Below are 95603 nucleotides of genomic sequence, written 5' to 3'. Positions count from 1 at the left end.
ATTCTCATCGCTTTAAACATGCAAAAAGAGAGAACCAATCTGATTCTCTCTCGCTGCTGATTATAAGTCAACCCACTACAGTTGACAAAGAGCCAAAATAAGAACAGCCTGAGCTATTCTTATCTTGGAGATTATGAAAAGGTTTGTAGCTGAATTAGGAGGTTCAACTACAGAAAAGTTTTAGGATTGAATACAGTATAGCAAAGCTAAACTGCTAAAGCAACTAATATGCTCTCTTTTTTAGAATGATTTTTATATTAGATAAGGGTCATTCTAAAAAGCTTGTGAGAAAAATCTATTTTCTCAATAAATCAAGAAAATGGATATCAACCCAGTTAAATCGGTAGAGCACTTCTCCTAGGCTTTTAGTAAACGCCCTCACTCGCTATCACAAGATTACCTTCCTAGCTTAACCGACAGTCCAAAGCCCATGCAAGTAGGATGATAAGAAGGGAAAACTCTTGATCAAACTATCTATCAATATATTTTGAGATAGTGCATTCTGTATTGAAGCATAGGGTACTGCTGCTAGAATCATAAATACCATAACAAAACTAAAACAAGTGACTAGGAGGGATAAGCCTCCTGCAATACTGTTATTTAATAGAGATTCGTAAGGCTCTCCATTAAAGAAATGCAGTAAAACCCCTAATAATCTAAATATCAGATAGCTAGCCGTGTAAATAGCAAAAAAGGCAGCTGCATAGTAGTAAACCTTGTCTAGGTCAAAAATATCTACGGATTGGTAATAGTTTACTGTCGTACCTTCTGTTGCATTCGCATAAGGCAGCCACATGAACAAGACTTTACTTAAGGCCTTGTAATTAAGGGAGGCGATACCAAGCGACAGCAAACTAGCCAGGGTATAGTAGCTCTGTAACAAAATTCCCCGGCTATAACCGAGATAAAAACTCCACGCTAAACAGATGATAATAAGAAGGGTAATCATGCTTCATCCTCTTCTACTGCTTGCTCCACTTTTTCTTTTAGCCCTTCTAACTTAGAAGCCCTTAACTGATGAAGTTCTGCCTCCATCTTTTCGACATCAATTTCACGACTTAACTGCATCGATAAGGAATTGATGGCTAAGAGGATTGCCACCGTTTCATTGTCTGCATCTGGAACCCTCTTTTTGATATCTTCATATTTTTCACGCGCTACTTGTTCGACTTCTTCCATAAATAAGTTTGACTTCTCTGTTGTAAGTGTCAAATCCTTACTTCCAAACGTAAATTTATAGCGATTCATATTCTTTTTCTTTGTTTGACTTGTCATAAAAATACCTCACCGTTTATTATAACGCAAAAGAAGATTTTCGTAAATTAAGACCCTTGAGCAGGATTTCTTTTATGGTCTGATTAGACTTTTCACTCTAAATTTCGTCTTTTTTATGATAAAATAAATCCTATGAATACTTATGTTCTTAAACTTTCTGATGAAGAGATTGAGCTCCTTATCTCAAAACTATCTCCTCATCAAATCTCCAATAATAATCCTTATGTTCGCTTTGCAGCAAAACACCAAGGAGTTACTATTTTACTCTATACATCTGGTAAGGTTGTCTTTCAAGGACAACTTGCTCAAAACTTGGCAGCGTCTCTAGGTCTAGCTGAGGCACCTCAAACCGCTAAAGAAACCTCTAATCAAGATATGCCTCTTATCGGGTCTGACGAAGTTGGTAATGGATCTTACTTTGGTGGATTAGCTGTCGTTGCTAGTCTCGTGACGCCAGATGACCATGCCTTTTTAAGACATCTGGGTGTTGATGATTCCAAGAATCTTAACGATCGAAAAATTCGCCAACTAGCTCCTCTACTGAAAGAAAAAATCAAGCACCAAGCACTGCTATTATCTCCCAAAAAGTACAATGAAGTCGTAGGGGATGACAAGCCTTATAATGCGGTTTCTGTCAAGGTTGCACTGCACAATCAAGCGATTTTTTTACTCTTAAAATCTGGCATTAAAGCTGACAAAATTATCATCGATGCCTTTACTAGCCCTACGAATTACCAGAAGTATTTGCAACAAGAGACCAATCACTTTGAACAAGCTGTTACTCTAGAAGAAAAAGCAGAAGGCAAGTACTTAGCCGTGGCAGTCTCTTCCATTATTGCTAGAGATTTGTTTTTAGAGAACCTAGAGACACTTTCTCGTGAGTGCGGTTATCAGCTGCCTAGTGGCGCAGGAAAACAGTCAGACACTATCGCAAGTCAAATACTTGCTGCCTACGGTATGACTGGACTCAATAGCTTAGCTAAACTCCATTTCGCAAATACGCGTAAGGCACAACAATTACTCCTAAAATAAGAAAGATACAATATGAAACAGTTTTTGAAAGAATGGGGAATTTTCTCTATTATCATTATTGTCGCTATTTTAACTCGCCTTTTTGTTTGGTTTCCAGTGACTGTTGATGGACACTCTATGGATCCAACATTAGCAGATGGCCAGCGTCTTATCGTTGTCAAAACAACGTCTCTACAACGCTTTGACGTTGTGGTCGCAAAAGAGACCGAAGATGGTACTACCAAGCAGATCGTAAAACGTATCATTGGTATGCCTGGTGATACGATCAAATATGATAATGACACACTCTACGTTAACGGAAAAAAAATAACAGAAACCTATTTAAAAGACTACCTTGCAGCCTTTAAAAAGGACCAACTCCAATCGACGTATTCTTACAACAACTATTTCCAAGAGCGAGCAGCATCTTCGAGTGCCTTTACTACTGATAACAACGGAAATACTAGCTTTGAAGTAACTGTTCCAGCAGGTCAGTACTACCTTCTAGGAGATGACCGTATCGTCTCAAAAGATAGTCGCATGGTTGGTACCTTCTCGCGTAAAAATATCCTTGGTGAGGTGACATTCCGCTACTGGACGCTTGATAAATTCGGAACCATCAACTAATCACTCAAATACCATCATGCCTTCGGGGCTGGGCTCAGGTCCAGCCCCTCTTTTTAACACTAAAGGAGTATTATGTCCTACTTTTTTTCAGGTACGATAGACCGTATTATTTTTGAAAATGCTAGCAATTTCTTTAAAATTATTCTCCTCGAAATTGAAGAAAGCGACAGCGATTATGCTGAACCAGAAATCATTATCACTGGTACTATGGGAGACCTTTTGGAGGGTGAAGACTATACCTTTTGGGGTGAGCTTGTTCAACACCCTAAATATGGGCAACAATTAAAGCTAGAGCGCTATGAACGCTCAAAACCAAGCCAATCTGGACTAATCAAATATTTTTCTGGCGAACATTTTAAAGGAATTGGTAAAAAAACAGCTGAAAAGATTGTCGACCTTTACGGCGATGATCCTATCGATAGTATTTTAGAGGACCCTTCCAAACTGGATCATATCAGTGGTCTCTCTAAAGTCAACAAGGAAAAATTCATCGCTAAACTCAAACTAAATTACGGTACAGAACAAATTCTAACTAAGCTAGCAACCTATGGCATTACTTCCAAAATAGCTCTGCAAATTTTTAATCACTATCAAGAAGAGAGCCTCGACATCCTCCAACAAACTCCCTATCAACTGGTCGAGGATATCAAAGGTATCGGCTTTAAAATGGCTGATCAACTCGCCGAACAAGTCGGTATCGCCTCCGATGACCCTCAACGTTTCAGAGCAGCGCTACTTCACGTTCTTCTTGAGACCTCTCTTGAAGAAGGCGATACCTATCTTGAAGCTAGGCAACTTCTTGAACGCTCGCTCTATTTGTTAGAGGATAGCCGTCAAATCGAGCTAGATCCTTCACTAATTGCCAAGGAACTCAGCAACTTGATAGCAGAAGACAAGATACAGCATATTGACACTAAAATTTTTGACAATACCCTCTTTTACGCTGAAGAAGGTATCCACAAGCACTTGACACGTCTCTTAGAGACCAAAACAAGCCTATCTTTTTCAGAGCAAAAAATCGAGGAGACTATCGATAGTATCGAAGAAGATTTAAACCTCTCTTACGACAGTATTCAACGAGAAGCCATCCACAAGGCTTTATCCAACAAAGTATTTATCTTAACTGGAGGTCCAGGAACTGGGAAGACAACCGTTATCAACGGCATCATCGAAGCCTATGCACGTCTACGTCGGATCAATCTAAAAAAAGAGGAATCTCCTATTCTCCTCGCTGCACCGACCGGGCGAGCCGCTCGCCGTATGAATGAGCTAACTGGCCTCCCTAGTGCTACTATCCATAGACACCTGGGATTAACAGGGGACAGTGATGATTTTCAAACCTTGGATGATTACTTGGATGCTGATCTTATTATTGTTGATGAATTTTCGATGGTTGATACTTGGTTAGCCAATCAACTCCTCTCAGCCATCTCTTCAAATACCCAACTCATCATTGTCGGAGATAGTGACCAACTCCCTTCTGTAGGACCTGGACAAGTCCTAGCCGACCTCTTAAAAATAGCTGAGCTGCCTCAAATTGCTCTTACCAAGATTTTTAGACAATCGGATGATTCAACTATCGTAACGCTAGCCAGTCATATCCGACAAGGGCAATTACCTCATGATTTTAGGGACAAAAAAGCTGACCGCTCCTACTTTGAAGCAAATGCTAACGTTATCCCAAACATGGTCGAAAAAATTGTTCAATCAGCCATCAAAAGCGGGATTTCTCCATCTGAAATTCAAATCTTGGCACCTATGTACCGTGGACAAGCAGGTATCAACAATCTCAACCAACTACTGCAAGATCTTATCAATCCACTTGACGACTCCGTCGAATTTCTCTTTAACGAAACACGTTTCAGAAAAAACGATAAAGTTCTTCACCTCATAAACGATGCCGAGTCTAACGTCTTTAACGGCGATATTGGATACATCACAGACCTCATTCCTGCCAAATACACCGAGTCTAAACAAGATGAAATCTACCTTGATTTCGATGGCACAGAAGTCATCTATCCTCGTAACGAATGGTCTAAAATCACTTTGGCCTACGCCATGTCCATCCACAAATCCCAAGGATCAGAATTTCAAGTTGTCATCTTACCGATTACACGACAAAGTGGGCGTATGCTCCAACGTAACTTGATTTACACTGCAATCACACGTTCAAAAAGCAAACTCATCCTTCTTGGAGAATACCAAGCATTTGACTATGCTGTTCAAAATGAAGGAGCAAAACGTCGTACCTACCTTATTCAACGTTTTCAACCAGATGATACACCATCTCAGGAAAGCTCAGACCAACTTATCCACAGCGATGTGGATAAACCTTCTGATAAAGAGCCCCAAAATAACCCTCAAATAGAAACAAAAACGGTAAAAGAACCTTATTATGACAAGGATTCTAACAATGATAGATCTAACGAAGAAATTTATTCACAGCTTGTTGATAACTCAGTGGATAAGTCTGTGAATTCTGTTAATAAACCAACTGAATATCGACTCTCTGAGGAAAACTGGTCCTCTATCGATCCTTTGATTGGACTAACTCAGACTGATTTTGATCTCTTTTTTAGAAAGGATAACATATGATTCCTAAAACAAAAGCAAAGCTAAAAAAACACCTAACCACAACATCTATTCTGACACTAATCCTTAACCTATTGATTTCCTTGATTGCCCTTCTCAATATCATCGGACTTGTCTACATCGCTACACAGAGTGATGCTCAGCTTGCGCAGATCTATGATCACTCTACCCTATCCACTATCCGAGAAGCTCAGACCTTCTGGACCTACTTCCAAGCTATCTGCGTTCTAGTACTCTATATCCTAACCAGTCTCTTTCTAGCCATAAACCTACGACGCTTAAAAACAGATAAATCCATCTCCTTTCTCCCTTATTATCTCGGATTTCTGCTGACTGTAGTAACCACTGCTCTAGTGATATACAGTATCCTTTCAGGTCAATCGACTCCCCACATTAGTAACTTTGTTGCTCCAGTCCTATTCACAGCTCTCTACAGCTACGGTTATCAGTGTAGTAAAGCCTATCTAAAGAGCTAATCCTTCTATTTTCAAAGACTCACTAAAAACGATTACGTTAGCGAGTTAGTATCTTAATCATTTTCTTTAAAATGACAAAACCGAGTTTGAATCACCAATCCAAACTCGGTTTTTTAAGGTTTATCACTGATATGATCAAGTAGATTCAAGTCTTGAGTTTGTTCTTCAAGAGAGGTAGCAGTCACTCCTAACAATCGAATGCCTGATTGATTGTCATCTAATTCATCGTAAATGGCATGCGCTTGACGCTCAATCACCTCAAAAGACTGTGTTGCTTGTTCGATGCTATGACGCTTGGTCAGTGTTGAAAAATCAGAGTAACGGACCTTAATCACAATGCTCTTGGCAAGTTTTTGATGAGATACTAGCAAATCAACCACACGCTTAGCATTTTTACTCAACTCAGCCTTAATATCCTCATCTGAAAAGAGTAATTTAGCGTAAGTCCTCTCACTACCAATAGATTTTCGAATACGATTGACCTTTACTGGAGAATTAGAGATGCCTCTGGCCTTACGATAAAGCTCATACCCAAAACGTCCAAAGCTATCAATCAGTCGACTTTCTTCAACCTGCTGCAAGTCCTCACCTGTAAAGATTCCCAGCTTATGTAATTTATGAACGGATTTACTGCCCACACCATGAAATTTCTCTATCGGTAGGCCTGCTAAAAACTCTTCAGCTTCACCAGGCAGAACAACCGTTAATCCTGCTGGTTTTTGAAAATCACTCGCTAGTTTTGCTAAAAATTTATTATAAGAAACCCCTGCTGAACAAGTCAGGTGCAGCTCCTTCCAGATATCATGCTGAATTAACTTGGCAATTTTAACTGCCGAGCGGCTGCCCAGCTTATTTTCAGTCACATCCAAATAAGCCTCATCAATCGACATAGGTTCTACCAAATCAGTATAGCGTTTAAAAATCTCTCTGACTTGATACCCAACTTCTTGATACTTGGCGTAATTTCCTGAAATAAAAACTGCCTGAGGACATCTCTCAAAGGCTTCCTTAGAACTCATCGCCGAATGAATACCGTATTTTCTCGCTTCATAATTACAAGTCGAAACGACACCCCTACCACCTGTTTTTCTAGGATCCGTAGCTATGACCACTGCCTTCCCTGCCAATTCAGGATTGTCTCTAACTTCCACCGCAGCAAAAAAAGCATCCATATCAATATGAATAATTTTTCGAGATGTATCATTAACTAAGGGAAATTCTAGCATGATCGCTCCTACAATCTGTTTCTACGACTGAATTTTCTCACCTTATCAGTGGAAAAGATAACATAGTTAGTATTATATAACATTTTGATAGGTTATACTATTTTCTAATATTTATAATACAGTTAATTTATTTTACAGAACTGTATTATAAAAGAAAGTCAAATAATATGCTCAAATCTATTTGTGTAAACGCTTACTGTATGATATACTGTATTTGTAAATATAACAGTTTGTTTGTTACTAAAAGGTAAGGAGAAATGTCATGGCAACTGTCAAAACTAACACTGATGTTTTTGAAAAAGCTTGGGAAGGCTTCAAAGGTACTGACTGGAAAGAAAGAGCTAGCGTATCTCGCTTTGTTCAAGCTAACTACACACCTTATGATGGCGATGAAAGCTTCTTGGCTGGTCCAACTGAGCGTTCACTCAAAATCAAAAAAATCGTCGAAGAAACGAAAGCTCACTACGAAGAAACTCGTTTCCCATACGATACCCGCCCAACATCAATCGCTGATATCCCAGCTGGATACATCTCAAAAGAAGATGAGTTGATCTATGGTATTCAAAATGATGAGCTATTCAAACTCAACTTCATGCCAAAAGGTGGTATCCGTATGGCAGAAACTGCTTTGAAAGAAAACGGCTATGAGCCTGATCCAGCAGTTCACGAAATTTTCACAAAATATGTGACAACTGTTAATGACGGTATCTTCCGTGCTTACACTTCAAATATCCGTCGTGCTCGTCACGCACACACTGTAACTGGACTTCCTGATGCCTACTCACGTGGTCGTATCATCGGGGTTTATGCACGTCTTGCCCTTTATGGTGCTGATTATTTGATGCAAGAAAAAGTTAACGACTGGAACGCTCTTTCAGAAATCGATGAAGAATCAATCCGTCTTCGTGAAGAAGTTAACCTTCAATACCAAGCACTTGGTGAAGTTGTTAAACTTGGTGACCTTTACGGTGTTGATGTTCGTCGCCCAGCTGAAAACGTTAAAGAAGCTATTCAATGGGTAAACATCGCGTTCATGGCTGTATGTCGTGTTATCAATGGTGCCGCAACTTCTCTTGGACGTGTGCCAATCGTTCTTGATATCTTTGCAGAACGTGACCTTGCTCGTGGAACATTTACAGAAAGCGAAATCCAAGAATTTGTTGATGATTTCGTTATGAAACTTCGTACTGTTAAATTTGCTCGTACAAAAGCTTATGACCAATTGTACTCAGGTGATCCAACATTCATCACAACTTCTATGGCTGGTATGGGTAACGACGGTCGTCACCGTGTTACTAAAATGGACTACCGTTTCTTGAACACACTTGACAATATCGGTAACTCACCAGAACCAAACTTGACAGTTCTTTGGACAGATAAATTGCCATATTCATTCCGTCGCTACTGTATGTCAATGTCACACAAACACTCTTCAATCCAATATGAAGGTGTAACAACAATGGCTAAAGATGGTTACGGTGAAATGTCATGTATTTCATGTTGTGTATCACCACTTGATCCAGAAAACGAAGAACAACGCCACAACATCCAGTACTTCGGTGCTCGTGTTAACGTTCTTAAAGCTCTTCTTACAGGTCTTAACGGTGGTTACGATGATGTTCACAAAGACTATAAAGTCTTCGACATTGAGCCAGTTCGTGATGATGTTCTTGACTTTGATACTGTTAAAGACAACTTCGAAAAATCACTTGACTGGTTGACTGATACTTACGTAGATGCCCTTAACATCATCCACTACATGACTGATAAATACAACTACGAAGCCGTTCAAATGGCATTCTTGCCTACACACCAACGTGCTAATATGGGATTCGGTATCTGTGGTTTTGCGAATACTGTCGATACTTTGTCAGCTATCAAGTACGCTACTGTTAAACCAATCCGTGACGAAGATGGTTACATCTACGACTACGAAACAATCGGTGAATACCCACGCTGGGGTGAGGATGATCCTCGTTCAAACGAGTTGGCTGAATGGTTGATTGAAGCTTACACTACCCGTCTTCGTAACCACAAACTTTACAAAGACGCTGAAGCAACTGTATCACTTCTTACAATCACATCTAACGTTGCTTACTCTAAACAAACTGGTAACTCACCAGTTCACAAAGGGGTTTACCTCAACGAAGACGGTTCAGTAAACTTGTCTAAACTTGAATTCTTCTCACCAGGTGCTAACCCATCTAACAAAGCTAAAGGTGGTTGGTTGCAAAACTTGAACTCATTGGCAAGCCTTGACTTCTCATATGCAGCTGATGGTATCTCACTTACAACTCAAGTATCACCACGTGCCCTTGGTAAAACTCGTGATGAACAAGTTGATAACCTTGTGACAATCCTTGATGGTTACTTCGAAAATGGTGGTCAACACGTTAACTTGAACGTTATGGACCTTAACGACGTTTACGAAAAAATCATGTCAGGTGAAGATGTTATCGTTCGTATCTCTGGATACTGCGTAAACACTAAGTACCTCACACCAGAACAAAAAAATGAATTGACTCAACGTGTCTTCCACGAAGTGCTTTCAATGGACGATGCTCTAGCATAATCATTTGCTATTAAGTCATCAGTTGATACTACAATAAAAAACGAGTAGCTAGAGTTAATCTAGCTACTCGTTTTTTATTTTAAATATATTATAACAACTCAGTTTTGATCAATTCAATCAACTGGTCTCTTTTGCTGATCCAATACTTACGATCATCATAAAAATAAGTACGATTCGTTAAAAAGATAGCAGCCTTTTGTTCTAGCCTATTAATCAAGACAAACGTCCCTGTATAGCCTGTATGGAGCAACCAATCTCCTTGTAAATCCCAAGCCAAGCTACGCTCCTTATCTGATAAAGAATAGTTTTGGATTAAGCCTTCTGCAAACGAATCTTGTAGATAATGATCTACAAATTTCTCCAAATCTGCGATAGTTGAAAAAAGACCTGCTGATCCTGTATGCCTTCCTAATACCCTCGCCTTAGGATCGTGAACAAGACCTGCACTCTGACCCTTAACAGTAGGAACAGCATTCTTTATAGGTCCAAACGACGTCTCTGTCATCTGCCAAGGAGTAAAGATACGCTCTTGAAACAAGACATCTAGCGACTTACCATACAAAGTCTCCAACATCAATCCCAATAGGATAAAATTGATATCTGTATAGAGAAAGCTTTTAGGAGAGTTGACCTTAATCTGATTGATTGCTGCAATTAATTGCTCTCGATTCAGCTGATCTCTATTAGGAATAAAAGGATCGATTCCAGATGCATGGGTTAGTAATTGCCTAATAGTCAGATGAGAATCATGAAAGGCAGGGTAATAGGTCTGTAAGGGTTCATCAAGAACAATAGTCCCTTCTTGAACCATAAAAATCAATAAGGTCCCTACTCCCACCACCTTAGAAACACTAGCCAAATCATAAATTAGACCTGATGTAACAGGTTGATATTCATCTTGAGTTCCAAAATAGAGCTCAGACCACTTACCATCTTGGTAGCAGGCCAGACTAGCTCCTGGATAAAGATTTTCTTGGATATGACTGTTAATGAGTTGCTGCGTTTTATCCATCATTTACTAAACCATAGCTCGATACGAGACGGGTCGGACAATACAAGAATTGTCTCTTTTTTATCCATATAAACTGCTATCCCTTTAGCATCAAAGTAATCTTTGATAGCCGTTAGGTCTGCTCCAGATTTTAGTTTAAATTCAAAGATTTCCAAATCCCACGTCACATTAGGCTCAACTGCCAAATCTTCCCCTTCACGTTCAGTAAATGACACATTGAGTGGTAAACCATCAGCAATCAAATCATTGTAAAAAACAGCGGTTTCCTGAGATGGGATATTTAATTCAAATCCATCAAAAGAAAAGTCTGCTAATCCTTGGAAGCCTTCAATTGCCTTGAAATCACGATCAGACGTTACCTCTAAGTTAGAATAATCATCTTCAGCATGCAACAGTACGTGGTCACCTTCTGGAGATACTACTTCAAAAGCATAGCCCTTAACTCCCTTAAAAATAGCAGTTGCCTCAACACCATTAGCCAACAAGGCTTCTATAGCAGCCGCATTCGTCTTCAAACGCATACGAGATAATTTTTTAACGCCATCCTTCACTGCTCGTGTTCGCATTGAAGGAGATTCCTCAATAATGAATTGACGCTCTTTATTTTCCCAACCTGTTAAAATGGCAATAGCATTTTCTTCATAAGTCAAGTGTAATCCAAGGTTTTCTTGATAAAACTCAATATTCAAGTCACGGTTATTCACACGAATAAGCGGTGTGTTCAAAAAGACATTTTCAAAAATAGACATCATTTCCTCCAATCCCTACTATTGTAATGCAAATTACTTGATTTGACAAATGATTATGGGTTTATCATTTGTAATTATTGTTTACGAACATCCTATTTTTTTTTATAATGGTAGAATGACTAATAATTTTATTTTACATTTTATCCAAATTCTTTTGATTTTTTTGATTATCTTTATCTTTGCAACTATTCTCTTGCATGCGCGTAAGGAAAAAATCAATCTCAAGGAAAAGTTTTGGACAGGTTTTTGGATTGGTCTTGTGACTGATTTGCTCGATACACTAGGTATAGGAACCTTTGCTACTTCAACAGCCCTATTTAAGGCAACTAAATTAGTTGATGATGACCGCAAGATTCCTGCAACCTTAACAACAGCACACATTATTCCAGTCCTTACAGAAGCCTTGCTATTTATCACTATTGTTAAAGTTGACATCACTACCTTGGCTTGTATGGCTGTTGCCTCTTTTTCAGGAGCTTTTGTTGGAGCTAGAATCACTAAAAATTGGAATACAAAACAAGTACAACGTATTTTAGGAATCTTGTTGATTATCGCCTCCATCATCATGGTCTATCGCATGATTACCAATCCAGGAGCTGGTAACTCAGATGCTATACGTGGCCTATATGGTATCTGGCTTATCGTCGGGATTATCTTTGACTTTATCATCGGTATGCTCATGACTATGGGACTCGGTAACTATGCTCCAGAATTGATTTTCTTCTCACTCATGGGAATCAATCCTTCCATTGCCCTCCCTGTTATGATGCTTGATGCTGCTATGATTTTAACAGCAAGCTCACGTGAATTTATCAAATCAGACCGTGTTAACTGGCCTGGTGTTCTGGGAATTATCATCGGTGGAGTTATCGGCGTTCTAATTGCAGCGCTCTTCCTCAGCAGCCTAGATATCAATAACCTCAAAATTTTAGTTGTTTTTATTGCTATCTTTACAGGTGTAACACTGCTACGTTCTTCTTTCAAGAGACAGTTACACTAAAATATACAATAAAAGAGGTTCAGTACAAATTGTACTGAACCTCTTTTATTGATATGGATATCAATAGAAATTGACGTTATAAATACCGTTTGGCGCAAGCAAGTTATTATAAATATCATTTGTTAAAGGAGTAAAGAGAATATTTGATGTTGCATTTTCAATATTTGTTGCGACACCGACAATCTCACCATCAACAACAATCGGTGAACCTGATTGACCATTCACCCCTTTGATATTTGTAGTCACTAGGCCATCAGATCTAACTCCTGTGATAGTACCTACTTCATACTCCCAACGTCCCCAAAGATTCAAACTGTTGCTAACAATCGTAAATTGCTTACCAACTAAAGAACGTAGATTAGTATACACTGCCATTCTTACTTGATTTGTGTCAATTTGCTGTGTTTTATTACTAGCTTGAGCAATCTTAACCAAAGCAATATCACGTTTAACATCACGATTTCCCGTGTAACCAGGCATCACGATAAAAGGATTACTGTATGATGTTTTTGTAATCTGAGAAGCCTCATAATAAGGAGAAGCATCTCCCCAAACAGCCACACCCGATGTTGTCTGAGCTGTCACTTGACCGGTGGCATTATCTGCAATACCATGTGCAGCTGTCAATAACAGATTCGGTGCTACTAAAGCAGCCGAACTTTTCTTATTAGAACCACCAACATTTACTTGTAAGTAGTGGGAAATATTGTAAGGATAGCTATTTCTCATCGAATCATCCGAAACATGGGTTGTTTCAGCACTAACAAGAGACGACAAAAAGAGCAAGACTACAGTAGTAGCCAAACCTAATGTTTTTGCAATATATTTCATAAATCATACCTCCTAAATCTAATTATAGCATAACCATATGTCAATGTAAACGCTTTTTATTTATATTTTTTGTTTTTTCACACTTTTATATCATTTTTTTGTTATTTATTTCATGTATAAAAGTACATAACTATTAGTAGATATGACTAACTATTGATCAAAAAACTCATTCTACATCCATCATATCCCTACACTGGTTACACCTTTTTCAGCCAGAAAATTATAGACTAGCAACTAATCTTAAAATAGAATACAAAAAAGCTGAGTAAACTCAGCTTTTTTGACTATCTTAAAGATAAAGGTATTTGAATAAAGCGATTGAAAGGATTGATGCAAGAATTGGTGCCACAACAGGTACCCATGCATACCACCATTTTGAATCAGGTTTTGCTTCACCCAAAATAGATTTTGGTAATAAGTGGTGAACCAAACGAGGACCTAAGTCACGCGCTGGGTTCAATCCTGGTCCAGTAGGACCTCCAAGTGAAGTAACTAGTACCATTACCAAGAAACCAATTCCCACGTGAGCTACGGCAAGTGATCCAGTTACGAAAGGTGCAATTTGTGTCGCAGCTGCTGTCTGGTCATAACCAGTTTCAACCAATTGACCAACCAACTCAACACCAAAATAGTTTTTCGTCAATGCCAATGCACCAAAGAAAAGTACGAATGAACCTGCAAACTCATTCAAGAAACCATTGATATAAGATGCTTTTCTTGATGACACAGTACCATCATCAAGTGAAGAAATTGTTGAGAATGATCCCAAAATATGGTTTGGATTTTCTGTTTTCAAGAAATAAGGGCGGTAAACAGTCACAACGACTAATTGTCCAAACATAGCACCCAAGAATTGAGCAACGATGTAAGGTAAGACGTGTGCCCAAGGGAAAAGGCCTGAAACGGCAAGGCCTAGGGTAAAGGCAGGGTTAATGTGGTTACCAGAAACGTTACCAAACATAAGGGCTGGCATCATTACTCCCAAACCATAACCAAAAGCGATAACAATCCAACCAGCATTGTTCCCTTTTGTACCTTTTAAGTCAACATTGGCAACAGCACCATTACCTAAAATAATAAGTAAAGCTGTCGCAATAAACTCAGTGATGTACTTTACAGTCCATGTGAAATCCATAAGTTTTTTTTGTCCTCCAAAATTTTTATAGGGCAAGCTCTATTCTAACAAGGAAATTTAAGATTGTAAAGAATTATTACAAAAAATTTTGCCTAACTAAAAAGGAGTTTTGCAACCCTTTTTGTTAAGATATCATATTAAAGTGTTTTTTCTGAGTTACGAACAACCAATAAATCAATTTTGGTATGACGCATAATATACTCTGAAGTTGATCCCATCATAAAGCGCTCAAAGGCGTTCAAACCTGTTGCTCCAACCATTAGCAAGTCTGCTTCCACCTCTTCAGGGATAACTTTTGCTAGAAGTGTACGTGGACTACCTGCACGAACGACCTTCTTCACATTTGTCAAACCTTCTTTATTAGCCAACTCAGTGTAATAATCCAACACTTTATCAGCGTGTTTGTAGCTCTCACTAACTGTATAGTCATTGACAGTTCCATCTCCCGCTAGACCGTAGATATTTCCATCAAGGACATGAGCAAGAATCAACTCACCACCATTACGAAGTGCAACTTGAATCCCTTTCTCAACAGCCAACTCTGATTCGTAAGAACCATCTACTGCAACAAGAATATGTTTATATGATTGTGACATAATAAAACCCTCCTATACCTAATGATTAAGCTACTTTACGTCCACTTTTTTTGAAAAAGTAAAGAACGGCACAAACAACTGGAATAATAGCAGCAATCATGAACAATTCTCGGTAAGATTGAACCCCATCTCCAAGGAAACCATCTTTGACCATACCGAGAATGTAAGGACCAGCACCAAGACCAAGGTCAAGACCAATCATGTAAGTTGACATAGCAGTGTTGAAGCGGTGTTCTGGAACGCCATCAAGTGATGCTACTTGACCACATGAGAAGAAAGTACCATAACCAAAACCGATCAAACCACCTGAAAGAAGATAAGTCCAAGCATTATTAGTTGTTGCCAAAACAAGAAGACCAAGTGTTAGGAAAATGTAACTTGGATAAAGAACCCATTTCTCACCTTTAGCATCCATCAAGCGACCCATAGCAGGACGTGTAAAAGTGATAACTAAGGCGTAAACAACAAAGAAGTAAGCACCTACTTGAGCTAAATCAATAACACCTGTATAAAGTTTTTGGAAACCAAGTACAGAAGCGTAAGCAACACCTACTAAGAAAGCAATAATTGAAATGAAGAAAGCTCTTTTTTCAAGGAAGCTATCGACGGTCCATGATTTGCTTGCGGCAACTTGGTCCTCAGTAAGTTCGATGTTTTTGACTGGGAAAGTAAATGAACCAATCAACACAACAACAAGCAATACGCTACAAAGAACAATGATATTACGGAAATCAATGTGTAAGTTATCCAACATGAAGGTTCCTACGAATGGTCCAATGGCTGCAGCCAAACTTGTTGAAAGACCATAGAAGTTAATCCCTTCACCACGTTTTGATTCTGGTATATAGGCTGTAACAATGGTATTAGTCGCTGTTGACACAACCCCGTAACCAAAACCGTTAAGGAAACGAACCAAATACATCATTCCGATATTTGGCATAAAGAAGTAAGCAACAGTTGTCAAAAGATAGAAAATAGCTCCACCACGAAAAACTAATTTACGACCAATAACTTCTAACTGTTTACCAAAAACCAAACGCGCAAACAATGTACCAAGTACATAAATCCCTGTTGCAAGTCCAGCTTGACTAGTTGAGGCACCGAGTTGTTTAGTCGCGATAAAGGCAATAATAACGGTGAACAAATAGTAAACCATATAAACGATAAAGTTCAGCACTGTAATACCTATAAAGTGCTTGTTGAATAATTTTTCTTCCACTTGAAGTAGTCCCCCTTGAATTTTATAAAAATTTTACTACAAATCACGGATTTCAGATATTTCAATGGTATAATATAAACGTCAGCGTCATTATACATTAGCAAATGCTAAGCTTAAAATGTGAAATTGGAGCACACCATGGATCACCACATATTAGAAAATTATATTACTAGCAATAATCTTCCTATCATCAAAAAAGGCTATCATAAGTATCTTACTTTTGAAAGTCTTGAAGAGGAGTACACCTATATTTTGAAGGAAGGTGTCGTCAAACAAAGCGTCCTATCAAAGAATGGTATAGAGTTTAACCTACGCTACGTCACTGGCCTAGAGATTACTTCCGTTCTTAATGATGGCTTTTCAAAGAGTATGGGAGAGCCTTATAATGTACGTATCGAATCACCAGAAGCTTATTTTTATAAGGTTGATCGAAAAGTCTTTCTAGAAGATATTCAAAATGACATCGAACTTCAAGGTTATGTCAAGGATTTCTACCACAATCGTCTGCAAAAATCAATGAAAAAAATGCAATGCATGTTAACGAATGGCAGAATTGGAGCTATTTCAACTCAAATTTATGAACTAGCAACTCTTTTTGGAAAAACATTAGAAAACGGTGATATTTTTATTGATTTTATCATTACAAATGAAGAGTTAGGGAAGTTTTGTGGGATTTCGACAGCCAGCAGTGTCAGTCGAATTCTAAAACAACTAAAAGATGATAATATTATCCGCATCGAAAAACAACATATTATCATTACAAATCTCGACCAACTAAAAGATAATATTGTCTTTTAACCTGCAGGAGGATGCACTATGCGTTACAATCAATTTTCGTATATCAAGACAAGTCTCGAAGATGCTGTTAAAGAGCTAAATAGCTTGGGATTTGAGGTTTCTCTTGATTTTTCTGACAAAAAAAACTTAGAACTTTTTGTTCGAAAGACCTTCTTTAATTACAAGAACACAGACTACGCCCTAGCTCAATGGATTGCTGATTGGGACACTGATCTCCTCACCTTCTTCCAGTCAGAACGTGAGCTTGACAGTACAGTCTTCCAAATGGTTGCCTTACAACTCCTCGGCTTTATTCCAAATGTTGATTTTACCAATTTAGAGAGCTACCTGCAGGACATCAATTTCCCTATCTCTGAGACTCATATCATCTTGCAACTGCATCACCTTCTAGCCTGCAAAAGCTTAGCTGGTGCTACTCTAATCGATCAGTTGGTATCAAAAGGACTCCTACCTGTCAGCAATGATTATTTCTTCTTCAATGGCAAAAGCTTAGCTACCTTCGACACCAATAATTTAATCCGTGAAGTTGTCTATGTTGATAGTCAAATTGATAGCGATGGTGATGGACAGACAGATTTGGTAAAGGTCAACATTCTGCGTCCTAAAACCCACTATAAGTTAGCTAGCACAATGACAGCAAGCCCTTACCACCAAGGAGTTAATGAGCCTGCCAGTGATAAACGAACTCATCAGATGGAGGGGGAGCTAGAAGTCAAAACCGCTACCAAAATATCCCTACACGAAGCAACTCAGCCCAAACTAATAAAAGAAGTAAATAAGGCTGATCTTGTAACAGAGAGTGAAGAGAGCTTTAGCCACTGTTCTAGCTATACCTTAAATGATTATTTTCTAGCTCGTGGATTAGCTAATATCTACGTCTCAGGCATAGGCACGCTCAACTCGCAAGGTCTAATGACTAGTGGTGATTACCAACAAGTCCAAGCCTACAAAGCCGTTATTGACTGGCTAAATGGTCGAGCAATTGCTTATACCGATCATAGTCGCCAAAGAAGTATCGAAGCTAACTGGGCATCTGGTAAAGTTGTTACCACAGGTCTATCTTACCTTGGTACCATGTCTAATGCTCTGGCAACAACTGGGGTTGACGGCTTAGAGCTAGTCATTGCAGAAGCAGGGATTTCCTCTTGGTACGACTACTATCGTGAAAATGGGCTCGTTTGCAGCCCTGGTGGATACCCTGGTGAAGACCTTGATACCTTGACAGAATTCACCTATTCACGCGCCTTGCTTGCAGGTGAATACCTCCGTCAGCAAAAACACTATCAAAAATACTTGGATCATCTTAGCCTTGCTATTGACCGTCAAACTGGGGATTATAACCAGTTTTGGCATGATCGCAACTACTTGCCACAAGCCGATAAAGTTAAAGCTGAGGTTGTCTTTACTCACGGTAGCCAAGACTGGAATGTCAAGCCGATTCATGTTTTTAATATGTTTAATGCTCTACCTAGTAATCTTAAAAAGCACCTTTTCTTCCACAATGGTTCCCATGTCTATATGAATGCCTGGCAATCCATTGACTTTAGAGAAAGTATGAATGCCCTTATTAGCCAAAAACTGCTAGGTTACACCAGTAACTTTCAATTACCAGCTATCATTTGGCAAAACAATCGTACCGAGCAAACATGGCAAATTTTAGACCATTTTGGAGGAGATTCTACTTATCATACGATCCCGCTAAGCAGTCCAGATACATTGATTTCAAATCACTATAACGAGGAAAAATTCGCGCGTTACAGTAAACATTATCAAGGTTTCAAAGCTGATTTAGTGGCACAAAAAGCCAATGCTATCAGCATCGACATCACTCTTGATAAGGATTTGTTGATTAATGGCCGCATTAAGCTTAATCTCACACTCAAATCATCAGAATCAAAAGGTCTTCTCTCAGCGCAACTACTAGAAATCGGAACCCAAAAATACCTACAGCCTATCCCAGCTATCACTGGTAGGGGCTCTGTAGACAATGGACGACACTTCAAAGAAGAGCCGCTTCGTGAATTACCATTTTCACAAGCGGAAAACCGTTTGATTACTAAAGGGCACCTCAACCTCCAAAATAGACATGACCTTCTAACCATCGAAGATATCTCTAAGGATGAATGGATGACGATTGAATTTGAACTGCAACCAACCATTTATCAACTAACAAAAGAAAACACACTACGCCTTGTATTGTACACCACTGACTTTGAACACACTGTCAGAGACAATAGCGACTACACACTCCGTCTTGACTGGACAGAGGCTCAACTTCTATTACCATTGAACTGATAAGACACTTTTTCTATCAAAGCATAAATATGGTATAATAACATAGTTGTCAAAGGCAATAAACTCCTAAACGAAAGGAATCTAGAAAATCTTATGATGAATATGCAAAATATGATGAAACAAGCTCAGAAGCTCCAAAAGCAAATGGAGTCTAAGCAAGCTGAACTAGCAGCTACAACTTTTTATGGAAAATCTGCTCAAGATTTAGTACAAGTTGAAGTGACTGGTGATAAAAAAGTTACTAATATCAGCTTCAATCCTGCAGTTGTTGACCCAGATGATATTGAAACCTTATCAGATATGACGATTCAAGCACTCAATGATGCGATGACTCAAGTTGATGAAGCAACGAAAAAAACTCTTGGTGCCTTTACTGGAAAATTACCATTTTAATCATTTGTCCATCAAAAGAGAAGTAAAGATAGCTTATACTAGGCCATCTTTACTTCTCTTTTTTACTTCTCATTTATGACAGTCTCATAGTCCTTCTTTTAATAAATAAAGGCTCGTAACTCCTCTGCTTACTCTATATTATTCAAAAATAAGGAATAATGGTATTTTATGTAAGATAAATAACAATGCAATATTGAAATTTTCTGAATTTTAGGTATAATAAAGATGTCGTTAATTCTAATTATTTTCTCAGAGATATTATCAAAGGAGAGTTTTATGAAGAAAAATCAATTTCGTTTGAAAACTTCTAAGAAGTCCATTATCAGCTTAGCAACAGTCAGTGCCCTAAGTTTGGCTATCCTTAGCCAAGGGGCTACATTGACACTAGCTGAGGATCAGACAAGCGAGTCAACTACTGTTACAACTGAAACAAGTTCAGCTACATCAGCACAGTCAGAAACAACTAGCATCCAATCGACGACCGAAGGAGAAGCAACGTCATCTGAACTATCAACTGAAACTGAAACAGAGACAACTACCACTTCTGAGACTGAGACTGAGACTGAGGCCGAAGCAACAACTACCACAGATTCTAAACAAGCTGAAACTAAAACACAGGGATGGGTTGGAAATGATGGAAAATGGTATTACTACAATGAAGATGGGAAACCTCTAACAGGACAACAAACCATTGATGGGACAAGTTACTACTTCAATGAGGACGGTAGCCAACAAAAAGGGGGATCTGTTATTATTGATGGAACAACCTACTTTGCAGATAGCGATACGGGAAAACTTGATAAAGGTCAGTGGATTTCTGCCGGTAGCTGGACATATCCTTCAGGCGATACCGACTACTACTGGGCTTACAAGGCTAATGGCAAAAATGTAAAAGGTTTCCAAACGATTGACGGTGACGAGTATTACTTCTACGATAGTGGCCGTCAAGCTAAAGGAAGCCTCATCGAAAATGAAGATGGTAGCTTAAGCTATTTTGATAGTAAATCTGGAAAAAAAGTCTACGGTCCTAAATGGGTTAGCGTTGCCTTCAAGTTCCCACGCGGTACTGCCATGATCAGACAAGCCTTCATCGGTACAGATGGTAAGGCTGTTAATGGACTTCAAGTTATTGATGGGAAAACTTACTATTTCCAAAACAACTACCCTACTACCAGTCAAAAAGTGACACTTGATGGTGTTGACTACTACTTTGATAAAGATGGCGTCGGCACACGCTTGTCAAACCCTACTTACAAAAATCAATACTACACTGAAGACGGCAAATGGTATTACGCTGGTTCAGATGGTAAAGCCTTAACAGGAAGCCAGACAATTGACGGTGTTTCTGTTTATTTCAATAAAGATGGTAGTCAAGTTAAGGGAGATTTTGAAAATCAAAACCCTTACACTGGTCACTACTATGATCCAGATACAGGTGCCATGTGGAAAAATCGTTTTGTTGAGTATGAAGGCAAATGGTATTACCTAGATGAAGATGGTGAAACAGTCCGAGGTGCTCAACTCTACAATAATCAGACACTATTCTTTGATACCTATGGTAGACAAATCAAAGGCGAATTGACTTATCAACCAACTTGGACGAAGGCTTCTAATGGTAACTATTTCTACAGGGCTGACAACAACTTTGCCTACTACTACTACGATAAAGATACTGGAGCACGCGCTCAAAGTCAGTATGTCCTTATTGATAATCATTGGTACTATTTCGATGAAAATGGAAGACGTGTCAGTGGTGCAAAAACCATTGACAACCAAGATGTTTATTTTGACGAACGCACAAACATCCAAGTTAAAGGTGATTTTGTCACACTTGATGGAAAGAAATACTACTACGATGATAATAGCGGTGCCCGCGTAAAAAATGAAACACGTCGTATCAACGGTAAAACTTACCAGTTTGATGCAAATGGTGTCGCAACAGAGATCTAAAAAGAGCTTGATAGATAACCTCAATGACTGAGTCATAGGTATCTGTCAAACTCTTTTTCTCTTTTCTGTCAGTTACTTAAAAAATCGGCTCTATAATATCTGTAGTGGGTAAATCTCATTCAGATATTGTAGGGCTTTTTAGCGGTATGAAAAAAGTCCCACATGACTTATAATGAAAAGCGACTAAACCATCATTAGAAAGTGTCACATGGAACTACAAAATTATATCAAAGAATCACTCAGTATCAAAGACCCTAACATCGTTTTTGATGAAAAAATGGAAACATTCACCACTCACAGAGAATACCATGCCAAATTGGATTACAACCCTCCTAAATGTCCTGCCTGTCAAGGACAGATGGCTAAGTACGATTTCCAGAAACCTTGTAAGATCCCCTACCTTGAAACGGTGGGCTTCAAAGTTCTCATCCGCCTTAAAAAGCGTCGTTTCAAATGCAAAGCCTGTGGCAAAATGACCATCGCTAAGACGTCTCTGGTTAGGGAAAATCATCAGATTCCAAACATCATTAACCACAAAATCACTGAAAAACTCATGAGTCGTGAGGCTATGACCAAAATCGCAAACGACCTCTCTGTCTCCGTCTCAACTGTTTATCGACAACTAGACCGCCATGAGTGTCAGACTGACTTGAGCCGCTTGCCTCAAGTCATGTCTTGGGATGAGTATGCTTTTAAAAAGGGAAAGATGAGTTTCATCGCTCAAGATTTCGAGTCCAACAAGATTATCGCTATCCTTGACGGACGAACTCAAGCTGTCATCAAAGACCACTTCTTGCGCTACTCTCTCAAGATTCGTAAACGCGTCAAAGTCATTACCATGGACATGTTTAGCCCCTACTACGATATCGCCAAATCCCTCTTTCCCAACGCGGAAATTGTTCTTGATCGTTTCCACATCATCCAACATTTGTCCCGTGCCATGAACCGTTTTCGCATTCAAATCATGAACCAATTTGACCGTAGATCCCAAGAGTATCGAGCCTTGAAACGTTATTGGAAGCTCATTCAGCAGGATAGTCGAAAGCTCAGTGATAAACGGTTTTACCGCCCAACCTTCCGCATGCACTTGACCAATCACGAGATTGTCAAACGCCTTTTGAGCTACTCTGACCAGCTAAGGCAGCACTATGAACTCTACCAATGTCTTCTCTTTCATTTTCAGGAAAAGCAAGTCGAACACTTCCTTGGGCTTATTTCAGGTACCATCAAGGAGGTTAATCCTATCTTCAAAACTGTTTTTTCAACCTTTCTCAAAGACAAGGACAAGATTATCAATGCAATGAAACTCCCTTATTCCAACGCTAAACTGGAGGCTACTAACAATCTCATCAAAGTCATTAAGCGCAACGCTTTTGGTTTCAGAAATTTTGAAAACTTTAAAAAACGTATTCTCATCGCTTTGAATTTGCGAAAAGAGAGAACCAATCTGATTCTCTCTCGCTGCTGATTATAAGTCAACCCACTACAGTTGACAAAGAGCCAAAAAATCAGGTACTCTCCTAACACAATCCTATCTATCTGCCTAAACAAGAAGACTATGAGCTAATCAAATAGAGATGATAGATTTGCAAAGGGATTATCACCATGAGTTTCCTTTTGAGTATTTAAATAATCTTTGTTATCATCAAGCTCCAAGAAGGTCTCATACACTTGAGCGGTCATTCGAGCATCCTCTAAACTATCATGCCCTTTACCTTTAATTTCCAAAAAGTCTGCCACGGTTGTCAACTTAAGATTGACAATACCATTTAAATCGCTACTACGACGTTCAAAAGCTTCATCATACAGATCAACCGCATATTGTTCTGTCAAGTCTAACCCATTTTCTAGCAATAAGGGTAAATCTGACTTGACAGCATTGTAACCAACCAGTTTACTATTCCCTATAAAATCTTTAAATGCTGTCAATACCTCCTCTAGTAAAGGAGCATTAGCTAGTTTCTCTGATGTAATACCAGTTAAACCATTAATAAAACTTTTCAAAGGCACTTCACTGTAAACGTAACTGTCAAACTGCTCAAGTTCTCTATGCTGACTCATTTTTACAGCGGAGACCTGGATAATATGACTTTTATCCTCTACCGTATTAAACTCCAAATCAAAGGCAACATAGTCCTGTAAACGTTCCATATAATCTCCTAACAAAAGAGAGGCTGGGTATCGCTCCCCAAACCTCAATATGACTTATTATCTAAACAAATAGTAATACTAGTCTGGAAAAGTTAACACTTCGCTAACTTTCCCCACTGTAATATAAAGCGCTTATTTGCCAAAAAGACGAGCAAAGAAGCCTTTTTTAGCTTCCTCTTCTTGCTTGATTTGAATTTCTTCAAACTCAGCTTTGGCCTCATCAAGCTCAATTTTCAAGGTCTTGCTATCTTCCATTGCAGCCAATGTCAATTGTTGCTGTTGGTCTAGTTGCTTATCTTTTTCAGAAATTTGAACATCTTTAACACGAAGTTGCTCATCCATATTAGACAACTGCTGATCTTTGGCTTTTAGTTGCTCATAAAGACGTGTAATTTCACTATTTTTCTCATCAACTAACATTTCCAAAACTTCACGTTGCTTTGTTTCTTCATCAATTGGCTCATCTTCAAAAATCGTTTTTTTGTAAATCTCTTCCAATTTAATAAGACCACTGCGCTTAACAACGGTTACACCTTTGTCATTTTTTTCAAGATCTTCGTCTGGAAGATTTTTAACACGATTATTGACTGCTTGTCGGCTAACCCCTAAAATCTCAGCTAGCTCGCTCACTGTTTTTTCAATCGTCATAATACCCTCTTTTATACTGAATTTACTCATAAAAATAGTAACATAATCACTGCCCTCTGTCAATTTAATGTCAAACACAATTCCTTTTTTACAAATTGAAAAAAATCCTACTTTGTGGCATAATAGGAAAAACACTTTGGAATAATGAGGATTCTATTTATGCGTGACGATATTATCATTAATGACCGTGCAGCTGCTCTTTCAGACCGACTGATTGAGACCTTTGAGACTATTTTTGACCCTGAAATCGAGCTGGATATGTATAATCTAGGCTTGATTTACGAGATTGATCTGGACGAGACAGGGCATCTCCACCTGCTCATGACCTTTACAGATACCAACTGTGGCTGTGCTGACACCATGCCAGCAGAGATTGTCGACAAGTTGACACAGTTTGACGAGATCAAGAGCGTCGATGTTGAGATCACCTATAATCCTGTCTGGAAAATGACTCGTATCTCACGCTACGGTCGTATCGCCCTAGGGATCAGTCCACGTGGTGGAAAATAAGAAAAATCGGGTTGGAACAAAAGTTCTAACCCTCTTAATTTTTTTAGTTAAATTTCACAAAACGCAGTGGTTGGGAGAAACTATGTCAGCTTTAGCTGACTTAGAGATTCCCCTGCATAGTTCATTAGGCACTTTAGTGCCAATGAACCACTGCTGAGTGGGCTTTAATTCGTTGATAAATCAACTCATATAGCCCTATCTTGACATCAAGCTGTGCTTGATTTTATCTGCAACCTCAAAAGGTTTCCCAAACCTTTTGAGCTATGCGGATGTGGGAGTGAAACAGTCTGGGGAGAGACTGTTTCAGGTCAGCTACTAAAATCTAAAATTTGCTGACAAAATCGAATTCCTTCATTTGTTTACTAAAAACATCCCCCAGATGTTTTTACTGTCCCACTCTCATTTTTATCTACTTTTTACGTTCTAGAATAATAGCGGTGCAGATAAGTCATGACAAGTAAGGTTAAGCCTATAATGACAAGCTCTAAAAAACGATTGTCCCCCTGCCAGATTGCCAAAGAAAGACTGACACCATATAGTAAGCCAGCCCGCCAAGCTAACTGTCTTCCCTCTTTCCCTCTAGGTCTGTGAAAGAGATTTTGCCATAAAATCCCCAACAAGAACAAACCTAATCCTAAGTAGAAAAAGCTGACAAGAAAGATAGAATCAACCCCTTCATTGGGCACAAAAGCCAGAGATACTGTAATGATTGCCATACCTAAAAAAATAGGGTAATGCACATAAACCAAACGCAAGCCCAGAGAGCTAGCCGGCAAACAATGAATATGCTGGTCAAACTCAAAGCGATAGATGTGAAAGAGCAGCAAAATCATCAAAAAGACGAGTGGAGATAGCAAAGAAAAACTCTCCAAGGTAAAGTAAGAGGCAATGCCGCTCATTAGCATCTCACCAAAAGCAATGATAACCAAAAGGGTGAAACGCTCTGAAATATGAGCATAATTTAAGGGCAGACGACTGAGTTTTCTTCTATAAAAATACAAGAGAAAAAGTCCTATGCCAAATCCTATCAGAAAAGGATAGATGTCCAAAGACTCAAATGTCAGTAAAGCTATGAATAAAAAGGTAAATCGCCAAGCTAAGATGGCCATGTAAGACCTAGCTACTTCTCTTTCCCTAAAATCTGTTCGCTGCCGATACTCCAAAAAATACTGCAAGAATAAACTAGCTGTCAAGGACATGATGATGAGTAAAAAGGGCAGAAAATTACCCTTCCATTACAGACTGAAACTATTGGATAAGAGTAAAATCAAGGCCATATCCAGATAGAGAAACCATTGTTGCCGCTGACTATCCTTACCAAAAAGATTGATGAAAAAGGTCTGAAAAACCCAAATGGTTATCAAGACTAAAAAAGTGACCCCAAAAATCAATAAGCTTGTCAGTCCAACTCTCCCATGATACAAGTGATGCAAGAGTTCTGTTGATTTTCCGATGGCATAGACATAAACCAAATCAAAGAAAAGCTCTGATAGAGCTACTTTCTTATGCATAAAATCCTCCTAATAAAAAATGAGCAAAATTATTTACAAATGATTTTACCCATGCTAAGATAATTGTACCGAACGGTTGGTTTTTGTGCAAATGATCTACATCATAATTAAAACAACTTTATTTTTTTATTAAACAATTGTACCGAACGGTTGGTTTTCTACTTCGATAACCAAACATCATAAATTATATTACTAAAGGAGAGCTTTTATGCTTAACAATAAAAATGTCGCTATCGTTATCACTGACCCCCAAGTTGAATTCTTGAAACCTGCCGGTAAAGGCTTTGGAGCTACTCAAGAAACACTTGAGAAAGTCAATACGATTGAAAACCTTATCAATCTTTTCGCTGTTGCTAAACAAGGTGGTTTCAAACGTTTCATCTCAGCTCACTACTTCTACCCACACGATAAAAAATGGCAATTCAAAGCTGCTGGTGAGACAATGATGATTGACAACCAAATGTTCTGGCGTGATAGCCAATATGAAGCTATTCCAGAAGGTTCTGGTGCTGACATCATTCCAGAAATGAAAGAACTCATGGACGATGACACAATCATTGTTAACCCACACAAAATCTTTGGTCCAGAAAGCAATGACTTGGCTCTTCAACTTCGTAAAAATGGTATCGACACTGTTATCCTTGCTGGTATGAATGCCAACCTCTGCGTGGACTCACACATGCGTGAATTGATTGAACTTGGTTTCAACGTTATCGTTGCTAATGATGCTGTCGGTGCTCCAGGTGAAGCTGCTTACCAAGCTGCCCTCACAAACTACGGCTACATCGCTAACCAATCACTTCCAACAGAAGAAGTTATCAAACTTCTTGACAAATAAGCCAAAAAATCCTCTGAGATGATTTTCTCAGAGGATTTTTCGACATAGAACAAACTGTCAACAGCCTGTCCTAAGTCTCTCTATTTGACTTTATTATTGTTTACCGCTTTTATCCATATTCCAGAAGTCTGTTACAGCACCACGTGATGCTGATGATACGATGTGAGCGTATTTACCGAGGACACCACGGCTGTAAAGCGGTGGCAAGACTGTTTCAGCCTTACGACGCTCGATTTCTTCATCTGAAACGTGCATGGTGATTTCTTTGGTATCTTGGTCAACAGTGACAAGGTCTCCTGTGTGAAGGTAAGCAATTGGACCACCAACCTGAGCCTCAGGCGCAATGTGTCCTACAACAAGACCGTAAGTACCACCAGAGAAACGTCCGTCTGTCAGAAGGGCAACCTTGTCCCCTTGACCTTTACCAACGATCATTGATGACAATGACAACATTTCTGGCATACCAGGACCACCTTTAGGACCTACAAAACGAACGACAACAACGTCGCCATCAACGATGTCATCAGAAAGAACCGCTTCAATAGCTTCTTCTTCTGAATCAAAGACCTTAGCTGGACCAGTATGGTTACGAACTTTAACCCCTGAAACCTTAGCTACTGCACCTTCAGGTGCCAAGTTACCTTTAAGGATAATCAATGGACCATCAGCACGTTTTGGCTTGTCAAGTGGCATGATAACTTTTTGACCTTCTTTCAAGTCATCAAAGGCTTCCAAGTTCTCAGCAACTGTCTTACCTGTACATGTGATACGGTCTCCATGAAGGAAGCCGTTCTTAAGGAGGTATTTCATAACTGCTGGAACACCACCGACTTCATACAAGTCTTGGAAAACATATTGACCAGAAGGTTTCAAGTCAGCCAAGTGAGGTACGCGCTCTTGAAAATCATTGAAATCTTCAAGAGTCAAGTCAACATTAGCTGCGTGAGCAATTGCCAAAAGGTGAAGAGTGGCATTAGTTGATCCACCCAGAGCCATGGTAACTGTGATAGCATCTTCAAAGGCTTCACGAGTCAAGATATCTGATGGTTTGATACCCAATTCGAGCATCTTAACAACTGCACGACCTGCTTCTTCGATATCTGCTGCTTTTTCTGGTGACTCGGCTGGGTGAGAAGATGATCCTGGAAGACTCATCCCCATAACCTCGATAGCTGTTGCCATGGTGTTAGCAGTGTACATACCACCACAGCCACCAGGGCCAGGGCAGGCATTACACTCAAGCTCTTTAACTTCTTCAGCTGTCATGTCACCGTGGTTCCATTTTCCGATACCTTCGAAAACAGAAACCAAGTCGATGTCTTTACCGTTAAGATTACCTGGTGCAATGGTACCACCATAAGCAAAGATAGCTGGAATGTCCATATTGGCAATGGCAATCATTGACCCTGGCATATTCTTATCACAACCACCGATAGCAACAAAAGCATCCACGTTATGACCACCCATAGCTGCTTCGATAGAGTCAGCGATAATATCACGAGACGTCAAGGAGAAACGCATACCTGGTGTTCCCATAGCAATCCCGTCTGCTACCGTAATAGTACCATACTGAACAGGCCAAGCTCCAGCTGATTTAACACCTTCTTTAGTCAATTTACCAAAGTCATGCAAATGGATGTTACATGGTGTGTTTTCCGCCCAAGTTGAGATAACCCCAACGATTGGTTGTTCAAAGTTTTCATCTGTCATACCAGTTGCACGAAGCATGGCACGGTTAGGTGATTTAACCATACTATCGTAAATGGCTGAGCGATGTTTTAATGTGTTGTCACTCATTGATATGTCCTTCTTCCAAGTTTTTTCTTCCTATATTCTACCATAAAAAAGAAATAAAGGCACTATAAATAGTTAGAATATTTCTAACTATCTCAGAATAATGATTTGTGTTAGAATAGCATCATGACACATTATGACACTATTATTATCGGAGGTGGGCCTGCTGGTATGATGGCTGCTATCGCCAGCACCTACTACGGCCAAAGTACTCTTCTCATTGAAAAGAACAAAAGACTCGGCAAGAAACTAGCCGGTACAGGTGGCGGACGCTGTAACGTGACCAACAACGGTACACTAGATGACCTCATTGCTGGTATTCCAGGCAATGGGCGCTTTCTATACAGCGTCTTTTCTCAATTTGACAACCACGATATCATTGCCTTTTTCGAGGACAATGGGGTCGCCTTAAAAGTTGAAGATCATGGACGTATGTTTCCAACAACAGACAAATCACGCACCATCATTGACGCTCTAGAGAAAAAAATCAAAGAGCAATCCGGTCATATCCTGACCAATACAGAAGTCGTCTCTGTCAAAAAAATAGACGACCTCTTCCAAGTCAAGACCAAAGAAAATCTCTTTACGAGCTCAAAGCTTGTCGTCACAACAGGTGGTAAATCCTATCCTTCAACTGGTTCGACTGGCTTTGGTCACGAAATTGCTCGCCATTTCAAGATTGAGGTGACTGATTTAGAGGCTGCCGAAAGCCCTCTTCTGACTGATTTTCCTCACAAGGCACTACAGGGGATCTCATTGGACGATGTGACACTTAGTTATGACAAACATGTCATCACCCATGACCTACTCTTCACCCACTTTGGTCTTTCTGGCCCAGCAGCACTGCGTCTATCAAGCTTTGTCAAAGGTGGAGAGATCGCCCATCTAGACTTGCTACCTCAGATGACAGCTGATGACCTGCTCAGCTATTTAACTGAAAAAAGAGAAAAATCACTCAAAAATGCCCTCAAGGAAGTCCTTCCTGAACGCTTAGCAGACTTTATCGCTCAGCCTATTACAGCCGACAAGGTCAAGCAATTATCCAGCAAGGACTTGGAGCAAGTCATCCAGACTATCAAGGACATGCCTATTCCTATCACTGGCAAGATGTCGCTAGCCAAGTCCTTCGTGACCAAGGGTGGGGTCGAGCTGACTGAAATCAATCCTAAAACCTTGGAAAGTAAGAAAGTTCCTGGGCTACACTTTGCAGGTGAAGTCTTAGATATCAATGCTCATACAGGTGGCTTCAATATCACTGCTGCCCTCTGCTCAGGCTGGGTAGCCGGAAGTCTGCATTGGTAAGACTCCATTGCTACTATCTTCAAACAGGTGTTATTGTCAATACGATTGAAATCAGTACAACAAACTAAACGAAAATGAAAAAGAAATTATTATCTATCAGTATAGCAGTTGTCTGCTTAGCATTTGGATCCTTATGGTATTCCCGTTACCTATTTTCCTTACCAAAGATGACGATGGTTAATGGCACTAATACCAATCCTGTTTCCTAATCTCAGCTGGATTTTGATTGGGAACTACGTCACCGTTTTACAAACTATTAGACACAGGTGGAAATCGGCCAACTTATGTTATCCCTGGTTTAGCACGCGCTAGAGCCTTGCTGCTTAACCCAAAAGGAAATCAAGTACTTGGTGAGGCCACTGATATGGATCCACAGGGACTTGCTAGCATTGAAGACAAGTACATAGATATCTCAGCCTACAGTAAAACTAAGACCTATAATTCTATCATTTAGCTTATTGATAAAAAAACTGGTCGTTATCTTAAGACGATCTCCCTTAATAATACTGATCATGTGGGAGGAATTGCCTACAATGGCCATAACCAACTACTCTGGGTAGCAACTGACAATGCAAAGCGAAGGGCACAGACCGTCTCTATCTCCTTAAAAGAACTAGAAGATTATGATTTAGAACACCGTCAGAAACCGGTAACATTAACTTCAGTAACCAACTTAGCTGAGATAAAATGAACTTCTTACCTTTATTACCATAACAATAAACTGTATACAGGCTCCTTCGATGTTAAAAAACCAGGAAGTCTAGAAGTTTATGATATAGGAATAGACGGACAGCTCAAAGCTGGGAAGTTAGTCGCTAGTCAATCTTGGAAAACCAATCAAAAAATCCAAGGAATGGGTTTTTATCAAGACCAGATTGTTTTATCTGTATCTTACGGCCTTGCAAACTCTAAAGTCTTATTGTTTGATAACTGTTTGGCAGACAAGTCGTTTGACTTTGATGAAAAAAATGCCAAAAGAGTCATCTCTCTGCCACCATTTTTAGAAGAAATAAGCGGAGAAGGGAGCTCACTTTACCTCTTATTTGAATCTGGTCAAGCACGCTATCGTCTCATTCCAACGATTTTTCATGGAGATAGGGTTATCAAAATCAACCTAGATAAGGACATCTGATGAAACAATTTTTTATTGATGACAAAAAATATGTGTCTTATGACATCATAGGAAAAGGATTCCCAATCCTTTTTTTACACGGAAACGGCTTATCCCACAACTATTTTAAAAAGCAAAGAGATTTAGCAGACCAGTTTCAATTGATTCTGTTAGACACTCGTGGACACGGTCAGTCATCTAAAACGACTGAATTGAACTTTGAGATGATGGCAGATGATGTGGAGCGCTTGTTAGCTTTTTTAAAGGTCTCTTCCTGTCTGGTAGTTGGTCATAGTGATGGCGCCAATCTAGCCATGGTCTATAGTCGCAAATACCCTCAGCGTATTGCAGGCTTGTTATTGAATGGAGGTAACCTGAGTCTGTCTGGCTTATGGTTCCCAATTCGCCTAGCTGTTAGGATTGAGCAAATCTTCTTCTCTGGTTTGGCAACCTTATCTCGACAATTCTACCAACGGTTAGCGGTCGCAAAACTACTATCTGAGGACGTTTTAGTGAGTCCTCGTGATTTTGTTGATACCAACTACCCAGTTATTGTCCTAGTAGGCAAGTGGGACCTTATCAAACCCAGTCATAATCAAGCAATTGCAAAACTCTATCCCAAAGGTGAACTCGTTATCCTTCCCAGAGCAGGGCATAATCCTGCCCATAGTCAAACCAATCACTTTAATCAATGGATCCTAGCATTATATCAAAAGAGTAAGGAGTGTTAGCGTGAAGAAAGTCAGCAACATCTTAAAAGAAAAACGATCGGTTATCAAAACAGTATTCTTTGTATCTATTTTTATCCTCGTTCTATTTGAACTACTCAAATTACGGCATGAAGTAACCTTAAATCAATTATCACAAGGATTTCATCGGGTATCAGTGTGGGGCATCGTGCCACTAATCATCCTGGGACTAGCAAGCGTCTTGGTCATGATCGGTTACGACATCATCTTGAATAAAGAGATCAAAAGCAAACACTCTCTACCTTATATCCTTCAGACCAGTTGGGTCATTAATTCTATTAACAACTTGGCTGGTTTTGCAGGGGTTGTCGATGTCGGCTTACGCTATTCCTTCTATGCAGATGAAGAAGAAAGTACTGAGAGCATGCAGGGCATTTCTCAGGTCATACCTTACTTTATGGCCGGCTTGTCTCTTTACGCCCTCATCTCCCTTGCATTATTAGGGGGAGGTGTCACCGTCCAAGGGATGAGTAAGTTTTGGCTAATATTAGTTTTTGCCGCTCTGTATCTTCCTGTGATTCTCTTTGTCTCTAGTAGAAACAATCTACGCTTTTTTGGTGGTATCTCCAAAAAACGCATCTCCCAATTGGTAGCAACATCTTTTTTAGACTGGACAATGGTCATGCTGACCTTTTATGCCGTTGGTCTAGCTCTGGGGTATCAGTTACAGATTTCTGTTCTTATCCCACTCTTTATCATTTCAGTAACTGTAGGAATGGCTTCCATGATTCCAGGTGGCTTGGGGAGTTTTGATTTACTGATGTTGGCGAGTCTACAAGCTCAAGGCATTAGCACAGCAGACTCTCTAACATGGATTTTACTATTTCGTATTTGCTACTATATTATCCCATTTTGCATTGGTATTATTCTCTTCTTGAAATTAATGGGCGGAAAGTTAAACGAAAAATACCTAGGTATTCCCAAAACTGTGACAGATGTGACCGTTTTAAATAGTCAAGTTTTTCTAGTCCGTTTAATGGGAATTTCCCTCATCCTATCAGCCCTTATTCCAACCCAATTACACGATTTGCCCCTGATTGGTCATGTCGATCCGATTCAAAATCAGCTTATCTGGCAATTTCCAAGCATTCTACTGGGGAGCTTGTTTATCTTAGTCGGGCGCTTGATGAAACGTCGCTTAAAAATCGTCTTGCCGCTGACAGTCATACTTTATCTTATCAGTCTTATCTATGTCAATATTGGCAGTATGTCATACGCAACCAGCCTCTTTTTGACAGTGATTATTGTCTTAGTCTTCTCAGGAAGGTCTCAATTAACCCGCTCTAGTTTTATTTATTCTTGGGAAGATGTGACAAGAGATGTGGCAATTTTTAGCCTGACAGGTTTTATTTTCCTATTTGCTAGTGGACAGTTTCATCCTGAAAGGCATTTGCCACACCATAAACTGCATTTGGTACATTTATTTAGTTATTGGATCCATTTTGTGATTGCTGCCTTAATCATTTATGTCATTTTCAAACTTATCTTACGTCAGATAAAACCGAAGCAAGCTTTCGGAGAAACAGTTAACGAGGAACGCTACTCTGCTTTCCTAGAACGCTTCCCTTCAAGTGATGTTGATGCTTTTCTAGCTTATCTTGGTGACAAACGCCTCTTTTGGTACCAAGATAATGGCCTTGATCAGGTTGTCTTTCAATTTGCAATCGAGAACAACAAATGCCTAGTCATGGCTGATCCGATTGGGGATGCCACTTGCTATCGTGAGGCGCTTTCTCATTTTATTACTCAAGCACACCAAAACAATCTGGAAATTATTTTCTATGAAGTTAGCCAAGAGACAACTCTTTTACTGCATGAATTTGGTTATGACTTCATGAAGTTTGGTGAAAGCGCAGATGTCCCTTTAGCTGATTTTTCAACAGAAGGCAAACACGGTAAAAAATTCCGAACTAGCATTAACAAAATTGATAATAAGGGCTATACCTTCCAGGTTATTGAGCAGCCCTTTGATCAAGAGTTGCTTGATCGATTAGAAGACATCTCAACCATTTGGTTGAATGGAAGACAGGAAAAAGGATTTTCTCTAGGTTTCTTCGATAGGGACTACCTTCAAAAAGCCCCAATTGCAGTTGTCAAGAATCCTGACGGTGACATTGTTGCTTTTGTCAACTTCCTCATTACTAATCATCAAGAAGTTTCTAGTATCGATTTGATGCGTTACGATGTTGATAAGGCTCCAAATGGGGTCATGGACTATCTTTTCATTAAGCTGATGCTTTATTTCAAAGAGCAAGGGGTCACTTACTTCAGCTTGGGAATGGCTCCGCTATCAAATGTAGGACAACTAGAAGGTAGTTTCTACCAAGAAAAAATCGCTTATCTGGTTTACGCTTTTTCAACTAAATTTTATTCCTTCGGTGGTTTACGCCAGTATAAGCAGAAATTCAATCCTAAATGGTCACCTAAATATATCTCATACCCTAAAAAAACATGGATCTTATATGATATGATTGCCATTTTTAAGGTGGACAATCGTCAGGTAAGATAGGTACAACACGCTAACTAAACGAAAAGCTTAAAGCTCAAAAGTAATCAATCAAAGCAGATTTCTAGTAAGAAAGCTGCTTTGATTGATTTTTTACTGCCTTAATGTTTGTTGAAAATATCATGATTAGCACACTCCCTCACCTAAAAAGCCTTCTACAGTTCAATGAATGAATTGTAGAAGGCTTTTTAGTAATCTGATAGTCTAGTTAAGACTAGTCTTGGCTGTGCCAGATGTCTTGGTTGTATTGTTCGATAGTACGGTCACTTGAGAAGAAACCTGCTTTGGCAATGTTTTTAACGACTTTTGTCATCCAAGCGTCTTGGTCTTCGTAGTCAGCCAACATTTGTTCTTTGACAGCGATGTACTCTTTGAGGTCAATGAGGGTCATGAACCAGTCTTTGACGATCAATTCATTGTGAAGGCGTCCGAGACGTTCAGCATTGCCACGCGCTAGCAATTCTTCGCTGACGATAAAGTCCACAGCTTCTTTGATAGCTTGATCACCTTCGTAGTAATCACGTGATACATAACCACCTGTTGCATAAAGATCAATGATCGTATCTGAATCTTTACCAAATGTGTAGATGTTTTCTTGTCCAGCAAGCTCTGCAATTTCCACATTGGCACCGTCCATTGTCCCTAGGGTAAGGGCACCGTTAAGCATGAATTTCATGTTACCAGTTCCTGATGCTTCTTTTGAAGCCAGTGAGATCTGCTCAGAGATGTCAGTTGCAGGAATGAGGTGCTCAGCTACGGTAACATTGTAGTTTTCCACAAGGTGAACGTTAAGATATGGGCTAACCTCAGAGTCATTGTTGATTAGTTCAGACAAGCTGAGGATAAGATGAATAATATCTTGAGCGATGATGTAGGCTGGAGCTGCTTTACCACCAAAGATAACCGTAATCTTACGTTGTGGAAGATTGCCACGTTTGATTTCCAAGTATTTGTGGATAACATAGAGGGCATTCATCTGTTGACGTTTGTACTCGTGGAAACGTTTGATTTGTGTATCAATGATTGAGTTCTCATCAAGCTCAATGCCTTTGTTTTCTTTGAGGTAACGTTTAAGGGCAAGTTTGTTCTTGTGCTTGATTTCAGCAAGTTTAGCATGAACGTCCTTGTCGTCTGCAAATGCCAATAATTTTTCTAATTTAGCTGCATCTGTAAGGTAGTCATCACCAATCAATTCTTTGATGTAATCTGCCAAGTCTTGGTTGGCAAATTCAAGCCAACGACGGAAGGTGATACCGTTTGTTTTGTTGTTGAATTTAGCTGGGTAGAGGTCATAGAAAGGTTTCAACTCACTGTTTTTAAGGATTTCAGTATGAAGGGCAGCAACCCCATTAACAGAAGTTGAGAAGTGAATATCCATGTGAGCCATGTGAACACGTTGGTACTCATCAATAATTTGAACAGCTGGCTCAGCAACTTCTGCACGCACAAGAGCATCCAATTTTTCAATGATAGTTACTAAGTGCGGAACAACTTCGTTAAGGTAGTCCAAAGGCCATTTTTCAAGAGCTTCTGCCAAGATAGTGTGATTAGTGTAACCAACCATATTTTTCACGATTGAAACAGCTTCATCAAAGTCAATTCCGTGTTTTTCAGTCAAGAGACGGATAAGCTCTGGAATAACCATTGATGGGTGTGTATCGTTAATTTGAACATAAGCATAGTCTGCCAAATCATGAAGGTTTGAGCCACGTTCAATAGCTTCGTCAATCAAAAGCTGTGCAGCATTTGATACCATAAAGTACTGTTGGTAGATACGAAGCAACTCACCATTTTTATTTGAGTCATCTGGGTAAAGGAAGAGTGTCAAGTTACGGACAATATTAGTCTTGTCAAACTCGATACCACCTTGAATTTGACCATAGTCAATACCTGTGATGTCAAAGAGGTTGAGATAGTTTTTAGTGTCACGTTTGTAACCTAAAACATCGATACGGTCCAAACGAGATTTGAGAATGAAATCTTTGAATGGTACATCGTAAGAAATATCAGTTGGAACCAACCATGAATCGTTTTCAATCCAGTAGTTTGGCTCAGTTTCTTGTTGGTTATTACGGAAAACTTGTTTGAAGAGACCGCAGTGGTAGTTAAGCCCAACACCTTCACCATTGATACCAAGGCTTGAGATAGAGTCGATGAAACATGATGCCAAACGTCCCAAACCACCATTACCAAGTGATGGTTCTAACTCCACATCTTCTACTTCTGCGATAGATTTACCAACAGCAGCTAGAGATTCCTTAACTTCTTTATAAATACCAAGGTTAATCAAATTGTTTGAAAGGAGCTTACCGATCAAGAACTCTGCTGAAATGTAATACACTTTACGTTTAGCTGTATTCTTAGTTTTACCTGCTGCTTCTTTTTTAACGTAGTTTAGAAGTTGCAAATAGATTTCTTCATTAGTTAAATTAGCAAGATCTTGTCCTTGTTCTGATACGTAAGTTGTGAAATTAGTTGTTGTCATCTTCATTTCCTCGTTGATATAGTTCTGTTAATGTTAATAGATAGTCTTTTTGAGATGGTTTAAGGTCATCCTTAGTCATACGCCATGACCAGTTGCCACCAAGCGTGTTAGGGATATTCATACGACTTTCTGCTGGTAGATCTAAGACATCCTGCATTGATGCAATAGCAGTGTTGCTAACTGTCGCAAAGAGTGTTCTGAGCATCGTTTGAGTAATGCTTTCACCTTCTTTACGATGAGTGTAGGCATTGACAAAGTCCTGTTGCTCTTTGTCAAGGTTCTCATACCAGCCGTTAGCAACTTCGTTATCATGAGTTCCAACATAAGCTACACTGTTTTGAGTGTAAACATGTGGAATATCAATACTGTGACCTGTAACGTCGTAGAAGCCGAATTCTAAGATCTTCATACCTGGGAAGGCTGCATCTGCCAAGAGTTTCTTAGCTTTGTCATCAACATAACCAAGGTCTTCAGCAATGATAGGAAGTTCCCCGAGCTCTGATTTGATTGCATCAAAGAGTGCAATTCCTGGTCCTGACACCCATTTACCGTTTTTAGCTGTCTCTTCACCAGCAGGAATTTCCCAGAAGTCTGAGAAACCTTTGAAATGGTCAATACGAAGGTAGTCATAAAGTTTGAATGATTCTTGAATACGGTAAATCCACCATTTGTAACCAGTCTCTGCATGGTAATCCCAGTTATAGATTGGATTTCCCCAAAGTTGACCAACATCTGAGAAGTCATCTGGAGGACACCCTGCAATGCAAACGGGTTTCTTAGCTGAGTCAAGTTTAAAGAGTTCTGGTTGTGTCCAAACTTCCACACTGTCAGCTGAAACGTAGATTGGCATATCACCAATAATGGCAATGCCATTAGCATTAGCGTAGGCTTTCAGCTCTTGCCATTGTTGGAAGAAGAAAAGCTGAGTCACTTTATGATAAAGGATAGCTTCTGCTAACTGTTCACGATAAGCTGTCAAGCTGTCTTGGTCACGATAGATAGCTTTTTCATCATCCCACTCTTGCAAAGCTTTAAGACCAAAGTGCTCTTTAAGTGACATAAATTCAGCGTAGTCTTGGAGCCATGAGCTCTGCTCAGTTTCAAATGCTCCTAACTGTTGACTGCCTTCTGTACTTGCAAGAAAGTTAGCAACAGCTTTTTCTAAGATAGGACGACGTGTTTCAAATAGTAAAGCATAATCAACTTGATCGTCTCTGTGACTGAAAGTGACACCTTCAAGGTCTGATTGGCTAAGGTAGCCAGCTTCAACCAATTTTGCAAAATCGATGAGATTTGTATTACCTGCAACTGCTGAGAAAGATTGGTAAGGAGAGTCACCATAGCTAGTTGTTGTTAGGGGTAAAATTTGCCAATAAGTTTGTTTCGTTTCTACCAAAAAATCAATAAATTCATAGGCTTCTTGACCAAAAGTTCCAATTCCAAAATCCCCTGGTAGAGAGGTAATATGCATCAAAATACCACTTGCACGTTTCATTCCTAAATACTCCTTCGTTTGATTTCATAAAAAGTATAACGCAAACGTTTGCGTAAGTCAATGCATTTTTGGTTTTTTTTCAAAAAAATAAGACAATCACCCTAATGAAAAAGGGAATTGCCTTATCTTTTTTCTATATAATGCTCAATTATCGTCCCCACCGTTCAGGCGTCTCACGCTCTCTCTTTCTTTTAAGTCAAAAGGAACAATAATCTTCTCAGCTTTTACATCACTGTTTTTTATTTTCTCTAGTAGACGCTGAAGACTTGTTCGACCAAGTGTCTCAATATTAATATCAAAACTGGTCAAATAAGGATGAACAATCCGTGAATAAGTTGAGTTATTGAAGGAAATAATAGAGATATCATGGGGAACATTGATGCCATAGAATGACAGGAACTGCATAAAGCGTACCGCTAGCATATCATCAATGACTACTGCTGCTGTGATCTGATTGGATTTAATCGTTTCAATCAGATGATCAAGCGTCTCAGCATCGTGACGGTCAAAAACGCCACTATCAAAAATAGGTAAATTTAGACTGCTTGTTCCTCTAACATAGCCAAAGTAACGCTCCAGATAAACCTCACTACGCTGATCATCTGTGACAAATAAGATATTACGATGTCCTTTTTGGTGAAGGTAATCAACTGCTGTACGTGCCATCAGTTGGTTGTCATTATCGATAAATGTGACCTCATTCATCAATTCTTCTGCCTGACCAACAATCACAAAAGGAATCTGATTAGAACGCAGATATTGGCTGACGGGATCTCCTTTTTCAGAATAGAGAATAATAAAACCATCTACCAGTTTCTGCTTATACATCAAGACAACTTGGTTATAGAGATCATCCAAAGATGTCCCTGTCGCAATCGAAAGTGTCAAATCATGCTGCCTAGCTTCATCATTAACCGCAGCTAAAATCTCCATAAAGAAAGGCTGACTGATACGATCAGGTGTCGTCATAGGGGGTAAAATCAAACCTATAGCCTTGGTTAAACCACTCGCCAATCGCGCTGCGGTAACATTTGGGACATAGCCTAGCTCTTCCATAGCACGTCTGACTTTTTCCTTTGTTTTTTCTGAAATACTTGAACTATTCTTTAAAGTTCTACTGACCGTTGAGGCATTGACGCCTGCTTTAGCTGCAACATCCTTAATCGTTACCAAACGTGTCACCTCTTTTCTTCTAATTCTTCATAGCTTAAATTTTACAATAGATTGAAAAAGGTCGCAAGAAATTCAAAAAATATTTTTAAGTATAAAATTTTTATGCAAAAACGCCTTGACATTTTTTGCAAACGGTTGCATAATAAGTGTGTAAAGTTTTTAAATCTGCTTAGGAGGTTACTATTATGAAAAAATGGCAGAAAATGGTCGCAACAGTCGCAGGAGTTACACTCGCTAGTGCTTTTCTAGTTGGTACAACTGCTCATAAGGTTGATGCTGCATCAGGTAAAACAACCATCAAGTTGTGGGTACCAACAGGGGCTAAAAAATCCTACCAAGGAGTTGTTAAGGAATTTGAAAAAGAAAACAGTGGCTATAAAGTTAAAGTCATTGAATCAAACGACTCAAAAGCACAAGAAAATGTTAAAAAGGATCCAAGTAAAGCGGCTGATGTCTTCTCTCTACCTCATGACCAACTCGGTCAATTGGTAGAATCAGGTGTTATTCAAGAAATCCCAGAATCATACACCAAAGATATCCAAGCTCAAGATACTGACCAAGCCATCGCAGGTGCTCAATACAAAGGTAAGACTTACGCTTTCCCATTTGGTATTGAGTCTCAAGTCCTCTTCTACAATAAATCAAAATTATCAGCCGAAGACGTTGCTAACTACGAAACTATTACCAGTAAAGCAACCTTTGGAGCAACTTTCAAACAAGTCAATGCTTACGCTACTGCTCCTCTCTTTATGTCAGTTGGTGACACACTCTTTGGAACTAACGGAGAAGATGCCAAAGGAACAAACTGGGGCAACGATGCTGGGGTTTCTGTTCTTAAATGGCTAGCAGACCAAAAAGACAACAAAGGATTTGTCAACCTCACTTCTGAAAACGTTATGTCTAAATTCGGTGACGGTTCTGTCGCTGCAATCGAATCAGGTCCATGGGACTTTGCTGCTGCTAAAAAAGCTGTCGGTAAAGATAATATTGGTGTTGCTGCTTACCCAACTATCACAATCGGTGGCAAAACTGTCCAACAAAAAGCCTTCCTCGGTGTGAAACTCTATGCAGTCAACCAAGCACCTGCAGGATCTGATACAAAACGTATCGCTGCAAGCTACAAACTCGCTGCTAAATTGACAAGTGCTGATAGCCAAAAGAACCAATTCACTTACGAAGGACGTAACATCGTTCCTGCTAACAAAGAGGTTCAAGCTTCTTCAGAAGTACAATCAGATGAATTGGCACAAGCTGTTATTAAGATGGCATCTTCATCAGATTACACAGTCGTAACACCTAAACTTAGCCAAATGACTGCTTTCTGGACTGAAAGTGCTGCTCTTCTCAGCGATACTTACAACGGTAAAATCACTTCAGATCAATACCTATCTAAATTGCAACAATTTGACAAAGATTTAGCATCTGCTAAATAAGGACTGTTTTAAAGGGTAGGAACTCATTTTCCTACTCTTTTCTTTTTTGTAGGTTGGAAATTATTGTTAAAGTTTCCAATGCTGAAAATTTTAGTAGTGATTTTCAAATCTAAGCCTTATTAGGAGGACATTATGAAACAACATTTTGACACTGTTCCGGTCCTAGAAGCCTTTAAAAAAGGAGGACCAGACATTAAACTTTCCTATCTCATCATGGGATTTGCTAACTTTTGCAATAAGCAAATCATCAAGGGAGCCCTCTTTCTTTTATCAGAGATTCTCTTTCTCATCGCCTTTATCAATCAGATCATCCCATCTCTAAAAGGATTGATAACTCTTGGTACTAAGACACAAGGCATGACAACAAAAACGATTGATGGGATAAAGATTCAGGTAGCTACTGAGGGTGATAACTCTATGCTACTCTTGATTTTTGGACTAGCTTCTGTGATCTTTTGCTTGGTCTTTGTTTACATCTATTGGTGCAACCTCAAGAGTGCCCGTAACCTCTATGTCATCAAAAAAGAAGGTCTTAAGATTCCAAATTTCAAGGAAGACCTACAAACCCTTACCAATGGTCGCTTCCATATGACGCTGATGTCAGTTCCTCTCATTGGAATTTTGCTCTTTACCATTTTGCCACTCATTTACATGGTCTGCTTGGCTTTCACCAACTACGACCACAATCACCTTCCTCCAAAGAGCCTCTTTGATTGGGTAGGGTTCACCAACTTTGGTAATATCTTAAACGGTCGCATGGCTGGTACTTTCTTCCCTGTTCTTTCTTGGACCTTGATTTGGGCAGTCTTTGCAACAGTGACTAACTTCTTCTTTGGTATCGTTCTTGCTTTGATTATCAATACTAAAGGACTTCGCTTCAAGAAAGTATGGCGTACTATCTTTGTTATCACCATCGCTGTACCACAGTTCATCTCACTTCTTATCATGAGAAACTTGCTTAACGATGCTGGTCCTGTCAATGCCTTACTTGAGAAAATTGGACTGGTTTCAGCTGCACACCCAATCCCTTTCCTTTCAGATCCTATCTGGGCTAAATTTTCTATTATCTTTGTCAACATGTGGGTTGGTATTCCAGTCACTATGCTGGTTGCCACTGGTATCATTATGAACCTTCCACAAGAACAAATTGAGGCCGCAGAAATTGATGGGGCAAGCAAATTCCAGATTTTCAAATCGATTACTTTCCCTCAAATTCTCTTGATTATGGCGCCTACTCTCATCCAGCAATTTATCGGAAATATCAATAACTTCAACGTGATCTACCTCCTTACTGGCGGTGGACCAACTAATTCAGACTTCTATCAAGCAGGTAGCACTGACCTCTTGGTGACATGGCTCTACAACTTGACTGTGACAGCAGCCGACTACAATCTCGCTTCTGTTATCGGTATCCTTATCTTTGTCATCTCAGCCGTCTTTAGCTTGCTTGCCTACACTCGTACAAGTTCTTACAAGGAAGGAGCTGCTAAATAATGAAAAACAAAAAACGCCTAACACTCAGTTTTACCTATATATTATTGATTGTGCTATCAATCATTTGGCTCTTTCCCATCGCTTGGGTTGTCCTAACTAGTTTCCGTGGTGAGGGAACTGCCTACGTTAACTACTTTATTCCAAAAACCTGGACTCTTGATAACTACACCAAACTCTTCACTCAGAATGTCTTCCCATTTGGACGCTGGTTTATGAATACCTTGGTTGTTGCCGTCTTCTCTTGTATCATTTCAACCTTTATTACGGTAGCAATGGCTTACTCACTCAGCCGTATCAAATTTAAACACAGAAATGGTTTCTTAAAACTTGCTCTTGTCCTTAACATGTTTCCTGGATTTATGAGCATGATTGCAGTTTACTATATCTTAAAAGCCCTCAATCTTGACCAAACACTTACCGCTCTTGTCCTTGTTTATTCATCTGGGGCAGCACTTGGTTTTTACATCGCCAAAGGGTTCTTTGATACCATCCCTTACTCATTGGACGAATCAGCTATGATTGACGGGGCTAGTCGTTTAGACATCTTCTTCAAGATTACCTTACCACTATCAAAACCAATCATCGTCTATACTGCCTTGATGGCTTTCATTGGACCATGGATTGACTTTATCTTTGCCAAGGTTATCCTCGGAGATGCGACAAGCAAATACACCGTCGCTATTGGACTCTTCTCAATGTTGCAACAAGATACCATCAACGACTGGTTCATGTCCTTTACAGCTGGGTCAGTTCTTATCGCCATTCCAATCACCCTTCTCTTCATGTTCATGCAAAAATACTACGTTGAAGGCATTACTGGCGGATCTGTTAAATAATCTCGAAAACGCACTTAGTTAGGAAACATTACTATGACAACATTAAATCTTAATCATATCTTTAAAAAATACCCAAACAGCACCCACTACTCTGTAGAAGATTTCAATCTCGACATCAAAGACAAAGAATTCATCGTTTTCGTTGGTCCTTCTGGTTGTGGGAAATCAACAACGCTTCGTATGGTCGCTGGTCTAGAAGACATCACCGAAGGTCAACTCCTCATTGATGGTGAAGTGGTTAATGACAAATCACCTAAAGACCGCGATATCGCTATGGTCTTCCAAAACTACGCTCTCTACCCACACATGTCTGTCTATGAAAACATGGCTTTTGGACTTAAATTACGCAAATTCAAAAAAGATGACATTGACCAACGTGTTCGTGAAGCAGCAGCCGTTCTTGGTTTGACAGAATTCCTCGAACGTAAACCAGCAGACCTCTCTGGTGGTCAGCGTCAGCGTGTTGCCATGGGACGTGCTATCGTCCGTGATGCTAAGGTCTTTCTGATGGATGAACCTCTATCAAACTTGGATGCTAAGCTCCGCGTCTCAATGCGTGCCGAAATCGCTAAAATTCACCGTCGTATCGGTGCGACAACTATCTACGTTACCCACGACCAGACAGAAGCCATGACTTTGGCTGACCGCATCGTTATCATGAGCTCAACAAAAAATCCTGATGGTTCAGGTACTATCGGTCGTGTTGAACAAATCGGTACACCACAAGAACTCTACAACGAACCTGCTAATAAATTCGTCGCAGGCTTTATCGGAAGCCCTGCTATGAACTTCTTTGAAGTGACGGTTTCTAAAGATGCCCTCACTAACGACCAAGGGCTAGATATCGCTCTTCCAGCTGGTCAGGCTAAAATCTTGGAAGAAAAAGGTTATCTTGGTAAAAAAGTGATTTTCGGCATCCGTCCAGAGGATATCTCTAGCAAACATATCGTCCAAGAAGCTTACCCTAACGCCAATGTAACTGCTGAAGTTGTTGTGTCAGAGCTTCTAGGTGCTGAGACTATGCTCTATGTTAAACTAGGGCAAGATGAATTTGCAGCTCGTGTCGATGCGCGTGATTTCCATAATCCTGGAGAAAAAGTTAACCTAACCTTTAACGTTGCCAAAGGTCACTTCTTTGACCTAGAGTCTGAAAAACGTATCTAAAATCTCAGTCCAGACTAAATTAATCTGAGATGATATCTATTAACAAACGAAACTATTTTTAATGACCAGTATTTTGAGAGGTTTTATCACGGCACTGCTGTTCTAACATCTTTCAAAATCAAGTCAATGATACCTATGGAGTTATTATGAAACAACTTGTTCATTATCATTCACCAAAGGCACAAACAGTCCCTGTTTTGACATCAACTGTTGAGCTAAATTGGTTGGAACAGGATCGTTTCGGTTGGAGAGGAGAGCTAGCTAGTTCTCCTCTTTTAGAGACGGTTTCTGTAAGCGATTCCCAAAACACCTATACCTTTTCGTCAAATGGAGCTGATTTTCCTGAGCTTTGGCTGATTGAGGGCGACAGCCAGATTTATTTAGCCTATGAAGCAGCTATCACCAGTCCACATTACCGCCAGACAGATAGCTCCGCCTTTGACATGGCAAGCAACCATCAAGCATTTGATCAAAAATGGGGATTTGATGGCTGGCTAGGTTACTGCTACAAGCCTGAAAAAAGTTTGTTTAGACTTTGGGCTCCTACAGCTGAGAAGGTGTCGCTTGTCCTCTATGACAAGGCTGACGCAGACAAGGTCAGTCAACTCATCCCTATGACACGTGGACAAGAAATCAACACTTCTGAGCACAAGTACAATACCCAGGGCGTCTGGTTTGCGAAGCTAGAGGGTGACTACAAGGAAACCGTCTTTTGCTACCGTATCGAGCAGGCTGATGGTCGTCTGGTTGAAACTAGAGACCCGTATAGCACAGCTGTCACAGCTGACGGAAAACGCTCCGTTCTCCTAGATGCCAAAGCTATCGAGCCTGAAAACTTCCGTGTTTGTCACGGTGACGACGCTCCTTGGCGTTTGTCTAATCTAAGTCAGGCAACTGTCTATGAGATGCATATTCGTGATTTCTCTATCTCTGAAAGCTCAGGTGTACCAGAAAATCTTAGAGGAAGCTATCTGGGAGCTTGCCAGACTGGCACGCGCAATGCAGAAGGTCTTGCTACGACCTTGGACTACTTACAAGAAAGCCCTATCAGCTACGTCCAACTACAACCCATCTTTGATCACCACCAAAGCTTTGACCAAGAGGGCAATCTCCTCTACAACTGGGGCTACGATCCTGAAAACTATAATGTACCTGACGGCAGTTTTTCGAGCAATCCAAGTGACCCTAAGGCTCGTATCTTAGAACTTAAAACACTTATCCAAGCCTATCATGATGCAGGTATTGGTGTTATCATGGACGTGGTGTACAACCATACCTATTCTAAAACTGACTCTGCCTTTCAGCTGAGCGTTCCCTATTATTACTACCGAGTTAAAGCTGATGGTATCTTCTATAACGGCTCTATCTGCGGCAACGAAACTGCCAGCGAAAAAGAAATGATGCGCAAATATATGATTGACTCTATCCTCTACTGGGCAGAGACCTATAACATTGATGGTTTCCGATTTGACCTTATGGGATTACACGATATTGAGACAATGAAGGCAATCCGTCAAGCTCTGGATACGATTGACCCAAATATCATCATCTACGGAGAAGGTTGGGACATGGCTTGTGGTCTCAAACAAGAAGATAAGGCTATCAAAGCACATGCTGATAGACTAGAGCGTATCGGATTTTTCAACGATGATGCCAGAGATAGCATCAAAGGAGCTGAAATTTTTGGGGAACTCAAAAAAGGTTTTGTTTCAGGTCAACCTGTCGAAAAAGATCTCATGAAAGCTCTGGCTGGTAGCGCAGCATTTGTTGCCTACCAAAAAACTAGCCAAGTCGTCAACTACGTTGAAGCCCATGACAACTACACCCTTAATGACCTGCTCCTAGCACTGCATCCGCAAGATAATCAGGAAACGCATGATCGCCGTTGTCAATTAGCTAGCGCTCTTAATATCATCTCCCAAGGACTCTGCTTTATGCAGCTTGGACAAAGCTTCAACCGTAGTAAACTGGTAGCCACAGGTGACAAAGGACAGCTAACAGTCTCAGACAAAGAACGGGCTATGAATAGCTACAATGCCCCTGACAAGGTCAACCAGATCGACTGGAACCTAGCTAGTCCTTACCAAGAAAGTGATGACTTCCTCAAGCAGCTCATTCAACTCAAACGAGAACATAAGCAATTCTCACTGGAGGATTATCAAGATATTAGCAAAGCTATCACTGTCAATCAAGCTCAGAATGGGTCGGGCCTTGTTAGCTATGATATTGACTTAGGCACCAAAAACTATCGTGTTTTAATAACGAATCGACAAAAAGATTTGCTCCCCCTCGTTCAGGACTTATCAAACTGGCGTATCCTACTAAGCAATAACTTAGCAACAGATTTAAGCAAAAATATCCTCAGTGCCTATTCCCTTACTATCTTGGCAACTGATAATTAATAGACTTGTTCGGTAACTAAGTGAGTTAATTTTAAAATAACTGATACAAATAAGTTTGTGAAATGTTATTGTCCCAAATTTCAGGGTATCCGAACAAGTCTAATGAAAAACAACCAACTATTTACAAGTTGGTTGTTTTTTATTAACCAGTTAATTTTTTCTTGACCTTTTCCTCAAAAATGATATGATATATATAGTTAACTGGTTAATCATTTTACAACTAAGGTATCTAAAGGAGATAGAAATGGCAAAAAAATCTAAAATTGCTAGGTATGAGCGACAACTAAAACTGATTGAACAGTACGCAGACCTCCGTCGTGAACTCAAGGCTAAAGGAGACTATGAGGCTCTCCGCAAACTCCCTAGGGATTCCAATCCCAACCGTCTCAAAAATAGAGATATGATTGATGGACGCCCTCATGCCTACATGAGAAAATTCGGTGTTAGCCGTATCAATTTCCGTAAGCTAGCTCACAAAGGGCAACTCCCTGGAGTAAAAAAAGCCAGCTGGTAGAATGGACAAAAAAGTTTTTATCACACAAAAGAGGTTGGCTATCCAACCTCTTTTAGTTTAACTGGTAACAATAATAACGATTATCCACTTCTAGTAGCGGAAAGTCCACTGGCAAATCGCCTTTTTCAATTAGCTTAAAGCCAACTTTTTGATAGAACTGCTGCGCAGCTTGAAAGCGGTCGGTCGTCCCTAAAAAGACTGCCTGAAAGGCATGCTCACGACAATAAGTCAAATAACGATCAACCAATAAACGTCCTAATCCATAACGTCTATAGGCTTTAGCCACAAACATTTTTTTCAGAGCAACATTTCCATCTTTTAAAGCAACAAGACCAATACAAGCAACAACAGCCCCTTCCTTTGTCTTTACCGTCCAAAACTGTCCTCCTTTTTGTTGGTAAGAGGCTGCATCAGGTTGATCATCTAGGTCAATAGCAAGGCCAAATTCCTCTCTTTGGATGGACAAAATCAGGTCACTAACCGCTTGATTGTCCTCTTTTTCAAATACTGTAACAGTTACCATTGACTACAAAACCTCTCTCAATGCTGCCAAATCTTGGTCTGTCGTTGACCATGAGGTCGCTAGACGGATAATAGTGTGCTCATCATCGTATTTTTCCCAAAAACTATAAGCTAGCTTTTGAGCGAGTTCTTCCAGCTGACTGTTTTCCACAATGATAAATTGCTGATTGGTTGGTGAGGCGTAATAAAAACGGTAACCTTTGTCACGTAAGATAGCCTTGAGCTCCTCAGCCTGAGCAACAGCCTTACGACCGATTTCCACATAAAGATTATCCGTGAAGAAACGACTGAACTGAAGACCAAAAATTCTTCCTTTGGCTACTAGGGCACCGTGCTGTTTGACAATCGGCGTGAAATGCTTAGGCATATTATGTTTAGTGAAGACAACAGCTTCTCCAATAAGGGCACCCAGCTTGGTACCGCCGATGTAAAAGACGTGGCAAAGCTCTGCGATTGTCTCCAAAGTCACATCAGTCTCTGGCGAACCGAGGGCATAGCCTAGGCGGGCGCCATCCATGAAGAGAGGAATCTCATACTGGTCACAAAGCTCAGAGAGCTCCTGCAACTCAGCCTTGGTGTAAAGAGCGCCATACTCAGTCGGATGCGAAATGTAAACCATACCTGGAAAGACCATATGCTCGTGGTTGCCATCTGCGTAAAAATCTGCCAGATAGGCTGCCACATCAGCCGCTTTGATCTTACCATTTTCATGTGGTAGCGTTAGCACCTTGTGACCTGAAAACTCGATAGCTCCAGCTTCATGGGTCGAAATGTGCCCAGTCTCAGCAGCGATAACCCCCTCATAAGAGGCTAAGAGACTATTAATGACAACTTGATTGGTCTGCGTCCCGCCTGTTAAAAACTGCACCTGAGCCTGTGGACAATTGGTTGCCTGACGAATCTTTTCCACAGCTTCCTGTGTATAAGTATCTGTTCCATAACCAGATAGATTTTCTTCATTAGTCTCTACCAGCGTTTTTAACAACTCTGGATGAATACCTTCGTTATAATCATTTTCAAAGTGAATCATGTCAATACCTCTTGTTTTTCTAATTGCTGTTAGTATAACATAGTTAAAAGAAGAAACGCAAACCTGCCATTAGCACTACTCCCGTCACAACAGCTAAGAGGATATTTTTCGTCCTAGCTGCTACCCAAAAAGTAGGAAAAATAGCTAACAGCTCTAACCATTTGATACTTGGTAAAGCACCAGCTTTTTCTTCAAATACACTTGATAAGGTCAATGCAAAGATAATGGTGATGGGTAAGTAATTCAAAAAACGTAAGACAATATCTGGTAACCCCTTGTACTTGGTCAGGATAAAAGGAGCGATTCGAGGTAACCAGGTTACCAAGGCACCCAATACGATTGCGACATAAATCATCTCATTTGTCATCTAAAAGAACCCCCACAAAACAGCCAATAAACGTTGCTCCTAAAACAGCAACTGATGATGAAACAACAAGAAGCAACAATACATAGGACACCGTAACTGCTGCTAAAATCAAAAATAGCTTTTGCTTAGCTAACAACTGTAGCATCGCCGCTAATTGAGACTCAAAAATAGAAACAAACATGGCCACCAAAGCAAAATCCAAGCCAAAAATCTTAGGGTCAGGGATATAAGCACCTAAAATCGTTGCCAAATAAACCGAAACCACCCAAGTGATATAACCAGCTAGATTGTTACCATGCATCCAAAAAGGGCTGATTTCCTTAGTTCGTAAAGATTCATTAAGCATAACACCATAACTCTCATCAGTGATGAGTGTACCAATACCAATACCATGCCAGATAGAGACCTTAGGAAAGACCGTCGTTGCATGTAGGCTCATGAGAAAATTTCTCAAATTAATTAAAAAAACAGTCACTACCAACAAGGGAAGGTCAGCTCCCGATACCACCAGAGCACAAAAGGCAAACTGAGCAGAGCCCGCATAAATCATGGCGCTCATCAACCCCATCTGCAAAGGGCTCAAGCCCGAACTAGCCCCAACAACACCACAGGCAATACCAATGGATACATAACCTAAAGCTGTCGGTAGAGAAGCTTTGACGCCATCCTTAAACGCATTTTTTTCTATTGTCATCATTTTCCTATCTAAATGTTTTGTTGGTTCATAGACTAAACCTATTAGGTTTAAAAACACCCTTTTGAAAAGGTCAAAAGGATGACTTATCTATCAGATTAACTAATGTTAGATCCCAAAGTTTTAACAAGCTCTCTAGCCTTCGTACGTTGAAAAAGCAAGACTAGGCTTAGCATTGAGGTCAAAACCTGCAAAATGTCCCTTATCACGTTCCACCGCAGCCGCAAGGGCAATCATACCTGCATTGTCGCCACAGAGACGTAGTGGCGGGATAATCACGTCAACATCTGTGATTTCCTCTGCAAGACGTTCACGCAAGCCCTGATTAGCCGCAACACCACCTGCAACCACCAAGGTTTCCACAGGGTACTTCTCCAAAGCTTTCTTGGTTTTAGCTAGCAAAATATCCAAAACTGCAGCTTGGAAAGAAGCACATAAGTCCTCCAAGACAAGCGCCTCTCCTTTTTGTTCTGCATTATGGTGTAAATTGATAAAAGCTGATTTTAAACCTGAAAATGAAAATTCCAAATGGTCTTCCTTGATCATGGCACGTGGGAAATCATAGACATCTTGCCCCTTATGAGCGAGTTCATCAATCTCACGACCCGCTGGATAGGTCAAGCCCATAACACGACCAACCTTGTCATAAGCCTCTCCAACAGCATCGTCACGCGTCTCACCAACGATATGATAATTTCCTGGCTCTGTCACGTAAACCAGCTCTGTATGTCCTCCAGACACCAAAAGAGCCATCAGTGGGTAGGTCAATTCCTTAACCTCACGCGCTGCCATCAAGTGACCAGCCATGTGGTTGACAGGAATAAGTGGCAAGTTATTAGCCCAAGCAAAGGCTTTCGCCGCAGCCATTCCCACCAAAAGCGCTCCGACTAGCCCTGGTCCGTAAGTCACAGCCACTGCTTCTAGCTGATTAGCTTCAATCCCTGCCTCACGCAGAGCATCCTCGATACAAGTTGTGATAACTTCAACGTGATGGCGACTGGCAACCTCAGGCACCACGCCACCAAACCGCTTGTGGCTCTCCACCTGACTGGCAATGATATTGCTCAGCAGTTCCTTATCATTTTTCAAAACGGCAACACTGGTCTCATCACACGACGACTCGATTGCCAATAAATATCTATCTGTCATATTCTGTTTCATTATTTATTTCCTTTACGCTGCATCAGCAAGGCATCTTCCTTTGGCTCATGGTAATAGTCCTTGCGCTGCCCGATGACCTCGAAACCATGTTTTTGGTAAAGGGCTTGCGCCGCTTTATTTGACGCACGCACCTCTAAGAAAATCGTTTCATTTCTCTCAGCCAAATGCTGCATGAGCTTATCAGCGTAGCCTTGGCCTTGATAGGCTCTTAGAACAGCAATATTGGTGATTTCAAGCTCACCAACAAGATTTTGAATGGCTAAAAAACCAACAATCTCATCTCTGTCAGACACAAAAAAGTAATCCGTATTATCCTGCTCAAAGTCTCTGCCAATCTGTTCCAGATTCCAAGGAGAGTTACCATAAACGTCTTCTAAAATAGCGAAAGTTGCTCTCACATAGTCTTCTGTCAGCATGATTAAACCCTCTTGATATAGTCGGACGAGCCTTCTTCATGCGTTTTGAGCCAATTTTCCTCTGCCTCAACTTTTTTCAAGTAATTAGGCAAAAAGGCATCCACATCATCAGGTTCCTTGTCCTTACCAAGTGCAACCAGAAGTCTAGCTGATGGCAAGGTTTCTTTGATATGAGCCTGTGCCATTACTTCCTCAATCTGCTGGCGGAAATTGACCACTTCTCCAACAAACATGACCTTATCACGTCCTTTGACCTCTTCCAAAATGGTATCAAGACTGGCATGACGGTCTGGGCTAATGCTTCTTCCATTTTCATAAAAACCAACGTAGGCATTATTGCGGCGTGCATCTATCAATGGAACAATTAAACCATCGAATGCCACATCCGTCAGAGCAGCGAGACTAGACACTCCTACCAAGTCAATCTTAAGGGCGTAAGCCAAAGTCTTAGCAGTCGCTACTGCCATACGAAGCCCTGTGTAAGACCCTGGACCTTCTGCCACCACAATACGATTAAGATCTTGTGGGGTCAAATCGCAAGTTGATACCAAGTAGTCAATACTTGGCATAAGGGAGATACTATGGTTCTTCTTAACGTTTATAGTGAGTTCACCAAGTAAAACCTCATCTCGATAGAGCGCTATCGCAAGGGCTTGACTTGATGTGTCAAAGGCTAAAATATTCATCGTGACCTTTCCTTTATCCGAATTTTGTCTTACCTATTATAGCATAAAACCATAAGGGCGAACATTCCTCAAGTTTTTCTAGCATTTCCTTTTCCAAAGTGCCACAATATGGTATAATTTTAGTAATTGTAAACGAATCAAGGCTAAGGCCACTACTCTTAAAAATTTCATATTTTCTAGTTAAAAATAGCAGTCTAGCTATCCTTTTAACTGTTTTTTGATGATTTGGATTAGCCATGATCATATCTCGAAGACAATCTTCATATCAGAAAGGAACACCATGATTTATAAAGTTTTCTACCAAGAAACAAAAACACGTAACCCACGTCGCGAACTAACTAAGGCACTTTACCTTGATATTGATGCTGATCAAGAATTAGAAGGACGCATCAAAGCACGTAAACTCGTCGAAGAAAAAACAGCCTATAACATTGAATTTATCGAGCTTCTCTCAGATAAACACCTCGAATACGAAAAGGAAACTGGTGCCTTCGAACTAACAGAACTCTAAGAAAGGAACCCTATCTTTTATGAGTAATATCAATCTTAAACCTGAAGAAGTTGGGGTTTATGCGATTGGTGGTCTGGGAGAAATCGGTAAAAATACTTACGGTATCGAATACCAAGATGAAATTATCATCGTAGATGCTGGTATCAAATTCCCAGAAGATGACCTCTTAGGTATCGACTATGTTATCCCTGATTATTCTTACATCGTTGAAAACATTGATCGTATCAAGGCTCTTGTCATCACCCACGGTCACGAAGACCACATCGGTGGTATTCCTTTCCTTCTCAAACAGGCTAATATCCCTATTTACGCAGGACCACTAGCTCTGGCGCTAATCAAAGGAAAACTCGAAGAGCACGGACTTTTACGAGATGCTACACTTTATGAAATCAATCACAATACTGAGTTAACCTTCAAAAATCTAAGTGTAACTTTCTTCCGCACAACTCACTCGATTCCAGAGCCTCTAGGAATCGTTATCCACACACCTCAAGGGAAAATTGTCTGTACTGGTGACTTCAAATTTGACTTCACTCCAGTTGGAGAACCTGCTGACCTTCACCGCATGGCAGCCCTAGGTGAGGAAGGAGTCCTCTGTCTACTATCAGACTCAACAAATGCTGAGGTACCGACCTTTACCAACTCAGAAAAAGTCGTCGGACAATCCATTATGAAGATCATCGAAGGCATCCAAGGACGTATCATATTTGCATCCTTTGCTTCAAACATCTTCCGTCTCCAACAAGCTGCAGAAGCTGCTGTTAAAACCGGACGTAAAATTGCTGTTTTCGGACGATCTATGGAGAAAGCTATTGTTAACGGTATTGAACTTGGTTATATAAAAGTTCCAAAAGGAACCTTCATCGAACCCAACGAGATTAAAGAATACCACGCCAGTGAGATTCTAATCATGTGTACAGGATCACAGGGTGAATCAATGGCTGCGCTAGCACGTATTGCCAATGGAACACACCGCCAAGTCACACTACAGCCAGGTGATACAGTTATCTTCTCATCAAGCCCAATTCCTGGTAACACCACAAGTGTTAACAAATTGATTAACACCATTCAAGAAGCTGGCGTTGATGTTATCCATGGTAAAATTAATAATATCCACACCTCAGGTCACGGTGGACAACAAGAGCAAAAATTGATGCTCCGCTTAATTAAGCCGAAGTACTTCATGCCAGTTCACGGTGAGTATCGCATGCAAAAAGTCCATGCCGGACTTGCCGTTGATACAGGGGTTGAAAAGGATAACATCTTCATCATGGAAAACGGTGATGTCCTCGCCCTCACTAAAGACTCTGCCCGTATCTCTGGTCATTTCAATGCACAAGATATTTACGTTGACGGTAACGGTATCGGCGATATCGGAGCGGCAGTTCTTCGCGATCGACGTGATCTCTCAGAAGATGGTGTCGTTCTAGCTGTTGCAACAGTTGATTTCAAATCAAAAATGATTCTTGCAGGACCAGATATCCTCAGCCGAGGATTCATCTACATGCGTGAATCTGGCGATCTCATTCGTGAAAGCCAACGCGTGCTTTTCAACGCTATTCGGATCGCTCTCAAGAATAAGGATGCCAGCATCCAGTCTGTCAATGGTGCTATTGTTAACGCTCTTCGTCCTTTCCTCTATGAAAAGACTGAACGTGAACCAATTATTATCCCTATGGTGCTAACACCAGACAATAACTAATAAAAATCCGAAATGGTTAGTAACCATTTCGGATTTTTTCTATTAACTATTCGGATAGATATATGAGACAGCACCTGCTGTAACACTATTAGTTGGATTAAACCAACCACGATAATTAGCTAATGCCATATTACCAGCATAGTTAGATTCCAAAACTTGAATTTGACCATTTGCTGAAACATCTGTAACGTAGGCGACGTGTCCATAGCCACCATCAGTCCAACAAATGATAGACCCGACTACTGGTGTTGTACCAACATTATAGCCATCTGCTGCAGCATTAGTAGCCCAATCACCACCATTTCCCCAGCTATTACTTGCCCAAGTTGCTATAGATTTGACTCCCCAGGTACATTGCCCAACTGGGTAGAGATTACTTGAATCGCTACTTGTATAGCTATAGCTATAGCTATAATCACTGTAGTCATCAGCACTAGCCATTTGACCAGACCAAAGCAGAGCCATCGAAGATAGAGCGAACGTCGCTGTAGCAAGTGTTTTTGTTAGTTTCATTATTCAAGAGTTCCTTTCAACTATAATATTTTGATCTAAACTCCTAAACCTCTTTTTCACATATAGCCTCTCTATCATAACGAACCTTTATGACAAACCTATGACAAAACCTTTAATAACATAACAGCTAATTTAGCATTCCTTTTCTAGCACCTCTCTTTAAGCTTAAAAGGCTTTCATTTAAGAAAAAGAGCCTATCCTCTTTATTGATATTTTATACAGTAGTTGATTAAACATAGACCACTCAGGTAGCTACTAAAAATAAAGACCTACTGACACAAAAAAGGTAAACTATCATCCATGACAATTTACCTCTTATCTATCTTAAGCATTTGGATAAATATAGTGAACCGTTCCCGCTGTAACACTATTAGTTGGATCAAACCAACCACGATAATTATCAATCCAACGCTGGGATTTGTAATTTGATTCCAATACTTGAATCTTAGTATCACTCTCAACTGCTGTCACATAGGCAACATGCCCATAGCTTCCATCCGTCCAACAGATGATAGAGCCAACTACAGGGGTAGTGCCGACAGCATATCCTGCCGCAGCTGCACTTGAAGCCCAGTCACCTCCATTTCCCCACCAGTCACCTGCCCAAGGGGCCAATTCTTTAACACCCCAAGTACATTCACCCAGTGGATAGGTATTGGTAACATTACCATTCTCATCAACTTCTAGAGTCTGTCCATACTCATTTTGAATCACATTCAGGGCTTGGCCTGTTGAATAATCTAGACTAATAGCAGGGCTAGTAGCTGTGTTATCATCATTACTTGCTACAGTAGTTGCAGATACTGCAAGCGTCTGACCTGGCAAAATCAAACTATCTACAGTCATTCCGTTAAGACTTGCCAAGTCATACATATCCATACCATGCTGGCTAGCTATACTATAGAAAGAATCTCCTTCTTGAATCGTATAACTATCAGCCTTAACTTCTTGAGCCAGTAAACCAACTCCCAAAAAAGCCGAAAGAATCATAGATGTCTGTTTCATTTTATTTTTTGTAAAAATCTTCTGTTGCATTTCTAAACCTCCCAAATGACACTTTATAGTATAACAATTAAATGTAACAATATTATAAAAAAGCAATAAAGTTAGATTACATTTTAATTCTAAAGACACATAAAACTCATTTAAAAATAAATTTAGACAAAAAGAGAGCAAATCAAGGTTTGCTCTCTTCACAACTCAATTATTATTAATAAATATCTAGGTAGTTATCAATTTCCCATTGTGAAACAAAGGTTGCGTATGAAGACCATTCAATACGTTTTGCTTCAAGGAAGTTAGTGTAGATGTGGTTACCAAGCGCAGCCTTAACGACATCATCAGTTTGAAGAGCTTTAAGCGCATTATGAAGTGTTGATGGCAAATCAATGATACCTGCTTCTTTACGCTCTTCAGCTGTCATGGCATAGATGTTTGTCTCAACTGGTGCTGGTGCTTCGATTTTATTTTCAATACCATCAAGACCTGCTTCGAGAAGAACTGCCAAGGCAAGGTATGGATTTGCCATTGGATCAACTGAACGAAGCTCAAGACGAGTTCCCATACCACGTGATGCAGGAACGCGAATAAGTGGTGAACGGTTACGACCAGCCCATGCGATATAAACTGGAGCTTCGTATCCTGGAACCAAACGTTTGTATGAGTTAACAGTTGGGTTGATAATCGCTGTGTAGTTGTAAGCATGCTTCATCAAACCACCCAAGAAATAGTAAGCATCTTGTGATAATTGCATACCACGTGGATCTTCTGGATCAAAGAAGGCATTTTCACCCTTATCATTAAAGAGTGACATATTACAGTGCATACCACTACCTGCAATACCATATTTAGGTTTAGCCATGAAGGTAGCATAAAGACCATGTTTACGAGCAATTGTCTTAACAACCAACTTGAACATTTGAATATTGTCACAAGCTTTCAAAACATCAGCGTATTTAAAGTCAATTTCGTGCTGACCTACTGCAACTTCGTGGTGGCTCGCTTCTACTTCAAAGCCCATCTGAGTCAAAACATTAACAATTTCACGACGTGTGTTATCTGCCAAGTCAGTTGGAGCAAGGTCGAAATAACCACCACGGTCATTTACTTCAAGAGTAGGATTTCCTTGTTCATCCATTTTGAAAAGGAAAAATTCAGGTTCTGGACCGAGGTTAAATGATTTATAACCAACTTCTTCCATGTGACGAAGTGCTTTTTTCAAGTTGCCACGAGGGTCACCTGCAAAAGGCTCACCTTCTGCAGTGTAAATATCACAGATCAATCCTGCGACAGCACCATTTTCGTCACCCCAAGGGAAAACAGTCCAAGTATCGAGATCTGGGTAGAGGTACATATCTGATTCATTGATGCGTACAAATCCTTCAATTGATGAGCCATCAAACATCGCTTTGTTTGACAAGACTTTATCCAATTGCTCGTCAGTAGCTGGGATCTCCACATTCTTCATTACTCCCAAGATGTCTGAGAACATCAAACGGAGGAAAGTTACATTTTTTTCCTTAACTTCACGACGAATGTCAGCTGCTGTGATTGCCATAATTATAGGTCTCCTTTTTATTCAAACCAAATTAAGACGTATGATTCTACATACGAAAACTACCAAATTGTGTCGGGTTAGCAAAACCACCCTGATTACGGAGTTCATCATGCAAGATACGACGAACATCAGCATCAGTCAAAGGCTGCGTTCTTTGTTCTGCCTTATTCTTACGACTAGCATATTCTTTCTTGATAGCTGCCATATTTAACCCTTCATCAAGCAAATCTTTAATGTCTAACAAGACATCCATGTCTTTTAAAGAATAGAGTCTACGATTACCAGAACTACGATCTGGGGTCAATAAGCCTTGATCTTCATAGTATCGGATCTGCCTTGCAGATAAATCGGTTAATTTCATAACAGTTCCAATAGGAAAAACTGCTAGAGAACGCCGGAGTTCTTTTTCTTTCATGACTTCCTCCTCTCACCCTTCCATTATATTCTGAATATTTGGACATGTCAAGCCTAATGTTATATTTTATAACATATATTTAGGGGATTTATTCGCTTCTTAAAAAATATCTCTAGATAAGCAAAATAAGATAGATAGTCTCACTGCTAAATAGTGTTAGACCACCTATCCCATTTTTTAGTAACTATAATATCAGTCAAATAAGGTCCTTATGCCTTGTTATATCATATACAATAGTATCAGTACTCTTACCTCATTCTTAATGCTTCGAGAAATACGATTTTATACGAGACAAATCATAATTAACAAACATAGCAATGAAAACACCACAAAAGGTTTCAAAAATACGTGCTAAAACATATAATATCGTATCGCCTGCGGGTATTGATAAAGTAATAATCAAAAGCGCTGACACACCACCAATAATACCAGCTTTATTATTCATGGCAACATTTATCATGATTGTCAGCATTGTTAAAAGCGGAACTAAACACAAGGTTACCCAAATAGCACCATGAAACCAACCTCGAATAAAGTAAAAAATCAGAGATAAGACTCCTCCTATTGTGTTTCCTAGAATACGAGAAGTTCCAAAATGGACACTTTTATCAAAATCTTCACGCAAACTAAAAACAGCAGTCAAAGCACCTATCTGAGTCCCTTGCCAACCCAAAGTAAAAAACATAAGCAATACTAAGAAAACGGAGATTCCCGTTTTTAAAGTACGCATCCCTAGCCTAAATTGCTTTGGATCAAACTTGTAGTTCATAACCACTCCTCTAATCTAAAAAAATACTTCCTTAGTGTATCACAAAATTTTTAAAATTGTAATAGTTTACTAAAATAATCTATTTCTTTATCACTCAAATCTGATGAATATAGTATTTTTAACCTTTTTCCTAAAATCGTCTCTTTCTCATATTTATACCTACTAAATCAATAATCTTATCACCTTTATCGCTTCACAAACGCAATTAATCCTCTATTTACAACAAACTTACCTCGATATTACCTGATTTTGAACTAAGTTTTATCAAATGGAGATCAAAAAAGAACCTAAAGCATGCGCCTTAGATTCTTTTCTAGTCTTTAAAAAGACATATTATTTTTCAGTCAATGCTGCAAGACCTGGAAGAACTTTACCTTCAAGGAGTTCCATTGAAGCACCACCACCTGTTGAGATCCATGAGAATTTATCTGCACGGCCAAGATTGATTGCTGCTGCTGCTGAGTCACCACCACCGATGATTGATTTAACACCTGGTTGTTTCACGATAGCGTCCATTACACCAATTGTACCAGCTTGGAAGTCAGGGTTTTCAAATACACCCATTGGTCCGTTCCATACAACTGTTTTAGCACCTGTAAGGGCTTCGTCAAATTTAGCGATTGATTTTGGACCGATGTCAAGACCAAGGAAACCTTCTGAAACAGCTTCACCTTCAGTATCACGAACTTCAGTGTAACCTGCAAATGCATTAGCTTCTTTTGAGTCAACTGGTAAGATCAATTTGCCGTTTGATTTTTCAAGAAGAGCTTTTGCAACATCAAGTTTGTCTTCTTCTACAAGTGAGTTACCGATTTCGATACCTTGAGCTTTGTAGAATGTATAAGTCATACCACCACCGATAAGAACTTTATCAGCTTTTTCAAGAAGGTTTTCGATAACACCGATTTTATCTGAAACTTTTGAACCACCAAGAATAGCTACGAATGGACGTTCTGGAGTTTCAACTGCTTCTTGGATATAAGCAATTTCGTTTTCAAGAAGGAAACCAGCAACTGCTTTTTCAACATTTGCAGAGATACCAACGTTAGATGCGTGAGCACGGTGAGCTGTACCGAATGCATCATTTACAAAGATACCATCTCCAAGTGATGCCCAGTATTTACCAAGTTCTTCATCATTTTTAGATTCTTTTTTGCCGTCAATATCTTCAAAACGAGTGTTTTCAACCAAAAGAACTTGTCCATCTTCAAGAGCATTAATAGCTGCTTCCAAGTCAGCTCCACGAGTAGCACCTGGGAAGACAACTTCTTGACCAAGTTTAGCAGACAAGTCTGCAGCAACTGGTGCAAGTGATTTACCTTCTTTATCTGCTTCTTCTTTAACACGTCCAAGGTGAGAGAAGAGGATTGCACGACCACCTTGTTCGATGATGTACTTGATAGTTGGAAGAGCCGCAGTAATACGGTTGTCGTTAGTGATAACGCCATCTTTCAAAGGTACGTTAAAGTCAACACGAACGAGAACTTTTTTACCTTTCAATTCAACGTCTTTAACAGTCAATTTAGCCATTAGTAAGACTCCTTTAAAATTTTTATACAGGTTCATTATACCATAATTTCTTCTCCCCTGCCAAAATAAAGGAAAAATTTCACAAAAAAGCCTTGTAAATCATTACTAATCTCTATCTAACAAAAAATAGTTGATATCGTGAAACTCACTCTATCAACTATCATATTATTTATAACCAACTAAAGCATCGTGGCGAGCACTGACCTTACCTTTAGAATCTAAACTTTTACCATTATATAAAGCAGTTTCCCAAGAACCATACATTGGGTTGGCAAAAATGATAAATTTATCCCCAAATTCTCCTTGCAAACTATCAAATAATTGCTCTCTATCTTTTGTAGATGTTTTTGAGAAATCTGCAAAGTCAACTAAGTTATCCCCGAATAAGAGGATTAGATTAGTTGATTCTTGAACCTTTTGACGTCTGCTTTCTTTAGATGTCATACCATCCTCATAAAAAAGCAAGTGATCTTCACCTTGTACTGGCAAACCTTGTTCTTTTAGGTTCTCCTCAGTCGCCTTAACCTGTGAACTCGTTCTATCTGATATATAGTAAATCTGAACGCCATTGTCATTAGCATAATTTAGAAAATCTTTTGCACCTGGTAATGGCTTAGCTTCTTTCTTTTGAACCCATTCATCCCACTCACTGGCATTAAAACTTGATCCATCGATAACATTTTGTGATTGATAAGGACTATTATCCAGCACTGTTTCATCTAAATCTAAGACTATTGAATAAGGTTTATCACTAGCCTTACTAAGCCAACTCTCTAATCTTAACTTGCCAAGACTATATCCTTGTAAATAGATAGCCTTAGCTTCTTCTGATGTTTGATACCATAACGCAGACATGGTATTTTCATCACTGCTCAACTTATCATAAGTCATCGTAGCCTTGTCTGCTGAACTTTGCGTTTTTGATGCTGTACTAGATGAACTATTTGTAGAGCAAGCTCCTAAAACTACTAGACTAGTTGTAACAACCGTTAGTGCAATAAAATTTCTGATTTTCATAATTTACCTCTTATGTTTTTATAATCTTAATGGTATATGATTTTGAGACAATTGTCAATCACTTACACTTGCGATTTCATTATTCTATCTAATGTGTTCCTAATATATAAAAGTAAAAAAACCTTCAGAATAGTAATTCTAAAGGTTTTTCTATCTAACTAATAAGATTTATTTAGTTAAAATTATTTTGCAATTTTTGCGAAGTACTCAAGAGTACGTACAAGTTGTGAAGTGTATGACATTTCGTTGTCGTACCATGAAACAACTTTAACCAATTGTTTACCGTCAACGTCAAGAACTTTAGTTTGAGTTGCGTCAAACAATGAACCGTATGAGATACCAACGATATCTGATGATACGATTGGATCTTCGTTGTAACCGTATGATTCGTTTGAAGCAGCTTTCATAGCAGCGTTAACTTCTTCAGCTGTAACGTTTTTGTCAAGTACAGCTACCAATTCAGTTACAGAACCTGTTGGAACTGGAACACGTTGTGCAGCACCGTCAAGTTTACCGTTCAATTCTGGGATAACAAGACCGATAGCTTTAGCAGCACCAGTTGAGTTAGGAACGATGTTTGCTGCAGCAGCACGTGCACGACGAAGGTCACCACCACGGTGTGGTCCGTCAAGAACCATTTGGTCACCAGTGTAACCGTGGATAGTTGTCATAAGACCTTCTTGAACACCGAAGTTATCGTGAAGAGCTTTAGCCATTGGTGCAAGACAGTTTGTAGTACATGAAGCACCTGAGATAACTGTTTCAGTACCATCAAGGATGTCGTGGTTAGTGTTGAAAACGATTGTTTTAACATCGTTACCACCAGGAGCAGTGATAACAACTTTTTTAGCACCGTTTTCGTGGATGTGTTGCTCAGCAGCTGCTTTAGAAGCAAAGAAACCTGTAGCTTCAAGAACGATTTCTACACCGTCAGTTGCCCAGTCGATGTTTCCTGGTTCACGTTCAGCAGAAACTTTAACGAATTGACCGTTAACTTCGAATCCACCTTCTTTAACTTCAACAGTACCGTCGAAACGACCTTGAGTTGTATCGTATTTCAACAAGTGTGCAAGCATGTTTGGATCTGTAAGGTCATTGATACGTGCAACTTCAACACCTTCTACGTTTTGGATACGACGGAAAGCAAGACGACCGATACGACCGAAACCGTTAATACCAACTTTAACTACCATTAGTGATTTCCTCCTTATGAAAATCAAAAAAATTATTTTTTAGAGAGCAAGCTCTCAAACCATATGTGAAAAGATTAACTTGACTAAAGACAATTCAACCTTTCAACGTTCTTATTATATAACTATTTGGCTAAAAAAGCAACTAATTTTGCACGCAATGCGTTACTGACAGTGCTATAGCAGGAATAATAAATTTTATCAAAATCGTTATTTTTTATGTTAGTAGCTCAGCAATTTTCACATAGAAAAATAAAAAAATCTGAGATAAAATCTCAGATTTTTAGAAATTATTCACCAGAGTTTTTCTTGATGATTTCTTCTTGAACTGACTTAGGAACATCTTCATAGTGGTCAAATACCATCATGAATGTACCACGTCCTTGAGTTGCAGAACGAAGAACTGTTGCGTAACCGAACATTTCAGCAAGTGGAACGAAGGCACGAACAACTTGTGTGTTACCACGTGCTTCCATACCGTCAACACGACCACGACGTGCAGTCACGTGACCCATAACGTCACCGAGGTTGTCTTCTGGAGCTGTGATTGTAACAAGCATCATTGGTTCAAGGATAGCTGGTTGTGCTGATTTAGCAGCTTCTTTAAGGGCAAGTGATGCAGCGATCTTGAAGGCTGTTTCAGATGAATCGACATCGTGGTATGATCCATCGTAAAGTTTAGCTTTAACGTCAACCATTGGGTAACCAGCAAGAACACCGTTTGCCATAGATTCTACAAGACCTTTTTCAACGGCTGGGATGAATTCACGAGGAACCACACCACCGACGATAGCGTTTTCGAATTCGAATCCTTTACCTTCTTCGTTAGGAGTGAATTCGATCCAAACGTCACCGAATTGACCTTTACCACCAGATTGGCGTTTGAAGAATCCACGTGCTTGTGTAGAAGCGCGGAATGTTTCACGGTATGATACTTGAGGCGCACCAACGTTAGCTTCAACTTTGAATTCACGTTTCATACGGTCAACAAGGACGTCAAGGTGAAGCTCACCCATACCTGAGATAACTGTTTCACCAGTTTCAACGTTTGTTTCAACGCGGAATGTTGGATCTTCTTCAGCAAGTTTTTGAAGAGCGATACCCATTTTATCTTGGTCAGCTTTAGATTTTGGCTCAACCATCAATTGGATAACTGGTTCTGGAACTTCGATTGACTCAAGGATAACTTTAGCTTTCTCATCAGTCAATGAGTCACCAGTAGTTGTATCTTTCAAACCAACGGCAGCGGCGATATCACCAGCGTAAACTTGTTGGATTTCTTCACGGCTGTTAGCGTGCATTTGAAGGATACGTCCGATACGTTCACGTTTACCTTTTGAAGTGTTAAGAACGTATGAACCTGATTCAAGGATACCTGAGTAAACACGGAAGAATGTCAAACGACCTACGAATGGGTCAGTCATGATCTTGAAGGCAAGCGCTGCAAATGGCTCTTCATCAGATGCTGGACGTGTTTCTTCTTCGTCAGTATCAGGGTTGATACCTTTGATTGCAGGGATGTCAAGTGGGCTTGGAAGGTAGTCGATAACTGCATCAAGCATCAATTGAACACCTTTGTTTTTGAAGGCTGAACCACAAAGAACTGGGAAGAACTCAACGTTGATAGTTGCTTTACGGATAGCAGCTTTCAATTCGTCGTTAGTGATTTCTTCACCTTCAAGGTATTTCATCATAAGGTCTTCGTCAGTTTCTGCAACTGCTTCAACCAATTTTTCACGGTATTCTTCAGCTTGTTCTACGTACTCAGCTGGGATATCTTCTTCAAGAATATCTGTACCAAGGTCGTTAGTGTAGATTTCAGCTTTCATTTTGATCAAGTCAATGATACCACGGAAATCATCTTCAGCACCGATTGGCAATTGAATTGGGTGAGCGTTCGCTTGAAGACGGTCGTGAAGTGTGCTTACTGAGTAAAGGAAGTCAGCACCGATTTTGTCCATTTTGTTAGCGAAAACGATACGAGGTACACGGTACTCAGTTGCTTGACGCCAAACTGTTTCAGTTTGTGGCTCAACACCTGATTGTGCATCAAGAACAGTTACGGCACCATCAAGAACACGGAGTGAACGTTGAACTTCGATTGTGAAGTCCACGTGACCTGGTGTATCGATGATGTTAACACGGTGACCATCCCATTGCGCTGTTGTAGCGGCAGATGTGATTGTGATACCACGTTCTTGCTCTTGCTCCATCCAGTCCATTTGTGAAGCACCTTCGTGAGTTTCACCGATTTTGTGGATTTTACCAGTATAGTAAAGGATACGCTCAGTTGTTGTTGTTTTACCGGCATCGACGTGAGCCATGATACCGATGTTACGAGTTTTTGCTAGTGAAAATTCGCGAGCCATTAGGTTATTTCTCCTATAATTTTATTTTACTTGTTTATTATACCATGATTTAGCAAAAACGGATAGGCAGGACCTACCCGTTTGTTACTTTTTATTGCTGATAAAGATAGCTGGTTTTAGCTAATAAATACCAAAGCAGTCTAATCTTACCAACGGAAGTGTGCAAATGCACGGTTTGCTTCAGCCATTTTGTGAGTATCTTCACGTTTTTTAACTGATGCACCAGTGTTGTTTGCAGCATCCATGATTTCTTTTGCAAGACGATCTTTCATAGTGTGTTCACCACGAGCACGTGATGCATTAACCAACCAACGAAGACCAAGTGTAGTACGGCGTTCTGGACGAACTTCAACTGGGACTTGGTAGTTTGAACCACCAACACGACGTGCACGTACTTCAAGTACAGGCATGATGTTGTCCATAGCTGTTTCAAACACTTCAAGTGCATCTGTACCAGTTGCTTCTTTGATTGCTTCAAAAGCATCGTAGACGATTGTTGCAGCAGTACCGCGTTTACCGTCAAGCATTACACGGTTGATAAGACGTGTAACGATTTTTGAATTGTACAATGGATCTGGCAATACTTCGCGTTTAGGCGCTCTATTTTTACGACTCATTTTATCTTATCTCCCTTCTTATCCTTTAGGACGTTTAGCACCGTATTTAGAACGGCTTTGTTTACGATCAGCTACACCTGCAGTATCAAGTGCACCACGGACGATATGGTAACGTACCCCTGGAAGGTCTTTTACACGTCCACCACGGATAAGAACAACGCTGTGCTCTTGGAGGTTGTGTCCGATACCTGGGATGTAAGCAGTAACTTCAATAAGGTTGCTCAAACGTACACGAGCAAATTTACGAAGGGCTGAGTTAGGTTTTTTAGGTGTCATTGTTCCAACACGTGTTGCAACACCACGTTTTTGTGGTGCAGATACGTTTGTTTGAACTTTTTTGTGGCTGTTGTAACCAACGTTCAAGGCTGGTGATTTAGATTTTTCAACTTTAGATTTACGTGGTTTACGTACCAACTGGTTGATTGTAGGCATCTACATTTCTCCTGTGTTTTTTATTTTTGGTTGATATGGCACTCGGTGACAGCCCATATCTGGGTGTACTTTTGCAACTATTGTCAGCACGTCTCTGTACACTTATGAGAGACCAAAAGTAAAAAGTACCGTCTATAATAATATCATAGACAGCACTCTTTGTCAATTTTTTTCATATATTTTAGTCAAAAATATTTCCAACTTCAACATGTACGCGGTTATTTTTAACATCAATCTCTGAAACACTCAATAGCGATTTATAGTCAAATGAATCGCGTTCTTCTTGAGTATTATCCGCAAAAACAGCAACTCCAACTAATGTAGAATCGAATTCCTTCAATAAGCTAACCATACCTGAAATAGTTCCGCCACCTTTTAAGAAATCATCCACAATCAAAACACGACTGTTAGCTTTCAAACTACGTTTTGACAAGAACATCTTCTCAATACGGTCACTCGATCCACTAACATAGTTAACCGATACCGTTGAACCTTCTGTGATTTTTAAATCACGGCGTACAATAACAAACGGAACATTCAGAACATTAGCAACAGCATTTGCCAAAGGAACCCCTTTCGTCGCAACAGTCATCACGGCATCTACTTTTTGCCCCTTAAAAGCGTTAGCGATGATACGTCCTACGCTCTGCAATACATGTGGTGTACTGAGAAGATCTGATAAGTAGATGTAACCTCCTGGAAGAATACGATCACTTTCAGAAAGACTCTCACAAAGCTCTTGGACGATCTTTTTGGCTTCATCTATCGCAATCGTAGGGGTGAAGATGACGCCTCCACTTGCTCCTGTAACTGTCTCAATCTCACCAATATGACTTTCTTCGAATGCTTTCTTAATAATAGCAATATCCTCTGAAATCGAAGATTTTGCTGCTTCATACTTCTCTGCAAAGGTATTCAAACTTGTTAATTGGTATGGGTTGTTAATCAGGTAATTCGAGATAACAACCATACGCTCACTACGTCTTAATTTCATGTTTACTCCATTTTCTTTTTTCAAATAAAGCCATCTCTTTTCTTGAGGATAGAGACATCAAAATATTAGGAACTAATAAACAGAACCCATCAATAAGATTCTGTTTTCATTGTGCAAATAGCTATCAGATAAGCTCTTACTTTACCTGTCGTTCATAATAGACAAATGGTTCATTTGATCAGTGTCATTCAATGGTATTATATCATAAGAGAAAGAAAAAACGAACATTTCGCTTTGAAAAATGTCCATTTTTGTTAAATTTAATGATTATATTTGGGTTTATAGAAGGAACGATTGTCCATTGCAAAAAGACGGTTCGTCATTTCCCCTTCTCTGACCTGATTAAGTGCCGTCAGCATCATCATCATGTTGGCATCGATATTGTCAATCATATGGATAATTTCAGCTTCCATAATACGAGGACGAACTGGGCTGCCGTACTCTAACAAGCCATGGTGACTTAGAACCACGTGTCTCAAGATAGTGACTTCCTCTTTATCATCCGGAATATTTAATTCTAAGATTACCTTAGTGATTTCTTCATCAATTAAAGCAATATGACCAATCAAGTTTCCACGAATGGTGTACTCTGTATTTTCAGGACCAGATAACTCAATCACTTTAGCCAAATCATGTAGCATAATGCCTGCATAGAGCAAACTCTTGTTAAGCTCTGGATAGATGTCTCCAATCGCATCCGCTAAACGCACCATGGTCGCCGTATGATAGGCAAGTCCAGACTCAAAAGCGTGGTGGTTTGTTTTGGCAGCAGGATAAACAAAGAATTCCTTATCATACTTGCGATAAAGGGCTCGAACGATACGTTGCCATACTGGATTTTCAATATGAAACATTTTTTGTTCTAAGTACTCTCTAACTTCCTTAGCATTAACCGGCGATTTTTCTTTAAAATCTGAAGGGTCGTGCGGTTCTCCTTCGCGTGGGTTTCGCAGCGTAATCTGATTCACTTGAGGCATCCCGTTATAGACTTCCCTACGCCCTTGCATATGAACAACCTTACCAGCTACAAATTCATCAACATTGTAGGCTTGAGCATCCCAGAGATTTCCAGAGATTTCACCACTATCATCCTGAAAGGTAAAAGAGATAAAGTCCTTACCAGCACGTGTTTTTCTGAGCTCTGCTCTTTTAATTAAGTAAAAACCTTCAAAAAGCTCATCTTTTTTCATTTGACTAATCTTCATACTAGTCCTCATCTTCTAAGTGGGGGATATTGAGTAGTTTCTGAGTATCGCTATCTTGATAATCCTCCACGGTATCAAGTGCTCTCATAATAGCATTTGTTCTAGTGGTCAAGAGACTGTCAACGGTCTTACTGGCTGTCGTTAGTTGGCGCTGCGCCTTAACTAGCATACCACCAAACTTACCAAACTCCGTCTTAACATTGCCCAAAATCTTACTAATGTCATCAGCATTTTTTTGGATGTTCAAGGTTTTAAAACCAACAGATAAAGAATTTAACAGGGCTGATAAGGTAGAAGGGCCTGCCACCACAATCTGCTCATCACGACGCAGAGCATCAAAGAAGCTAGCATTTCGCACAACCTCTGAGTAAAGACCTTCAGTCGGTAAGAACATAATACCGAAATTAGTCGTCTCTGGTGGATTGAGGTACTTGGTTCTGATATCCTTGGCAAATCGTTTGATGCTAGCCAAGAGAGACTTCCGATAGAGGTCAATCTCATCTTTACTTCCTGTCTCATAAGCCTCTTCCAAACGATAGTAATCCTCCAGAGGAAACTTAGAGTCAATTGGTAGATAGACATAATCAGCCGCAGTTGTTCCTGGTAATTTTATGGCATATTCGACACGCTCTGACGACCCCTTAACTGTCGCAAATTCACGCTCATACTGATTCTCAGTCATGATGTCTTCGATAATTTGTCCAAGTTGTAACTCTCCTAGAATACCACGTGTTTTGGTATTGGACAGTACCTTATTAAGGGTACCAACATCCTGAGCAACTGACTTCATCTCACCTAGACCTTGATTGACAGATTCTAGCTGTTTTGAAACCGTGTCAAACGAGGCTTGTAGTCTGGTCTGCAGGGTCTTCTCTAGCTTCTCCTCAACAGTCTGACGCATTTGGTCAAGGCGTTTTTCATTAGAATCTTGCATATCCTTGACAGCCTGTGTCAACTGATGATTCATGCTTTCTAGACGTTTATCAGAGCGGTCACGGTTGTCTGTCAAATTCTGATGAAGGACATCTCGTATCTCTGACAAGTTTTGATAAAGATCCGTCTGCAGACGACCAAGTTGTTGACTCACTTCAAGGGCTTGATTTTTGTGACCGACCTCTAGTAGATAGGACAACTGATCCGACAAACGGTCAGAGCTGTCATCCAACTTTTGATCTAGTTCCTGTTCTAGTGATTTCACTCTTGTCATCAGATAAACGACCAAGAGTAATACTATCACTATAACTAAAAGTATCAAAACTGTCATTTTATCTCCTATCTTTGGTGTAGATCACTAATACATAACCTTCAGTCAAGGTAATGTCAATAGGCTTATTCGTGAATTCGTTACTAGAATAATTTTTTTTCTTAAAGAAATTACTAGCATCTAGCTCATATTTGGCTCCCTTGATGGTCAGTAGCCCTTCTCCTTCTGTCATAAAAGAGATATAGGTCATGCCCTCTCTAGGATAAAGGCGGTGCTTACCTGCGGGGCAGTAAGACAGCTGATTCTGATCATCTAACAGATGGATCTGCTGCATGAAAGGAGCAAGATCTGGATCGCTAGGCAGAAAAATGTTAGACATGAGGTGGTCCAATCGTCCACCGAAAACTCCGTAAAGATAGACTTGTGATTGTGGGTAACGTTTGAAAATCTCTTTTAGGGCTAATTCCGTATCTGTATCATCTTTTTCCGCAGCAGCCTTGATAAGCACCTTAGACTGAGTTTCTATGAGTTTCCATTCATCAGCAGTGACAGAGTCAAAATCACCGACAGCCATATCTAAAGAAAGCCCACTCTCTAACAGAAATAGGCATCCTCTATCAACTCCAACATAGTAGTCAAAATCAGGCGATAATCGACTCTGATCACCACCTGCAATTAAAGCAATTTTAGTCATTCAAGGCATCTCTCAATGTCTGAACTTGGGCTGTCAAATCACTAGCTTTGAAGAGATAAGAACCTGCTACAAAAACATTAGCTCCTGCTTGGTAACAAGCTTTAATGGTTTCATTGTCCACACCACCGTCGACTTCAATGTCGTAAGCGTAGCCTTTTTCATCACGGATAGCAGCAACGCGGCTCACTTTTTCAAGCGCCTCTGGGATAAAGGCTTGTCCTCCAAAACCTGGGTTAACGGTCATGATAAGTACTTGATCAACTAGATTCAGTACAGGTTCCAATGCCTCAACTGGTGTTCCTGGGTTGATCACCACACCAGCCTTCATACCAGCAGCTTTGATTTTTTGAAGAGCGCCATGGATATGTTTGGTTGCTTCAACGTGAATAGTCATGATATCAGCACCAGCCTGCGCAAACGCGTCCACGTAACGTTCTGGGTCAACCACCATCAAGTGACAATCAAAGACAAGTTTACTGTGCTTACGCATGCTAGCAACCACATCAGCACCAAAACTGATATTAGGTACAAACTGCCCATCCATAATGTCGATATGGACGTATTCTGCACCTGTTTCATCGATACGTTTCAATTCTGAAGCAAAGTTAGCATAATCTGCTGCTAGGATTGACGGAGCGATTTTAATTGACATAAGAGTACCTACTTTCTTTTGATTGTTTTCTTATAAGTTTCACGACGGTTTTCAATCTCGCTAAGAAATTGAAGGTAGTTATCATAACGAATCTGCCAGATGTCTCCAGCTTGGACAGCTTCCTTGACAGCACAGGATGGCTCATGGGTATGGGTGCAAGAACGGAACTTACAACCGTGACTGGCTTTTCGTATTTCTGGAAAGGCTTCGCTCAAATCCTCAGCCGTAGAGACCTCGTAATCAAGCGATGAAAAACCTGGCGTGTCCGCAATTTTTCCACCATGAACATCATAGAGACTGACAGCACGCGTCGTGTGACGACCACGTCCTAGACTATCTGAAATCTCACCTGTTTCCAGCTCTAAATCAGGAGCAATTTTGTTGAGCAAGGTGGATTTACCAACCCCTGTCTGCCCCATAAAGACCGTTACTTGATCAGCTAAGAGCGGCAGCAATTCATCCAAAGAATAGACAAAGTCATAGCCGATAGCCTCATACTTGTCACGAGTGGCTTTTAGCTCTGTTAAATCCTCCAAAAGGTCTGTCTTGGAGATATAAACTACAGGCTGGATAGCCTTGTGCTCTAAGAGCACCAGGAAGCGATCCAAAAGATTGCTGTTAAAATCAGGCTCTTTAGCAGACATGATGACCACTGCCTGATCGATATTGACAATAGGTGGACGCACTAAGCTATTTTGACGCTCAGCGATGGACAGGATATAGCCTTCTGACTGCTCTTCCGCTGAAAACTCCACCCAGTCGCCCACATAGGGAGTCTGTCCTTTTTTTCTAAAATTGCCACGCGCTCGTGTCTGATAAGTTCTACCTTCTGACTGGACGTAGTAAAAACCAGCCAAGGCTTTAATAATTCTACCTTGCAAATGAACTCCTTTACGGTCTTGATATGCCTATTATACCATATCTGAAAAGTGAACAAAAGAAAAAATGAAAGGCTTTACAGGTTTGAGAACCTTCTCGCCTTTCATCTTTCTTAATACAAAGCAACGCTTTCTAAAGCATCTGATAGTCGTGCAAAGTCTTCGATAGAAAGAGCCTCACCACGGACATTAGGGGCTAGCTCTGCTATTTCCAAAGCTTTTTCAAGTTTTGCTTTTACCTCATCTGATTTACCAAAGCGGTTGGTCAGATTGTTCCACAGGGTCTTGCGGCGGTGAACAAAGCTGGCTTTTGAAACATCAAAGAGGAAATCCTCGTTCTTCACGTCAACCAAAGGTGTTTCACGTCGCGTCATCTTGAGGATGGCGGAGTCCACATTCGGTGCTGGAACAAAGACGGTACGTGGCACGATGAAGGCAACTTTTGCCGTCATGTAATACTGCACAGCGATTGACAGTGAACCATAAGCTTTGGTATTGGGCTCAGCTGAGATACGATCTGCCACCTCTTTTTGCATCATAACCACAAACTCTTGAAAAGGAATCTTGCTCTCAATCAAGTGCATGAGGATTGGCGTCGTGATGTAATAAGGCAGATTTGCCACGACCTTGATTGGTAGGTCGGGATTTTTAAAAGCCTTAATCTGCGTTTGCAAGTCCGCTTTTAGGATATCCTGATTGACCACTTGGACATTGTCAAAATCGCGGAGCGTATCAGCCAAGATAGGAATGAGACGATCATCAATCTCAAAAGCCATAACCTCAGCGGCATTCTCAGCCAAAAACTCCGTCAAAGCCCCGATACCAGGACCAATCTCAATCACGTTGACACCCTTGTCAATCTCTGCCGTGTCAACAATTTTCTGTAAAATATTGGTATCGGTCAAAAAGTTCTGACCGAATGATTTCTTAAAGGTAAACCCATGACGCTCTAAGATAGCGCGGGTAACGGTTTTGTCTGCTATTCTCATATATTTCTTTCTAGGAAAAACTTATCTAAATCTTTTCTCTGATTTTTTAAACTTAATATCTTTATCCAATAATTTTATCAAAGGTGTTATATACTCCGGATTTTGAAATTTAGGTCCAAATATAATTTTCTTAATTTTAACCACTTCGTCTCGCTCTAAATAAAGCTTTCCAATACCTGTTCCATTATCTACTTTTATAGATTTACTTTCAGATTCTAAACGAGCATATTTTAAAATACGCAACTCTTCTTCATACTTGTAGTCCATAGACTTAAACAAATAACGTATTTCCTCTATACATTCAGATACTACAGTATTATAGATGCTATCACCTGATTTATCTGCTACTAGCTTCTGTAGGTCTCCTAATAAAGTATTCAAGCGATCAATTTCCTCTTTTTCAAATAGTGCATTATCGCGTATATTGAGTTTACTTGTTGAATAATTTACATAAGCAATCCTATACAGATAATCTTTATTAACCTCTTGATTTGATACAGTAGTGGTCTGCTGTAACACGTTCCTTTCCCGCTTAGATCGGCTTTCAGAGGAGACCACATCAGTAGAAATAGCCTTTTCAGATATACTCCAGTTAAGATCCTCCTTTGATTTCATTAGTGAAAAATCATCTTCTCGTAAAACAATGCAAACACCCTCAGCATCACATCCATATTGAGACCACATTGCTAAATCATCTATTTGCTTCGTAAAACTCATCAAAAACCAAGAACTAGGTTCCAAAGGGTCTCTCTCTGCTACCCCAAGTATCTTCTCCAAAACAATCCCTTCCTCTGGATCATTCATATAGTTGGCATTATTGAGTCGAGTCTTACCTGAAATTTTATAACCTTCATTAGTGTCTTGTTTCAACAGTATTTGCAAAACCTTTCCTGAAGTGTAATGCCCGAACTCAGCTCCTTCTGTCTTAAAACCTTTAAAGGCAAGTTCGTATTTGATCTTCTGAACTTTTTTATAGATTTCAACTAATTTTTTAAAGTTCTCAGAAGTTACTTTTCCTTTCGCTTCCTTTAAAATACGGTATTTTGTCTGAGAAATAAAATCAAACTCTAAAATTTTTATCTCCAACTCAGATAATTCTCCAGAATCACTCGAATCCTCTGAGAAAAAGCTCTTGTCTAAAATCCTCTCAATGTTTCCTTTGAGTTTGACCTTATGTTCCTCTTCTTCGATTGGAAAATTTTCCCTTGCTACTTCAAAAAGTATATCTAAAATAGAGTTATTTGAAAAAGTAGTAAGTAAATCAATTAACTTACTTTTCTCTTTATCACTTTTTGTAACTTCACAAAAACGTCTTAAAACTACCGCATATTGTACAGCAATTTCTTCAATACCATACTTAGAATAGATAGCTTCTAATTCTCTTTTTGTTTTTTCAATATCATCTTCTTCAGTTTGTGATACTGACAAGTTTCTCAAAACTATAGCATACTGATGAGCTATTTCGGCATTATCTGGATAACTTTTATAAATGGATTCAACTAGGTCTACTGTGGACTGACGTGATTCTAAATCCGTTTGTACTGCTGATAAATTCACCAAAACCCCAGCATAATAAAGGGCTATTTCGGCATTATCTGAATGACTTTCATAAACGGATTTGACTAAATCTACTGTAGACTGACGTGATTCTAAATCTGTTTGTACCACTGATAAATTCGCCAAAACCATAGCATACTGACGAGCTATTTCGGCATTATCTGGATAACTTTTATAAATGGATTCAACTAGGTCTACTGTGGACTGACATGATTCTAAATCCATTTGTACTGCTGATAAATTCGCCAAAACCATAGCATAATAAAGGGCTATTTCGGCATTATCTGAATGACTTTCATAAACGGATTTGACTAAATCTACTGTAGACTGACTTGATTCTAAATCCGTTTGTACTGCTGATAAATTCACCAAAACCCCAGCATAATAAAGGGCTATTTCGGCATTATCTGAATGACTTTCATAAACGGATTTGACTAAATCTACTGTAGACTGACGTGATTCTAAATCTGTTTGTACCCCTGATAAATTCGCCAAAACCATAGCATACTGACGAGCTATTTCGGCATTATCTGGATAACTTTTATAAATGGATTCAACTAGGTCTACTGTGGACTGACGTGATTCTAAATCCATTTGTACTGCTGATAAATTCACCAAAACCATAGCATACTGATGAGCTATTTCAGCATTATCTGAATAACTTTTATAAATGGATTCAACTAGGTCTACTGTGGACTGACGTGATTCTAAATCCATTTGTACTGCTGATAAATTCACCAAAACCATAGCATACTGATGAGCTATTTCAGCATTATCTGAATAACTTTCATAAATAGCTTTAACTAGGTCTACTGTGGACTGACGTGATTCTAAATCCGTTTGTTCTGCTGATAAATTCACCAAAACCCCAGCATAATAAAGGGCTATTTCGGCATTATCTGAATGACTTTCATAAACGGATTTGACTAAATCTACTGTAGACTGACGTGATTCTAAATCTGTTTGTACCACTGATAAATTCGCCAAAACCATAGCATACTGACGAGCTATTTCGGCATTATCTGGATAACTTTTATAAATGGATTCAACTAGGTCTACTGTGGACTGACGTGATTCTAAATCCATTTGTACCACTGATAAATTCGCCAAAACCATAGCATACTGACGAGCTATTTCGGCATTATCTGGATAACTTTTATAAATGGATTCAACTAGGTCTACTGTGGACTGACGTGATTTTAAATCCGTTTGTTCTGCTGATAAATTCACCAAAACCCCAGCATAATAAAGGGCTATTTCGGCATTATCTGAATGACTTTCATAAATGGATTTGACTAAGTCTACTGTGGACTGACGTGATTCTAAATCTGTTTGTACCACTGATAAATTCGCCAAAACCATAGCATACTGATGAGCTATTTCAGCATTACCTGAATGACTTTCATAAATATTACTTGCTTTCTTTGAAATCTCTAACAGTTGGTCTATATTTGTTTGATTATGTGACGAATCAACTAATTTATCTAATTTTTTTAAATAATCTTTTTGTCTGTGTTTTAATTCCTTTTTACTCATTCCCATACCCCTCCATCACTTCCGCAACATCTGCCTTACTTATCCCAAAAAGTCTGAGGCGTTTGAGGAGTTGTTTGCCGTTGGAATAGCCAATGCGGAGCTTCTGCCCTAGATACTCACGGCGCTTACGACTATCGCTGGCTGTCAGCAACCCCCAGCGAATGAGGTCTGCTTGGGTGATGTCAAAGTCCTCTTCGTCATCAAAATGCTGGGTCACTTTTGACAATGCCTTCTGCAAATCCTCAAAACTAGCATGCTCGACACCCAGAGAGCGACCCTTGGTCTTTGAGCCTGGCTTTGCCTCGTCACGATTGAGAAAAGCATGGCGAACCGTCGGAATGGCGTTCATAATAATCTTACGAATCCGCTCCCCATTATAGTCTGGGTCAGTAAAAACAATCACGCCACGAAGATCATGCAGACGCTCAATACGCTCCAAATCATCATCGTCAATGGCAGAGCCCTTGGTCTCATAGGTGTCCACATCGTAGAAACGTTGCAAGTTTGCCGTATCGTCCTTTCCCTCAACAACAAGGACTTCTTGAATTTTAATTTTCATGATACAAAGAGCGTCAAGAAAAGCGTATGAAAATAGGAAATCTGTCAAGATGCTTCTGCTTCTCGAACGATTTATCTTTTTCACTAGCTTTTTAGCTCGTGTTCTAATCCTTTCTCTATAAATGACATTATTCTAGTCTTTTAGTCCAAACACTTTCATAGCATTCTGATAAGTCGCGTCAGCCACTTCCTCCACAGGAATGCCTCGCAGCTCTGCGATTTTTTCAACGACATAGCGGGTGTAGGCAGTGCGATTCTCCTTGCCACGCTTAGGGACAGGGGCAAGGTAAGGGGCATCTGTCTCGACCAGTATCTTGTCTAGAGGCAAATGCTGGGCTGCTTCCTGCAGGCCAGTCGCTTTCTTGAAGGTGACCACTCCTGAAAAAGAAATCATCATGCCCAAGTCCACAAACTGCTGAGCCTCTGCCAGAGTCCCAGAGAAGGAGTGCATGATACCGCCACGAGGACCGACACCTACCTCCTTAATCACCTGATAAGTGTCCTCCAGAGCATCGCGCGTATGCACCACAAAAGGAAGGTTGTGCTCTTTTGACAGCTCTATCTGACGCTTAAAGACCCCAATCTGAACTTCCTTTGGATCCTCCATCCAGTGATAATCCAAGCCAATCTCACCCAAAGCGACGACCTTAGGATTAGACAGTTGGCTAACAATCATGTCCTCCACTTCCTGCGTGTAAGACCCAGCCTCGGTCGGATGCCAACCAATAGTCGAATAAAGCTGGTCATACTGACGTGACAAGGCAAGCGACTGCTTAATGGTATCCTCGTCAAAGCCAACGATATTCATCTTAGTCACGCCCATCTCACGCGCAAAATCAATCTCCTCTGCCTCACGTCCAGCAAAGTTTTCCACATTCAAATGTGTGTGTGTATCAAAAATGTTCATCATATTCCCATTATAACAAAAAGACAAGTATTATTCTAAGGAGTCGGTGGATTTCCTCCTAAAAATAAGATAGCTATATCAAGGGCAACAAAAAACCAGCAGTCTCGAGCACTGCTGGTTGATGATTATCATTAAGCTGACAATACTTTACGTCCTTTACGGCGACGAGCTGCAAGCACGCGACGACCGTTTTTAGTTGACATACGGTGACGGAATCCGTGTTTACGTTGACGACGGATTTTACTTGGTTGATAAGTACGTTTCACAGTGAATACCTCCTATAAGATTTTCGTATTCGTTTAGCCGGCTAGTATTTGATCAGTTACTAAACATACCATACTATTTTATAAAAAAGAGACAAACTTGTCAATCCTTTTTTCGATTTTCTACTAGCGTTTGATTAATTTTAGTAATTGTCCAGCGTGTTTTCATATAAAGAAGAGACCAAATGATGAGGTAGATAATAGAAAATTCCAAAATAAATAATGAGAAATAAGACAAGGGAAGCCAGTGATTATAAAGATTCATGATCATGGCTAGGGCTAAAATCAGCACATAATGAAAGAGACTTTGACGAAGAAGAGATAGCTGTCTCCAGTCATAAACGAGACTGGCTATCCCCATCAGCCCACTCAACAAAGCTACTGATGCCATATTAGCAAGCGTCTGCGTTTGGACACCTGCAAGAAAAATAGAAATCAGATAGAAAAGCTGCCCAATACCCACGCCAATAATAAAAGATTTAATGATTTTCATGTGTTTTCTCCTTTTAAATTCCCAATGTTTTTTCCAATAATTTTAAGTAACGACGACTGACACTTGTCTGATAACCATCTGTCAGAAAGGCAGTCATATTCCCCGAAAATGAAGCTTCCATTCTTTCCAGATAAGTCACATTGATAATGGTTTGTTTGGAAACCTGTACAAAATGATCAGAAAGATACTTTTCTTTAAACTGATACAACCTCTCCCTGGTCACAAATGTGCCTTTACGACTGGTCAAAATCAGATGCCCCGCCTCTACATCAACAGCTATTAAGTCATCTAAGGCTACAAATTGAATGCCATCTTCTACCTTAACAGCGATAAGATGCTGCTTCTGCCCATTGAACTGCTCTAAAAGTCCAATCAATTTCAAGACTTCCTCATCCTGAGATTGTTTTTTCAACAGAATATCAAGTTCCAAAGACGACTGGTCTTCAATAAACTGCCACTTCATGTATATCCTCCGTTTCTTATATCTACTATAACAAACTACTAGTCATTTGTGAGCTATCCTTCGCTAAGCGGTACAAATGATGACCTAAGTGGTCAAAAAAAGGAGAGTGAGACAATAATCGTAATTCCAAAGTAATTCGATTTTGTCGTCTCACCTCCGCAAAGTAGAGCCCACTCAACCACTGCGTCTTGCAAAATCTAACTAGAAAAATAAAAAGACTTAGGACTCTTGTCCCAGTCTCCTATCATTTTATTTATCAAGAGTAACTACTACATAACGGTTAGGGTCATTACCTTCAGAATAGCTTCGAACACCCGCTATTTTAGAAATGGTTTTATGAACAATTTTACGTTCGTTATTGCTCATAGAATCCATTACAAAGTCATTTCCCGTTTCACCCACACGCGCAGCAATCTTTTGTGTGTAGTCAATCAATGTCTCTGTGCGATGCTCTACATAATCGTGAACATTAATTGTCACAGAAAAGTGACGTGAATAGCGATCATGTAAAAAGTTTTGAGCTAAGAGTTGTAGAGATTTGAGCACCTTACCATGGTAACCGATCACACGACCCGCATCAGGTGTCTCAATTTGAAGGCTAATCTGACGATTGGTGTGCTCCGTCTCGATTGTAGCCTCCACATCCATTTCATAGATGATTTTTTCAACATAGGCCGTAACTTCTTGACTGGCTTCCTCAATCCCTTTAGAAGCTTGAGAAACTACTTGTGGTTGCGAAAAGTTGGTTGCAACAAATGTGTCAAAGTCATCACCCTCAGCCACTGGTTCTTGCTTAAAATCTTCGATTTCAGCAACAAGATCGTCACTAGAAAGCATTGACTCTCTTATCTCAGGCTCAACTTCTTCTACTTCAGAAACTGGAGTTTCAACAGCTGTAACTTTTTGCTCTGGCAACTCCTCTACAAGAGAGATTGTTTCCTGCTCAAAGGACTCTTCAACCAGACCTTCGATATCAACTTGAGCTGGCTTTTTTCCAAATCCCAAAAATCCTTTTTTCTCACGAGAAATCACTTTGATATGAGCTTTCAATCGTGATAACCCGAGTTCAGTTAGACCTGTTTCAATAGCTTCTTCTACGGTTCTTCCTGTAAACACTACCATAGCACTATCTCCTTATTTTTTCTTCTGTGCTTTTTTCTTTGCACGTCTGATTTTAGCTTGACGCTCTTTTTCTTCATTTTCAAGAGCTTGACGCTCTGCGATAATCTTAAATGGGTTATTAAAGACCATGATTTGCGCTACTTGATAAGCATTTGATACCGTCCAATAGATGGCAACACCACTAGCGATTGTCGAACCAATCAGTAGAATCATCAGTGGCGTAATCACTGTCATAGCAGTCATCATAGCGTTTTTCTCACGTGCTGCCTTATTTGTCAACCAAGTCGATAAGAAGGTGAAAACAGCTGCTAAAATCGGCAAAATGTAATAAGGATCTTTATCTGCCAGAGTCACCCAGAGAAAAGAACCTGTTTGAAGGAAAGGTACTCGTACCAAGGCTTGATAGAGTGCCATCATGATTGGCAACTGGATAAGCAAAGGAATAAAGGATGCGTATGGATTAACGCCATGCTCCTTATAAAGCGCTTGACTTTCTTCTGTCAACTTCAAACGGCTTTCCGTATCCTTTCCAGGATACTTAAGTTGAAGTGCTCGCAGTTCAGGCTGTAAGTCTTGTAACTCACGACTTGATTTCAACTGCATATTATAAAGAGGTGTCATGATAACACGAATAATCAGTGTAAAGAGAATAATTCCAACTGCCGTTGAGCCTCCAACACTCAAAAACTTAATCGCATTCGCAAAGAGAAGCAAAATCTGCTCCCAAGCTCCTGTTGACTGTTCTGTCACTTGACTTGTTCCACAGGCTGTCAAAAGCAGCAAGGATGCCGCTGCTACAGCTGATAACTTAATTTTCTTTTTCACTTTCTGAACCTTCCTGATACACTTTTGCGAGTTTTAACACATGGAGGAGATTAGACTCCATCTCCTGATAGGTAAGTTTTTCAACACCTTTTCGAGCAATAATGACAAAATCCTCTGTCACAAGCTGACCCTCCATCCCTTTGATGAGGTGTCTTAAACGACGCTTGATTTTATTACGCATGACAGCGTTACCCAACTTTTTACTTACGGATAAGCCTAAGCGGTAATGAGGCTGACCTGATTTTAAACTATATACGACAAAGCGACGATTAGCGCTACTTCTTCCTGAATTAAAAATCGCTTGAAAGTCCTTGTCTCGCTTGACGCGGTATGTTTTCTTCAAAATACGACTCCAACTATCTATATTGTTCCTATTATACCATAAAATTAAAAAAAGCCTCAACCCTACTTATCAGGATGAGACTTCTTTAATCTTATAGTTCTTTTTTGGCTTCTTCAATCTGCCATTTGACCTGGTCGAATCCTGTTCCGCCAAGCGAATTTCTACGTTCAACAGCTGTCTTAGATTGGAGAGTGACATAAATATCCTCTTCAATCAAATCGGAAATAGCTTGATAGTCTGAAAGCGGCACATCTTGAAGGTAGATGCCTTTTTTCGTACAGTCAAGCACCAATTTCCCAACAATCTCGTGAGCTTGACGGAAAGGCAAACCTTTAGCTGCCAAGTAATCTGCCAACTCTGTTGCATTTGAGAAGTCTTTTTCGGTTGACTCTGCCATGTGCTGGTCATTAACGGTCATGGTATTAAGCATACCTGCTAAAATATCAATAGCTACCGTAATGGTCTCAGCTGTATCAAACATACCTTCTTTATCCTCTTGAAGGTCCTTATTATAAGCCAAAGGAAGAGATTTCATCACTGTTAACAAGCCAAAGAGATTACCATAGACACGCCCTGACTTACCACGAATAAGCTCTGCCATGTCTGGGTTTTTCTTCTGTGGCATGATAGAAGAACCAGTAGAGAAAGTGTCTGAAAGTGTCACAAATTTAAACTCATTTGAGCACCAGTTGATGATTTCTTCACAAATACGACTCATGTGCATCATCAGCATCGCACTATTGCTCAAAAATTCCAAAATGAAGTCACGATCAGATACGGCATCAAGAGAATTACTGTAAGGCTTAGCAAATCCCATCAAGTCAGACGTCAACTGACGATCAATCGGGAAAGTCGTTCCAGCTAGCGCCGCTGCTCCAAGTGGAGACATATCTGCATGTTTGATATTAAATTCAAAACGCTCACTATCACGTGTAAACATATTGTAATAAGCCATGAGATGATGTCCAAAAGAAATCGGCTGCGCATGTTGCAGGTGTGTATAACCAGGCATGATGGTATAAGTATGCTTGTCAGCCAAGGTCACCAAGGTTGAACGAAGATTGGCCAATTTAGCAATCACTTCCTCCAACTTAGCCTTAAGGTAAAGGTGCATATCTGTCGCTACCTGATCATTACGTGAACGAGCGGTATGTAGTTTACCAGCTACTGCTCCAATTTTCTCAGTTAACAAACTTTCCATATTCATATGGATATCTTCATTTGAAACATCAAATACGATTTGACCAGCGTGGTATTCTTCCAAAAGCTCCTCAAGTCCAGATTTGATTTGGTCTGCTTCATCTTGAGAGATGATACCTGTTGCTCCAAGCATGGTCACATGAGCAATAGATCCCTTGAGGTCAAATTCCGCCATTTTCTGGTCAAATGAGATAGAAGCACCAAACTCCTCTACCCACTTTTCCAGACCAGCTTCAAAACGACCGCCCCATAATTTATGATTTTCTTTAGCCATAACACGTTCTCTTTTCTTACTTTTAATAAAGACAAGCCCAAGGAGCTACCTCAGACTTGTTGTTTGCCTCACTGGGCTTGTTTTTCTTAAATAGGCCTCGCTGAACCTTATTATTTAAGCTCGAGGTGCCTCTCTGAACACCTTTACGAATGGATATAAGTTATAAGAAAAGAGTATCAGATGTAGCTCTCTGTCTACTTTTATCTGACAAGCAAACTGCTCGGCACTCTTTTCTCTGTTAGTCTGATACTCAATGAAAATCAAAAGTAGCCTAGGAAAGGAAGTCGACGATAGAACTTGAGTTCATCAAGGCAAGTTGACAACGGATCATTTTGATTTTCGAAGCGTATTATTTATGGTTAACTTGTGAATTAACCTGCGTTGGAAGTCCCCAAAGTTTGATAAAGCCGACTGCTGCATCTTGGTCAAAGCTATCAGCTGATGTGTATGTCGCCAAGTTCTCATCGTATAGTGAGTTTGGTGATTTACGAGCAACTACTTGGGCATGACCTTTGTAAAGTTTTACTTTGGCAGTACCATTAACAACTTTTTGTGTTTCTTTGATGTAAGCGATGATTGCCTCTGTCGCTGGGCTGAACCATAGGGCATTGTAAATCAAGTTTGACAATTCATTTTCGAGAATTGGTTTGAAGTGAGACACTTCACGCACCAATGTCAAATCTTCGATTTCTTTGTGAGCGGTCAAGAGCGTAATAGCACCTGGACACTCGTAAATTTCACGTGATTTAATACCCACAAGTCTGTTTTCAACGTGATCGATACGTCCCACACCATGCTTACCAGCAATGACATTTAATTTTTGGATAAGGTCAGCCAGTTTTAGCTCCTCACCATTGATTGATACAGGTTTTCCTGCTTTAAACTCAATATCAACAAATTCAGGTTGGTCTGGTGCTTCTTCTGGTGATGTTGTGATACCAAATGCTTCTTCTGGCGCTTGGTTCCAAGGATTTTCAAGAACACCACACTCATTGGCACGTCCCCAAAGGTTTTGGTCAACTGAGTAAGGATTGTCAAGATCAGCTGGAACTGGAACACCATTTGCTTTAGCGTATTCAATTTCTTCTTCACGAGACCATTTCCACTCACGAACTGGAGCTACCACTTTGAGGCTAGGATCAAGGGCTGCGATAGCCACTTCAAAACGAACTTGGTCATTTCCTTTACCAGTACAACCGTGAGCAATTGTTGTTGCACCTGTTTTGTGGGCAATTTCAACCAATTTTTTAGAAATGATAGGACGGCTAAGGGCAGATACCAATGGGTATTTTTGCTCGTAGTAGGCATGAGCTTGAAGGGCTGGAAGAACGTACTCTTCTGCAAACTCGTCCTTAACATCAAGAACGTATGACTCAATCGCACCAACTGTCAAAGCTTTGTCATGAATGAAGTCAAGATCTTTTCCTTCACCGACGTCCATACAAACTGCAACAACATCATAATCTTTTTTAAGCCATGTAATGGCAACAGACGTATCCAAACCACCTGAGTAAGCTAAAATTACTTTTTCTTTTGACATATTTATTTTCTCTTTTCTTATATTTTTGTGTTGATTTGTATTAATCAACCTTACAAGACTTATTATATTGAATAATTATTCATATGTCAACCCTTTTTGGATATTTTTTTGTTATTTTTATATTTTTTTGAATTTTATTCAATATATAGACGTATTGATCAGAATAATTACATAAAAAATACAAAAAAAGGACTGAAACAATTGTTTCAGTCCTTCAGGCTTTTATCTCTGGATTTGGAGAGAGGAGATAAAAGAATAAGTAGTAAGAGATATGAGAGATTCAAAATGCGTCGTTTGATATCTTTATTATTTAATATTAACCGCTCTTCTTCTAACTACTTCGGAAGAGAGAGAGATGGTAGTCAGTAAGCAGTTAACAATGGAGAGAAATTCTCATATCTACAAAATCTATTATAGACTTATTTCTCAAAATGTTAACAACTATATCCTGAGATGTTGTTTTTTTGTCCTCAAATGTTATTTTCTAACTGATTCAATAAAGATTTCATCTTGAGACGCGAGACAATACAAGATTCTCCGTTTTCGAAGTAAACCATCAATTGTGAACGATCTACCCGTACAACGTTATCAAGATTAATCAAATAAGAGCGATGGCACTGAAATAGTTTAGAGCTCATATTTGCAATTTCTGACATTTTAGCATAAAACTCCAAACGTTCTGTCTTTGTTCTCAGTGCAATCTTATGAGCCGTTGTCGCCGTCTCAAAATAAAGAATATCACGAAATGGTAATTGGACACGCGCCTTAGCCGAACTATACGTAAACACCTCTTCTTCACTCTGACTATCGGTCAAGTCTAAAGTATAAAGAATATTATCCTTAATTTGTTTTTTAAACTCTTCCTGATCCAAGGCTTTATCGATAAAGTCTAAAGCAGATGCCTTGTATTTAAAACTGATTGGAGCAAACTCTGAGTGTGTTGTCACAAAAATAATAATAGCACTTTGATCCGACTGACGAATCTCTGATGCTACCTCTAAGCCTCTTTTTTCCTCTCCTTTAATATCAATATCTAGCAAAAAAAGATTATGATTCCCTCTCTCCGTCACAGCATCCAATAAACTTTGAGGTTTGCTGTAAACCTCGAGACGTCTATAGTTTACCTGCTCTTCTTCCAGAATCTCTTTAACGGTTGTTACAATTCTTTCTTGCTGATAGATATTATCCTCAAGTATAAATATATTCATTGTCCCTCTCCTTACGTGTTTCCGTAATACCTCTTATTCATCTCCAACACTTGCTTGAAATGATGACAGCGACTCACTGTCAATAAATGGGTACTAGGATAATTTTCTAAAATCTTCTTTACGGTGTAAAGCCCATATCCTCTATCTCTCGAACGAGTTGAGAAGTGTTCATCAAAGATTCCCTTATTATTGAAAGAGTTTTCTTTCATTTGGTTCTCAATCGTTAAATACTGCTTCGTTTTTCTTTGATAATAAGATATCCAAATAGCTGGATTTTCTGCTAATAAAGCTGCTTCTATCGCATTGTCCAAGAGAGCAGTCACAACCATAATCATATCCAATGGCTCTAAATAAATTTCTTCAATAGTATCTGGAAAATGAAGCGAAACTTCGATGTTCTTCTCTTGCATTTCCAATACTTTAGAAGATAATAAACTTTTAATCTCAGAGGATTTCAGCGTTACAAGTTCTGCAATGGTTGCATCGTCTTGATTCAATTCTTGAATAGACTTTTCTAAAACATCTTCATAAACATGCTTAATTAAACCAATATCCCCGCTATCAATACTTCCTCTTAGGCTGATCAAAATATTTTCATAATCATGTTTAAATGAACGGATGTTTTGATAAAGGTTCTCAATTTGCTTACTATGTGTTTCTAAATTCTGTAAATGTCTTACCTGCTCCTCTTTAATTCTAGATTTTATTAGCTGCTTTGAATAACGATTAAGGTATGACAGGATATAAAGTAAAACAACAAAAGACATTGCCGTCACTATTTTGAAAATATAGTCAACATTGACTGTCAACAAGGTATTACTATAAGCTCTCCAAATAAATAGAAAATAAGCAACAGCGCCATAAACAACAAAAATACCATCAATTAACTTCAATAATCTCTCTGTTTGCTCACCTTCAAACTCTAAAATAGCGTGATAATCGAGACTAAATAAACGTTTCAATAGTAAATAACTTGGCAGATAAAGGACCAAGGCTAACAATTGCAACCAGTCGTTATTATCAACTACTTCGACTGGAAGTGGTATCAAGGTTGGTAAAATAAAAAAAGCAAAAACACGATAAATCAAATCAACCAAAACAGGAGGTAAAAAAGAGATAAAAAAATGTTCCCTTAAATGACGAGTCGGAAAATGGTAATAGTCATAAATTAACAAAACGAAAGGAATAATTACTAAACGCCCTCTAGGTACAATAGAGGAAACGATCAATTCAATGATGGCTATGATAGCTACCTGCCCTAATGGCAATTTCTGTTGACTCGCATCCGCATAAGTATACCATGTCATCAGAATCGTCGCCAAAACTGTTAAAACGATTGCACTTATTTCTCCCAACTTCTCCTCCTTTAGACTAAAAACTTTGATTTGTATTATTATTTTAACATATTTAAAACATTTTTTTGATAGTTTATCGTTATTTTCCTATATGTAAATGAAATAAAATAGATAATTCCCACTTTTATATACAAATATACAATAAAAGACCTCTTTCTTACAAAGAGGCAGTAAGTATCATAAGCTGAGGTAAGTTAGGTTTACCCTGATAAATCTCATAGTAAATTATTAATTATAGGTGTAGTAAAGAACTAGAAACTAGACTAAAAAATAAGGTAACGTTCAAAGCGAGGTTTAATATCTTTTGTGAACAATTTTTTTACTACATTTGCAAGTGGTTAGTTAGCAAGAATAAACGCCCAGACTAGCCCAAACACCAAGTAAAAATCAAAAAGCCCCTTTAGGACTGTAATTCCTTCAGAGGATTTGGTATGCTTGTGTATTACATCTTTGCTAGATGATTATAGTATGATTGAAGAAAGAGTAGCAAAGTTTAGATAATATCAGTTATGACTTTGATAACAGGTGATATTAGCTAAAATGAAAAAGTTGGTTATTCCTTGATTTTATTGCTTTTTAGATTTATGAAGGAATCATTTTTTGAAGGCGGAACAGATTTTATCTGGAATTAGAAGGAGATACTACATCCCCAAATCCCCTATAACGATTTAGGTGAGGCTTCTTGATTTTTTTTCATAAAACTGTTATCTAATATGTTGTCATATACGAAAAATATAATATTTAGTTCCAAGTTTCATAAAGTGGAACGTTAAACTACTTTTGCACTAATTTTTTCCAAATGTAAAAATAAGTTCTTTTTTTCTATGTCATTTAGTTAAGATTTCTCAATTAACGTTTTTCACACTTTCCAAAATAAGAAACTTTTTAAAAGTTAATCAATTGTAGGTTTAAAATAACCTTATAAAATAAATCAAAGGAGGACAAGTTATGCTTGCTAGAATAGTTAAAAACGGGAAATGGTATGACGAAAACGGAGATGTCATTCCCAAAAACAAACAAAATGTAACTGGTAAAAAAGTACAAGAAGAATTAGAATATGATCTTCAGGATTATGGATTCGAAGGATATATTAAACGATTTATTTTAAATGCCATCAATACATCAATTAAGGGAGAATAACATATGAATACTCAAAAACTCAATAAATTCCCGAACAGGAATGTAACCGATACGAGGTGTAGCTATAAATTTGTACTGTCCTAAAAAAGAAAACTAGTTCAAAATGTTATGATAATAGTGTCTTTTCAGTTCATCAGAAATAGTGTTATAATAATTCTAAATACATTCTGATGAGGGGAAACTATATATGATTGATACGGTAGATATGGGAAATTTGTTAAAAAAAATACGACTATCTAAGAAGCTTTCTTTAAAAGATGTCGCAGGAGATTACCTATCTGTTTCTTTTCTTTCAAAATTCGAAAGAGGAGAATCTGAAATTTCCCTATTCCGTTTCTTTTCATTATTAGAAAATCTCGATGTTAGCATCGAAGAATTTTATGGTTTAGTATCTAAAGAGAATCCTACAAATACTGAAGAACTATTAGAATCTGTTAGTAAAGCTTTTTATCAAAATAATATATTAGCTTTACAAAAATACCTCTCAACAGAAGTAGAGAGATACAATAAAACGGGGAAAAAAACTTTTCTTTATAATTCAATAATGATTGAATCATTTTTAGTCAATCTTACGGGTAATACAATTGACAAAGAAAAAGTTAGACAAATTTCAGACTATCTTTTTGATATTAAACAATGGGGTAAACGCGAATTAATCATATTTGGAAATAGTATGGCTGCAATACCAACAGAAACACTTAAGATTTTGACGAAAGAAATCGTTTATAAAACTACCTTATTTGGCAACAATGATTCAAACAAAAGAATTCGAATTTCTATATTGATAAATACCATATCTGAATTTTTAGATAGAAATGACCTCGATTACTCCAAAATATATATTGACTTACTATCAGAAATAGAGATTCCTGAAATATTTCTATATGAGAGACTTGAATACAATATCGTAAAAGGAGCTTATTGGATTAAAGTAGGGAAAATAGAAATTGGGAAGAGAAAAATAGAGATGGCTCTGGAGTCACTTAAAAATTTAGGTGCTGAGAATCTTTTTCTAGCAAGAGAATCATACTATGAAAATTTACTAAATTCCATTATATGACAAATAAAATTTCTTAGATACTTTGTATAGTAAACTGTAATTACAAAAGGAAAATCTTCCTCGTAATTACAGTTTTTTTTGAAAGGAATAAGAATGTCAATAATTACTCTTGAAAATACCACTTTTTATCACAATGTTAGCTATGCTAATGGCATGCTAGGACAATACTATTTTATCGATCATTTATTAACTTTAATCAAACAAAAAGGATATCAACTATGAAAAAATATATTTTTCAATTCAAATATAAAAACTTGCTTCATATCATTCTTCTTGCTCTTAATTCTGCAAGTATTGTAGGGGCATCTGTCACTCTTGCCCTAATGACAAATGAATTAGCAAATAAAAATTTTAACGGATTTTTAATGTGGCTATTTATTGAAATAAGTTTATATCTTCTTTATATGTTCTTTACCTACATTATTGAGATTCATCAAACAAAATTAATTCAAATTATGTCTCTTTCTATACGAGAACGGTATGTTTCAAATATCACCAAAGCAACTTTCTCTGATTTTCAGTCAAAAGATATCGGAGATCATCTTTCCATTTTAAATAATGATATTAAAATGATTGAAGATAGTGGCTTTGAAAGTTTTTATAGTTTATTAACAACTATATTTACGACTCTTTTCTCCATCATAGCTCTACTGAGTTACGATTACAGAATTGTTGCCTTAACACTCGTTCTAACTCTACTCCTAACATACTTGCCACGACCATTTGCGGGTAAGATGGAGAAATTAATGGGAAATTTTTCAACGGCTAACGAGAATTTAATTTCGGGACTTAGTGATTACCTAACTGGTTACAAAGATCTCTACTACGCTGATAGTAAGTTTTCTCTAACAAAACAAATCAAAACAATTATTCAAACATTTATCTCTCAAAAAATTGAGTTTACCAAAAAAACAACCCTAATTAAAATTATCATGGCATTGTTTTCAATTGTTGGTCAAATGTCAATTCTACTTTTAACCGGATTTCTTATTGCAGCAGGAGAAATTTCACTAGGAACAATCTCTTCTGTAGGTCAGATTTCTGGAAATATTTTCAACTCATTAACAACATTCAATCAATTGCGAGTCGCCATTTCTTCTGTGAAGCCACTCTTCAATAAGTTTGAAACAGAATTTCTTCCTGATGGCGTCAACTTTTTAGAAGAAATTCATGCTATTGATATCCAAGATTTAAATTACGCTTTTGGAGATCATAAAGTATTTAATGATTTAAATCTCACTTTTGAGAAAGGTAAAAAATATGCTATTGTTGGGGAATCAGGTAGCGGCAAATCAACTCTGATTAATATCCTTTTAGGCAATAATAAAGGTTACTCTGGATTAATCAAATATAATACTAGCGAATTAAAAGACATCAATGAAAGTAGTCTCATTTCAAAGATTTCTTATATAGGTAATCATACACATATTTTCAATGACACCCTCAGAAATAATCTTCGTCTTTGGGATACCAATATTACCAATCAAAGTATTGAAAATATTTTAGAAAAAGTAAATCTTTCAGAGTTACTTTCTCGTTTAGATGACATTGTTTCTCCCGATTTACTTTCTGAAGGTCAGAAACAACGCATCGGTATTGCAAGAGCTCTTCTAAAAAATCGAAACTTTATTATGATGGATGAGGCTACCGCGAATCTAGACAAGGATAATTCTGCTTTAATTGAAAACTTTTTATTAGACACCCCTGAGATCACTTATGTTACGATAACACACCATTTAAATAGTGAATCTACTAATAAATTCAATAACATCATTCAATTAAAAACATAAATGCTACTTTTCAGTTCTTATCCTAGTCATTAAAGCTATAAATGTTAATTTTGATACTGTTCAATCCAGTCATCTAGGAAAGTGGAACACTTCTTCGGTATCATTTCAGATACTATCAAGTAAGTTAATCCTATCTTCTAGACTCTGTTTTCAACCTTTCTCAAAGACAAGGACAAGGACAAGATTATCAATGCAATGAAATACCTCATTTCAACGCCAAGCTGGAAGCTACAAATAATCTCATCAAAGCTATTAAGTGCAATGCTTTTGGCTTTAGGAATTTTGAAAACTTTAAAAAATGCATTCTCATCGCTTTTAATAGTAAAACGGTCTAGGGATAGACCGTTTTAGCTTGTCTCCTAAAAACGTAAAAGAGATAAAAAAGAGAGAATCAAACTGACTCTCTCTAGGTGCTAATGATAGGTTATCCCACTACAGTTGATAAAAGGCCCACAAAAATGGGGTCCATCACCTGATAACAAGTATAATCATAATTACTCTCGGATTACCAAGGTTTGTGTCAAACGATGATTAACTGATTTTGTTGATAGGCTAGTCGCTGGATAATTCTCTAAAATATCTCTAACATTAGCAAGTCCGATTCCTCTACCGTCAGATTTACTAGAATAACCTCTTTGGAAAATTTTTCTGATATCAACCTGCTCTTCGCGTGTCGTATTTTCAACAACCAACACCTGACTATCTCCGTCTAAGAAGAAGGCAATACGAATATAGCCACCTTCTATGTGTTTTGTCTCCTCAATGGCATTATCGCAAAAAACAGATAAGATAATAAGGAAATCTAATTCCGGAAAGGCAATACGAGAGATATAATCAGGCAATTCCAGATAAAATGTAATACCTAAATTTTGCATCTCAATCAATTTCGCAGATAAGAGACTTTTGACGGCAGATGATTCAATATTGACTAAACGTGTTAGTTCAAACTGCTGGCTATTGTTAAAGTAACGTTCATCTTTACCAACAACTTCTTCATAACTATGCTTAATACGATTTAAATCTCCACTGTCTATATCATCTTTGAGACCAGTGATGCTCGCTTCATAACTTTGTTTAAACTGATCAATTTCAACATAAAGTTCTTCGATATGATGATTATAACCTTCTAAGTTTTGAAGATAACGATAATAGTTTTGAGAGGCTTTTTGCTCAAGTCGTTTCTTAGAACGCCGATTCATTATTGATAATATAATTAGTAGGATAGCCGTATAAAATAAAACCAAGGCTTTCCTAACATTCACTTGGATATCCCAAGGAAGTTGGAAAATAAGATTAGCATACTGGAAAAAATAAATCAAAACAATATACGACAGCATTCCTACCCAAAAACACCACCGTTTTTTTAGACTAATATCCATTTGGACAATTAATCTCGAGAAAGAGCCATAAGGGAGATCCAAAATTCTATGGATAATGACATATATTGGAATAATTAACAAATAGGAAGATAAGAGATAAGCAGCATTGTTATTTAAGGTTGCTGTATCAATGACGAAGATAGGCTGAATAATATAAAATGCAGCAAATCTTGAAATTAAATCCGATATCATCACTGGGTAAACAGCATAATACAGTCTATCAACCCACCGTAATCGTCTTTCATCAATAAAACTAAGCAACAACAAAAGGAGGATTTCTCGAAAATTTGAGATTAATCCTAAGCGCCCTAAAGTTACTACGTATAAATAAACAAATAAATAGCTAGCTAAAACGACCTTTACAGGGGCTCTCTTCCCTTTAGTCGCCAAAGAATAGATATTAACAACGATAGTGCTATTGATCATCATCACTAAATAAACAAATAAGTGAGTCAGCCGTATTTGCACTAAATCATAGCTCTTCCATATCGCTATCTCTGTCAACAGCCTTTCCAATTCCATATGTCTCTTCCTTTATAAATTCTAAAAAATTAAAATCTTAGGTTATTATAACATAAATAAACACTTTATGAAACTATACAGTTTATATTATTACTTTTCAGCTTCATTTTTTTCCAGATAGATAATCTGCGTAAACCTATATTCTTCACATTTCGTGCGTAAGCTGATATTAGAATACTTTGCTAGGGTATCTGATAGTTTGGCAAGTCCCAAACCTCTGCCTTGCCCCTTCGATGAAAAATCTCTCTGAAAAATAGTAGTAATCGACTGCTTTTGAACAGCCATCGTATTTTCAACAACAATGATCTGAGTCGTTCGATCTGCCATTATAGCAATATGTAAGCTTGGATAGGTCGATTCCACAGCCGCTTCTATCGCATTATCCAACAAAATGGACAGACAAAGGACAAGGTCTAACAACTCCATATGAAATTCTTTAATGTCATCTGTTACTTCAACCTTAACCACTATCCCTTTTCGCCTTGCTTCTATCACTTTAGAAAAAACTAAGCTTTTAACAGGTGATACATCAAGCCTAGAAAGACAAGGTAAGTCATCAGAAGTCAACCTCGAACCTGTCACCGAAGGGCTAACCATATCCCCATAAACCTGTCGTATCTCTGAGAGATTTCCTTCATCAATTCTCTCTTTTAGTTGTCGCAACTCTTTTTCCGCACTACGCTTAAAGTGGTCTAACTGGCAATACAAGTGTTCAATATGACGATTGTAGGATTCCATATCAGTAAGCATTTGGTCATTTGATGCTGTCGCTTCTTTCTCTACATGAGTTTTGCTCATTCGATTTAAGTAGCTCAATAAAGCTAGAAAAATCAAAAAGTAAAATAGCACGACCATTTTCAATTGACTTTCATGGTGCATGACAAAGACTCCAAAATAGGGAGAATGCAGGGCATAGATAAGAAAATAATAAACCATCATACTTCCTAACAAACACCTCAACGTAAGAAATATACTAGTATGGCCTTTATCCATAATCCAAATCGCTTCCAGATCCAAAGACATAAACTCATGAATCAATAAATACAAAGGGTAAGAGACAACGTAAGATATTAACAAAAATAGCTCATGGGGATGACTTGTCTCAAACACAGAAGGGATGACCAAAAACAAGATAAAACGTGAACTAAGATCCGTAAAACATAGTGAGAAAAAACTATAAAACAAACGGTCAAACCTGGGAAGTCTGTATTGTCTTCGACACATCCAATACATCATTACAGGCTCTAATAACATTAAATAAGGAAAGAAACTTTCCACAACAACAAGTAAACAATAGAAAATAAATGGCTGACGAATCTTAGTAAGTTGCTGAAAAATTCGCCACTCAATAAGAGACTTAGCCATTAAAGTAATCAGCAATAATCCAGGAAACATTCTTTTCTTTTCTCCAAAATAACGAGAGGAGCTGCCAGGCAGCCCCTCGGTTATCATTATTTAATTGTTGCCAACATATTATCAATATGTTGAATTGATTTCTCACGTCCTAAAAGGAAGATGGTATCTGGCAACTCTGGTCCGTGCATTTCGCCTGAAACAGCGATACGGATTGGCATAAAGAGGTTCTTCCCTTTGATGCCCGTTTCTTTTTGGACAGCCTTAATTTGTGGGAAGATGTTTTCCGTCACAAATTCCTCATCTGAAAGAGCTTCAAGTTTAGCTTTGAAGGCTTCTAGGACTGTTGGTACCGTTTCACCTGCCATGACTTCTTTTTCAGCCTCTGTTAATTCTGGGAAATCTGAGAAGAAGAGGTCTGTCAAAGAGACGATTTCGTCAGCTGATTTCAATTGTGGTTTGTAAAGTTCAACCAATTTTTCAGCCTTATCTGTCAAACGCCCTACTTCTTCCAAGAAAGGTTTGCAAAGTTCAAAAACAGTCTCAAAGTCAGCGTTTTTAAGGTATTCATTGCTCATCCAGTCGAGTTTCTTCTGGTCAAAGGCCGCTGGTGATTTGCTGAGACGATTTTCATCAAAGAGTTTAATCAACTCGTCGCGAGAGAAGATTTCATCTTCGCCACCTGGGTTCCAACCAAGAAGGGCAATGAAGTTAAAGACAGCTTCTGGAAGGTAGCCTTTTTTACGGTAATCTTCGATAAATTGAAGGGTATTCGTGTCACGTTTTGACAATTTTTTACCCGTTTCAGAATTGATGATAAGCGTCATGTGACCAAATTGTGGTGCTTCCCAACCGAGTGCCTCATAAACCATGAGTTGTTTAGGCGTGTTGGCAATGTGGTCATCTCCACGGATAACGTGTGAGATTTGCATGTCATGGTCGTCAACAACAACGGCAAAGTTGTAAGTTGGGTAGCCATCTTTCTTCTGGATAACCCAATCACCACCGATGTTGCCACCCTCAAACTCGATATCGCCCTTAACCATATCAGTCCACTTGTAGATACCAGACTCATTAACGGCAAGACGAACAGTTGGAATAATACCAGCTGCTTCACGTTCTGCGATATAGGCTGCTTTTTCTTCTTCTGACATACCAAGGAACTCGTTGATATAGCGTGGTGTTTCACCAGCTGCTTCTTGGCGTTCACGCTCTGCTGCCAACTCATCTTCCGTTACGTATGACTTGTAGGCTTTGCCTTCAGCCAAGAGTTGGTCGATGTATTTTTGATAAAGTTCCAAGCGCTCTGACTGACGGTAGTTGTCATGTGTTTCTGGGCTTTCGTCCCAGTCCATTCCCAACCAACGCAAGTTTTCAAGCTGAGAACGCTCACCGTCCTCAACGTGACGTTTACGGTCAGTATCCTCGATACGGATAAGGAAAGTACCACCATGGTGACGAGCATAGAGGTAGTTAAATAGGGCTGTGCGGGCATTTCCGATGTGGAGAAGCCCTGTTGGACTTGGTGCGTAACGTACGCGGATTTTATCTGACATATAGTTCTCCTGTAAAATTTTCAATCATTTTTATTATAGCACATCTTAAAGCATTTGAACCAAAAAAATCAGCCCAACACGACAAACGCATGAAGAAAATATCGTTTTCAGAAATTAATTTCATAAACTAGATAAACGACCTCCGGTATAATAGTAGTGGAGGTCGTTGTTA

The 95603-nt window shown here is 39.2% G+C and carries 87 protein-coding genes and 2 pseudogenes; 31 read left to right on the top strand and 58 right to left on the bottom strand.

Features of this window, described 5'->3' with window-relative positions; genetic code table 11:
- Positions 1 to 409 precede the first annotated feature (409 nt).
- Complete coding sequence (locus tag JOC31_RS00450) at positions 410 to 949, bottom strand: CvpA family protein (RefSeq protein ID WP_205016251.1); 540 nt, start codon at positions 947 to 949, stop codon at positions 410 to 412.
- A complete protein-coding gene (locus JOC31_RS00445) occupies positions 946 to 1275 on the bottom strand; it encodes a hypothetical protein (RefSeq protein ID WP_205016250.1) in 330 nt (109 codons plus the stop codon). The genes JOC31_RS00450 and JOC31_RS00445 overlap by 4 nt, the downstream gene beginning before the upstream one ends.
- Positions 1276 to 1407: 132 nt before the next feature.
- Between JOC31_RS00445 and rnhC the strand changes: the two genes are divergently transcribed.
- From rnhC to JOC31_RS00425, 4 genes are all read left to right on the top strand, one after another.
- Entirely contained in the window at positions 1408 to 2307 is a 900-nt protein-coding gene (gene rnhC / locus JOC31_RS00440) for a ribonuclease HIII (RefSeq protein ID WP_205016249.1), read from the top strand.
- A gap of 12 nt (positions 2308 to 2319) precedes the next feature.
- On the top strand, positions 2320 to 2913 hold the full coding sequence (lepB, locus tag JOC31_RS00435) for a signal peptidase I (protein ID WP_205016248.1): 594 nt from the start codon (positions 2320 to 2322) through the stop codon (positions 2911 to 2913).
- Positions 2914 to 2985: 72 nt separating this feature from the next.
- Positions 2986 to 5508 carry an SF1B family DNA helicase RecD2 gene (recD2, locus tag JOC31_RS00430; protein WP_205016247.1) on the top strand — a complete coding sequence of 841 codons (2523 nt, stop codon included), beginning with the start codon at positions 2986 to 2988 and terminating at the stop codon, positions 5506 to 5508.
- Entirely contained in the window at positions 5505 to 5981 is a 477-nt protein-coding gene (locus tag JOC31_RS00425; protein WP_205016246.1) for a hypothetical protein, read from the top strand. The genes recD2 and JOC31_RS00425 overlap by 4 nt, the downstream gene beginning before the upstream one ends.
- Before the next feature lie 113 nt (positions 5982 to 6094).
- Here JOC31_RS00425 and dinB read toward each other — a convergent pair whose 3' ends face one another.
- On the bottom strand, positions 6095 to 7207 hold the full coding sequence (gene dinB / locus JOC31_RS00420) for a DNA polymerase IV (RefSeq protein ID WP_205016245.1): 1113 nt from the start codon (positions 7205 to 7207) through the stop codon (positions 6095 to 6097).
- 262 nt (positions 7208 to 7469) lie between these two features.
- Between dinB and pflB the strand changes: the two genes are divergently transcribed.
- Entirely contained in the window at positions 7470 to 9779 is a 2310-nt protein-coding gene (pflB, locus tag JOC31_RS00415) for a formate C-acetyltransferase (RefSeq protein ID WP_205016244.1), read from the top strand.
- 88 nt (positions 9780 to 9867) lie between these two features.
- Here the strand turns inward: pflB and JOC31_RS00410 are convergent, their stop codons facing one another.
- Together JOC31_RS00410 and JOC31_RS00405 are read right to left on the bottom strand one after the other, a co-directional pair.
- Positions 9868 to 10791, bottom strand: coding sequence for a serine hydrolase domain-containing protein (locus JOC31_RS00410; protein WP_386705160.1), 924 nt, complete (start codon positions 10789 to 10791; stop codon positions 9868 to 9870).
- Complete coding sequence (locus JOC31_RS00405; protein ID WP_205016242.1) at positions 10791 to 11540, bottom strand: CppA N-terminal domain-containing protein; 750 nt, start codon at positions 11538 to 11540, stop codon at positions 10791 to 10793. The genes JOC31_RS00410 and JOC31_RS00405 overlap by 1 nt, the downstream gene beginning before the upstream one ends.
- Positions 11541 to 11655: 115 nt before the next feature.
- Here JOC31_RS00405 and JOC31_RS00400 point away from each other — a divergent pair, with 115 nt between their 5' ends.
- On the top strand, positions 11656 to 12540 hold the full coding sequence (locus JOC31_RS00400; protein ID WP_205016241.1) for a TSUP family transporter: 885 nt from the start codon (positions 11656 to 11658) through the stop codon (positions 12538 to 12540).
- A 60-nt stretch (positions 12541 to 12600) separates the two neighbouring features.
- Here the strand turns inward: JOC31_RS00400 and JOC31_RS00395 are convergent, their stop codons facing one another.
- From JOC31_RS00395 to JOC31_RS00380, 4 genes are all read right to left on the bottom strand, one after another.
- On the bottom strand, positions 12601 to 13371 hold the full coding sequence (locus JOC31_RS00395; RefSeq protein WP_239551604.1) for a trypsin-like serine peptidase: 771 nt from the start codon (positions 13369 to 13371) through the stop codon (positions 12601 to 12603).
- 289 nt (positions 13372 to 13660) lie between these two features.
- Positions 13661 to 14506, bottom strand: a complete 846-nt coding sequence (gene gla, locus JOC31_RS00390) for an aquaglyceroporin Gla (protein ID WP_205016240.1) — start codon at positions 14504 to 14506, stop codon at positions 13661 to 13663.
- A gap of 137 nt (positions 14507 to 14643) precedes the next feature.
- Positions 14644 to 15102 (bottom strand): universal stress protein, encoded by a 459-nt coding sequence (locus JOC31_RS00385; protein WP_205016239.1) that lies wholly within the window; start codon positions 15100 to 15102, stop codon positions 14644 to 14646.
- A 25-nt stretch (positions 15103 to 15127) separates the two neighbouring features.
- Positions 15128 to 16321 (bottom strand): MFS transporter, encoded by a 1194-nt coding sequence (locus JOC31_RS00380; protein ID WP_205016238.1) that lies wholly within the window; start codon positions 16319 to 16321, stop codon positions 15128 to 15130.
- Positions 16322 to 16459: 138 nt separating this feature from the next.
- Here JOC31_RS00380 and JOC31_RS00375 point away from each other — a divergent pair, with 138 nt between their 5' ends.
- The 5 genes from JOC31_RS00375 to JOC31_RS00355 all read left to right on the top strand — a co-directional run bounded on the left by JOC31_RS00375 (position 16460) and on the right by JOC31_RS00355 (position 23225).
- Positions 16460 to 17119 (top strand): Crp/Fnr family transcriptional regulator, encoded by a 660-nt coding sequence (locus JOC31_RS00375; protein ID WP_205016237.1) that lies wholly within the window; start codon positions 16460 to 16462, stop codon positions 17117 to 17119.
- Positions 17120 to 17137: 18 nt separating this feature from the next.
- Positions 17138 to 19414 carry a Xaa-Pro dipeptidyl-peptidase gene (locus tag JOC31_RS00370; RefSeq protein ID WP_205016236.1) on the top strand — a complete coding sequence of 759 codons (2277 nt, stop codon included), beginning with the start codon at positions 17138 to 17140 and terminating at the stop codon, positions 19412 to 19414.
- Between the two features lie 93 nt (positions 19415 to 19507).
- Positions 19508 to 19807 (top strand): YbaB/EbfC family nucleoid-associated protein, encoded by a 300-nt coding sequence (locus JOC31_RS00365; protein ID WP_205016235.1) that lies wholly within the window; start codon positions 19508 to 19510, stop codon positions 19805 to 19807.
- Positions 19808 to 20083: 276 nt separating this feature from the next.
- Positions 20084 to 21757: a hypothetical protein gene (locus JOC31_RS00360; RefSeq protein WP_205016234.1), complete on the top strand. Its 1674-nt coding sequence runs from the start codon at positions 20084 to 20086 to the stop codon at positions 21755 to 21757.
- A 208-nt stretch (positions 21758 to 21965) separates the two neighbouring features.
- Complete coding sequence (locus tag JOC31_RS00355) at positions 21966 to 23225, top strand: ISL3 family transposase (RefSeq protein ID WP_205016233.1); 1260 nt, start codon at positions 21966 to 21968, stop codon at positions 23223 to 23225.
- Between the two features lie 95 nt (positions 23226 to 23320).
- On the opposite strand, the gene JOC31_RS00350 is transcribed toward JOC31_RS00355, so the two are convergent.
- Together JOC31_RS00350 and JOC31_RS00345 are read right to left on the bottom strand one after the other, a co-directional pair.
- Positions 23321 to 23908 (bottom strand): 3'-5' exonuclease, encoded by a 588-nt coding sequence (locus tag JOC31_RS00350; protein ID WP_205016232.1) that lies wholly within the window; start codon positions 23906 to 23908, stop codon positions 23321 to 23323.
- 132 nt (positions 23909 to 24040) lie between these two features.
- Positions 24041 to 24556, bottom strand: a complete 516-nt coding sequence (locus JOC31_RS00345) for a MarR family transcriptional regulator (RefSeq protein ID WP_205016231.1) — start codon at positions 24554 to 24556, stop codon at positions 24041 to 24043.
- Positions 24557 to 24715: 159 nt separating this feature from the next.
- On the opposite strand from JOC31_RS00345, the gene JOC31_RS00340 reads away from it, so the two are divergent.
- Complete coding sequence (locus JOC31_RS00340) at positions 24716 to 25066, top strand: metal-sulfur cluster assembly factor (RefSeq protein WP_205016230.1); 351 nt, start codon at positions 24716 to 24718, stop codon at positions 25064 to 25066.
- A 416-nt stretch (positions 25067 to 25482) separates the two neighbouring features.
- On the opposite strand, the pseudogene JOC31_RS00335 reads toward JOC31_RS00340, so the two are convergent.
- Positions 25483 to 26577: pseudogene (locus JOC31_RS00335) on the bottom strand (low temperature requirement protein A).
- Positions 26578 to 26785: 208 nt separating this feature from the next.
- Here JOC31_RS00335 and JOC31_RS00325 point away from each other — a divergent pair.
- Positions 26786 to 27415: a cysteine hydrolase family protein gene (locus JOC31_RS00325; RefSeq protein WP_205016227.1), complete on the top strand. Its 630-nt coding sequence runs from the start codon at positions 26786 to 26788 to the stop codon at positions 27413 to 27415.
- Positions 27416 to 27508: 93 nt separating this feature from the next.
- On the opposite strand, the gene ilvD is transcribed toward JOC31_RS00325, so the two are convergent.
- Positions 27509 to 29212: a dihydroxy-acid dehydratase gene (gene ilvD, locus JOC31_RS00320; protein WP_205016226.1), complete on the bottom strand. Its 1704-nt coding sequence runs from the start codon at positions 29210 to 29212 to the stop codon at positions 27509 to 27511.
- Between the two features lie 123 nt (positions 29213 to 29335).
- Here ilvD and aao point away from each other — a divergent pair, with 123 nt between their 5' ends.
- The 6 genes from aao to mprF all read left to right on the top strand — a co-directional run bounded on the left by aao (position 29336) and on the right by mprF (position 34880).
- Positions 29336 to 30511: an aminoacetone oxidase gene (aao, locus tag JOC31_RS00315; RefSeq protein WP_205016225.1), complete on the top strand. Its 1176-nt coding sequence runs from the start codon at positions 29336 to 29338 to the stop codon at positions 30509 to 30511.
- 226 nt (positions 30512 to 30737) lie between these two features.
- Positions 30738 to 30965, top strand: coding sequence for a hypothetical protein (locus tag JOC31_RS00310; RefSeq protein WP_205016224.1), 228 nt, complete (start codon positions 30738 to 30740; stop codon positions 30963 to 30965).
- 60 nt (positions 30966 to 31025) lie between these two features.
- Complete coding sequence (locus JOC31_RS00305) at positions 31026 to 31202, top strand: hypothetical protein (protein WP_205016223.1); 177 nt, start codon at positions 31026 to 31028, stop codon at positions 31200 to 31202.
- A 162-nt stretch (positions 31203 to 31364) separates the two neighbouring features.
- Entirely contained in the window at positions 31365 to 31643 is a 279-nt protein-coding gene (locus tag JOC31_RS00300; protein WP_205016222.1) for a hypothetical protein, read from the top strand.
- Positions 31643 to 32353, top strand: a complete 711-nt coding sequence (locus JOC31_RS00295; protein WP_205016221.1) for an alpha/beta fold hydrolase — start codon at positions 31643 to 31645, stop codon at positions 32351 to 32353. Before JOC31_RS00300 ends, JOC31_RS00295 begins: the two co-directional genes overlap by 1 nt.
- A 1-nt stretch (position 32354) precedes the next feature.
- Positions 32355 to 34880 (top strand): bifunctional lysylphosphatidylglycerol flippase/synthetase MprF, encoded by a 2526-nt coding sequence (mprF, locus tag JOC31_RS00290; protein WP_205016220.1) that lies wholly within the window; start codon positions 32355 to 32357, stop codon positions 34878 to 34880.
- A 211-nt stretch (positions 34881 to 35091) separates the two neighbouring features.
- Here mprF and glgP read toward each other — a convergent pair whose 3' ends face one another.
- The 3 genes from glgP to JOC31_RS00275 all read right to left on the bottom strand — a co-directional run bounded on the left by glgP (position 35092) and on the right by JOC31_RS00275 (position 40030).
- Positions 35092 to 37362, bottom strand: coding sequence for a glycogen/starch/alpha-glucan family phosphorylase (gene glgP / locus JOC31_RS00285; RefSeq protein ID WP_205016219.1), 2271 nt, complete (start codon positions 37360 to 37362; stop codon positions 35092 to 35094).
- A complete protein-coding gene (gene malQ / locus JOC31_RS00280) occupies positions 37349 to 38857 on the bottom strand; it encodes a 4-alpha-glucanotransferase (protein ID WP_205016218.1) in 1509 nt (502 codons plus the stop codon). Before malQ ends, glgP begins: the two co-directional genes overlap by 14 nt.
- A 144-nt stretch (positions 38858 to 39001) precedes the next feature.
- Positions 39002 to 40030 (bottom strand): LacI family DNA-binding transcriptional regulator, encoded by a 1029-nt coding sequence (locus tag JOC31_RS00275; protein WP_205016256.1) that lies wholly within the window; start codon positions 40028 to 40030, stop codon positions 39002 to 39004.
- 185 nt (positions 40031 to 40215) lie between these two features.
- On the opposite strand from JOC31_RS00275, the gene JOC31_RS00270 reads away from it, so the two are divergent.
- The 6 genes from JOC31_RS00270 (at position 40216) to rpsN (ending at position 47873) form a co-directional block, all read left to right on the top strand.
- Positions 40216 to 41463: an extracellular solute-binding protein gene (locus JOC31_RS00270; protein WP_205016217.1), complete on the top strand. Its 1248-nt coding sequence runs from the start codon at positions 40216 to 40218 to the stop codon at positions 41461 to 41463.
- Between the two features lie 132 nt (positions 41464 to 41595).
- Complete coding sequence (locus tag JOC31_RS00265) at positions 41596 to 42957, top strand: carbohydrate ABC transporter permease (RefSeq protein ID WP_205016216.1); 1362 nt, start codon at positions 41596 to 41598, stop codon at positions 42955 to 42957.
- Positions 42957 to 43793, top strand: coding sequence for a sugar ABC transporter permease (locus JOC31_RS00260; protein WP_205016215.1), 837 nt, complete (start codon positions 42957 to 42959; stop codon positions 43791 to 43793). The genes JOC31_RS00265 and JOC31_RS00260 overlap by 1 nt, the downstream gene beginning before the upstream one ends.
- A 33-nt stretch (positions 43794 to 43826) precedes the next feature.
- Positions 43827 to 44957 (top strand): ABC transporter ATP-binding protein, encoded by a 1131-nt coding sequence (locus JOC31_RS00255; protein WP_205016214.1) that lies wholly within the window; start codon positions 43827 to 43829, stop codon positions 44955 to 44957.
- A 146-nt stretch (positions 44958 to 45103) separates the two neighbouring features.
- Positions 45104 to 47359, top strand: a complete 2256-nt coding sequence (pulA, locus tag JOC31_RS00250; RefSeq protein ID WP_205016213.1) for a type I pullulanase — start codon at positions 45104 to 45106, stop codon at positions 47357 to 47359.
- Positions 47360 to 47603: 244 nt separating this feature from the next.
- Entirely contained in the window at positions 47604 to 47873 is a 270-nt protein-coding gene (gene rpsN / locus JOC31_RS00245; protein ID WP_205016212.1) for a 30S ribosomal protein S14, read from the top strand.
- Between the two features lie 52 nt (positions 47874 to 47925).
- Here the strand turns inward: rpsN and JOC31_RS00240 are convergent, their stop codons facing one another.
- The 8 genes from JOC31_RS00240 to JOC31_RS00205 form a co-directional block, all read right to left on the bottom strand.
- Positions 47926 to 48396: a GNAT family N-acetyltransferase gene (locus JOC31_RS00240; protein ID WP_205016211.1), complete on the bottom strand. Its 471-nt coding sequence runs from the start codon at positions 48394 to 48396 to the stop codon at positions 47926 to 47928.
- A gap of 3 nt (positions 48397 to 48399) precedes the next feature.
- Complete coding sequence (locus JOC31_RS00235) at positions 48400 to 49425, bottom strand: threonine aldolase family protein (RefSeq protein WP_205016210.1); 1026 nt, start codon at positions 49423 to 49425, stop codon at positions 48400 to 48402.
- Between the two features lie 43 nt (positions 49426 to 49468).
- A complete protein-coding gene (locus JOC31_RS00230; RefSeq protein WP_205016209.1) occupies positions 49469 to 49792 on the bottom strand; it encodes an AzlD domain-containing protein in 324 nt (107 codons plus the stop codon).
- Complete coding sequence (locus JOC31_RS00225) at positions 49782 to 50486, bottom strand: AzlC family ABC transporter permease (protein ID WP_239551603.1); 705 nt, start codon at positions 50484 to 50486, stop codon at positions 49782 to 49784. The genes JOC31_RS00230 and JOC31_RS00225 overlap by 11 nt, the downstream gene beginning before the upstream one ends.
- A gap of 135 nt (positions 50487 to 50621) precedes the next feature.
- Positions 50622 to 51635, bottom strand: coding sequence for a tRNA (adenosine(37)-N6)-threonylcarbamoyltransferase complex transferase subunit TsaD (gene tsaD, locus JOC31_RS00220; RefSeq protein ID WP_205016254.1), 1014 nt, complete (start codon positions 51633 to 51635; stop codon positions 50622 to 50624).
- An 11-nt stretch (positions 51636 to 51646) separates the two neighbouring features.
- Positions 51647 to 52063: a ribosomal protein S18-alanine N-acetyltransferase gene (gene rimI / locus JOC31_RS00215; RefSeq protein ID WP_205016208.1), complete on the bottom strand. Its 417-nt coding sequence runs from the start codon at positions 52061 to 52063 to the stop codon at positions 51647 to 51649.
- A 2-nt stretch (positions 52064 to 52065) separates the two neighbouring features.
- On the bottom strand, positions 52066 to 52749 hold the full coding sequence (gene tsaB, locus JOC31_RS00210; protein ID WP_205016207.1) for a tRNA (adenosine(37)-N6)-threonylcarbamoyltransferase complex dimerization subunit type 1 TsaB: 684 nt from the start codon (positions 52747 to 52749) through the stop codon (positions 52066 to 52068).
- Between the two features lie 13 nt (positions 52750 to 52762).
- Positions 52763 to 52987, bottom strand: a complete 225-nt coding sequence (locus tag JOC31_RS00205) for a hypothetical protein (RefSeq protein WP_205016206.1) — start codon at positions 52985 to 52987, stop codon at positions 52763 to 52765.
- A gap of 42 nt (positions 52988 to 53029) precedes the next feature.
- Between JOC31_RS00205 and JOC31_RS00200 the strand changes: the two genes are divergently transcribed.
- Complete coding sequence (locus JOC31_RS00200; protein ID WP_205016205.1) at positions 53030 to 53260, top strand: DNA-dependent RNA polymerase subunit epsilon; 231 nt, start codon at positions 53030 to 53032, stop codon at positions 53258 to 53260.
- A gap of 19 nt (positions 53261 to 53279) precedes the next feature.
- Positions 53280 to 54962 carry a ribonuclease J1 gene (gene rnjA / locus JOC31_RS00195; RefSeq protein ID WP_205016204.1) on the top strand — a complete coding sequence of 561 codons (1683 nt, stop codon included), beginning with the start codon at positions 53280 to 53282 and terminating at the stop codon, positions 54960 to 54962.
- Positions 54963 to 55004: 42 nt separating this feature from the next.
- Here the strand turns inward: rnjA and JOC31_RS00190 are convergent, their stop codons facing one another.
- From JOC31_RS00190 to JOC31_RS00040, 31 genes are all read right to left on the bottom strand, one after another.
- Positions 55005 to 55475, bottom strand: a complete 471-nt coding sequence (locus JOC31_RS00190) for a CHAP domain-containing protein (protein ID WP_205016203.1) — start codon at positions 55473 to 55475, stop codon at positions 55005 to 55007.
- A gap of 324 nt (positions 55476 to 55799) precedes the next feature.
- On the bottom strand, positions 55800 to 56465 hold the full coding sequence (locus JOC31_RS00185) for a CHAP domain-containing protein (RefSeq protein ID WP_386705654.1): 666 nt from the start codon (positions 56463 to 56465) through the stop codon (positions 55800 to 55802).
- 220 nt (positions 56466 to 56685) lie between these two features.
- Positions 56686 to 58032 carry a type I glutamate--ammonia ligase gene (gene glnA, locus JOC31_RS00180; RefSeq protein WP_205016201.1) on the bottom strand — a complete coding sequence of 449 codons (1347 nt, stop codon included), beginning with the start codon at positions 58030 to 58032 and terminating at the stop codon, positions 56686 to 56688.
- A 46-nt stretch (positions 58033 to 58078) separates the two neighbouring features.
- Positions 58079 to 58447 (bottom strand): MerR family transcriptional regulator, encoded by a 369-nt coding sequence (locus JOC31_RS00175; RefSeq protein ID WP_205016200.1) that lies wholly within the window; start codon positions 58445 to 58447, stop codon positions 58079 to 58081.
- A 259-nt stretch (positions 58448 to 58706) separates the two neighbouring features.
- Positions 58707 to 59216, bottom strand: coding sequence for an FUSC family protein (locus JOC31_RS00170; RefSeq protein WP_205016199.1), 510 nt, complete (start codon positions 59214 to 59216; stop codon positions 58707 to 58709).
- 333 nt (positions 59217 to 59549) lie between these two features.
- Positions 59550 to 60746 (bottom strand): phosphoglycerate kinase, encoded by a 1197-nt coding sequence (locus JOC31_RS00165; RefSeq protein ID WP_205016198.1) that lies wholly within the window; start codon positions 60744 to 60746, stop codon positions 59550 to 59552.
- A gap of 165 nt (positions 60747 to 60911) precedes the next feature.
- Entirely contained in the window at positions 60912 to 61763 is an 852-nt protein-coding gene (locus tag JOC31_RS00160; protein ID WP_205016197.1) for a 5'-nucleotidase, lipoprotein e(P4) family, read from the bottom strand.
- Positions 61764 to 61945: 182 nt separating this feature from the next.
- A complete protein-coding gene (gene gap, locus JOC31_RS00155; protein ID WP_205009664.1) occupies positions 61946 to 62956 on the bottom strand; it encodes a type I glyceraldehyde-3-phosphate dehydrogenase in 1011 nt (336 codons plus the stop codon).
- A gap of 287 nt (positions 62957 to 63243) precedes the next feature.
- Positions 63244 to 65322 (bottom strand): elongation factor G, encoded by a 2079-nt coding sequence (fusA, locus tag JOC31_RS00150; RefSeq protein ID WP_205009665.1) that lies wholly within the window; start codon positions 65320 to 65322, stop codon positions 63244 to 63246.
- A gap of 146 nt (positions 65323 to 65468) precedes the next feature.
- On the bottom strand, positions 65469 to 65939 hold the full coding sequence (gene rpsG, locus JOC31_RS00145) for a 30S ribosomal protein S7 (RefSeq protein WP_205016196.1): 471 nt from the start codon (positions 65937 to 65939) through the stop codon (positions 65469 to 65471).
- Positions 65940 to 65957: 18 nt separating this feature from the next.
- Positions 65958 to 66371, bottom strand: a complete 414-nt coding sequence (gene rpsL, locus JOC31_RS00140) for a 30S ribosomal protein S12 (RefSeq protein ID WP_195676362.1) — start codon at positions 66369 to 66371, stop codon at positions 65958 to 65960.
- A gap of 181 nt (positions 66372 to 66552) precedes the next feature.
- Positions 66553 to 67365, bottom strand: coding sequence for a pur operon repressor (purR, locus tag JOC31_RS00135; RefSeq protein ID WP_205016195.1), 813 nt, complete (start codon positions 67363 to 67365; stop codon positions 66553 to 66555).
- Between the two features lie 260 nt (positions 67366 to 67625).
- Positions 67626 to 68570 (bottom strand): 3'-5' exoribonuclease YhaM family protein, encoded by a 945-nt coding sequence (locus JOC31_RS00130; protein WP_205016194.1) that lies wholly within the window; start codon positions 68568 to 68570, stop codon positions 67626 to 67628.
- 1 nt (position 68571) lies between these two features.
- Positions 68572 to 69777: a DNA recombination protein RmuC gene (locus JOC31_RS00125; RefSeq protein WP_386705657.1), complete on the bottom strand. Its 1206-nt coding sequence runs from the start codon at positions 69775 to 69777 to the stop codon at positions 68572 to 68574.
- Between the two features lie 58 nt (positions 69778 to 69835).
- Entirely contained in the window at positions 69836 to 70468 is a 633-nt protein-coding gene (locus JOC31_RS00120) for a thiamine diphosphokinase (RefSeq protein WP_205016192.1), read from the bottom strand.
- Positions 70461 to 71120 (bottom strand): ribulose-phosphate 3-epimerase, encoded by a 660-nt coding sequence (gene rpe, locus JOC31_RS00115; RefSeq protein ID WP_205016191.1) that lies wholly within the window; start codon positions 71118 to 71120, stop codon positions 70461 to 70463. Before rpe ends, JOC31_RS00120 begins: the two co-directional genes overlap by 8 nt.
- 8 nt (positions 71121 to 71128) lie before the next feature.
- Positions 71129 to 72001, bottom strand: coding sequence for a ribosome small subunit-dependent GTPase A (gene rsgA, locus JOC31_RS00110; protein WP_205016190.1), 873 nt, complete (start codon positions 71999 to 72001; stop codon positions 71129 to 71131).
- 110 nt (positions 72002 to 72111) lie between these two features.
- Complete coding sequence (gene rsmA / locus JOC31_RS00105; RefSeq protein WP_205016189.1) at positions 72112 to 72987, bottom strand: 16S rRNA (adenine(1518)-N(6)/adenine(1519)-N(6))-dimethyltransferase RsmA; 876 nt, start codon at positions 72985 to 72987, stop codon at positions 72112 to 72114.
- Positions 72988 to 73008: 21 nt separating this feature from the next.
- On the bottom strand, positions 73009 to 76080 hold the full coding sequence (locus JOC31_RS09805) for a DUF2971 domain-containing protein (RefSeq protein WP_239551602.1): 3072 nt from the start codon (positions 76078 to 76080) through the stop codon (positions 73009 to 73011).
- Complete coding sequence (gene rnmV / locus JOC31_RS00095) at positions 76073 to 76642, bottom strand: ribonuclease M5 (RefSeq protein ID WP_205016252.1); 570 nt, start codon at positions 76640 to 76642, stop codon at positions 76073 to 76075. The genes JOC31_RS09805 and rnmV overlap by 8 nt, the downstream gene beginning before the upstream one ends.
- Positions 76643 to 76771: 129 nt before the next feature.
- Positions 76772 to 77548 carry a TatD family hydrolase gene (locus JOC31_RS00090; RefSeq protein ID WP_205016188.1) on the bottom strand — a complete coding sequence of 259 codons (777 nt, stop codon included), beginning with the start codon at positions 77546 to 77548 and terminating at the stop codon, positions 76772 to 76774.
- Between the two features lie 128 nt (positions 77549 to 77676).
- Positions 77677 to 77811, bottom strand: a complete 135-nt coding sequence (gene rpmH, locus JOC31_RS00085) for a 50S ribosomal protein L34 (RefSeq protein WP_002885866.1) — start codon at positions 77809 to 77811, stop codon at positions 77677 to 77679.
- Positions 77812 to 77911: 100 nt separating this feature from the next.
- Positions 77912 to 78301 (bottom strand): DUF3021 domain-containing protein, encoded by a 390-nt coding sequence (locus JOC31_RS00080; protein ID WP_205016187.1) that lies wholly within the window; start codon positions 78299 to 78301, stop codon positions 77912 to 77914.
- Positions 78302 to 78314: 13 nt separating this feature from the next.
- Positions 78315 to 78764: a LytTR family DNA-binding domain-containing protein gene (locus JOC31_RS00075; RefSeq protein WP_205016186.1), complete on the bottom strand. Its 450-nt coding sequence runs from the start codon at positions 78762 to 78764 to the stop codon at positions 78315 to 78317.
- A 249-nt stretch (positions 78765 to 79013) separates the two neighbouring features.
- Complete coding sequence (jag, locus tag JOC31_RS00070) at positions 79014 to 79886, bottom strand: RNA-binding cell elongation regulator Jag/EloR (protein WP_205016185.1); 873 nt, start codon at positions 79884 to 79886, stop codon at positions 79014 to 79016.
- 12 nt (positions 79887 to 79898) lie between these two features.
- Positions 79899 to 80711 (bottom strand): membrane protein insertase YidC, encoded by an 813-nt coding sequence (locus JOC31_RS00065; protein ID WP_205016184.1) that lies wholly within the window; start codon positions 80709 to 80711, stop codon positions 79899 to 79901.
- A complete protein-coding gene (rnpA, locus tag JOC31_RS00060; RefSeq protein ID WP_205016183.1) occupies positions 80695 to 81054 on the bottom strand; it encodes a ribonuclease P protein component in 360 nt (119 codons plus the stop codon). Before rnpA ends, JOC31_RS00065 begins: the two co-directional genes overlap by 17 nt.
- Before the next feature lie 91 nt (positions 81055 to 81145).
- Positions 81146 to 82528, bottom strand: coding sequence for an argininosuccinate lyase (argH, locus tag JOC31_RS00055; RefSeq protein ID WP_205016182.1), 1383 nt, complete (start codon positions 82526 to 82528; stop codon positions 81146 to 81148).
- A 349-nt stretch (positions 82529 to 82877) separates the two neighbouring features.
- Positions 82878 to 84068, bottom strand: coding sequence for an argininosuccinate synthase (locus JOC31_RS00050; protein ID WP_205016181.1), 1191 nt, complete (start codon positions 84066 to 84068; stop codon positions 82878 to 82880).
- A 470-nt stretch (positions 84069 to 84538) separates the two neighbouring features.
- Positions 84539 to 85276, bottom strand: a complete 738-nt coding sequence (locus JOC31_RS00045; protein ID WP_205016180.1) for a response regulator transcription factor — start codon at positions 85274 to 85276, stop codon at positions 84539 to 84541.
- Positions 85277 to 85287: 11 nt separating this feature from the next.
- Positions 85288 to 86631, bottom strand: coding sequence for a sensor histidine kinase (locus tag JOC31_RS00040; protein WP_205016179.1), 1344 nt, complete (start codon positions 86629 to 86631; stop codon positions 85288 to 85290).
- Between the two features lie 948 nt (positions 86632 to 87579).
- On the opposite strand from JOC31_RS00040, the gene JOC31_RS00035 reads away from it, so the two are divergent.
- The 4 genes and pseudogenes from JOC31_RS00035 to JOC31_RS00020 all read left to right on the top strand — a co-directional run.
- Complete coding sequence (locus tag JOC31_RS00035; RefSeq protein WP_205016178.1) at positions 87580 to 87771, top strand: hypothetical protein; 192 nt, start codon at positions 87580 to 87582, stop codon at positions 87769 to 87771.
- A gap of 187 nt (positions 87772 to 87958) precedes the next feature.
- Positions 87959 to 88831, top strand: a complete 873-nt coding sequence (locus JOC31_RS00030) for a helix-turn-helix domain-containing protein (RefSeq protein WP_205016177.1) — start codon at positions 87959 to 87961, stop codon at positions 88829 to 88831.
- Positions 88832 to 89049: 218 nt separating this feature from the next.
- The gene (locus JOC31_RS00025) at positions 89050 to 90621 is read left to right on the top strand and encodes an ATP-binding cassette domain-containing protein (protein ID WP_205016176.1); all 1572 of its coding nucleotides are present in this window, start codon (positions 89050 to 89052) and stop codon (positions 90619 to 90621) included.
- An 84-nt stretch (positions 90622 to 90705) separates the two neighbouring features.
- Positions 90706 to 90956 (top strand): annotated as a pseudogene (locus JOC31_RS00020) (transposase); the annotation flags it as partial.
- A 159-nt stretch (positions 90957 to 91115) separates the two neighbouring features.
- Here JOC31_RS00020 and JOC31_RS00015 read toward each other — a convergent pair.
- The 3 genes from JOC31_RS00015 to gltX all read right to left on the bottom strand — a co-directional run bounded on the left by JOC31_RS00015 (position 91116) and on the right by gltX (position 95431).
- Positions 91116 to 92522 carry a GHKL domain-containing protein gene (locus tag JOC31_RS00015; RefSeq protein WP_205016175.1) on the bottom strand — a complete coding sequence of 469 codons (1407 nt, stop codon included), beginning with the start codon at positions 92520 to 92522 and terminating at the stop codon, positions 91116 to 91118.
- Between the two features lie 90 nt (positions 92523 to 92612).
- Positions 92613 to 93917: a GHKL domain-containing protein gene (locus JOC31_RS00010; RefSeq protein ID WP_205016174.1), complete on the bottom strand. Its 1305-nt coding sequence runs from the start codon at positions 93915 to 93917 to the stop codon at positions 92613 to 92615.
- 56 nt (positions 93918 to 93973) lie between these two features.
- Positions 93974 to 95431 (bottom strand): glutamate--tRNA ligase, encoded by a 1458-nt coding sequence (gltX, locus tag JOC31_RS00005; protein WP_205016173.1) that lies wholly within the window; start codon positions 95429 to 95431, stop codon positions 93974 to 93976.
- Positions 95432 to 95603: the final 172 nt, after the last annotated feature.

Origin of the sequence: Streptococcus saliviloxodontae, from assembly GCF_016908655.1 — a bacterium.
GTDB lineage: Bacteria > Bacillota > Bacilli > Lactobacillales > Streptococcaceae > Streptococcus > Streptococcus saliviloxodontae.
This window is presented reverse-complemented; position numbering and strand designations above follow the sequence as displayed.

Bases quoted from the DNA above. Each gene is read 5' to 3' on its own strand.
- JOC31_RS00450 (WP_205016251.1), bottom strand. From the start codon at position 949: ATGATTACCCTTCTTATTATCATCTGTTTAGCGTGGAGTTTTTATCTC.
- JOC31_RS00445 (WP_205016250.1), bottom strand. From the start codon at position 1,275: ATGACAAGTCAAACAAAGAAAAAGAATATGAATCGCTATAAATTTACG.
- rnhC (WP_205016249.1), top strand. From the start codon at position 1,408: ATGAATACTTATGTTCTTAAACTTTCTGATGAAGAGATTGAGCTCCTT.
- lepB (WP_205016248.1), top strand. From the start codon at position 2,320: ATGAAACAGTTTTTGAAAGAATGGGGAATTTTCTCTATTATCATTATT.
- recD2 (WP_205016247.1), top strand. From the start codon at position 2,986: ATGTCCTACTTTTTTTCAGGTACGATAGACCGTATTATTTTTGAAAAT.
- JOC31_RS00425 (WP_205016246.1), top strand. From the start codon at position 5,505: ATGATTCCTAAAACAAAAGCAAAGCTAAAAAAACACCTAACCACAACA.
- dinB (WP_205016245.1), bottom strand. From the start codon at position 7,207: ATGCTAGAATTTCCCTTAGTTAATGATACATCTCGAAAAATTATTCAT.
- pflB (WP_205016244.1), top strand. From the start codon at position 7,470: ATGGCAACTGTCAAAACTAACACTGATGTTTTTGAAAAAGCTTGGGAA.
- JOC31_RS00410 (WP_386705160.1), bottom strand. From the start codon at position 10,791: ATGGATAAAACGCAGCAACTCATTAACAGTCATATCCAAGAAAATCTT.
- JOC31_RS00405 (WP_205016242.1), bottom strand. From the start codon at position 11,540: ATGTCTATTTTTGAAAATGTCTTTTTGAACACACCGCTTATTCGTGTG.
- JOC31_RS00400 (WP_205016241.1), top strand. From the start codon at position 11,656: ATGACTAATAATTTTATTTTACATTTTATCCAAATTCTTTTGATTTTT.
- JOC31_RS00395 (WP_239551604.1), bottom strand. From the start codon at position 13,371: ATGAAATATATTGCAAAAACATTAGGTTTGGCTACTACTGTAGTCTTG.
- gla (WP_205016240.1), bottom strand. From the start codon at position 14,506: ATGGATTTCACATGGACTGTAAAGTACATCACTGAGTTTATTGCGACA.
- JOC31_RS00385 (WP_205016239.1), bottom strand. From the start codon at position 15,102: ATGTCACAATCATATAAACATATTCTTGTTGCAGTAGATGGTTCTTAC.
- JOC31_RS00375 (WP_205016237.1), top strand. From the start codon at position 16,460: ATGGATCACCACATATTAGAAAATTATATTACTAGCAATAATCTTCCT.
- JOC31_RS00370 (WP_205016236.1), top strand. From the start codon at position 17,138: ATGCGTTACAATCAATTTTCGTATATCAAGACAAGTCTCGAAGATGCT.
- JOC31_RS00365 (WP_205016235.1), top strand. From the start codon at position 19,508: ATGATGAATATGCAAAATATGATGAAACAAGCTCAGAAGCTCCAAAAG.
- JOC31_RS00360 (WP_205016234.1), top strand. From the start codon at position 20,084: ATGAAGAAAAATCAATTTCGTTTGAAAACTTCTAAGAAGTCCATTATC.
- JOC31_RS00355 (WP_205016233.1), top strand. From the start codon at position 21,966: ATGGAACTACAAAATTATATCAAAGAATCACTCAGTATCAAAGACCCT.
- JOC31_RS00350 (WP_205016232.1), bottom strand. From the start codon at position 23,908: ATGGAACGTTTACAGGACTATGTTGCCTTTGATTTGGAGTTTAATACG.
- JOC31_RS00345 (WP_205016231.1), bottom strand. From the start codon at position 24,556: ATGACGATTGAAAAAACAGTGAGCGAGCTAGCTGAGATTTTAGGGGTT.
- JOC31_RS00340 (WP_205016230.1), top strand. From the start codon at position 24,716: ATGCGTGACGATATTATCATTAATGACCGTGCAGCTGCTCTTTCAGAC.
- JOC31_RS00325 (WP_205016227.1), top strand. From the start codon at position 26,786: ATGCTTAACAATAAAAATGTCGCTATCGTTATCACTGACCCCCAAGTT.
- ilvD (WP_205016226.1), bottom strand. From the start codon at position 29,212: ATGAGTGACAACACATTAAAACATCGCTCAGCCATTTACGATAGTATG.
- aao (WP_205016225.1), top strand. From the start codon at position 29,336: ATGACACATTATGACACTATTATTATCGGAGGTGGGCCTGCTGGTATG.
- JOC31_RS00300 (WP_205016222.1), top strand. From the start codon at position 31,365: ATGGGTTTTTATCAAGACCAGATTGTTTTATCTGTATCTTACGGCCTT.
- JOC31_RS00295 (WP_205016221.1), top strand. From the start codon at position 31,643: ATGAAACAATTTTTTATTGATGACAAAAAATATGTGTCTTATGACATC.
- glgP (WP_205016219.1), bottom strand. From the start codon at position 37,362: ATGACAACAACTAATTTCACAACTTACGTATCAGAACAAGGACAAGAT.
- malQ (WP_205016218.1), bottom strand. From the start codon at position 38,857: ATGAAACGTGCAAGTGGTATTTTGATGCATATTACCTCTCTACCAGGG.
- JOC31_RS00270 (WP_205016217.1), top strand. From the start codon at position 40,216: ATGAAAAAATGGCAGAAAATGGTCGCAACAGTCGCAGGAGTTACACTC.
- JOC31_RS00265 (WP_205016216.1), top strand. From the start codon at position 41,596: ATGAAACAACATTTTGACACTGTTCCGGTCCTAGAAGCCTTTAAAAAA.
- JOC31_RS00260 (WP_205016215.1), top strand. From the start codon at position 42,957: ATGAAAAACAAAAAACGCCTAACACTCAGTTTTACCTATATATTATTG.
- JOC31_RS00255 (WP_205016214.1), top strand. From the start codon at position 43,827: ATGACAACATTAAATCTTAATCATATCTTTAAAAAATACCCAAACAGC.
- pulA (WP_205016213.1), top strand. From the start codon at position 45,104: ATGAAACAACTTGTTCATTATCATTCACCAAAGGCACAAACAGTCCCT.
- rpsN (WP_205016212.1), top strand. From the start codon at position 47,604: ATGGCAAAAAAATCTAAAATTGCTAGGTATGAGCGACAACTAAAACTG.
- JOC31_RS00240 (WP_205016211.1), bottom strand. From the start codon at position 48,396: ATGGTAACTGTTACAGTATTTGAAAAAGAGGACAATCAAGCGGTTAGT.
- JOC31_RS00235 (WP_205016210.1), bottom strand. From the start codon at position 49,425: ATGATTCACTTTGAAAATGATTATAACGAAGGTATTCATCCAGAGTTG.
- JOC31_RS00230 (WP_205016209.1), bottom strand. From the start codon at position 49,792: ATGACAAATGAGATGATTTATGTCGCAATCGTATTGGGTGCCTTGGTA.
- JOC31_RS00225 (WP_239551603.1), bottom strand. From the start codon at position 50,486: ATGACAATAGAAAAAAATGCGTTTAAGGATGGCGTCAAAGCTTCTCTA.
- tsaD (WP_205016254.1), bottom strand. From the start codon at position 51,635: ATGACAGATAGATATTTATTGGCAATCGAGTCGTCGTGTGATGAGACC.
- rimI (WP_205016208.1), bottom strand. From the start codon at position 52,063: ATGCTGACAGAAGACTATGTGAGAGCAACTTTCGCTATTTTAGAAGAC.
- tsaB (WP_205016207.1), bottom strand. From the start codon at position 52,749: ATGAATATTTTAGCCTTTGACACATCAAGTCAAGCCCTTGCGATAGCG.
- JOC31_RS00205 (WP_205016206.1), bottom strand. From the start codon at position 52,987: ATGGCTAATCCAAATCATCAAAAAACAGTTAAAAGGATAGCTAGACTG.
- JOC31_RS00200 (WP_205016205.1), top strand. From the start codon at position 53,030: ATGATTTATAAAGTTTTCTACCAAGAAACAAAAACACGTAACCCACGT.
- rnjA (WP_205016204.1), top strand. From the start codon at position 53,280: ATGAGTAATATCAATCTTAAACCTGAAGAAGTTGGGGTTTATGCGATT.
- JOC31_RS00190 (WP_205016203.1), bottom strand. From the start codon at position 55,475: ATGAAACTAACAAAAACACTTGCTACAGCGACGTTCGCTCTATCTTCG.
- JOC31_RS00185 (WP_386705654.1), bottom strand. From the start codon at position 56,465: ATGATTCTTTCGGCTTTTTTGGGAGTTGGTTTACTGGCTCAAGAAGTT.
- glnA (WP_205016201.1), bottom strand. From the start codon at position 58,032: ATGGCAATCACAGCAGCTGACATTCGTCGTGAAGTTAAGGAAAAAAAT.
- JOC31_RS00175 (WP_205016200.1), bottom strand. From the start codon at position 58,447: ATGAAAGAAAAAGAACTCCGGCGTTCTCTAGCAGTTTTTCCTATTGGA.
- JOC31_RS00170 (WP_205016199.1), bottom strand. From the start codon at position 59,216: ATGAACTACAAGTTTGATCCAAAGCAATTTAGGCTAGGGATGCGTACT.
- JOC31_RS00165 (WP_205016198.1), bottom strand. From the start codon at position 60,746: ATGGCTAAATTGACTGTTAAAGACGTTGAATTGAAAGGTAAAAAAGTT.
- JOC31_RS00160 (WP_205016197.1), bottom strand. From the start codon at position 61,763: ATGAAAATCAGAAATTTTATTGCACTAACGGTTGTTACAACTAGTCTA.
- gap (WP_205009664.1), bottom strand. From the start codon at position 62,956: ATGGTAGTTAAAGTTGGTATTAACGGTTTCGGTCGTATCGGTCGTCTT.
- fusA (WP_205009665.1), bottom strand. From the start codon at position 65,322: ATGGCTCGCGAATTTTCACTAGCAAAAACTCGTAACATCGGTATCATG.
- rpsG (WP_205016196.1), bottom strand. From the start codon at position 65,939: ATGAGTCGTAAAAATAGAGCGCCTAAACGCGAAGTATTGCCAGATCCA.
- rpsL (WP_195676362.1), bottom strand. From the start codon at position 66,371: ATGCCTACAATCAACCAGTTGGTACGTAAACCACGTAAATCTAAAGTT.
- purR (WP_205016195.1), bottom strand. From the start codon at position 67,365: ATGAAATTAAGACGTAGTGAGCGTATGGTTGTTATCTCGAATTACCTG.
- JOC31_RS00130 (WP_205016194.1), bottom strand. From the start codon at position 68,570: ATGAAGATTAGTCAAATGAAAAAAGATGAGCTTTTTGAAGGTTTTTAC.
- JOC31_RS00125 (WP_386705657.1), bottom strand. From the start codon at position 69,777: ATGACAAGAGTGAAATCACTAGAACAGGAACTAGATCAAAAGTTGGAT.
- JOC31_RS00120 (WP_205016192.1), bottom strand. From the start codon at position 70,468: ATGACTAAAATTGCTTTAATTGCAGGTGGTGATCAGAGTCGATTATCG.
- rpe (WP_205016191.1), bottom strand. From the start codon at position 71,120: ATGTCAATTAAAATCGCTCCGTCAATCCTAGCAGCAGATTATGCTAAC.
- rsmA (WP_205016189.1), bottom strand. From the start codon at position 72,987: ATGAGAATAGCAGACAAAACCGTTACCCGCGCTATCTTAGAGCGTCAT.
- JOC31_RS09805 (WP_239551602.1), bottom strand. From the start codon at position 76,080: ATGAGTAAAAAGGAATTAAAACACAGACAAAAAGATTATTTAAAAAAA.
- JOC31_RS00090 (WP_205016188.1), bottom strand. From the start codon at position 77,548: ATGATGAACATTTTTGATACACACACACATTTGAATGTGGAAAACTTT.
- JOC31_RS00080 (WP_205016187.1), bottom strand. From the start codon at position 78,301: ATGAAAATCATTAAATCTTTTATTATTGGCGTGGGTATTGGGCAGCTT.
- JOC31_RS00075 (WP_205016186.1), bottom strand. From the start codon at position 78,764: ATGAAGTGGCAGTTTATTGAAGACCAGTCGTCTTTGGAACTTGATATT.
- jag (WP_205016185.1), bottom strand. From the start codon at position 79,886: ATGGTAGTGTTTACAGGAAGAACCGTAGAAGAAGCTATTGAAACAGGT.
- argH (WP_205016182.1), bottom strand. From the start codon at position 82,528: ATGGCTAAAGAAAATCATAAATTATGGGGCGGTCGTTTTGAAGCTGGT.
- JOC31_RS00050 (WP_205016181.1), bottom strand. From the start codon at position 84,068: ATGTCAAAAGAAAAAGTAATTTTAGCTTACTCAGGTGGTTTGGATACG.
- JOC31_RS00045 (WP_205016180.1), bottom strand. From the start codon at position 85,276: ATGAATATATTTATACTTGAGGATAATATCTATCAGCAAGAAAGAATT.
- JOC31_RS00035 (WP_205016178.1), top strand. From the start codon at position 87,580: ATGCTTGCTAGAATAGTTAAAAACGGGAAATGGTATGACGAAAACGGA.
- JOC31_RS00030 (WP_205016177.1), top strand. From the start codon at position 87,959: ATGATTGATACGGTAGATATGGGAAATTTGTTAAAAAAAATACGACTA.
- JOC31_RS00025 (WP_205016176.1), top strand. From the start codon at position 89,050: ATGAAAAAATATATTTTTCAATTCAAATATAAAAACTTGCTTCATATC.
- JOC31_RS00015 (WP_205016175.1), bottom strand. From the start codon at position 92,522: ATGGAATTGGAAAGGCTGTTGACAGAGATAGCGATATGGAAGAGCTAT.
- JOC31_RS00010 (WP_205016174.1), bottom strand. From the start codon at position 93,917: ATGTTTCCTGGATTATTGCTGATTACTTTAATGGCTAAGTCTCTTATT.
- gltX (WP_205016173.1), bottom strand. From the start codon at position 95,431: ATGTCAGATAAAATCCGCGTACGTTACGCACCAAGTCCAACAGGGCTT.